This window comes from Microbacterium sp. BG28 (assembly GCF_034044005.1).
Classification (GTDB): Bacteria; Actinomycetota; Actinomycetes; order Actinomycetales; family Microbacteriaceae; genus Microbacterium.
The window spans coordinates 393,501-501,045 of record NZ_JAXCHA010000002.1 but is presented as its reverse complement, the minus strand read 5'-3'; the positions used below and the strand labels follow the sequence as shown (position 1 = coordinate 501,045).

The following is a 107,545-nucleotide window of genomic DNA, read 5'->3' as shown; positions in this document are numbered from 1 at the left end:
TGCGGCGCGACCGCCGACGATTCCGAGGACGAGCGCGACGGCACTGAGAGCGATCACGTAGGGGCCGAACTCGCGCTCGACAGTCACGGTTAGGAGCAGGGCCGCGATCGCGGCGACGAGTGAGCCCACCGCCATACCGCTGAGTCCTTGCTCCGCCTCGACGGTCTCGACGCGCCTGTCCTGCTCCCCCATGCTCATGTCTGCATCATCGCATGCGGCCCGCGCGAGCGGCTAGTTGACGCTGCGGTAGAGATTGCTCGCTGAGCGATCCTCTGCGTCGGCGCGGTCCTGGTCGGCGCATTGCTCGGCGCGGAGCGGGGAGGGCCACTGGGCGGCGCACTCCGGACAGGGATGCACGCTACCCGGTCGGCGCGGAGCCGGCTTGCGCCTCGACGACGCACTCGATGCTGCAGGGGCCGACGATACACGGTCGACCGGATGCGGGACAGTCCATGAGAACTCCTCAGAGCACGGTGAGCGACTGCAGGTCGAACCCGTTGTCGGTGATGTCGAACAGGAGCAAGCCGGGGTCAGAGTCGTCGCCGGCGATGTTGCGGTACCAGTCGGAGCCGTTGTCGAGCGTGGGGGCTTGTAGCCACCACTTCGACCGGCCGGTGCGCGGGTTGCGCCCCGTGGGCCACACCATGAGGTGGTGGTAGTGGCCGGTGATGAGGATGTCGGCCTCGCCAACCGGTTGCGCGCCGTGGGTCTGCTTCGCCCACCAGTCCGGCGCCCTCTTGGGGCGGAACTGGTTGCCGTGCGCGAGGCCGAGGATGGTGCCGCGGACGTCGACGGTGACCGTCTCGTCGTACATGGCGGGGAAGATCCACTCGGCGTCGAGCTTCGCGGCCTTCGCGGTTCGTTCCACCTGCTTGTGGACGAAGATGCCGAGGTCATCGCCCGGGCGTCCGAGGTTCTGCGATCCGCGACGCCAGGCCGTGTGGTTCGACGGCACGACGGGGATGCGCACGCGCCCGAAGCGGGATGCGAGCTTGACGAGCTCGTACACCTCGACGGCGGCAACGTCCATCTGCTGCGCGAGCGAGAGGTCGTTGGTGAACATCGGGTTGCCGCCGGACTCGAAGTTCTCGAAGAGGTCGTTGATGTCCGGCAGGACGATGTCTTCCGGCTTGCGCCGCTTCAACTCCGCGGCCAACTTCTCCCGCTTCTCGACCATGCGGTCGATCAACTCGGGAGTCCCGCCGCGGGAACCCACCTTCCCGATCTGCAAGTCAGCGAGGACCGGAACGGATGTCTTCCCACTGCGTGAGGGGACGAATCGCTTCGCGGGTTTCCGTCTTGCTGAGGCGTACAGGGCGGGGAGGTCGTGATGTGTCGTGCGTCGCCGGAACAGGGCACGGTACGAGTAGAGGTTGACGACGTCGCGTTCGCCGTTCTCGAGGCGCTTCGACTGCTGCCACGTGCTGCATCGCACGGTGTCGTCGACGACCTCGAAGACGTTCGGGTCGAGGTTGAAGCGGATGAAGACGTCGGTCCAATCGACGATGGGCGTCTCGGACGTGATGCCGGAGAACTCTCCACCGTCGGGGCCGTACTCGGCGCGTGCTTTCGGTCCGGACTCTGCCGGGTCGACGCGGTCGGCGAGGGTCACAGTGCCTGCCGCCACGCGGAGACGGTGTCCTTGTTGGCGCGGTAGCCGGCAAACCCGTCCTGTGGGTCGTCGACGGCGATCGCGGCGACGATCTTCGCCGTCGAGACGCGGGAGTCTCTTCCCCACGACTCGATCGTCTCGCGGTGCTCGGACGCGAGCTTCGTGAGCCACTGCTCAAACTTGCTGAGTCGCGGGGCACCTGCGTCGATGCGGTCCTTGAGGGCCATGTTGTCTCCCTAGAAGTCAGGGGCAGATATGCGTCTCTCTGCCGGGAGCACCTATGACGACGGAATGCTCGACGTCGTGTTTGAACGCCCGGCACAGTGCGGGCGGATGCGGCCGCTGTGATGGCGCGGCCTTCCTCGACCGGGCGGCGCGGAAAGGAGGACGCGCCGCCCGGGAGGACGAAACTGCCCTCGCGGATGGTGATGGCGGGGGCTGTCTGGGTCAGTGGGTCGGTGGCTGCAACAGAAAACCCTCCGGCGCCTTACGGCTCGGAGGGTGCAAGAAAACCAACACTAGGGACCTTACGGCATGGCTTTGTAACACGCAAGCCCTACGTCGAAGAAAACTTCCACCTCGTCTCTGATGCCGCAGCGAGGATGTCCGAAACTCGGACCGACACTCCCCCTGTACTGCCGAACCGCTCGATCCCGTCGGCATTCAGCCACCGGTTGATCGTCATGCGCGACACGCAGTACATGGACGGAAGCGCCGAGATGGCGATGAGGGGCGAGGCGTTCAGCGACGCTCCTCAACCGGCTTGGCGCCGCATCCCCAGCATCGACCCGCGCCCAGGCCGAAGTCCGCGACGTCCCGACGTGTGGGATAGACGCATCCTCGCTTGGTGTCGTCGCACGGCGCGTAGCGGATGCCGGATTCCATCGAGGTCCGGTACCGGTCGAACGCTTCGCGTTTCAGTCCCATCCGGTCGAGTTCGCTGTCTCGCCAGGGTGCCCAACGATGCCGGGGGGACAGCTCCTCGTAGTCGAACCCGTCCTCGGTGTTCGATTCGATGCCGCAGCCGAGCGTGTATCCCTCGCGGGATCGCGTCGCAGTCACTTCCGCCTCGGTAACGCCGCAGATCAAGCAGGACCGCCCGCTCACGGCTCCCCCGCGATCGGCTCGGCGGCGCGAGCCGCGTGGTACGTCTTGGCGCCCCAGAGGATCGCGTAGAGGGCGATGATGAAGTGGTGGCCGTAGTCCTGCCACTCTTCGATGTCCTCGTGGCCCCATTCGATCCCGGTGCCCTCGAGCATCTCAAGGGCCTCGAACTCGTGCTCGACTTCGCCGACGGCTTCGTCCGCCAGCTCCGGATAGTCCGCCGCCCATTCGACGAACCGGTCGGTGGAGAACTCCTTCACTGAGCGGCGCCCGAGGTCGAGCTTCTCGGCCCAGTAGTGGGCGTTGATGGCGTGGTCGGGTTGGCCGTGGTCGAAGAAGCGGAGCATGTCGTCGACGCGGGAGAAGATGTGCCCCTCGCCGATGTCCCCTCGAATCGCGAGCGACCCCGGCCACGTCACGATGTCGAAGTGCCAGATGCCGGTGCCGGGCCGCTGGAATCGGAGGTGTCGGTAGAGGCCGTCGTCGTGGAGCACCTTCATCTGATGCTCGCCGGTCTCGGCTACGAACTGGCGGCGTTGTGCCGCGTAGCGCTCACTCATTGGTCTGGTTCTCCTCGTCAACGGACAGTTGCGGAAAGGCTGCGATGAGCGCATTCGGCAGGAGGTACGCGAGTCGTTGAGCGATGTTGGTGGACAGCACGTAGGGACTGGAATCGCCGCAGTCCGCGTACACGTCCTCGATCGCCTCACGGATGGGAATATCGAGTGCGAGGTGGAGTGCACCTTCGCCCACAGCGAGCCCCAGATCGTCTCCATCGTTGCCGTCGAGGGCACGCGCGAGACGATCCGCGACCGCCTCTGTCTTCGGGTCTCGCCTCATCGTTTCTCTCCTTCGTCATGAACCGGGGACGCGGGGTCGATCTCCTCCGCCTTGTCCATGAGCCACTGCGGGACGCTCACGTAGTTGTTCCCCTGCGGAATCGTCTGCCGCATCGTCTCGTCCGCATTGTTCCAGTACCAGCGAGCCGCCTCCCGAAGCGTTTCCGCCCGCACCTGCGCGTCGTGCGCCGCCAGCCACCGCTTGAAGGCCCTGCGACGCGAGATCGCACGATGCCCCTCGAAGAAGTTCGCGTACGCGTCCCGCACCTCTTCGGTTGTCGGCGTGTAGGTGTCGCTCATCCCTGGGCCTCCTCGACATTTCGCCACTGGCTCACGACGGGTCCGGTGTACTCCTCGCCTGAGGCGTCTCGGACACCCTGCCGGTAGCCGATGTCGTGGGCTTCCGCCATCGCTTCACGCACCGAACCACGGAACGCAGCCGCCTGATCGGGAAAAAGTTCCACAGATCGGATGATGCCCGGCTTGCCATAGCGGACCAGGTTGTAGACCGACTCGCCGCTCATATGAACCGTGGACGTATCGGCCAGCGGAAAACGGTCCCGTAGGTAGTCACTCATACCCGCCCCACTTCGATTCGGACAATGCGCAAGTCCAGCCGCTGGGTGCCAACTTCCCCTCTAGCAGAAAGCACTTCGTATTCGCGCCCATGCTCGTCGCAGACTCTCGCTCCAACCGGGATGTTCAGGTGCGAAGGCACGTACGCGACTTGACGGCTGAATGAGAAGCGAGCCACGCTCCGTATGCCAGTCGAGAGCGTCACCGTTTCATTAGCCATGTGCGTGAAGCTCATTCCTGCTCACCCCCGGCCGGAGTCTTCAGGAACGTCACCCAGTGGGTCCGCGCGGTCTTGCCCGACTTGTGCCCGACGAGCGGGCGATGAGGGGTCAGTGCGAGGATCTGAGACACCGGGATCTGCGTCTCGTTCCATTTGAAGATCAGCACGCCGTCGTCGGCGAGCACGCGGAAGCACTCCGCGAACCCCGCGGACAGGTCGGTGCGCCAGTTCAACGGGTCGAGACGCCCGTACTTCTTCCCCATCCATGCCTCGTCGCCGACACGGACGAGGTGCGGCGGGTCGAATACGACCACTCGGAATGCTCCGTCGTCGAACGGGAGGGCTCGGAAGTCCATCTCCATGTCGGGCTGGATCTCGAGCGCGCGTCCGTCGCAGAGGATGTGGCTCTCCGTGCGGATGTCGCCGAACAGCACCCGGTCGTCCTGCTTGTCGAAGTACATCATCCGGCTACCGGATGCCGGGTCGAGAACGATCGGAACGCTCACCCCTCACCCCCAACCCGAGCAGCAGCCTCCAGAGCTTCGAGCGCGTCGATCATCTTGAGCGCGACAGCCGCGACCTGCACCAGCTCAGCGCGCAACTTCGCCGGGTCATCCTCGGCCGCGGCCTCGAAGACCTCTTCGCGGAGGATGTGCCACCACGTCACCGTCCCGTCGCCGCCTTCGTTGTGGCTGTGCGCCTTCGTGTCCAGCGTGGCGCGGACGGCGAGAGACTCAGCGGAGACGTGCGGGCGCATTGCCCCGATGTGAGGCATGACATCGAGGGGCAACGTCTCAGCACCAGTCCCCATCGGAAGGTGCGTCTGCTCGCCATGCTTGTCGATGGACCGGATCGCCTCTCCGAGCACCTCATGCGCAATGCCGCCGAATCGCTCGGTCTCGTAAATCGTCATCGTTCGCTCCTACCGTTCGTGTGGTTCGTGTGCTCGTCAGTGACCTCTTGCGGGCGTTCGTCGGTGGGCGGGGCGGGCTCGATGATCTCGACCTGGAGGCCGCGATTGTTCGCCAGAGCGATGATCATCTCGACCATCCGCTGCGTCTTCCCGGACGCGCGCCCTCCGCCAGCGATCTGGATGCGGGCCGGATCCTCGGTGGGCGGCGACGGGCGACGGGAATCGGCAGCGCGCTCGTAGAAGGCGCTGCGGAAGTCGATGCCATCTTCAGCCTGCTGGTAGGACTCCTTCACCTCTTCGTTGGTGGGGATGTACGTTCGCAGCGATCGATGTCCGCTCATCGCTCCTCCGATCCGTTCACGTGGTGCTTGTCAGTGACGTGCTGGGACATGCGCTTCACGGTCTTGCCTCGGCTGCCATAGTCGCTCTCGTGGTCGCATAGGTAGCAGTAGCCCTTGTACTCCCGGCCCCACTGCGAGTAGCGGATGCCGAAGTACCGGAACGACGGACGACGTGCGGGGCGACGCGGGAAGCGGGGCGCCTCATCCTCCATCTGCTCGCTCAGCGCAGCGCCCTCGGTGTCGCTCATCGCCGCACCTCCACGATTGGAGCCGGGAACTCGTGATCGGGACACCTGTCGAAGTCCCGCAGCGCCGTCCACCCGTATCGAGCGGCGTCCTCGCGAGCCTTCTCCTTCGTCGCATACGGCGAGACGCGTCGAATGGTGCAGGGGCCAGAGATGTCATGGTCGCAGGTGATGACGACGACCCGATAGGCGCTCATCCCTGCTCACCCCCGGCCTGATCCTCTGCCTCGTTCGCTTCCTCTACTGCCTCGATGCTTGCCAAGACGTGTTCGAGGGCGAGTTGAGATAGCCCAGAGTGAGCGCACGCCTCGGTGCAGAACTCGCGCGGCTTGCCTAACTCCGGGCCGGCACCGACCGAGATGGTGAACCAGTCACCCAACTCGTAGTCGTCTCGCTGGCGAGTGTCGCCGCAGCTGTCGCACATCTGAACAGTGCTCACGCTTCACCCCCAACCCGAGCAGCAGCCTCCAGGGCTCGCCGTGCGTCAGCGCGCCAGACCGCCGCGCGACGCGGATCATCGACCACCACTCGTTTCCAGGAGTAGCTCGAATGAGAGTCGGGGTCCTCGAACATTGCTCGCGCCGCAGCCTCTACCTGCTCCTCGGTGGGCGGCGACGGGCGGCGGAAGCCGGCAGCCTCGGCCTTCACCATCAGCGTCAGGGGCCACTCGGCCTCGCGAAGATTACGAAGCCACCCGCGACGCGGATCGACCTCCGTGCCCTCCTCGTTCAGCGCCTCCGGGACGCCCTGGTAGAAGCACTCACCGTCCTCGGACAACCCGACGATGAGATGCTCGTTGATCGCGTTCACGAACACCATCTCGTGATCGCTCGACTCCGCGAACAGCGCCTCGACCTGCCGCTCGTTCGCGAAGGTGACCGTCCGCTCGGGCTCTTCGGTGGGCGGGGACGGGCGGCGGAAACCCGCAGCGAGGATTGCATCACCGATACGCCTGGCGTCGATCCCAAGGAGTGCCTGATGTGAGCCGCCGTCGTACAGATGGACGTCTCGCGCGATCAAGGTGAGGAGGTCGCGGTCGTCGGTGGTGGGCGTCTCGGGGAGCGCGGCCACCCCGTTGGCGAGCGCTGCCGCTCGGGCCAATGCCTCGCGCGCCGTCCCCTCAGCCGTCACCGCGCGGTCGTGGTACGCCTGCACCTCCTCGCGCAGCGCCTCGTGGCTGCGGAGGATGCCCTGGAACGTCAGCAGATGCTCCCCGCGACCATCCTTCGCGATGAAGCCCTCCAGCGCCCGAACTGCTTCGATGTCCGGACGGTCTTCGGTGATACTCACGAACCACTCCCCTCGGTGTCGGGGTAGGAATCAACCCAACCCTCTTGGATCAGTTGCTCCGCCATATCGGCGAACACGAACCCCTCGTCCGGGACGATGATGTCGAAGCTGATGCGCGCATCCGCTCGAACGATCTGCTCGAGCACGTCCGCGAGGTCGTCTCGCAGTGCGAATGCTCGTCGGTGAAGGTCTGTCTGCTTGCTCACTTCGTGTCTCCCTGTGCACTGGACTCGGACGGGCGGCGGCCCACGGTGATGCGTGCACGCCGCTGGTGGAGGCGGGCGAACCAGCGCGCCCACGCCATCGCCCCCGCGGGGGTGCCGCGGTAGCGAAAGGTGGGCGCGCCGGCGCTGATGGTGTAGTCAGTCACGTGCCGCCGCGAGCACTGCGCGCACGTCGGCGAACGACTGGTAGCGGAGGAACGCGCCGTCCTCCCACACGGGCTGCAGCAACGATGTGGCCTCTTCGGCGGGAGTGGCCTGCTCAATGAGAGCGAGGTCGCCGAGGATGTCTCGCGCGATCGCGAGGCGGCCGGTGGCGGACTTCTTGAGGCCGGTATCAGTGACGGGATTCTTCTGGATCGCGCGGCCTTCACCGTCGATCTCGACCCACGTCGCCTTCATCGCGGACCCGAAGGTGTCGCGCGTGACGTACTGGTAGCTGTAGCTGCCGACACCGAACACGACGTTGCTGGACGCGAAGCCCTTGTCTGCGAGGCGGGCGGTGATCCGCGCCGCCCGGTCCGGGGTGATGCTGTCGCCGTAGATCGCGCCGATGTGGGGGTCGAGCACCTTGAACCCCTCGACGTTGATGGTGCCGCCGAACTCCTCCCAGAGCAGTTCGATGAGCCCCTTCTGTGCGGGCGTCCGCGGATCGTCGGGAAGCAGCCACTCGTCGTCGCCGGTGAGGATCTTGACGGGGTCGCCGGAGTCCGGACGGATGACGACCTTCCCGTCGCGCGCCATGATGCGATCGTGGAGCTGCGGCAGGATGCTCGTGACGACATGCCAGAGATCCCACGTGTCGGAGACGATGCTCACGATGCCCGACGGGTACAGGTCGAGCAGGCGCGAGTAGGTGCCGAGCTCGTCGTCCTGGCCGCCGGCGCACATGACCGAGTGCTCGGTGGCCGGCACGGATGCGAGCACGAGACCGTTGTCGCCGGCGTAGTAGCGGTTCACCCAGTCGAGAGCGGCGAGCGTGTCGCTGCCCTTGAAGCTGAGCAGATGTCCGGCGGCGGATGCCGCGGCCGCCTCGCTGCCCGCCATGCCGCGGTAGCTGAAGTCGTGGAGCTGGAAGTCGACCGTGGTCGGGTCGGCGCCCGTGACCTCAGCGGCGTTGTCGAGCATGCCGCGGTAGTAGTGCGCCGTCGTCGCTGTCGTCGACGGCTGCCACACGGACGCGCTCAGCACCGTCTCCACGAAGTTCGTCAGCCAGAAGAACTCCGGGTGCGTGTTCTCGACGGTGAACGACGGCACCCGCAGCGGGACCGGCGTGCCTTCGGGAACGGCGCTGAACCGCAGCGGCAGGTAGCCGAGCCGGTGGAGTGCTCGGATGTGGTCGCTGCCCACCTCGTTCGGGCCGAGGATCGAGGCGATGGCGGCTTCGTACTCGGCGACGACCGCATCCTCGTCCGCAGCGAAGAACGGCTCGAACGCTTCGATGCAGTAGCGCTGCAGGAACGCCTGCAGCCCGAAGTGCACGACGTGGTCGATGCCCGGGACGCGACTGCCTCGGTTCGTGAAGTTGGAGTAGACGCGCGTGGTGCCCGGCGGGTACTGGCGGCGGTGGTCGATCTTGTACGCGTCGGATTCAAGCAGCGGTGCGATCGGGCTGGGCTTGGTCACTGGATGGCTCCGTTCAGGGTGGAGGCGAGAGAGATGACGTGCGCGAGCACGTTCGGTGGCGGGGCCGGCGCGAACGAGTCAGTCGTCCACACCTCCCCGTAGTGCTGGCCGAGGTAGCCGGCGCGGCCGGAGAAGACGCCGTGGCTGACGTACAGGCCCAGGCGCTCTCGTGGGAGGCCCGTGGCCTCTGCGAGCCCGACGAAGGTGCCGCCGCCGTCGCAGATGTCGTCGACGACGAGGAAGTCGCCGTGCTCCGGCAAGGGCTCGCACGTGAAGCCGGACAGCTTGCCGGTGTCCGGATCGCGATGCTTCGACGCCGTGTAGAGCGGCAGATGCGTCGCCTCCGCGATGCTCGCCGCTCGACTGACCGCGCCTTTGTCGGGGGCGATGATGCCGTCATACCGCTGCGCGGCATCCCGGTCAGCACGCCCGACGATGTGGTGCCGCACGAGCCGCGCCGGCTCGATGACCGTCGCGTTCCGCAGCAGCCCCGGCATGATCGAGCTGTGCGGGTCGAACACGATGACCTGGTCGACGCGCAGCGAGTTGATGAAGTCCGCGTACACGCCGGCACCGAACGGCACGAAGTCGAGGTGGTCGGCGCGGGCGCCGGGCAGGTACGGCATCTGCAGCACCCTCCGGGCGCCGCGCCGGAACGCGGCATCCGCCCACATCGCGAGGGTGAACAGGTCGTCGCCGCCGGCACCGTAGAGGCGGGCGACCTCGGTGAGTTCACCCTTGCCCGCGTTGTCGTTCGCGACCTTTATGTGCGCCTCCCCCGCTGGGAAGCGCATCGACTCGAACGTCGGCGTCGTGTCGAAGCCGGGCCCGATCCGAGTCGAGAGGACTACCGTCACTGGACCCCCGTGGAGAGGTCGAAGTCGGGCAGGATGTTCTCCGGCTTGAGGATGATGCGCGTGTGGTAGACGCTCACGTCGATTCCCTCGAGCTGTGTCGATACGTAGGTCACGTTGTCGCTGAGCCCGAGGTAGTGCTTCCGGTAGTCGTTCTCGCCGTGCTTACAGGTGACGACGAGGTCGCCGTCTCGCGTGATCGAGCAGCGTCCCTCGACGGAGAACAGCACCTCGTCGGTGATGCCGTTGATGCCGACGATGAGTCGCTGCACCTCGAAGTTGTCGGCGGCGACGGAGATGTTGTCCGATGCCTTGCGGGCGTCCGACGTGCAGCCGGCGAGGCCGATCGCAGCGACGGCGACGAGCGCGGCGGCGGCGATCTTGGTGGTGAGCTTCATGGGTTCCTTTCGATGGGGTTGGGTGGCAGTCACAGGGCTGCCGTGAGGAGTTCTTGTTCGCGGTCGTTCATCCACGACCGCTCGAACTGGGCGAAGGTCACGCGGGGATGCGTGCGCCAGTGCTCGATGAGCTCGTCGGATGCGTACGCTCGCGCGCGGGTCTCGTTGCCCATGAACAGGGACAGGGAGTCGATGTCGCGTGCACGGCCGCGCGCGTTGAGCAGGGCTCCGTTGGTCGCGGCCTCGGCGCGCACGTAGTTGGCGTAGAGCGTGAGGTCGTAGTCAGCGCGGCACTCGCGCAGCAGCGCGAACGCCTCGGACACCAACGCGCTCAACTCGCCTCCTGCCGTTGACGGTCGACGCCTTCGACGTGACACGAGCATCCGCAGTCGGTGGGCTTGTCGTTCTCGTCATCCCACGCGTTGCCGAGGCATGCGCGGTGCTTGCCGTCGCGGCAGTCGGGGTCGATCATTCGACGGCCTCGACGATGAGCATGCTCGAGGCGCGGCGTGTGCCGCCCTTGTGGGACGAGAGGGAGCGAACGAACAGGTCGATGTCGCCGTTCCGCCCTGGGAGGCGCTTCGTTCGTTCGATGCGCCAGACGGCGGCCGAGGCGGGGCCGAACTTCGACTGGACGAGCTCGCCCACCTGCGGTTCGTCGGTCGCCGGGCGGACGGTGCGGTAGCGGGCGCCCTTCTTGGGGAGCGTCGCGGCCAGTGCGTTGGTGAGCCGGACGAGCAGAGAAATGCGGGGGTCCGAGGCTGTGCCGGTGCGGATCAGATTCGCGATCTCGTAGGGCACGGCATCAGCGAGGGAGTCGATGTGCGCTCGCGCTTCGGCGACGAGCGCTTCGTTGTCGTGCATGGTTCTCCTTTCATGCGAGAGCGGGCGGCCGCACGTCGTGTGCAGCCGCCCGCTCGAGGGGGTGTTGTCAGCCTTGCCAGACCGAGGGCATGGCCTGGGGGCGGATGTCGGTGACCCTCCGCTCCCCCTTGTCGATCTCGCGGAACAGGGCCGTGATGACGGGCCCGTACTTGTCCAGCCACTCGAACCAGTCCGCGGTGAACCGGCAGTTGTAGCCGAGTTCGGGCGGGTAGCCGTAGTCGGTGCCGCACATGACGATGAGCTCGTCGCCGACCTCTGCTGGGCCTTTTCGCCACAGGTGGGCGAGGTGGCAGATCGGGCACGCGAGGTACGGGATGCGGCGCATGCCCACCTCGGAGTCCGGCCACCGCTTGAGCGCCATGTTCATGCGCTTCACGAGCACGACGGCCCGCTTGGCGCCTTCGCGGGTCTGCACGATTGCTTCGGGGTTCGTCCACTCCGCGATGGCTTCGCGGGCCAGGACGAATGCCTCGTCGATGGACGCCGTCGACGGGATGGGTGGCTGCCCGAGGGCGTCCATGAGGGAGTCCGCCGCCATCCACGTCTCGGGAAGGATGAGACGCTTCTCCATCGTCGTGTCGACCCGTTCGCCGACCGCCTGCGCCATCTTCTCGATGCTGCGGAGGTGAACGATCAGGTTCTCGACGCGGGAGAGCGCATCCAGCGTCTTCGCCCAGCAGACTCGGCAGAGCAGGCCGTGTTCGGCGTCGCGGGGGACGCATCCGCGGCATCCGTCCTGCGGACAGGTCGCCCAGTGCTCTTTCCGGAAGCACGGGCGGGGTCGGTCCGCTCCCCCAAGGTGCTGCAGGTCGTGCGTCACGCACTCTGTGATGTCGGTCAGGCTGCGTCCTCCAACCAATCGAGGCCGAGCTGGTCGGCCGGGGTGTCGCCGAGCGCCACGCGCGCGAGGAGACCGAGGTAGTGCGCGACGTTCGACGCCACGGCATTGCCCGCCATGAGCGTGTTCTCCGAGCCGTTGCCGGTGAAGACGTAGTCACGCGGGAAGCGCTGCGCGGTGGCGTGCTCGCGCCAGCGCAGCATCCGGAACCGGTAGTCGGAGATGTCGATGGCGTCGACCTCCTCCGGCGTCGCGGTAATCCGTGCGCGGCGGGTCGGCGTCACGAGCGAGACGTTCGGCTTGCTCACCATCGTCGGAAGAGGCTCCGTGACTGGCTTGTTCATGTGTCCGATCGCCTTGTAGTCGAGGCCGCCGTGGTGCTTTGACAGGAACGGCGTCGCGATGCCGTGATGGTTGCCAGCCGCGGCGACCGTCGGCACCGCTTCGTCCGCGGTGGAGTACGGGTGGGCGTGGTTGCGGAGCGTGACGCCGATCGGCGTCACCAACGCGTGGTGCTCCCTCGTCGTCACCGTCCCGATTGGCTCGTCGGTCCCCTGCGCTCCACCGTTGCCGTAATACTCGGCGAGGTAGGGCTGGGTGACGAGGCCGTGGATGCCGCGATCGCTCGCAGTGCGCGTCCGCATCGGCTCCATCACGCTCGCAACGCGCGATTGGTCCGGGCCGTTGTAGTCGCGCCGCTGAACGGTGAATGGCTGGACGACTGCGTCACCCGGCGTGGATGTTCTCGCTGCGAGCGGTTCAGCCGCGGGCTGAACGCGGTAGTAGGCGTCCATGTCCCCGTGGCGGGGGTGGTAGCTCTTCGCCGCGTCGTAGGAGTGACCGGTGTGCTTGACGACCTCGGTCTCTCCCCCGAACATGAGCGCGCCGACGCGGATACGGCGCATCGTGGCGGCCGCGAGGGGTCGCTTCCGGTCCCCGATGCGCTCACCGAGGTCGCTCAGATCGAGAGCGTCGAGCGCCGGCATGACGTAGGGCTCCACGACCGGGTGGCCTGGCACGGGGCACGCGTAGACGTACTGCTGGCGGTACTTCCCGATCCTCCGCCCGGGCCGCTTCCACGACTGAACCGCGCGGACGTCGCGCCCGCAGTCTGCACACGCGGCCCAGGGCCTCGGCGACACATCAGGGAAGTCGATCCCGCGCTGGTAGAAGACGAAGTACACACGATCGCGCCACTGCGGCGCGGGAGGATTCCCGTCCGACCAGACATGGGCGGCGGACACCGAGAGGATCTGATGCTCGTACCCGAGCGCCGTCATCCCGGCGAGCCAGACCTCGAAGAGCTCCCAGTCAGCGACCTCGACGACGTTCTCGACGAAGACGATCGGGGGACGCTTCGCCTCGGCGACCGACACCACGGTCATCATCGTCATGCGCGACCGCTCGCCGACATCGTCGGGGACGTGCTCGTCGAACATGTCCAGCATCGCCCGCTTCCGCTTGCGCCCGCCGGCGGGCGAGTGCCACGTGCACGAAGGACTCATCCAGTGCACGTGAGCTCTCGGCCGCATCCGGGGGTTGTAGGTCAGCAGGTCGGTGAGGAGGTGGTCCGCGCCCGGGAAGTTCGCCGAGTGCGTCTCGATCGCTTTCTCGGAGTGATTTGCCGCTTGGAGCAGAGTGAGGCCGGCTTCCTTGAGCCCTTGCGAGCTCCCGCCGGCTCCGCAGAAGTCGTCGACGAAGGTGATCGTCACCCGCGGCGGCCCTCGTACTCGTACTCGGCGTCGAGGAACGCTCCGCCGCGACGGCCTCCGAGGACGATCTCCTCGTCCCGGATGTCGTACGCCGTCAGCGGTTCGACGCGCTCGTCGTCGATCGTGAGCGGCGCGACGCCGGCGCGCAGCGGCGCATCCAGGGGCCCGCGGTCGTTCGGGCACTTGATCGACGACTTCCCGTAGGGGGTTCGGCAGTTCCCGCACGTGTGCTCGACGCGCCTCGGCGCGGGCGCCTTCACGTTCTCGAGCCACGCCTCCTCGTCGTCGGTGATGTTGGTCTGCGGGATGGTGAGTCCGGTCATGTGGTCTCCTGACTTAGAACGGGGTGTCGTCGCCGTAGGCGCCGGGGGCTGCCCATGCGTCTGCGCCGTTGGGCTGCTGCGCCCACTGGTTGGACTGCTGCGGTTGGGTTCCGCCGTTCCACTGCTGCCCGTCGCCGCCTGCGTTGTTCGACGCGGCGCGCGTGACCTGGGCGGTGGCGTAGCGGAGGCTCGGGCCGATCTCGTCGACCTCGAGCTCGATGGAGGTGCGGTTGTTGCCCTCACGGTCCTGGTAGGAGCGCTGCTTGAGTCGGCCGGTCGCGATGACGCGGGAGCCTTTCTGCAGCGACCCGGCGACGTGCTCGGCGAACTCTCGCCACACGCTCGCGCGGAGGAACAGTGCTTCGCCGTCCTTCCACTCCCCCGACTGGCGGTCGAGGGTTCGGGGCGTACTCGCGATCGTGAAGTTCGCGACGGGGAGTCCGGTTTGCGTGTAACGCAGCTCCGGATCGGCGGTGAGGTTGCCGACGACAGTGATGACGGTCTCGCCTGCCATCAGGCCGCGTCCTCCCCGGTGAGGAAGGTCTCGAACTTCTTGGCGAACGCGACGGTCTGGTCGGCGGTCACCTGTGCTCCGCCGCCCTGCAGGGCGGCCTTCATGATCGCGGCCGCATGGTGCAGCGCCTCGCTCCGGATGTCCGGGGTGCTCTTGGTCATTTGGGTTCCTTTCTGCCGCCCAGGAGGACGACGAGGTCGCCGAGGGTGGTGATGACGTACTGGTCTGCGGGGTTCGTGGTGCCCCGCCGTTTCGCGACGACGACACCGACTGGCGCGTCGTCGTTTCCGGCTTCGACGTGGGCCTCCTTGACCCACTCCGCTGCCTTGATCTGGCCGCCGTAGTCCTTCGCTTCGATGACGACGCGTTCGCCGAGTGCGGTGCGGACGCCGGAGATGTCTCCTCGGTCCTTCGCGCCGTTCCGCGCGCGGCGTTCGATGCGGTCGTCACCGAGCGCGGACGCGAGGTAGCTGGCGATGTTCGTCTCGTGCGCGGTGCCCGCGGACTTCGCGGACTTCCTCGAGCGCGTCACGCCGCCGCTCGTACGTCGGCTACGTCGTAGATCGGCAGGTGAAGCTCCTCGCGGATGCGGTCGACGGTCTTCGCGCTGCAGTCGATCCACGAGCCGATGCGGCCTGCCGACCACCGGCGCTCATGGAGGACCGCGATCACACGACGACGTTCGGGAGGCGAGAGCTCCGGCTGCTGTCCGTCGATGGCGGCGAGGACGACGGACTCATCGAGCCTCGTAAGGAAGCCAGACTCGCGCTGTCCACGTTTCCAAGCCGCGGGCTTCGCGCTCGGGTCGTCGATCGTCTCCTCGTCCCACGCAAGCGGCGGGGCGTACCCGTGCTTCGCCGCGAAGCCGCGGATACGGCGCGTCTGCCAGGTGTCTTCCGGCGGTTTCATCGCGAGGCGTTCGTACAGCGCGACGACCGCGACGCGGGTCTCCTCCACGACGAGTTCCGCGCGCATGATCCGAGGTCCAGCGTTCTTCGGCATATCGAGCATCACCGCCAACTCGGTTGAGCCGTATCCGATCGCCATGAGCGCCTGCATACGCCGGCGCGCACCGGTCGCGTCCACGCGACGCCCCGCGCCCACGCTCCGAACAGGCTTGATCCCCAAGATGGCGCGCTCAGTCGACGCGTAGATCCACGGCACGTCACCCGACCGGAGTCGCTTCAACGTCACCTCCGAGAGTCCGGCGAGCCCCGAGAGGTGACGCTGCGTCATTCCGCTGTCGAGGAGCATCCGAACGTGCGCCGCCGCGCGACTCGGATCAACGTTCCTGCGCCGTACGCCAGCGACGTGGCCCGCGCGACGGGTTCGCTCCCGCTTCGCCACGCCCTCCCTGCAGGGCTGGCACCGGCACCGGTGCGTCTTGTAGCAGGAGCTGGTCCGCCCGTGCTGATGGTCTGGTGGACACAGAACAGGCGCCCCTTCGGGCGCCTGTCGTCGTGCTCGTTTCGTTCCGGTCACGCGTCAGCCTTCGGCCAGATGCGCTCCCCGGCGACGATCTCGTCAGCGAGGACGAAGCCCCCGTCGTCGAACATGAACGCGCCGGATTCGAGGCGCCACGCGTTCTCGTTGGATTGCTCGCTCTTCGTGGTGAGTCTCCACACCTCGCCGGGCTTGGCATCCATCCAGGGCGCCGGATCAGGGTTGGCGTCGAGCCAGGCGTGCCCTGCGATGATCCAACGCTCCCGAGAGTCGCGGTTCAAGTTCTCCCAGGCGGTAAAGAACTCCTTCTGTTCGAGGTCGATCACGCCGACCGCCCGCCCATCCCCGTCATCGCTGCGGTGCTGGCGGATGAAGATGTACTCGGGGAAGCGAGAGTCGCGGTGGAGGCCGTGTGCATTGGGGTGCTGCGCGGCGAAGAGCTCCCGGAACGCCTGCTCCGCGTCCTTCCCGAGGTACTGGCCGGAGCTCGCGGCGAGGTCTCCCTCCAAGTCGCGGTCGATGGTCACGCCGTTTGAGGCGGTGAAGGGCAAGGTTACGGTCATGGTTTCTCCTTCTCTGCCGCGTCTCGGCGGCATCGTTCACATGGCAGTGGGTAGCCGGCATGCTGGGCGCACTCGGGTTCTCGCTGCGGGATGGATGTTGGGCGCGCGGCGGTGATCGCGGCCCGGATGGCGTCGGGGTCGTTGGTGATCGAGCGGAGCACGTACGCCTGCGGCTTCATGACATCGCCGCCGCGGGCGAGGATGTCGGTGGCGACGCGCATGGCTTCGGCCGGAGATACGACGACGCCCGTGCGCTCCTGGATGTGATGCAGCAGTCGGTCAGTGTTGACGCCGAGCCCGAGCAACACGACCCGAGCAGCTTCATCCGGTCCGTCGTCGATCTCGCCGCTATCAACGTGAGATGACTGACGGACTGGATCTTCTATCTCTGTCTCTAGCTCTGACTCTGACTCTGCTTTGTGCTGGGTTCGGTTCGGTTGCGAGCCGGTTCCCGGTGGGTTCCCACCCGAAACCGGACCGGAACCCACTGGGTTTTTCCGGGGGCGGCCGCCCTTCTGACCGTTGGCGCGGTTCTTCGCTGCGCGGGCCTCTCGGGCCGCTTTCGTCTCCTGGTGCTCTCCGTAGTCCCGGATCACGTATTTGTCGCCCTGGCGCAGCACGAGAGGCCGCGTCGGGTGACTAGCGACGAGTTGGTCGAGGACATCGAGCGGCCACAGGAACTCGGCGTCGGCAGCGTCGAACACGCCGTCGTTGTCCGCCTCGCGGGCCTCCCCGTTCATCTCGACGAACGCCCAACGGACCTCCACCGGCAGCCGAGTGATCTTCGGGTGCCGGTGGAAGTCGTTGGGGAACGTCATGTAGAGACGCTGGTCACGTGGCATTCATCGCACGCTCCCTTCCGAACAGCAGGTCGATGACGGACGGCGCAATCGGCGCGCCGAGGGTGACTCCGAGGAACGGCGAGGGCTTCTTCGTTGGCGCCAGGTAACGCGCACGCGGCGTGCGCGGCCCGGGAACGTTCCGTCCGTAGCCGTCTTGCCACTGGACGAGCTCGACTTGGTGGGTGGCAGGATTCCTCGCTACGAAGACGACCTCTCCGGGCCGCGCTCCGTCGAATCCAGCCTGGATGGTGCCGTAGAGCACCTGCCGGACGTGAACCCGGGGAACGAGCTTCGCCCTGTTCCGTTTCCCCCGCACCTTCATGCGCGGGAAATGGACCGGCGTCTGGGGGAAAGTGCTCATGCTTGGATCGGCTCCTGAATCTCGACGAGGACGGTGTGGTAGTTCGCCCAGGTCGTGGGCCCGGCTTTGTCGCGCTCGACGACGATCTCGACATCCGGGCTCTCGTAGTCCCGCTCCCAGCTCGATCCCGAGTTCCGAAGGATCGCCACGACGTTCGCGGTGCCTCGGTCGGACGCCTCCGCGTACCTCTGCCCGATGTGACGAACGCGAGCCCCCGCGCGCATTCCCTTCCACTCGTCGAGCCGCGTGTACCCGTGCGACTCAAGGTCGGCGATCCACTCGTCAGCCGTCTCCGGCATCTCAGCAGCCACAGCGCCCCCTCATCTCCAAGATCTGTTCCTCGAGTTCAGCTACGCGAGCCTCGGCTGCCGCGGCCTTGTCGGCGGGGCTGAGCCCATCGACGCGCTGCATCGTGAAGATGAACTCGGGCTCTGCGCCCCCGTCGACCGAGAGCTTCGTCTCGACGTAGTTCACGCCTCCCACGAGTTCGAACCACTGGCGGGAGATCTCCGAGACGAGCAAGACGGTGTACTGGGTGTCCTCGACGGTCATGCTCGCCCGACCGTCGCGCAGCTCGATGTGCTTGAGCCGCATCTGGTCGTTCGCTGACGACGGCAGCGCGCCGCGTCCGCGCTTCCGCGGCCCCCAGCCTTCCGCGGGGGCGACGATGGTGATGCGGTCGCCTTCGGGGCGCATCATCGTTTCGCCCGTGCCGTACAGCCGCTCCACGGCCTCGCGAATCGTCGACAAGGCATCGAGCGGTAGCGGAAGTCTGAACGCGGCGACGCCGCCTCTCAGGGTCATGTCATGTCCTCCCGCGCCCGAAGCGCGTCGTAGATCGGGTTCGGCTCGTCGGGCAGTTGCTCGACAACCATGAGGTGTGGGCGGTCGTGGTCGTATCGGAATGTGATCGTGCTTCGCGCGGCGACGATCTCACGAAGCGACCACGACAGCATGGGCTCCTCGCGCTCATGGATGACCTCATCGGGTTCTGCGATCCACACCCGATGCAGCAGGCCAGCCTCATCGCGGAAGAACCCCGAGAGGCTGGCCGAGGGCATCATGTGCTTCAAGCAGGCACGCTCTCTGCGGATTCGAGGTCGACCTCGCCGGCGTCGAGCTGGGCGGTCTCGAACAGGAAGTGGCTCGGGTTCTTGTGCTTGAACAGCAGCGGCACTCGGCCGCCGCGGTCGACGCGGATCGCGATGCCCTCGTCGGCGCCCGTGCCGTCTTCGCTCAGCGAGACCGGGATGTCGCGGAAGGGGAAGAACCCGGAGCGCGCCGCCATATAGAAGTCCGCGGCGAAGTCGTTCTCGACGAAGTTCTCGAGCACGAAGTCTCGCTTGGCGCCGCGCCACAGCTCAGCCACGTGGTTGAAGCCGTGCTCGTTCGCGAAGGTGCGCACCTGGTCCCACGAGAGGTCGTACAGGTCACCTCCGTCGGTCACGATCGCGACGCGGTACAGGTAGAGCTCGGCGGCACCGTGCGGTACGCCGTACGTGTGACCCGACTGGATCGCTGCGCCGTCGCGCGTCCATCCAACGAGTTCGCCGTAGACGATCACGTTGGAAGGGATGCGGTCCTCGATCGTCTGCCCGAACGCCGACCACAGGTCGACGCCGTAGTAGTGCGCCTGGTGCGGGTTGTGGATGTCCTTGATGACCTGCCGACTGCCGAACACGACGTCGAGCTCGGCCTCGGCGACCTTCACGCCCAGACGCTTGGCGAGGCGCTCGAGCCACGTCAGCTTCCGACGCACCGGCACTCGGCCGGCACGGAACGACGTGCCGTGGAGCTTCTGCGTGACGATGAGGATGTCTTCGTCGGAGATCAGGTGCTCGTTCCGGAGGTACTGGTCCGTCTCGATGTGCACCGGGAACTGCTTGTCGGTGACGCGCTTGAACGCCTTCTTGACGTTCGCCGCTTCGCGGCTGACCTGCGCGGCGGGTTCCTTCACGCGGTACTTCCGCGAGACCTCGTCGCCGTTGATCGCGTCGAACGCGGTGCCTTCCACGAAGTCAGACTCGGGCACGCCGAATGCGTCCGCGACGACGGAAACCGGGAGGATGAGGCCGTTGCTGACGGTGCCACGCAGCTTGAGGGCACGCACGCGCCGGTTGTCCTCGAGGTAGCCGGTCTGCGACGGGTCGATGTTCCGCTCGGCGTGGCGGTAGAGGTTGGCCGCCCACGCGAGCGCGTCGCTGATCTGGCACTCGGCCGGGAAGAACACGGCGAGGTCGCCCTCGCGGAGCGTGCCGTCCTTCTGCGTGATGACGGTGTATCCGAAGATGCCGAGCCCGACGAGGCGGTCGGCGTTCGGGAGTGAGAACGGGGCGGGCACGCGCACGACCTGTGCGGCGTAGTTCGCGGAGTCCTCGATGGTGAAGCTGGTCATGGGTTCCTTTCGTTGGTTGTCAGAACTCGTTCGTCGGGTCGCCGACCTGCAGCGTCGTCAGCCCCATCGCGCGCCACATCCGGCACACCTGCGGGCGGTCGTCGATCACGCCGAGCACGTTGAACTTCGGTCGCACGTGGAGGTCGAAGAGGCTTGCCTTGACGACGTCGTCGCGGCGGTTGTCGCCGGCGGCGCGCATGAGGAGGCGGTCGTAGCGGATGCTGGCGTTCGCGAGCCATTCGACGGTGTCCGCCCGCGCGGTCTCGTCTCGACCCGACATGAGGATCACGCAGTGCGTCATCTCGATGGCGTTTACGATCGCGGCGATGTTCACGTCGACGGTGTCTTCGCCCACGCGCGTCATGTCGTACGGCGAGCGACCGCCCGTGTTGTGCGCGAGGGTGCCGTCGATGTCGACGATGACCGCCGGCGTGAGTCGCCAGTCCTGCACATAGGGGCGGATGGAGGCTCGGCGCGCGACGGGCGCCGGCGGGAGATCGCCGTCGATCGTGAACCGCTTGTGCATGGTGCGGATCGCCTGCTCGGGGATCGGGTTCTCTCGCGCCGCGTTCCGCGCGATCGCCTCGTCGAGCGCGACCGGGAAGTCGATGAACCGCACCTCGTAGCCCATGTTCAGCCAGGCGCCGATGAAGCGGACGTTGAGGTTCGTGGCGTCGATGATGACGTCGAGCCCGTCCTGCAGCGCGGCGCGCGCGATCGACTTCTCGACTGCGCTGACGTGGCTCTCCTGCTCGGGCGAGAGCTTCTTGTCGGTCGTGGCGTAGAGCATGCCGCGGATGTCGTCGCGGTTGACGCGGACGCGGTGCTCGGGGTCGTCCTTGACCCACTGCTTCGCGTAGGTCGACTTTCCGGAGCCGGGCAGGCCGCGGGTGAGGTGGATGATGGGCATGGCGAGTCCTTTCAGTGCGGGAGGCGGATGCCGTCGGCCCGCCCCGCGGCGCGGCAGTCGACGCAGTTCGTGCGCTGCCACGATTCGGTGTGGTTCTTGTTCTGTCGGCCGCAGTACGCGCGCCCTTTCAGCGACCGGCACACCCGGTCGGACTCCCTCACTCGTCCGCGCTGGCCTCGCGCGCCGCGACCCTGCCGCAGACGTTGCAGTGCAGCGGCTTGTCCTCGGGGGTCACCGTGTCGGGGAAGAAGAAGTAGTTGAGGAACCCGCTGCGAAGCTGGGCCTCGTTGAGCTGGTCTGCGCGGGCGGCGACCGTCGGCAGGTCGCCCTCGAGCGGCGTGAAGCCGTCCGGGACGATGGGCAAGCTGGCGCGACGTTCCGGGTCGTCGATGAACTCGTCGGGCGCGAACTTCGGTGCGTGGCGGTTGTACTGCTTGCCGATCTTCGTGAAGTTCAGCGCGAATTTGAGGGGCGTGACGGGTTCTGCAACGGGCATGAGGTCTCCTTGGTCAGTGCTCGCCGATGCGGCGTTCGATGTCTGCGAGGCGGCTCTCAGCGGCCGCGACGCGATGCTGGTGTCGGCGGATGAGTCGATCGCGGTCGGGGTCGTCCGCGGACCGGCTCTCGGCTGCGATGAGCGCGGCGAGGGCGGAGGCGTGACGCTGACGGGCGTCCTCCTGCTCGTCGCGCATCATGCGCCTACGGCAGCGAGTCGGATGCGGTAGGGGCTCGTGTTCAGGCGGCGCGCCCAGTGGCGCTCCCCACGTCCACGCCTGAACGACTCGCGCAGCAGCCGCCCGAGTTCGGCGCGCTGCGCCGCGCGTCGCGGGTGCTCAGCCTTACGTCGGCTGAGCACCCAGTAGCGCTCTATCGCGCCGTCGAGCTCGTGGTTGTTGAGGGATCGGGTGGGGTGAGTGTCCATGTGCCCTTGTTCGTGAGATAGATGGGGCCGTGCACGATGTGCTCAACCGGGACGTCGGCGGGGAGGCGGATACCTCGGCGGACGATGAAGCCCTGGATCTCCGCCTCGCGTCGGTTCCCCTCCACCCAGCCGTGGCATCCAGTGACGCCCGAGCCGCAGAGCAGGAGACCGTTGGCTGCTTGGTTGATCCACCACACCTTCGAGCCGCCCATCTGGCGGGGGCTGCGGTGGTGCGCGGACCAGTCGATGCCGCGGTACTCGAACACGAGACGGCGGCCGCACTTGAAGCAGCGGCCGCCGTCTCGGTCCCAAATCGCGAACAGTGTGTCGCGATCGAACCCTGTGGGCTTACCCACTCGAGTCCTTCGCGCGGGTGTCGACGTCGAGGAAGCGCAGCGCGCGCCCGAGCGCGACCGACTCAGCGGTCTCCATCGCGCGGGACGCGTAGGGTTCTTCGCCTTCCCCGTAGGTCCGTTCCGCGTGTCCGACGGCGTCGGGCCGTCCAGTGACGTCGGATCGGTCGAGCCAGATGGAGGCTCGGAAGGCGTAGCTGCGCACGCCGAGCGCGGTCTCCCACCAGGCGTAGGTGGTGTCGTACGCGGCGTTCGGGTAGGCGCGGTAGAGCGCTGCGACCTTCTCGTCGACGGTCCCGATGTCATCCGGGTCGTCTCCGGGAGCAGCGCCCCCGGAAGGCGCGGCGCGCCGGCGTCCGATTCGGCTCGGCTCGGCGTCGACAGCCGGGATCTCGATGTCCGCGGTCACTGCGCCGCCACCCATGCCTCGAAGGCGGGGTTGCAGAGGCAGGCCGGATCTCGTCTCGCGCGGATCAGGTCGATGGCCTCCTGCCCGGTGGACACGTCGCCAGCGAGCAGCAGCGCCTTCGCGACGACCAGGCTCGACCGGTTGAGGCCCGCCTGGCAGTGGACGAACACGGTGCCCTGCGCGCGGCGTTCGTTCACCCACTCTGCGAGCTCGGCGACCTGCTCGAATCCCTGGTCAAGAGAGTCGTACATCTCGACAGTGAGCGAGTCCTTGAGGTCGTGTCCGATCCAGTAGTCCTCCCACTGGTAGAGGGAGAGCTTGAAGTCGACGAACTCCGGCAGGACGAGGCCGTGCTCGACGCCCCCATGCCACAGGTTGTCGGTGACCTGCGTCATGAACGGCATCTCGATTCGATGCCGCCCGTGGTTCGCGACACCATTGAGGCGCCGCTCGCGCGGATCAGTGAGCGATGCGTCGCCGCCGAGGGCGTACGCAGTGGGATCGATTGCCAGCTTCACGCTGCCTCCCCGTCGAATTGGTCTTGGAAGTCGTAGATCGACCACATGGGCGGCTTGAGCACACCGATCGGGCCTCCCGAGGCGTTGGAGTACCCCGGCCAGCGGCCGGACTCCATGCACTCGGCGTAAAGCTCGCGCGCGCGCTGCGCCTTCTCCTTCCCCATCCGCTGAGCGTCGGCGTCGAGGACGAAGACGTTCGTCAGGTAGGGCGGGCTCGACTCCACGACGATGAACAGGAACGGCTTCCGGTCACCCGTGATGAGCTCGTAGATGTGGTCGTAGTGGCCCTGCTGCACGTCGTACCCGAAGCGGAACGCCTGCTGCGCGAACCCGCTCTCCGACGCCTCACCACTCGTGGTCTTGAGGTCGCCGATTCTCGGTCCCTCAGCGTCGAGCCGACCACGGAGCTTGACGCCCGTGTCCGGGTCCGTCGCGAACATCGACACCTCGGGAGTCGCCTTCTCGAGGATCGCTCGCGCGACGTCGTTGGCGAGAACGGACTCGGCGATGAGGTTGACGACGCGAGCGACGACACGCTTCACGGGGATGAGACCGTGGGCGCGTGCCTCGTCCGCGAATGCCTTGGCCGCCTTCGTGCTGACGGCACCGTTCGCGGCGAGCACGTTGTCGAGTTCCTTGCCCTCGAACTCGAAGGTCTCGCGTCCAGTGCCGTCAGGGTAGACGGTGATCTGGGCGCCGACGCCGAGCACCTTGGAGTGCACCGCGGAGCCGGTGTCGAACTCCGCTTTGGGCTCCTGGGGCTGCGCGATGTAGTGCTGGTAGTGCGCGGGCGACTTGAGCAGCTTCTTCGCGCCGGTGGACGACAGCCCGGGAGAGCGATGGTACTTCTCCTCGGGCATGCCATAGACGAGCTGGCCGGGGCCAGTGAAAGCGAGAGTCACAGACCGAAGACCGCGCGAACAGCCATCGTGGCGAGGAAGATCGACAGCGCGGCCGCCGAGAGGACGATCGAGCCGAGGAAGATGAGCGAGAGAGCTCCGGTGAACCGCGAGCCGCGTCGCGGCTTCCGGTCGATGAGTACGTTGGTCATGGGTCTCCTTTAAGGGGCGGGGTACCAGGTCAGGCGGGCGTCGCCGCGGGCGGTCACGCTCACTCCCCCGGCGTAGGTGATGGTCATGGTGTGGTCGTCGAACAGCTTCACGTCCTGGACGAATCCGGTACCGGGTGCCGTGAACGTGACGCCACCCGCGGGGCCTCGGTACTGCACGCTGAACACGAAGTCTCCGTGGCGCGGTGACCGCGCGGATTCGAGCACTCCGCTGACGGTCGCGCGTTCGAGGACCGGCGACTCGGGTTCGCGGGTCGGGAACTCAAGGACGTTGGACACGTAGGCCCCATTTCTGTGCAGGGTTTCCGAGGACGGATGAGCCTTCGCCGATCGCTTCGACGAGCCCGTCTTCGACGAGCTCTGAGCGGGCGGTGCGGAGGCGGGAGCCGGAGCACGGCTTCTGGTGCTTCTTCCGGCGGGAGCGGATGTGCTTGTCGGCGATCTCGTCGTCGGTCAGCCCCTCCGGGTTAAGCGAGAGCCAAGAGAGGACTTCGTGGTGCGCATCGCCGCGGCGAGTGGTCTGGTCGGCGGCCTGATGCGACGTGATGGGGTCCGAGCGACGTGCGCGTGGCCGATCGTCGGGGAACACCATCGGAAGTGTCGTCATCGTCCGCGGCGCCCACCGTGCTGTCGCTGAGCCTTGCGAGCAAGACGCAGTCGCGTCATGGAGCGGTGGTCGGTGTCGCCACGCGATCGCACCGTCTCGGCATCGTCACGCCACGCTGCGGCGGTCGACCACAAGATGGTGACGATCGTGGCCGGCACCTCCGTCGTCGCGACGACCGTGATCTTCCCCCGCTGGCGGTACTCCTTGCCTGCACCGCAGGGCTGCACCGAACGAGGGCGGAGCATGGCGTCGCGCACCTCGTCGCCATCGAGTCCCATCGCCACAGCGCGCTTCATCGCGTGGTGGCTGACGGAGAAGGGGATCTCGTACGTCGTCACCGGGCCACCGCCGCCCGATCGGCGCGCGTGGGAACGGTGAGCTTGACTCGCCGCCCTTCGCCCATGTGTCCACGCTCGGACGCCTCTGCCCAGTCCTCGCGGGTCCGCCAGAGGATCGTCGCGACTTCCGGGTAGCCGTATCTGTCCAGCATGACGCTGACAGCGATCCGCTCCCCTTGGATGGTCACGGCGTCGTACTTCGCCGAGTAGCCAACATGGAGCGGCTTCGCGAGGACGTTGAAGAGCTCGTCCTCGGTGATGCGCATTTCGGCGAAGCGCTGAGCAGCATGGCGCGAGAACGAGAGTCGAGGCCGCTCGCCGCGGATGTAGGCACTGCGAAACTGGCGAGTGTCGGGGTACGAACGGAACTGCTGGATCATGGGTTCCTCGGCTTGTTGGGGCCGCCGGCGATGCAGGCGGCGGCGAGAAGAAGTGCGCAGAGCAGCGCGACGGCGGGCAAGGCCGACCCGCCGTCAGCGCAGTGCATCACCGGACGCGTCCGAGCGACCGCGACTGCGAGGTGAACCGCTTCGTCAGACGATCGCCAGCGGATGTGGTGATGAGGCCGTCGTCCCACCGCACGCGGTACAGGTCGCCGTCGAGCTTGTGCTCGATGCGTCCGAGAGTGCCGGTCGCGCCGATGACGCCGTCTCCGGCGATGAGGCGAGGGCGCTTGCCCTTCTTCTGCTTCGGCTTCTTCGGGGCGGGGCTGGGCTTGGCGGTGAACGCGGACATGGGTACTCCTTTGGTTGGTGAGAGAGAGCGGCGCGGGAAGACGATGGGGTTTGCCCAGCCCACCGAGTTGCCCGCGCCGCGAGTGCGCGGGGTGGGAGTCGAACCCACCCCGCGCCGTGAACTACTTGTGCCGCGAAGCGGCTGCGACGGTTAGCCGCCCGAGGCGAGCTGCGCGACGGAGATGATCTGCAGCACGACCTGCACGAAGGCGGACGCGCCGCCGATCAGTCCGAGAACGAAGCCGGTCACGGCCCCGATCGCCGCCCACCGCATCTTGTTGGTGTGGTGCTCGATCAGCACGCCGATTCCGACGGAGATGAGGTAGAGCGCCCAGAACGAGACGGGAATGAGGATGATCCAGATGACCAGCCAGACGACGGCTGCGGTCACTCGACGCCCGCGCTCTCGAGGATGCTGCGCGCCTGGTCGATCGCGGCGGCGTGCCGGGCGGCCTCCTGGCTCTCGGCGGCCTTGTTGTGCGACAAGGCCGCGAACGACGCGGCCTCCGCAGCGGAGGTCACCTCCTTGGCCTTGAGAGTGTCGGCCTTCGCGCCGAGCGATGAGGTCAGCGACGGGGTGCGCCGACCGAACAACGTGGGTGCCATGTGGCTCCTTTCAGGGAGGCAGGGTGCCTCGTGGGCGCCGGGGTCTCGAACGCCCGGTGTATGCCGCTCGCCCGCTGCGCTCAGAGGTCGGTGCTGCTCATCGGCGTCACCCCCCGTACGAATCGGCTAGCTCATCCAGCGCGTCAGCCGCCGCCGCGTTGATCGCCTGCGTCTCTTTGTGCCACCACGGCTCAATCGAGCGCCGGCGCACGATAGCCGCCTCGCGCAGCACGTTGTGCAGGAGCACCGCCGTGCGCTGTTGAAGTTCCGTCTCGGTCATGCGCGGTTCCCTTCGTGTCGGTTTGAGTGCGCACCCGGGGGCTCGAACCCCGGCTGTGGCTCCCGCGAGCGTGCGCCGTACCTTCACCAGCCCGACCCGTGAGGGTTCGTGCCGCCGGTCCGTCGGTGCGTAAGTCTGGGAATCCCTTCGATTCCTGCCGGCCGTCCTCACGAGACGGCCCGCCACGGTGTTGTGGTCTTCACACCACGGGCTGCACGCTCCCCCGTTCGGGAGGGTGCGACTTGTCGTCGCTGCAGCGTCGTGACGCTTATCTCTATGGAGTTCGCCGGATCAGCCCTAAGCCGCTCGGTGGGCGGGATGGGTGCCGGATTCAGTTGTTCTCGGGCATGCCGAGTAGTGCCCCCGTCGCCGCTGAAAGCGACGAGGGCTGGGTGGGAGGGGGTTACTCCCGTTCGGGGACGGCGGAGACGAGGACCGGCTCGTCGTCGAAGAGGCCGTACGCCAGGCCGCTGCCGGGGTCGGAGATCCACGCGGCAGGGTCGTCCCAGCGGTAGGCGCGGACCGGGTGGAGAGGATCGTCGGTCTGGACGGTGAAGGAGCCGGCGAAGGTGCCGGTGTAGATCGCGGGGCGGGTCTTCGTCTTCGGGCCGACCGTGACGTTGAGCTCGACGGGGGTGCCGGGGTTGAGGGTGTTGGCGTTGAGCATGTCTGACCTTCCGGGAGCGAGGAAGACGATCCAGAGGATGAGGAGGATGAGGCAGGCGAACATGAGCAGCAGTGCTCCGTTGGCCTTGGCGGGCTCGTGGAAGAGGTAGCCGAGTGCGACGCCGGCCACAAGGAACGGGACGGGGACGTAGCGGATCATGCGACCCGCCGCCGGCCCTTGGAACGGTTGGACTGTGCCCACGCCGGCGCGGGCGTTTGGAGCTTCGCGAGCACTTGCGTCGGGAAGTAGCGGTACTCGCGGCCGACCTTGAACGAGGGGATCTCCTTCGCCCTGGTCATCCGGTAGACCTTCTCGAGCGAGGCGTTCAGCACCTCCGCGATCGTGCGGGCGCCGACGGCTTGCTCGAGCGTGGCGGCGGTCATGCCGCGGCCACCAGTTCGGGGAGGCTGATACCCAGGGCGTCCCCATAGCTCTCTGCCGTTTCGAGGGAGAGCTTCTTCTTCCCGTTCTTCACTTCGTCGAGTACGCGCTTGTACGGCACCTTCGCCGCGAGCGCAAGCCATCGGTAGTTCTCGCCGCGCTGTGCCAGTCTGAGGCGAAGCTGTGCGGCTGCTGCGTCGTTGATTCCCACATTTAGGAACCTAATGCACAGATTGGGGAATCAACAGCGGTGGCTGGATGTTTGAGGATTCCCACAAAGGGGAATGTGAGAGTCCTCTAAGAAATGACAGATCTGGGAATCGTTTCCCCATTTAGGGAATAGGGTGGGGGCATGGGAAACGAACGGTCCGACGCGGTGCGTGCGGAACTGAAGTCGCGGCTCGAAGATAAGTACGGGGACTTGAAAGCCGCAGCGGCCGCCTTGGGCGTGCCACACAAGACGCTGTACCGGAACCTCACCACGAAGGGCAAGGACCGGACCGCGACTGTCTCGCTCGAGTTCGTCATGGAAGCGGTCGAGCACCTTCACTCTCTAGGCGGCGACGACTTCGGCGCCTTCTACGCAGACGCTCTCCGTCGCGTACGTTGACGTGAACTCGTCAAGGGTCATGCACTGCTGTCCGGGACGGTAGATCGGGCAGACCCGAGCACAGGCTCGCTCTGGGCTGCAGGACGGTCGTGGCGTGCTGGACATGCTTGGTGGTACCCCCGGGATAGATGCTGGATCGCCAACGGGGTGTATTACACCCTCCGTTGGTGTTCCCCATCGTAAGCGGACGCGCCGACATTCAATGCGTGTTCATAGAGTAGAAGTCTGCTAGGGCCGTAACGATCGGGTAACTCTGTTCAGGGGGTTAACTACCCTCCGCGAGGTGTGGGCGAGGTGTGGGCATGCCCACACTTTGGGGTCTAGCTGGGGGTATTGTGGTCGTGTGGCGTCACCGTCCGGTTTCGCTTCCATCCGCGTGATTCTGCGGGAGAATGGGTAGTCGTGGGTTTGAGAGTCACTGGTTCAAGCCCCGTTAGCCACCCCACTTCTTCCCTCCGCTGCGAGGCTGGGTCGCCTGATGCTTGAGATGGATCACGAGAGCTTCGAACGCCTCGTCGTCGATGAACTCGACCGCCTCCCCGACGACATGGTCGACGGGCTGGACAACGTCGTGTTCGTGGTCGAAGACCGCTCGGACGACGAGCAGGGCGAACTGTTCGGCCTGTACGACGGATGGGCGCTCACCGAACGCGACCGCTATGGCGTCGGTGAGCTACCCGATCGGATCGTGGTGTACCGCGAGCCCCACCTGAACGCGTGTGCCGACGAGCAGGAGCTCCGCGACGAGGTGCATACGACACTCGTGCACGAGATCGCGCACTTCTACGGCATCGATGACGCCCGTCTGCACGAGTTGGGGTGGGCATGATGGCGGCGCCCGCGAGTCCCGATCTCGACGAACGGGTCGATCTCGGCACTGTCGGTACCCTCGACCCGCACTGGCAGACCGTCGTGTGGAACGACCCCGTCAACCTCATGAGCTACGTCGTCCACGTCTTCCGCGAGTACTTCGGGTTCTCCCGGGAGGAGGCCACCCGACGCATGATGGCGGTGCACAACGAGGGGCATGCCGTCGTGGCGGAGGGGATGCGGGAGCAGATGGAGCTGCACGCGCAGGCGATGCACGATTACGGTCTCTGGGCCACCGTCCGACGGGCGCCCGGCGCATGAGCGACGCGGTGACCCTCTCCTTCACGCGCGTCGAAGCCGTCCACCTGCGTGGTCTCGTCGGGCAGTTCGTCGATCTGCTGTCGGATGAGGATGCCGCATCCGACCCGGCCGTGGCACGGCTGACGCCCTCCGCCTATCCCGACGACGCGGCGTCGGCGGATCAGTTCCACGCCGCGACCCGCGGAGACCTCCTGCGTCGGCGAAGCGCGGAGGCGGGCACCGTTCTCGCGGATCTCGCCAGCGCGGGCGAGCTGGACCCGTCGGACGAGCACGCCTTCGACGAGGCTCTCGCAGAGATGGAGATCTCGCTCGAGCCACGCCAGGTGGCGGCATGGATGCGGACGCTCAATGCCGTACGACTGATTCTGGCCGCGCGGCTGGGCATCGACGACGATCACGATCACCCGGCGGACGATGCCCGCTTCGGCGTGTACGAGTGGCTCGGCTACCGGCTCGAGTTGCTGATCAGCGCGACCGACGGCCCCTGAATCAGACGCGGACGATGTGCGTCGCGAGGGAGCGCGGGTCGTTCGCACGCAGATGATCCCGCTCCTGAGCAGCCCACCGGTCCCAGTGCGGTTCGTACGTCGCACCGTCGCGCCGCAGTGCCCGCTCCCGTCGCAGGGTGTCCTCCGCCTCGACCCAGATGCGAACCGGCGCCAGAGCGGCCGCCGCGGGCGTCAGGAGGCCCGCGCCCTCGAGGATCAGGGGCGTTCCCGTCGCGATGTCATGCCAGTCGGCCGGCCCGTCCGACTCCCAGTCCCAGCCCTGCCACCGACCGGGGCGCCCCTGCGCCAGCGGCGCCAGCACGCCGCTGATCGCCGCATCCGCACCCCGGCGCAATCCATCCCATCCGGGATAGAGCTGGTCGAGCGACAGGACGGCGAACGTGGGCCGTGCTGCCGCGAGCTCGCGTGCCAGCGTCGTCTTGCCCGCACCGGACCGGCCGTCGATGACGACGAGACGCGTCGGCCCGCACGCGTCGACGGATGCGGCGATGCCGGCGAGCGAGGCGCCGACCCGCGGCACGTTACTTCTTGAGGGCGCGGATCACGCGGCTCAGGGCGCGACCGGCGACGAACACGAACGGAATCGCCACCGCGAGCAGCGACACCAGATTCGGCTCGAAGCGCAGGTCGTCGCCCTTGCGGATGTAGGCGCCCAAGGGAACCGTGTAGCCACCGCCGCCACCGCCCTCGTTGCCGCTGTCGTCGGAGCCGCCCCCGAAGCCGTGCCACGACAGTGCGACGGGAATGAAGCGCACGCCGTCGACGTCCTGCTGATCACCGTAGACGGAGGCGACGCCGAGGGATGCGGACTGCTTACCGAGGTCGAGAACGAAGTTGGCCATGTGTCCACGCTAACGGCAGAAATCCAGGACGACTACGCCTTGACTCAGTCGGACCGGGCTGGACGGGGATGGGAGGGCAAGGATCCGCCGGCGCGCGGCGCCCCGAGCAGCGCCGCGCGGGTGACCGCTCCGCGACCGAAGCGACTCGACGCGTCGTCGAGGGCCTCTTCGACGCGTCGCCATTCGGCGTCGTCGTCCCACAGGGTCGCCATCAGGCCGGAGGAGCGCAGGTTCTCACCCCGCACGCCGATGAGTCTCACGGGCAGCGACCGGTCGATCCCCGCGAGCAGACGCAGTGCGGCGTCGCCGATCCGCTGTCCCACGGCGGTGGGCTCGGGCAGGGTCACCGACCGCGACAGGGTGCGAAAGTCCGCGAAACGCACCTTGATGGCCACCGTCGCCGCCTCGACATCGTGCGCCCGAAGCCGCGCACCCACCCGGTCGGCGAGTCGGCGCACTTCCGCGCGGAGCACCGTGTCATCGTCCACGTCTTCGTGGAAGGTCTCCTCGTGACCGATGCTCTTGTCGATTCGCTCGACGGAGACCTCACGCGCGTCTTCTCCGCGCGCCAGATGCCAGACGCGCTCCCCCATGGCGGGACCGAGGGCCTTCTCGAGCACAGATCGGGGAGTCTGCAGGACGTCGCCGATCGTGCGGATGCCGCGGGCCTCGAGAACTTCTGCGGAGCGGGGGCCCACGCCCCACATCGCACGAACCGGTCGCGGCGCGAGGAAAGCCGCGGTGTCGGCCGACGCGATGATCAGCAGGCCGTCGGGCTTGCTGAGGGTCGACGCCATCTTCGCGACGTGCTTCGTCGCGGCCGCTCCCACGCTGCACACGAGGCCGGTGCGCTCGAGCACCCGGGCGCGCAGGAGTCGCGCGATCGTCCCGGGGCTCCCCCAGAGGCGGCGCGAACCGCGCACGTCGAGGAAGGCCTCGTCGATCGACAAGGGTTCGACCAGAGGGGTGAACTCACGGAAGATGTCCATGACCTGCGCCGAGAGCGCTGTGTACCGGTCGAAGCGCGGCGGCACGATCACCGCAGCCGGGCACAGACGCATGGCCTGCGACACCGGCATCGCGGACCGCACACCGTAACGACGCGCTTCGTACGACGCGCTGGAGACGACGCTACGTCCCTCGGGCGATCCGATGATGAGCGGCTTACCCGCCAACGACGGATCGTCGAGGACGGCGACGGCGGCGTAGAACGCGTCCATATCGACGTGCAGGATGCCCGCGCCCGTGTCGTCGGCATCGGCCGGCGACACGATGCGCCCGGATCCGTCGCCGCGTCCCATGCGTCCATTCTTCCGCGGACCGCCGACATCGCGGCCCGCGGAAGAGAGGGATCATTGTCCGGCGCGCTCCAGCACGAGCTCGCGGACGCGGGCGGCGTCGGCCTGACCCTTCATCGCCTTCATGACCGCGCCGATGACAGCGCCGGCCGCCTGGACCTTGCCGTCGCGGATCTTCGCCAGCACGTCGGGCTGGGCGGCCAGGGCGTCATCGATGGCCGCGATGAGCGCACCGTCGTCGGAGACGACCGCGAGCCCACGGGCATCGACGACCTCCTGCGGCGAGCCTTCGCCGGCGATCACGCCCTCGAGCACCTGACGTGCGAGCTTGTCGGTGAGCGTGCCGGCATCCACGAGCGCCTGCAGGGCGGCGACGTGGGCAGGGGTCACGAGGTCCGCCGCCTCCCGCTCCTGGGCGTTCGCGACGCGCGTGATCTCGCCGGTCCACCACTTGCGCGCCGCGGCCGGGCTCGCGCCCGCGGCGATCGTCGCCTCGACCTCGACGAGGAGTCCGCCGTTGGCGACGTCCTGGAACTCGAGGTCGGTGAAACCCCACTCGGCCTTCAACCGCCGGCGGCGAGCCGCCGGCGGCTCGGGAAGCGCGGCACGCAGCTCTTCGATCAGCTCCGTGGCAGGGACGACGGGCAACAGATCGGGCTCCGGGAAGTATCGGTAGTCGTCGGCATCCGATTTGGGACGGCCCGGCGACGTCGTCCCCGTGTCCTCGTGCCAGTGCCGCGTCTCCTGCGTGATCGTGCCGCCGGCGGCGAGGATCGCCGCCTGACGCTGGATCTCGTAGCGCACGGCCCGCTCGACGGAGCGCATCGAGTTGACGTTCTTCGTCTCGGTCCGCGTACCGAGCTTCTCCGCACCGCGCGGACGCAGTGAGACGTTCGCGTCGCAGCGCAGGTTGCCGCGCTCGAGGCGGGCTTCCGAGATCCCCAGGGAGAGGACGATGTCGCGGATGGCCGCGACGTACGCCTTGGCGATCTCCGGTGCGCGGTGCTCGGCGCCGAAGATGGGGCGCGTGACGATCTCCACGAGGGGGACGCCGGCGCGGTTGTAGTCGACGAGCGAGTACTCGGCGCCCTGAATTCGGCCGGTGGCGCCGCCGACGTGGGTGAGTTTGCCTGCGTCCTCCTCCATGTGGGCGCGCTCGATCGGAACCGTCACGATCGTCCCGTCGGCGAGCTCGATCTCGACCTGACCGTCGAAGGCGATCGGCTCGTCGTACTGCGAGATCTGGTAGTTCTTGCCGAGATCCGGGTAGAAGTAGTTCTTCCGCGCGAACCGGCTCGACGGCGCGATCGAGCAGCCGAGGGCGAGCCCCAGGCTGATCGAGGAGCGGATGGCCGTGGCGTTGACGACCGGCAGCGCGCCGGGCAGCCCCATGTCCACGGGCGCGACGAGCGTGTTCGGTGCGGCATCGTGGTTGTCGGGGTGCGCGGGGTTCGGCGCGGCCGAGAACATCTTCGTGCGCGTGTTGAGCTCCACGTGGACCTCGAAGCCGAGCACGGGCTCGAACAGCTCGAGAGCCTTGTCGAAGTCCATCAGCTTGTCCTTGGCCATCAGCGGGTCCCTCCCAGCACGGGGGCGCGATCGAGCAGCGGCCCGCCCCACGAATCGACGAGCAGGGCCTCGAGCGCGGCCCCCACGCGGTACAGGCGTGCATCCTCACGCGCGGGCGCGAGGAACTGGATGCCGACCGGCAGCCCGTCCTCGGCCGCGATTCCCGACGGTACGGAGATCCCTGGCACACCGGCCAGGTTCGCCGGGATCGTGGTCACGTCGTTGAGGTACATCTGCAACGGGTCGTCGATCTTCTCGCCCAGGCGGAACGCCGTCGTGGGTGCGGATGGCGTCGCGATGACGTCCACCTTCGCGAAGGCCTCATCGAAATCGCGCTGGATGAGGGTGCGCACCTTCTGCGCGCTGCCGTAGTACGCGTCGTAGTAGCCCGCGGAGAGCGCGTACGTGCCCAGGATGATGCGACGCTTCACCTCGTCGCCGAAGCCGGCCTCGCGGGTCGCTGCCATCACGTCCTCGACCGTGGCTGCGGCGTGCGGACTCACCCGCATCCCGAAGCGGACGGAGTCGAACTTGGCGAGGTTGCTCGACGCCTCGGCGGGCAGGATGAGGTAGTAGGCCGCGACGCCGTACTCGAAGTGAGGGGCACTGACCTCGACGATCTCCGCGCCCTGCGCCTGCATGGCCGCGAGCGCCGCCCGGAACGAGTCCGATACTCCCTGCTGGAAGCCGCGGTCGTCGAGTTCACGGATGACGCCGACCTTGAGGCCCTTGAGGCTCTCTCCCGTGGAACCTTCACGCGCCGCGGCCGCGAACGACGGCCAGGCGTCGGTGAGCGACGTGGAGTCATGGGGGTCGTGACCGGCGATCACATCGTGCAGCAGCGCCGAATCGAGCACCGTCCGCGTGACCGGCCCGACCTGGTCGAGGCTCGAGGCGAGCGCGATGGCGCCGTAGCGGCTGACACCGCCGTAGGTCGGCTTCACGCCGACCGTGCCCGTCACGTGCGCGGGCTGACGGATGGAACCACCGGTGTCCGAGCCCAGCGCGAGCGGCGCCTCGAGAGCAGCGACGGCGGCCGCCGACCCGCCCCCGGAGCCGCCGGGGATCCGATCGAGATCCCACGGGTTCCGGGTGGGGCCGTATGCGGAGTGCTCGGTGGAGGAGCCCATGGCGAACTCGTCCATGTTGGTCTTGCCCAGGGGCACGAGACCAGCGGCGCGAGCCCGCGCGACGACCGTCGCGTCGTAGGGCGACATGTAGCCCTCGAGGATCTTGGATCCACTCGTTGAGGGCATGTCGGTGGTGACGAGGACGTCCTTGATGGCCAGCGGCACACCCGCCAGCTCGCCCAGGGCCTCGCCGCTCGCACGACGTCGGTCGATCTCCGCGGCCGCTGCCAGCGCGCCCGTGTTGACGTGCAGGAACGCGTGGACATCGCCATCCACCGCGGCGATGCGGTCCAGGTGCGCCTGCGTCGCCTCGACGCTGGACACCTCGCCCGCGGCGAGCTTGGCGGCGAGATCCGCCGCGCTGAGACGGATGATGTCGCTCACTGCTCCTCCCCCAGGATCGCCGTCACACGGAAGCGGTCCTCCGCCGCATCCGGCGCGTTCTGCAGGACCTCGGCGAGAGACAACGCCTCGCTGTGCTCGTCGTCACGGAAGACGTTCTGCAGCGGGATCGGGTGGCTCGTCGCGACGACATCGGGGGTCGCAACCTCCGAAACCTTCGCGATGTTGTCGACGATCGCGTCGAGCTGACCTGTGAGGCGCCCGACCTCCTCGTCGCTCAATTGGATCCGGGCGAGGACGCCGAGATGGCGCACGAGATCTGGGGTGATTTCCGACACCCCGACAGTCTAGTTCGGCCCCGCCCGGGCGCCGGGCGCCCGTAGGCTGTGCCGGGTGACGACCTTCGATCCTCCCCGTCCCTGGGTCCGCAGCTACGCCGCCGGAGTACCCGATGACCTCGAACCGGTCTCGGGTTCTCTCCTGGACATCGTGCAGGCCTCGGCACGCGAGTATCCGGATGCGGTCGCACTGCAGTTCTTCGGGCGCGAGACGACGTACCGCGAGCTCGACCGTGCCATCTCGCGCGCGGCCGCCGGGCTCCACGCGCAGGGCGTGCGCCGAGGCGACCCCGTCGCCATCGTCCTGCCCAACTGCCCGCAGCACATCGTCGCCTTCTACGCCGTCCTGCGCCTCGGCGCGGTCGTCGTCGAGCACAATCCGCTCTACACGGCGCGTGAGCTGCGGAAGCAGTTCGAGGATCACGGGGCCAAGCACGCCATCGTCTGGAGCAAGGTGGCGGCCACGGTGCAGGCGTTCCCCAAGGATGTGCGCGTCTCGACACTCGTGACGGTGGATCTGACGCGCGCGATGCCCTTCACGACCCGCGCCGCGCTCCGCCTGCCCATCGCGAAGGCCCGTGAGTCCCGGGCCGCGCTGCACGCGAAGGTCCGCGGCGGTATCGACTGGGATCAGTTGCTGCGCAGCGAACCGCTTCCGGCCTCGCATCCCGCGCCGACGTCGGACGATCTCGCCATCATCCAGTACACGAGCGGCACCACCGGCACTCCGAAGGGCGCCAAACTCACGCACCGGAATCTGCTCGCCAACGCGGCGCAGTCGAGGGCATGGGTGCCCTCGATCCACCGCGGTGAGGGGTGTGTCGTCTACGCCGTGCTGCCGATGTTCCACGCCTACGGCCTCACTCTCTGTCTCACCTTCGCCATGTCGATGGGCGCGCGGCTGGTGCTGTTCCCGCGCTTCGACCCCGACATGGTCCTCGCCGTGACCAAGAAGCACCCCGCGACCTTCCTGCCGCTCGTGCCGCCCATCGCCGACCGGCTGCTGCAGACGGCGCAGGCGAAAGGGATCTCGCTCGCGGGAACGCGGATCGCGATCTCGGGCGCGATGGCGCTTCCGCACGAGCTCGTCGTCCCGTTCGAGAAGGCGACCGGAGGCTATCTGGTCGAGGGGTACGGGCTCAGCGAGTGCTCGCCGGTGCTCATGGCCAACCCCGTCGCCGAGAACCGGGTTCCCGGCACCGTGGGGCTACCGCTGCCCGGCACCGAATGCCGTGTCGTCGACCCGGAGAACCCGCGGGTCGACGTCGCCCCCGGCGCCGCGGGCGAGCTGCTCGTGCGCGGACCGCAGGTCTTCTCGGGCTACTACGGCAAGCCGGAGGCCACCCAGGAGGTCTTCGTCGACGGCTGGTTCCGCACGGGCGACATCGTCACGATCGACGACGCGGGGTTCGTGCGCATCGTGGACCGGATCAAGGAGCTCATCATCACGGGCGGCTTCAACGTCGCACCGACCGAGGTGGAGAACGTGCTGCGCCAGCACCCGCAGGTGGAGGATGTGGCCGTGGTCGGCCTCCCCGACGAGCACGCCGGTGAAGAGGTCGTCGCCGCCATCGTGGTCGCCCCCGGGGCGGAGGTCGACACCGAGGCCATCCGTGGCTACGCGCGCGGGATCCTGACTCCGTACAAGGTGCCGCGGCGCCTGTTCATCGTCGAGGAGCTGCCGAAGTCGCTCATCGGGAAAGTACTTCGCAAGCAGGTACGCGAGCACCTGCTTGCCGAGACGGGGCGCTGAGCAGGCTCAACCCGCATCGGGTGCCAGCGCATCGAGTGCCGCTGGGCCCTGCTCCACGAGGATGCGGAACTGCGCGGCATCGATGATGCGCACCCCGAGCTGTTCGGCCTTCGCCAGCTTGGATCCTGCGCCCGGCCCCGCCGCCACGAAGTCCGTCTTCTTCGAGACGCTGGAGCCTGCCTTCCCGCCGGCCGCGAGGATCGCCTCCTGCGCACCCTCTCGCGTGTAGCCCTCGAGGGTGCCGGTCGCCACGACCGTGAGTCCCTCGAGCACTCCACCCTCGACGACGGCGGCGCCGGGACCGGGGTGTCCGGGCGTGGACAGCTGTGCTCCCGCTGCTTCCCACTGCACGACGATCTCGCGGTGCCAGTCGACCTCGAACCAGGCGATGACCGCATCCGCGATGATGCCGCCCACCCCCTCGACGGCGGCCAGCTCTTCGCGGCTCGCCGAGCGGATCGCCGACACCGATCCGAACCACTGCGCCAGCGCCCGGGCTGCGACGGGTCCCACGTGACGGATGTTGAGGGCGACGAGGAAACGCCACAGCTCCTTCGTCTTCGCCTTTTCGAGTTCGTCGAGCAGCGTCAACGCCTGCGCAGACGGCTGCGGTGTCAGCAGACCGGACTTCCGCTCGGCGGGCGTGGGGTTGCGGCGGAACGGGGCACGACGCACCGGCTCGCCGGTGGCGTCGTCCAGCTTCGGTTCCCCCGTTTCCGCATCCCGGACGACGACCTCGATCGGAACGAGTTCCTCGAGCGTCAGATCGAACAGCCCCGCCTCCGTGTCCAGCGGCGCAGGTGCGTCGCCGTCCGCCTGTGTGAGCGCCGCCGCGGTCACCTCGCCGAGCGCCTCGATGTCGAGTGCGCCGCGTGAACCGATGTGCTCGACCCTGCCCCGCACCTGGGCAGGGCAGGAGCGGGCGTTCGGGCAGCGCAGATCGACGTCGCCCTCCTTCGCGGGTGCGAGCGGAGTGCCGCAGACGGGGCAGTCCTTCGGCATCACGAACGCGCGCTCGGAGCCGTCGCGCAACTCGACCACCGGGCCGAGCACCTCGGGAATCACGTCGCCGGCTTTGCGGAGCACGACCATGTCGCCGATCAACACGCCTTTGACCTTGACGACGTCCTGGTTGTGCAGCGTTGCCTGCCGTACGACCGAGCCCGCAACGCGCGCCGGTGCCATGACCGCGAACGGGGTTGCGCGGCCCGTACGCCCGACCGAGACGACGATGTCGAGAAGACGGGTGTTCACCTGCTCGGGCGGGTACTTGTAAGCGATCGCCCAGCGTGGCGCTCGACTCGTCGCGCCCAACTCGTCGTGGAGCGCGAGCTCGTCCACCTTGACGACGATGCCGTCGAGTTCGTGCTCCACATCGTGACGATGCTCGCCGTAGTGCGCCACGAACTCGAGGACGCCGTCGATGTCATCGAAGGTCTTGTAATAGGGACTCGTCGGCAGTCCCCACTCTGCGAGCAGGTCGTAGATCTCGCTCTGAGAGGCCACCGGGGGTGCGGTCCACGCGCCGATGCCGTGCACGAACAGCCGCAGCGACGCGAGACGAGCCCGCCCGGCCTCCAGCTCGAGGCCGTCCTTCTTTTCGAGTTGCTGGCGCAGTCCGCCACTGGCAGCGTTGCGCGGGTTCGCGAAAGCGGGGAATCGACGGTCAGCGCTGAGCCGGGCGCGCTCCTCGGTGAGGTTGCCCCGCTCACGAGCCTGCTCGATGATGCGTTCCCGCATCCGGGCTTGCAGGGCGTTGAGCTCCTCGAAGGCCGCGACCGGGATGAAGACCTCGCCGCGCACCTCGACGAGAGGGGGGTGTCCGGTGCCGTGCAGGCGTTCGGGGATGCCCTGGACGCGCACCGCGTTCACGGTGACGTCCTCGCCGATGCGCCCGTCGCCGCGCGTTGCGGCGGAGGTGAGCACCCCATTCTCGTAGCGGAGGCTGATCGCGAGCCCGTCGATCTTCAGCTCGGTCAGCCACCGCACCGGCCGGCCCGCCGACCCCTGGGCCTTGACGCACCAGTCCCGCAGCTCGTCCGGGCTGAAGACGTTGTCGAGGCTCAGCATCCGCTCGGCGTGCTCGACGGGTGCGAACATCGTGGTCGATGCCGCGCCGACGCTGAGCGTAGGTGAATCCTGCGTCTGCACTTGCGGATGCAGCCGCTCCAGCTCTTCGAGCCGGCGGATCCAGCCGTCGTAGGTGGCGTCGTCGACGAGCTCGGCGTCTTCGCCGTAGTACGCATCGCGCGCGCCGAGGATGCGCTCCGTCAGCTCCGCCACTTCCGCACGAACCTGGGCGAGAGTCGTGTCATCGTCGATCGAGTCACCGGCTTGCGTCACGGATCGAGTCTAGGTCCGCCCTCCGACACCGCCAGGTCGGTGCGCGGCGCCGGTCTCGCCCCTAGGATGCGGCGACGGCGTCGACAGGCACGGCCGAAACCGTGCGGTCCACCGTGAACTGGCCGAGCACGCGCGTGGCCAGATAGAGCACGGCCGTCTGACCGGGTGCCACGCCGTCGAACGGCTCCGCCGGACGCACGACGACGCCGTCGTCGGTCACGTGCGCCTGCGCCGCCACCGGATCGGCGTGGGCGCGGATCTGCACCTCGCAGCGAAATGCGGATTCGGTCGGAGCAGCGCCCGCCCAGCTGACCCGCGCGCCGGCGATCTCGGCCGTCGCCAGCGCCTCCTTCGGCCCCACCACGACGGTGTTGCTCACCGGACGTACTTCGAGCACGAAACGCGGCTTGCCATCGGATGCGGGGACGCCGAGCTGCAGCCCGCGACGTTGCCCGACGGTGAACGCATGGGCCCCGTCGTGGCGCCCGACGACGGCGCCCTCGCGGTCGAGGATGTCACCCTGCTCGGCGCCCACGCGCTCGGCGAGCCAGCCACGGGTGTCACCGTCGGGGATGAAGCAGATGTCGTGGCTGTCGGGTTTCTGGGCGACCGTGAGACCGCGCTCGGCGGCCTCCGCACGCACGAGCGCCTTCGACGGGGTGTCGCCCAACGGGAAGTAGGTGTGCGCGAGCTGCTCGGCCGTCAGGACGCCGAGCACATACGACTGATCCTTGGCCTGGTCGCTCGCCCGGTGCAGCTCCCGACCCTCGGGGCCGTCGACGAGCAGTGCGTAGTGCCCGGTGCAGACGGCGTCGAAGCCCAGCTCGAGCGCACGCTCGAGCAACGCCGCGAACTTGATCCGCTCGTTGCAGCGCATGCACGGGTTCGGTGTGCGCCCGGCCCGGTACTCCGACACGAAATCCTCGATCACGTCGTCGCGGAAGCGCTCCGAGAAGTCCCAGACGTAGAAAGGGATGCCGAGCTTGTCCGCCGCGCGACGGGCGTCCATCGCATCCTCGATCGTGCAGCAGCCGCGGCTGCCGGTACGCAGCGTTCCCCCGGCGCGCGAAAGCGCGAGGTGGACTCCGACGACGTCGTGTCCGGCGTCGACGGCCCGCGCCGCCGCCACGGCCGAATCGACACCACCGCTCATCGCCGCCAGAATCCGCATCATCCCAGTCTACGAGGGCGAGGCGGTACGGGCTCCGGCAGCGCGCGCCCGCTCCGCAGCCCACGGCAGGGCCTCGAGGAACGCATCGACGTCGTCCGGGGTCGTGGTGCGGCCGAGAGTAATCCGCAGCACCGAACGCGCCGCGTCCTCGTCACGCCCGAGCGCGCGCACGACGTGGGAGGGTTCGGGGATGCCTGCCTGACACGCGGAGCCCGTCGAGACCGCGATACCGCGGGTGTCGAGCAGGAACAACAGCGTCTCCCCCAGCGCACCGGGCACCAGCAGATGCGCGTTGCCGGGGATGCGGTGCTCGGGGTCGCCGAGCAGCTCGAGTCCCGGAACGCTCGCGCACGCCTGCCTCACCAACCGGTCACGTAGTGCGCCGAGGCGCACGGCCTCCGCATCCCTCTCGGTCGCCGCGAGTTCCGCCGCCACGGCGAAGGCCGCAGCGCCCGCGATGTCCTGCGTGCCGGCCCGCAGCCCCCGCTGCTGCGCGCCCCCGTGCATCTGCGCACCGATCCGCGCGGATCGAGCACTGATCAGAGCGCCCGTGCCCACCGGTCCGCCGACCTTGTGCGCCGACAGGCTCATCGCCACCAGCCCTACACCCGCCGGAGCATCGCCTCGCCACCGCCGGAAATCCACGGGCACCTGGCCGAACGCGGCCACGGCATCCAGATGCAGCGGCACGTCGGCGGATGCGGCGCTCGCGGCCATCCCCGCCGCATCGGAAACGGTGCCGACCTCGTTGTTGGCGACCAGCGCCGTTGCGAATGCTGCGCCGTCGAGCGCCGCGGCGAAGCCATCGAGGTCGATCGCGCCGAGCGAGCTCAGCCGCACGGATCGCACCTCCGCGTGCTCTGCGTCGACGACCGACGCGACCGAATCGATCGTCGCGTGGTGCTCCCCGTCAGGCAGCACGATCGCCTCCGCGCCGGCGGCGCGGGTCACCCACATGCCCTTGACCGCGAGGTTCACCGCCTCGGTTCCGCCGGAGGTGAACACGACTTCGATGGGATCCGCGCCGACGACCGCCGCGAGCCGTTCCCGGGCGTCCTCCAGCACACGCCGCGCCGCCTGTCCCCCGCCGTGCACAGAAGAGGCGTTTCCCGTCGTCGCCGCCGCCTCGACCCAGGCCTCGCGCGCCTCGGGACGCAGCGGACTCGATGCCGCATGGTCCAGATAGATGTGCACCCGTCCACTGTCGCACGCGCTGCCGCACCGGGCGTCATCAGTTCGTCATGCGCCGATGGCTAGGGTTATGGGCATGGTCAGCCCGACAACGACCTCCGTTCCCGCGCTCTCGCAGGTCCTCGATCCCGCGCTCGAGGACCTCGGTGTGCGCCTGCACGAGAACGGCGGCACTCTGCGCGTCTTCTCGCAGGCGGCCGACTCCCTCGACGTGGTGATCTTCGACGCCGATGATCTCGACTGGGCGACGGCGATCCTGCCGATGCAGCGTCGCGAGCGAGGGGTCTGGGAGATCACCTCCGAGCTCCTTGTCGCCGGCGCACGCTACGCACTGCGCGCCGCGGGCCCTTTCGGGGCCGGCAACATCTTCAATCCGCAGTCGCTGCTGCTCGATCCGTACGCCCGCGGCATCGTGAGCGGCGGCTTCGGCGACTGGCGTTCGGTCGTCGTCGACCGAGGCTTCGACTGGGGCGAGGTACGCAAGCCCGCCGTACCGCTGGATCGGACGGTCATCTACGAGGCGCACGTCAAGGGCATGACGAAGCGGCATCCCGGTGTCCCAACAGCTCTCCACGGCACGTACGCGGGTCTCGCGCATCCCGCCATGATCGAGTACTTCCTCGAGCTGGGCATCACGACGATCGAGCTGCTGCCCATCCATGCGTTCGCGTCCGAACCGCGCCTGCTGCAGTTGGGACTCGACAACTACTGGGGCTACAACACCCTGGGCTTCTTCGCACCGCACGCCGCCTACGCGACCGACCAGGCGCGCCGCGAGGGTCCGGATGCGGTTCTTCGCGAGGTCAAAGGGATGGTGAAGCTCCTCCACCAGGCCGGCCTCGAGGTCGTCCTGGACGTCGTCTACAACCACACCGCGGAAGAGGGCATCGGCGGGCCGCGATCGAGCCTGCGCGGACTCGACAACCGCGCCTACTACCGACAGCAGGACGACGGCACGTACATCGACGTCACCGGATGCGGAAACTCTGTCAACACGGCGACGGATGCGGGCGCGCGTCTCGTGCTGGATTCGCTGCGCTATTGGGCGCGCGACGTGCAGATCGACGGTTTCCGGTTCGATCTGGCCACCACCCTCGGGCGCGACGATCAGCATCGCTTCACGCCGGATCATCCCCTCCTGCGTGCCATCGCCGAGGACCCGGAACTCGCGGACACGAAGAAGATCGCCGAGCCGTGGGATGTCGGCATGGGCGGGTGGCAGACGGGGAACTTCGGCGACGGCTGGCACGAGTGGAACGACCGGTACCGCGACCGCGTGCGCAACTTCTGGCTCTCGGACGTCGACTACGCGCGCCGCGCCTCCACGGCGCCCGTGGGCATCGGCGGGTTCGCCACGCGCCTCGCGGGCTCCTCCAACACGTTCAGCGCCGAGCGGGGTCCGCTGGCGTCCATCAACTTCGTGACCGCCCACGACGGCTTCACACTCAACGACCTCGTCTCGTACGACGTCAAGCACAATCTCGGCAACGGCGAGCACAACCGCGACGGAGCCGACACGAACCGCTCTTTCAACCACGGCGCGGAGGGAGCGACCGACGACGAGCGGATCCTCGCTACCCGCCGAAAGGCGATGCGCAACCTCATGGGCACGCTCCTGCTGTCGGCGGGGATCCCGATGATCACCGCCGGCGACGAGTTCGGCCGGACTCAGCGCGGCAACAACAACGCGTACTGCCACGACTCGGCTCTCACCTGGCTGTCGTGGGAGCATCGCCCGTGGCAGCAGGAGCTCTTCGCGCACGTCCGGCGCCTGATCGAGCTGCGCGCCGAGAATCCCGCGCTGCGCCCGATCCGCTTCGCTCGCCTCGACGAGGAGACGCCGTCCGCGTCGGTCATGGAGTGGTACGACGAGCGCGGCGAGACCATGTCGGGCGAGCGATGGAACGATCCCGCGCACCGAACGCTCCAGTACGTCGCGGCGTCGACCCCGGAGTTCGAGGAGTTCAACCGCATCCTGCTCATCGTGCACGGCAACGAGACCCCGGTGGACGTGCGCCTTCCGGTCATCGACGGAGTCAGCCGCTACGTGTCGCTCTGGTCCAGTGCGGAGGAGTCGCCCTCGCTGGAGGCACCCGTCCTGGCACCGGGCGACGTCGTTCCCACTCCCCCGACCTCGATGCATCTGTTCCGCGCCGAATAGCACGTTCGCACCGCCCGCGTCACGCCTGTCGTGCCGCACCCGCCCGCGATAGGTTCGCTGTGTGGCCACTCCGACACGATCGCTCCCCGTCCGCACTCAACGAAGCGGTGCCGAGATCCCGCTGCGCGCGGTCGCAGCGCCCGCGCCCGCCGACACGCTGACCGGCCGCATCCCGCTCAGCGCCGAACGACCCTCGACGCCCGACCCCCGCTTCGACCCTTCCGCTTTCGCCGGCGAGGTCGTGCCGTTCCGCGTGCGTGCGTTCCGAGAGGGGCACGACCTGATCGGTGTGCAGCTGCGGCTGACCGCTCCCGACGGCAGCGAATCGCTGCATCGGCTCGACGCCCACGACGACGGGTTGGATACCTGGGGCGTCCTGGTGACGCTGCTCGCACAGGGGACGTGGCGCTTCCGCTTCGAGGCTTTCGCCGACCGGTACGCCACCTGGCGGCACGCGGCCGAGCTGAAGATTCCCGCCGGCGTCGATGTGGCGCTCATGCGCGAGATCGGAGCGCGCCTGTTCGGCGACGCCGCCGCGGAGAAGGACCGCCCCGCCGCGGAACGGCGTCTGCTGACCGAGCAGGCCGCCCTCCTGCGCGCGAGCGACCTCGACGACGAGGCCGCCCTCGCGGTCGTGCACGACGATCGCATCGCAGCCGCCTTCACGACCCGACCGCTCGGCGAGCTCTGGACCCTTGGCGCGACGCACCAGATCCTCGTCGAGCGCGAGCGAGCGGGCGTGGGCGCCTGGTACGAGTTCTTCCCTCGGTCCGAGGGAGCGAAGCGGCGCGCGGACGGGACGATCGAGCCGGGCACTTTCCGTACGGCCACCGACCGGCTCCCCGGTGTCGCGGCGATGGGGTTCGATGTGCTGTACCTGCCGCCGATCCATCCGATTGGCCGCACCCACCGGAAGGGGCCGAACAACACGCTGAACGCGGGCACCGCCGACCCCGGGTCGCCGTGGGCGATCGGTGCGCCGGAGGGCGGCCACGACGCCGTCCACCCGGAACTCGGCTCGCTGGCCGACTTCCGCGCCTTCGTGGCCGCCGCCGCCTCTGCCGGCATCGAGATCGCGCTGGATCTGGCGTTGCAGGCCTCTCCCGACCACCCCTGGGTGACGGAGCACCCGGAGTGGTTCACGACCCTTCCCGACGGAACGATCGCCTACGCGGAGAACCCGCCGAAGAAGTACCAGGACATCTATCCCGTCAACTTCGACAACGACCCCGAGGGCATCCGGGCCGAGGTGCTGCGGATCGTGCGCCACTGGATCGCCCAGGGGGTGAGGATCTTCCGTGTCGACAATCCCCACACCAAGCCCCTGCAGTTCTGGGAATGGCTCATCCGCACCGTCCGCGACGAGGCGCCCGACGTGGTCTTCCTCGCGGAGGCCTTCACCAGGCCCACGCCTCTGCGCGGGCTCGCGCAGGCGGGATTCCAGCAGAGCTACACGTACTTCACCTGGCGCAACTCGAAGGCCGAGCTCGAGGAGTTCCTCGACTCGCTCGCGCACGAGACCGACGACTACCTGCGCCCGAACCTCTTCGTCAACACCCCCGACATCCTGACCGAGTACCTCCAGTACGGAGGACGCGCGGCCTACCGCATCCGCGCGACGATCGCGGCGACGGCGGCCCCGACCTACGGCGTCTACGCCGGGTACGAGTTGTTCGAGAACGTCGCGCGACCGGGCAGCGAAGAGAACATCGACAACGAGAAGTACGAGTACAAGCTCCGCGACTGGAACCGGGCCGAAGCCGACGGCGACTCCCTCGCGCCGTACCTCACCCTCCTCAACCGCATCCGCCGCGAGCATCCCGCGCTGCGCCAGCTGCGCAATCTCCAGGTCCAGCACAGCGACGACGATGCGATCCTGGTGTATTCGAAGCACCTCGATGGCGCTCTCAGCGAGAGCGGCGAGAGCGACACGATCATCGTGGTCGTGAACGTCGATCCTCACTCGGCCCGCGAGACGACCGTGCATCTGGACACCGAGGCATGGGGCATCCCCGCGGGAGCGCCGTACATCGTCCAAGACCTGGTGACAGGTACCACCTGGACCTGGACCGACCACAACTATGTGCGGCTGGACGCGTTCCGCGAGCCCGCGCACATCCTGCACGTGAAGGGCCTCGCATGAGCGTCATCGAACCCCGGGTGCTCGACACCGTCGCCACCGGCTCCTACTACGCCCCGCACGATGTGCTGGGTCTGCACCCCGACGGTGCCGCCGGCGGGGTGATCCGCGCTCGGCGGCCGCTGGCCGCATCCGTCACGGCCGTCTTCGCCGATGGTCGTGAGGTCGAACTCGAACATGCCCGCGCGGGCATCTGGGAGGGGGCGTACCGGGGAGATGCGGGCGCGTATCGTCTGACGGCAACGTACGAGGGCTCCGCTGCGCACACCGCTGACGACCCGTACCGGTTCTCGCCCACGGTCGGGGAGCTCGACCTTCACCTCATCCGCGAGGGTCGCCACGAGCAGCTGTGGCAGGTGCTCGGCTCCCACGTGCGCGACCACGAGGGCGTCGCGGGGACATCCTTCGCCGTGTGGGCCCCGCACGCGCAGGCCGTCCGCGTCGCCGCCGACTTCAACGGCTGGGACGGTCAGTCGCACAGCATGAGGTCCATGGGCGCGAGCGGCGTGTGGGAGCTCTTCGTGCCGGGCGTCGGGGCGGACAGCACTTACAAGTACGAGCTCCTCACTCGGGACGGCCGCTGGATTCTCAAGGCGGATCCGATGGCGCGGAGGGCCGAGCTGCCCCCGGCGACGGCCTCGGTCGTGACCGCGTCGAGTCACGAGTGGCAGGACGACGCGTGGATCGCCGAGCGCGCCTCCAGCCAACCGCTCGAACGCCCGATGTCGGTGTACGAGCTGCACCTCGGCTCCTGGCGGCCGGGGCTGGGCTATCGCGACGCCGCCGACCCGCTCATCGAGTACGTGAGCGCGCAGGGGTTCACGCACGTCGAGTTCCTTCCGCTCGCGGAGCATCCCTTCGGCGGTTCGTGGGGATACCAGGTGAGCGGCTACTACGCGCCGACGAGCCGGTTCGGCTCACCCGACGACCTCCGCTACCTCATCGACCGACTGCACGGTGCCGGTATCGGCGTGATCATGGACTGGGTGCCGGGCCACTTCCCGCGTGACGAGTTCGCTCTCGCTCGCTTCGACGGCGAGGCCCTCTATGAGCACCCGGATCCCCGACGCGGCGAGCACAAGGACTGGGGAACGCTGATCTTCGACTACGGCCGGGCCGAGGTGCGCAATTTCCTCGTCGCCAACGCGCTGTACTGGTTCGACGAGTTCCACGTCGACGGTCTCCGCGTGGATGCGGTCGCCTCCATGCTGTACCTCGACTATTCCCGTGAGGCCGGCGAGTGGGAGCCGAACATCTACGGAGGCCGCGAGAACCTGGAGGCGATCCAGTTCCTCCAGGAGACCAACGCGACCGTCTACAAGAAGTTCCCCGGCATCGCCATGATCGCGGAGGAGTCGACGAGCTACCCGGGTGTCACCGCCCCGACCAGCGCCGGGGGCCTCGGGTTCGGGTTCAAGTGGAACATGGGATGGATGAACGACTCACTCGTCTACATCTCGCGCGATCCGCTCTACCGTGCGCACCACGAGGGCGAGCTGTCCTTCTCTTTCGTGTACGCGTTCAGCGAGAACTATGTGCTTCCCATCAGTCACGACGAAGTCGTGCACGGCAAGGGCTCCCTGTTCGCGCGGATGCCCGGGGACCATTGGCAGAAGCTCGCGGGAATGCGCCTCTTCCTCTCCTACATGTGGGCCCACCCCGGCAAACAGCTGCTGTTCATGGGCCAGGAGTTCGGACAGATCGCCGAGTGGTCCGAGTCGCGCTCGCTCGAGTGGTGGCTGCTCGACCAGCCCGCCCACCGGGAACTCGGCGACTTCGTCGCCGCCCTCAACGCCACGTACCGCGATACGCCGTCATTGTGGCAACGGGATGCGGACGGCTCTGCGTTCTCGCGCATCGGCGGACCCACGTGGAACCCGAACGTCTCGGCGTTCGTCCGATGGGATGGCGAAGGCCGGCCGCTCGTGGCGATCTTCAACTTCTCGGGCGCACCGCTGCACGACTACGAGCTCGATCTGCCGCTCGCGGGCGTCTGGCAGGAGCTGCTCAACTCCGACGCATCCGCGTTCGGAGGGTCCGGGGTCGGCAACCTCGGAGCGGTGACCGCCGACGCATCCGGGCGGGCACGCCTGACGCTGCCGCCGCTCGGAGCGCTCTGGCTCTCCCCCGCGGACTGACCCTGAGGACACCCTCGGTTTGGGGCGCGATTCGTGCGTCGGAGCGTGATTTACGCGCCCCAAGGCAAGGATCGCGCCCCGAACCCGGGCGCCTCGGCGTCAGAACAAGAGCGAGGCGAGGCGTCCGCGCGCGCGGATGACGCGGGGATCCGCGTCGCCGACCAGGCCGAACAGCTCGAGCAGACGTGCCCGGACCGGCGCACGGTCGTCTGCCGGCAGCGCGGCGAACAGATCGAGCAGACGTCCGAACGCATCGTCCACATGGCCGCCCGAGATGTCGAGGTCGGCCACGAGGAGCTGCGCGTCGACATCGGTGGGCGCGGCAGCGGCAGCGGCCCGCGCCTGCTGAAGATCTGCGCCCTGCACCCGCTGCAGCAGACGCACCTGTCCGAGTCCGGCGTGGGCATCGGCGTCGCGCGGATTCTCTGCGAGCGCACGCTCATAGGCGACCGCAGCCCGTTCGTAGTCGCCCTCCTCGATCGCAGCGAAGGCCTCCGCGTGCAGAGGTGGCAGCGGGGGCTCCTCGGGAGCGTCCTCGGCGCTCCCGAGGCCGGCGTCGACTGTCCCTGTGACACCGTTCTGCGCCGCGAGTTGAAGGAGCTGCGAGAAGACCTCTCGGACCTGCTCCTCGGGAACGGCACCGGTGAACAGCGGAACCGGCTGGCCGCCGACCAGCGCCACGACCAGCGGGATGGACTGCGCGCGGAAGCCCTGCGCGATCTGCGGGTTCGCGTCCACGTCCACTTTCGCCAGGACGAGACGACCAGCCAGCTCCTCGACGACTTTCTCGAGGATGGGGCTGAGCTGCTTGCAGGGGCCGCACCACTCGGCCCAGAGGTCCACGACGACCGGGACCGTGCGCGAAAGCTCGAGGATCTGCCCGAACGTCGCGTCGGTGACGTCGCGCACCAGAGAGCCGGACGCCGGCGCGGACGGCGCAGCACTCGAGCCCGGTGCGGGCCGGTTGCGCAGAGCGGAGAGATCGACGGCGCCGCGTAGGACGGCTCCGGGGGCCTGATCGGACATCACAGAACCTTCGCTTCCAGGATGTTGGAGGTGTAACCGAGGAGTCGGATCTTCTCTGAGGAGCCCTGCGCCGGCACGTAGAAGAACAACTGGTCGGCGAACGTCGAGCTCACCCCGGTGGCGGATTCCGACACACCGGTCAGCGCTTGAACGGTCGGATTGTCGGTCAACTTGATGACGACGTCACCGCTGTTCGGTGTGACCGTGTCGACCTCGTTGACGGAAACGGCGACGATCGCACCACTCTCGAGAGTCGCCAGGGCGAGCGGCGTCTGACTGCCCGCTTGGGCAGCGAATTGGATGGTGCCGGTCGAGGCGCCGGTCTCATTGAACTTGTCGCGGCGCTCCTGCCGGTTCGCGGCGACGTTCTGGCTGAACAGGTCGGTCTGCTCATCGAACAGTCCGATGGATGCGCTGTCCTTGCCGTTGTTCAGCACGTCGGCGTAGGCCTCCGCCAACTTGTCCGGCGCGACCGTCAGGAACGACGACTCCGGCGGCACCTGCGAGGCGCCGATGTAAGCGGGTGCGAGGTCGGGCATCTCGACCGATCCCAGCAGATCCCCGATGTAGGACAGCTTGTAGTCGGCCCACTGATCGGCCTGCGTCAGGAACATGATCGTGGATACGGGGCCCTGCGCGCCTTCCTTCTGCACGACGGCCATCACGGTCCGCGGCCACTCGTCGAACGCCTGCGGCAGGATGATCTGCGTCGGCTCGGCCGGAATGGGAGGCAGCGCCGCTTCGTCGGCGAGGGCGCCGCGCAGCACGTAGTTGGTGTTGCGCTCGGCCAGCGCGGCTCCTTCGAGCCGGGTGGCCGCGAGGTTCGCGTCGCGCGCCTCGTCGGCGGACGCCACCGTCGTCGAGATACGCTGCAGGATCGTCTGGGCCTGCGCCTCGGTCACTGCAGGAGCCTGCTGGTCGGCGGAATCGACGATCGCCGCGGTCCCTGAAGGCGTCGGCGTCGGGGCTAGATCCGGCCACGCGTCGGGAGAGCATCCGGTGAAGACGAGCGCACCGACCACCACCACCGGGATGGCGAGGAAGGGACGACGCGAGGAGCGTCGCGACGGGCTGGCGCTGATCACGCCCTTGGCCCCCGGCTCGACGGCGAGATCGATCGGCTGCGTCTCCGGCAGGGGCGGCGGCGCCTTGCGGCGCGGACCGCGCGAGCGCCGGTCGTGTCTGATGGCCAGGATGTACAGCACGATCCCTGCCACGAGCGCTACGCCTCCCAGAAGCATCAGGGGTCCCGCCCACGGCGTCGTCTGCGCGATGTTCCAGGTGATGCTGGCTTCGGTGGGAGCGGGCTTCGTCCCGTCTGAGGCGATCAGCACGCTCATCGAGTCGGGCAGCTGCAGGGGGACGCTGACCGCGCGGTCGTCGCTGTACTGAGCGAGCCAGAGGTCAGACCCCGAAGGATTGCGGTTCTCTGTCGTCGGCGCGGTCTCGGACTGATCACTCTCACCCGCCGCATCCGCTGTGGACACCTGAGGCTCGATCACCGCGGCGTTCAGAACGCCGTCCTGCCCCGCGGAGACTTCGTTGTAGGTCTGATCGGAGAGCCAGGCACGCATGTCAGCGGTGCGGCCGTAAGCGACGAAGACGCCGTCGGAGGAGGAGACGCGCAGCGTCTGCGTGCCGGGAAGCGAGGTCAGGACGCCGCCGTCGACCATGGTGTACGCCGCGCCTTCCGCAGCGGGGATGTCGGCGCTCTGAGTGGACGGACCGTAGAAGACGGTCCGTTGAGCGATGCCTGCCCCGATGAGCAGAGCGGCCAGCACGAAGGCCGCGACGGCCCAGACGAAACGCACGAAATCTTCCTCCCATGCCCGCGGAGCGGAACGATCCGACATTCGAGACTAGCCGAGACGCCTGTGTGTTGCGCGAGAGGGGGTCGCTCCCGCTTCGACGGGGACGTCACCCGTATCGTGTGTGCAGCACGTTCCGCTCGCCGAGGAGGCACTGTGAAGCTTCACAACCCGTTCCGCATCGCCTTCGTCGGCACGCTCGGTGTCGGCCTGGGGCTTCTGCTCATCGGCAGCGTGCAGACTCTGTCAACGATCCTTCTCTACATCGGTACGGCGCTCTTCCTCTCGCTCGGCCTCGAGCCCGTGGTGGCGTGGTTGACAAGACGACGGCTGCCCCGCTGGTCCGCCGTGCTGGTGACCGTCCTCGGCGTCCTAGCCATCTTCGCCGGGATCGTCTGGATGGTCGTGCCGATCATCGTGAGCCAGGTCAGCCAGCTGGTCGAGGAGGTCACGCGGTTCCTGCAGAGCACATCGTGGCAGGACGTCAAGAACTGGATCCACTCGGTGTTCCCGGGAATCCAGGACAGCACGATCGACGACACCGTGTCGAATGTCCAGAACTGGGCGATCTCGAACTGGGGGAACATCACCGGCGGCGTCATCAACGCGAGCCTCGCGTTCCTGGGCGGCCTGACGGGCGCCTTCATCGTCCTGATCCTCACGATCTACTTCACCGCGTCGACCCCGAACCTCAAGGCTGCCGTCTACAGCCTCGTCCCCGCTTCGCGCCGTCCGCGATTCATCGAGCTGTCCGAGCAGATCACCGACTCGGTCGGCTACTACGTCATGGGACAGGTCAGCCTCGGCGTGATCAACGGCGTATTGAGCGCCATCTTCCTGACGATCATCCAGGCGCCGTTCCCCGCTGTGCTGGCCGTGATCGCGTTCTTCTTCTCGCTCATCCCCCTGGTCGGAACGCTGACGGGCTCGGTCATCATCGTGCTGACCTGTCTCATCCCCGGCCTGGGCTCGCCGACGACCGCGCTCACCGCCGCCATCTGGTACGTGATCTACATGCAGCTCGAGGCCTACCTGGTTTCGCCGCGGATCATGAGTCGCGCCGTCGCCGTCCCCGGCGCCGTGGTCGTGATCGCGGCCCTCGCCGGCGGATCGCTGCTCGGACTCCTCGGCGCTCTCGTCGCGATCCCGGTCGCCGCGAGCATCCTGATCATCTATCGACAGGTGATCGTCCCACGCATGAACGAACGCTGATCAACCCTGCGGCCCCTCCCAGTGGGTCGGAAGGGGCGCGGCTGCAGGGTTGACGACCTCGACGATCTCGTCCAGCACGCGACGGGTCTGAGCCTCCCCCACCCACAAGTGCTTTCCGCCCTCCACAGGGATCAGGGTCATGTCGGGGACCGACGCGAACCGGCGACGCGCCTCGTCGGGGCGCAGATAGTCGTCGAACTCCGGAATGAGCGCGACCAGTCGTCGAGGATCTCCTCGCCAGGCGGCGATCTCCTTCTCACTGGCGCGGTGCAGCGGAGGCGAGAGCAGGATGGCCCCATCGACCGCGTGCTTCCTGCCGTACTTCAGCGCGAGCTCGGTGCCGAAAGACCAGCCGACGAGCCACGGATGCGGCAGCGCGCGCTCCGCGACGAAATCCATCGCCGCGGCGACATCGGCTTCTTCACCGATGCCCTCCTCGAACTGGCCGTCGCTCCGTCCGCGCGGTGACGACGTGCCCCGCGTGTTGAATCGGAGCACGGCGAGGTCCGCAAGAGCCGGCAGGCGGGCCGCCGCCTTGCGGAGGATGTGCGAGTCCATGAACCCGCCGTGGGTGGGCAGCGGATGAAGCGTCACGAGCGTGGCGACGGGCTCTCTCTCGAGCGGAAGCGCCAGCTCTCCCACCAGATCGAGCCCGTCCGCCGTACGCAGAACGATGTCCTCGCGCCGAGCCGGAAGCACACTCGCGCCACGGATCTCAGCCATCACGCCACCTTCCAACAGTGAGAATGCCAGTGCCGACGCGCCGCGAGGTCGGCGGCGTCACCCATGACGCCGTCGGCACGCCACACCACGAGGTGGGCGGCTCCCGTCGGGATGACGCGGTGACAGCCGGGGCAGGTGTACTCCTTCACGGCCTGCATGGCCGAAATCGGCTGTACGGTCCATTCGCGGCCGCCGCGCATCTCTGTGCGCTTGAAGCCAGACAGCAAGCGCTGGAACGACTCTTCGGAGCCGGAGTGCTCGGGGCGGCGTCGACGCGATCGCGCCACGGTCACCACCAGTTGTTGTTGATCCAGAAGTTGTACGCGCCCGCCCAGCTGCCGTAGCGACCCACGGCGTAGCCGTTCGCCCAACGCAGGTTGTCGACCGGGTCGTATCCGTTGCCGGGAACCTTACTGCACGGCAATGCCTGGACGAGACCGCACGCTCCCGAACTGCGGTTCGTGGCGTTGGGGTTCCAGCCGCTCTCCTTGGAGACGATGTAGTCGACGTAGCCCCAGTCGCTCTCGGCGAGACCTGCGGCCGCCATCCACTCGGAGGGGGCTCCGCCGCCGGAGTAGAACGGAGTCGCCGGCGACGCCGCTGCGACCTTCGGCTCCGGCGGAGGCGGCGGCTTGGGCTTCTCGAACGCGCTGTACGAGTCCCGGTCGAGCGAAACGACGGCTCCGGATGCAACGACGAGACTCTGCGCGTCCTCGAGCGTGCTCGAGTACACCGTTTCGGTCTCTGACTGCGCGGGCGCCGCATCAGTGAGTGCGAATGCGGCAGGTCCGACGGATGCGGCAGCGAATGCCAGTGCGGCGACACCGGCGAATACCCCGACGACCCCACGACGCCGCGACCAACGAGCGCTCGTCGCGACCTTCGAAGCGGGTGCCGAGGCCGGAGCCACCAGCGCTCGAGCAGACCGTCGGGTCAGCGGCGCCGGGTTTCGGGTGTCATCTCCGGAAGTCACGATCTCACGATTGTAACGATTCGGCCCTGAGAACGCCATGCGAGCCCGCACGGCGCCGATCAACCGACCGCCAGCATGATCTCGACGACGGCGTCGAGCACCGCGTCCACCTGCGTCTCGCGGTATCCCCCGCGTTGCATCCGGAACGCGACCGAACGCACCTGCTCGACGGTGAGACCCGTGCCGTCGGTGAGGTAGCCCGCGATCCGGTCGGCCACGAGGTCGACTTCCTCCACGCGATACCCGTAGTGGACGAACGAGACGCGGTCGAAGCGGTGTCTGCGGTCGCGCCCCAGTCGGTCGAGCACGATCTGCGCGTCTTCACGCTGCTGCTGCACCCACGCCCGTGCGCCCATGCGGGCGATGGTCTGCTGACGCTCCTGAGCGGCGAATGCGTCTTCCACGCGACCGAGTGCGGCGTCGACCGGCACGATCGCGTACCCGCCGCGCACGAGCGCGAACGATACATCCCGGACGTCGGAAGAACCGACCGCCGTCTCCCCGGGCGCATCGGACTCGAAGGCCTCCCGCGCACGCGCGAGGAAGGCATCGACAGCGGCAGGGTCGTAGCCCTTGGCCCGCCCCTGCACACGGGGAAACGCGTTGTGGTGCGACGGAACGGAGATCGCCGTATCGTCACCGCGCTGCTCGAGCGCGGACTCGTCGTGGACTGTCATGAAACCGCCAGAGGTGTCAGCAGGTAGAACAGAGCAAGAGCTGCGGGCGCGGACGGGAGGATGGAGTCGAGGCGATCGAGCACACCGCCGTGCCCCGGCAGCCACGAGCTCATGTCCTTGATGCCGAGATCGCGCTTGAGCATGGATTCACCGAGGTCACCGGCGGTCGCCGTGCCGAGGATGACCAGGCCGAAGATGATGCCGGTCCACCAGGGCAGCCCGAGCATCAGCCACGACAGCAGGATCCCCGCGACAACGGCTGCGAGGGCCGCCCCGGCGAAGCCTTCCCAGGTCTTCTTAGGGCTGATGCGCGGGGCCATCGGGTGGCGACCGAGCGTCAGACCCGTCACGTAGGCGCCCGTGTCCGACGCGATCGCCACGATGAGGAAGGCCATGACCCACCACTCGCCGTGTTCCTGGCGCAGCAGCACCAGCGCGAGGCTCGCGAGGAATGACACGTAGACAGGCAGAAGCGCCCCGGCCAGCACGTCATCCACGACGGCGGCGTAGCGCCGACCGTCCCTCGCTATCATCTGCCCGAGCAGACGCCACACCACGATAAGGACGACCGCGACGAACAGGGACACCCAGTGGAGCCAGAGATCGAGGAAGTAGGCCGACAGCAGGATCATCACCCCGCCCGCGAGCTGGGGAACGATGTCGATCTTGCGACCCGAGGCCTGCAGTGCGCGCGCGAACTCGAAAGTACCCAGCAGAGCGACGCCTACGCCGAAGATCAGGAACGGCCACTTCACGAAGACGAGCGCCACCAACACGACGGCTCCGATCGCGACACCGATCACGATGGCGAGGATCAGGTCTCGGCCGGTGCGCTGCTTGATGCGCTCGTTCGCCTCCTCGAACTCCGCTCGCGCGTGCGCGACCTGCAGTTCGAACTCATTCCGTCGCGCCCGGATCGGCGACGACTGGCGTTCCGCCCCGGCGCGGTCGCGCCCCGGCGGCACTCCTTGCCCCGGCGCCGCACCCTCTGGTGCGACCCCGGCGGCATCGGATGCGTCGGACATGCCTCGTCAGACCTCGAGGAGCTCGGCTTCTTTGCGCTTGAGCGCCTCGTCGATCGCGTCGACGTGCGAGCGCGTCAGAGCGTCGAGGTCCTTTTCCGCGCGCACGAGGTCGTCCTCGCCGACTTCGGACTTGAGCGCGTCGAGCTCGTCCTTGGCCTTGCGACGGATGCCGCGCACATGAACCTTCGCGTCCTCACCCTTGCTGCGCACGAGCTTGACGTACTCCTTGCGGCGATCCTGCGTGAGCTCGGGCATCGTGACGCGGATGATGTTGCCGTCGTTCGTGGGGTTGGCCCCGAGATTGGGCATGTCGCGGATCGCCTGCTCGATCGCCTTCAGCGCCGACTTGTCGTAGGGCGTCACGATGATCGTGCGCGCCTCCGGGTTGTTGAGCGACGCGAGCTGCGCGAGTGGAGTCGGGGTGCCGTAGTACTCCACGTTCAGCTTCTGGAAGAGCTGCGGGTTGGCGCGCCCGGTTCGGACGGTCGAGAAGTCTTCCTTGGCCGCTTCCACGGCCCGTTCCATACGTCCGGCGGTTTCGGTCAGCACATCGGCGATCACGGTAACTCCCTCATATCCAGCAGTTTTCGAGTCTAGTGGCGGGGTGGCCCCCGCACGCGGAGGTCACGCCGTGACGAGCGTGCCGATCTCGTCGCCGCGCAGGGCGCGCGTGACGTTGCCTGCGGGCTCCATTCCGAACACCCGCATGTCGATGCGGTTGTCCATGCAGAGGCTGAAGGCCGTGGAGTCGACCACCTTGAGTCCCTGCATGAGCGCATCGTTGTAAGTGATCCGGTCGAGCTTGACCGCCGAGGAGTCCTTGTTGGGGTCTGCCGTGTAGACCCCGTCCACACCGTTCTTCGCGACGAGGACCTCGTCGGCGCCGATCTCGAGCGCACGCTGCGCCGCGACGGTATCCGTGGAGAAGTACGGGAGGCCCGCTCCCGCACCGAAGATCACGACCCTCCCCTTGGCCATGTGTCGCTGCGCGCGACGCGGGATGTAAGGTTCGGCGACCTGCGTCATCTCGATCGCGGACTGAACGCGGGTCGCGGCACCGGCCTGCTCCAGGAAGTCCTGCAGAGCGAGCGCGTTCATGACCGTGCCGAGCATGCCCATGTAGTCCGCACGACCGCGGTCCATGCCGCGCTGGCTGAGCTCGGCGCCACGGAAGAAGTTGCCGCCACCGACGACGATCGCGATCTCGACCTCGTCGACCGCCGCGGCGATCTCACGAGCGATCTGGCTCACGATGTCGGGGTTGACCCCCAGCGAGCCGGCCCCGAAGGCCTCCCCGGAAAGCTTCAGAAGGACGCGACGGCGCCCGGTCGATTCGTCCATGTGTGCGTCCTCTTCTCGTCGGGTCAAAACTACGGCATGCGAAAGGCCCGCACCGACGACGATGCGGGCCTTTCGAGCGACTTACGCGCCGACCTTGAAGCGGGCGAAGTCGGTGAGGGTGAGCCCCGCGTCGGAGGCGACCTTCGCGACGGACAGCTTGTTGTCGCGCGCGTAGTCCTGATCGAGCAGGGCGACCTGCTTGAAGAACGCGTTCACGCGACCCTCGACGATCTTCGGCAGCGCGGCCTCGGGCTTGCCCTCGTTGCGGGAGATCTCGGTGACGATCTCGCGCTCCTTCTCGACGTCGGCCTCGGGCACGTCGTCGCGGGAAAGGTAGGAGGGGTTCGCGAACGAGATGTGCTGCGCGATGCTGCGCGCCGTCTCCGCGTCGTCACCCGAGTAGATCAGCACGACGCCGACCTGCGGCGGGAGGTCCTTGCTGGTCTTGTGGAGGTACACCTCGGCGTGGTCGCCCGAGAGAGTGCGCACACGACGCAGTTCGACCTTCTCGCCGATGATGGCGGCCTCGTCGGAGATGAGCTGCTCGACGGTCTTGCCGTCCACTGGCGCGGCCAGCGCGGCCTCGACGGAGTCGGCGGCGACGGCGGCAGCAGCCTCGACGACCTTGTCTGCCAGAGCGATGAAGCGCTCGTTCTTGGCGACGAAGTCGGTCTCGGTGTTCAGCTCGATGAGCGTGACCTTGCCGTCGACCTCGCGCGCGGCCACGAGGCCCTCGCTGGTCGAACGGTCCGCACGCTTCGCGTTGCCCTTCGCGCCCTTGAGGCGGAGGATCTCGACGGCCTTCTCGAGGTCGCCGTCGGCTTCCTCGAGCGCCTTCTTGGTGTCGACCATGCCCGTGCCGAGCTGCTCGCGCAGAGCCTTGATGTCGGCGATGGTGAAGTTTGCCATGAGTGGCGGCTCCTTCTGTTGGGAGAGTTCTCGCGGATGCCGATCGGCGCGGCCGGTTCGCGGCCGCGCCGATCGTAGCGGGTCCAGGGGACGCGCTGATTACTTGTCGGTGGCCTCGGCCTCGGCGACGGCCTCGACGCTCTCACCCGAAGCGGCAGCGACGGCCTCGACCTGCTCCTCGGCAGCCGCCTCGTCTGCGGCGGACTCGGTCGATGCGACGACCGCGTCAGCGCCTTCGGCGACGGGAGCACCCTGCTCGAGGAGCTCGCGCTCCCACTCGGCCAGGGGCTCTTCGGCACCCGACTCGGGGTTGTGCTTCTGCTGCAGGCCTTCGGCAGCGGCGTCCGCGATGATGCGCGTCAGCAGCGAGACGGAGCGGATCGCGTCGTCGTTGCCGGGGATCGGGAACTGGAACTCGTCCGGGTCGGCGTTCGTGTCGAGGATGCCGATGACCGGGATGCCCAGCTTGATGGCTTCATCGACGGCGAGGTGCTCGCGCTTGGCGTCGACGATCCAGATGGCCGACGGGGTCTTGGTGAGGTTACGGATACCGCCGAGCGACTTGTGAAGCTTGTCGAGCTCGCGCTTCTTGAGCAGCAGCTCCTTCTTCGTGAAGCCGCTGGCCGCCGGGTCCTCGAAGTCGAGCTCTTCGAGCTCCTTCATGCGGGCGAGACGCTTGCTGACGGTCGAGAAGTTGGTCAGCAGGCCACCGAGCCAGCGCTGGTTCACGTAGGGCTGGCCCACGCGCGTCGCCTGCTCGGCGATGACTTCCTGCGCCTGCTTCTTGGTGCCGACGAACAGAACCGTGCCACCGTGAGCGACGGTCTCCTTGACGAACTCGTACGCCTTGTCGATGTACGACAGCGACTGCTGGAGGTCGATGATGTGGATGCCGGAGCGCTCCGTGAGGATGAAGCGCTTGACCTTCGGGTTCCACCGGCGGGTCTGGTGTCCGAAGTGGACGCCGCTGTCGAGCAGCTGGCGAATGGTGACGACGGCCATGGCCGTTCTCCTTCTGTTGCGGTTGTTCGCGTCGAACCGATCGGTCGACGAGCCTGGTGCCCGGCACGCACCCGCCCGTCCGAAGACGGGACCGTAGGGTGGATATGCCGCGGGTTCTTCCCACTCGGGGCACGCGGAGTCACCTCGACATGCGAGGCGCGCCTCAAGTGTATCAGCCGCCAGCCCGCCCCACGGCGTCGGCGAGCGAGCTCTCCTCCCCCGCCGTCACACCCGGGCGAGCCGTCCCCGCCACCGCGTGCGCGGACCGCACGGGCCGCGATCCCGGGGCACGGTGAGGACATGCCCGCACTCACCCGCGTCCGCCGCGCCGCCGCACTCGCCGTCGGTCTGCTCGTTCTCGCGGCCCCCTCGGCCGCAGCCGCCGGGTCACCGGCGGCCCGCACCACCGCATCCGCTACGGACGAGGGGAACTCGTGGACGTGGCCCGTCCTGGGCCGCGTGCTCGAGCCCTACCGGCAGCCCGCCCACGACTACGCGGCCGGGCATCGCGGGATCGATATCGAGGCCGGCAGCGACACCGTCGTCGCCCCCGATGACGGGGTGGTCCTCTTCGCCGGAATCGTCGTCGATCGCCCCGTCATCACGATCGACCATGGGGATGGCCTGGTGAGCACGCTCGAGCCCGTCGCCACGACACTGTCGCCGGGAACCAGGCTGAGCGCCGGCGACGTCGTGGGAACGCTGGCCGACGGCGGGCACGCCACCGGTGGCACTGTCCATCTCGGCGCGCGACGCGACGGCGTCTACATCAACCCACTGCTCCTGCTGGGCGGCGTGCCCCGCGCCGTTCTGCTGCCGTGCTGCTGAGGTCAGCGACCGGTGACGGTGTTGCGTTGACCGTTGTCGGTCACCGCGCCCTGACTGTCCGCGCGCACCGTGTTGTCGTTTCCGGACACGGTCAGCGCCGTGAAGCCCGCCGCGCTCACGGAGTTGCGATCGCCGTTCAGCGCCACCGTCGAGAGCATCGCTACGTCGACGGTGTTGTCCTGTCCTCCCACTGAGAGCATCGAGATGTCCGCCGCGCGCAGGTCGTTCCGGTCCCCCGAGAGCTGAACGGAGCCCAGCGTCGCCTGTGTCGCGTCGACGCGCAGGCCCGTGCCGCCGATCATCACGCTCGAGCAATCCCCGGTGAGAACGAAGGCCTGATCCGCTCCTGAGACCTCCGTCGTCCCGCCGCTGCACACGAGCGTGCCCTCCGCAGCGGGCGGCGCCGAGGTCGCGGAGGGCACGGGAGTCGCCGGGCCGGTGGGGACGGGTGTGGCGGGCGATGTCTGCGGAGCCTTACTCGGCGGGTCCGGCAAGACGGTCTGACGCGGACCCGCGACGCCGCCGCATCCGGTCAGCACTGCCGCGGCCGCGACGAGGATCGCGATGTGGCCCAGTCGGCGCGTTGTCATGTCTTCACGGTACGCGGCGCGGCGGTCGACGTCATGCCCGTGGGTGGGCTTGTCGGTAGGTCGCCGCGAGCCGCTCGTGCGAGACGTGCGTGTAAATCTGCGTGGTGCCGAGGTTGGCGTGCCCGAGCATCTCCTGCACGGCGCGCAGGTCCGCGCCGCCGTCGAGCAGATGCGTCGCGGCAGAGTGACGCAGGGCATGGGGTCCGGCGGATCGACCGATGACGGGGCCCACCGTGCGGGCGACCAGGTCGTACACGCTCCGTGGCCCCAACGCGCCCCCTCGGACCCCGAGGAACAGAGCGTCCGACGGGCGCTCACCGGCGCGGGCTGCGAGGACGGGTCGCGCGCGGACCAGATACGCGCTGACAGCTTCGTCGGCGGGCGCACCGTACGGAACAACACGTTCCTTGCTGCCCTTTCCCGTGACCCGGACGGTGCGGCGCTCGCGGTCGAGGTCTCGGCTCCGCAGAGCGCACAGTTCCGACACCCGCAGAGCCGCGCCGTAGAGCAGCTCCAGCACGGCGCGGTCCCGAAGCACCACGGGGTCGCCGTCCGCGCTGTCGCGGGCCAGGTCGCCCAGCAGCTCGCGCAGAGCGGGGGCGCTCGCGACCGCGGGGAGCGTGCGACCGCGCTTGGGCGCGATGAGTCGAAGGCTCGGGTCGGTCGGGATGATCCCCTGCTCCCGCGCCCATCCGAAGAAACCGCGGGCGGATGCGGTGCGCCGCGCGATCGTCGCGCGGCTGTCGCCGCGGTTCGTCGCCTTCCAGAGCCACTCGCGCAGCTCCTCCAGGTCGGCGTCGGCCACCTGTTCGACACCGGAGAGCGCCACGAAGTCGCGCAGGTCGGACCCGTATGCGCGCACCGTGGCCGGCGAGAGGCGACGCACGTCGGCGAGGTGGTCGCACCACGCCTCGATCGCACTCGCCAGCATCATGCAGCCAGCATGCCAGTCACCGCCCTGCAGAGCGTCGCCACCCGCCGTCATCCCCCACGACGGAGCCCTCCATGAGCAGGATCCCCAGGATGGCCTCGACCTCTGCGACGGCCAGCCCCGACCGCGCCGCCAGCTCCGCCGCCTCCCGTCCGATCCGGGCGCTCAGCGCATCGCGCACCCTCGTGCGCTCGTCGGTCCACGCACCGGCGACGGCGAGAGGCTGGGCCGTGCCGAGTCCGGCGAGCTCCCGCGCCTCGGCGGCGTCGGTGATGCACACGGCGTCATACTCACGCAGAAGTCGGTGACATCCGAGCGACGCGGGACTCGTGACCGGTCCGGGCACGGCACCCAAGGGACGCCCGAGCGATGCCGCGTGTCCGGCGGTGTTGAGGGAGCCGCTGCGCGCACCCGCCTCGACGACGACCGTCGCGCGCGAGAGGGCGGCGATGACGCGATTGCGGGCGAGGAATCGCCACTTGGTCGGCGCACCGCCGCATGGGACTTCTGCGACCACCGCCCCGGCATCGGCGATGCGTCCGAGCATCTCTTCGTGCCCGGCCGGATAGGCCCGATCGCACCCGCCCGCGAGCACGGCGACGGTCGCGCCCTGGCGACTGGCGAGCGCGCCGCGGTGCGCTGCTCCGTCGATCCCGTAGGCGGCGCCCGACACGACCGAGATCCCCGCGCCGGCGAGGCCAGCCGCGAGCTCACCCGCCACGTGCTCGCCGTAGGGGGTTGCCGCCCGTGCGCCGACGAGCGCGACGGACGGTGCACCGAGCGCACGTGGGTCGCCCCGCACCCACAGCGCGAGCGGGGCGTGATCAGCCAGGTCGTCGACCGACTGGGGCCACTCCGGATCCGAGGGAACCAGGATCGCCACCCGCCCCCGCCGCGCACGTTTCAGGGCGTCGGTCACGAGGTCGTCGTGGAGGCGCGGGAGCCATCGTGCGGAGGCGTCCGCGGCGGCACGGGGCTCGGCACCCGTGACCCGTGCGATCTCCGCAGGGTACGCGGCGATGCGCAGCGCCGCCGGAGCGGGAACAGCCGCCAGCAGAGCCCCCGCGACCGCGTCGCCAGGCTCCGCGATGCCGCTCCAGAACACCCGGGCCGCCCGCTCCGGCGTCGCCCGCTCCCCCAGCAACGGCAGCATCCGCTCGATGACGGCGTCGACGTTCATGCGGCGATCCCCCGCTTCATGAAGAGCGCCCGGCCGATGTCCTCCTGGGTCGGAACGGAACGCTGCGCGAGATCGGCCAACGTCCATGCCAAGCGCAGGACCCGGTCGTACCCGCGTAGGGTCAGCTGGCCCCTCTCGAGTGCCGCGTCGAGCGGGGCCCGCACAGACGCGGGCGGCGCCGAGGGCCCTTCGCGCAACCAACGGCCCGGAACATCGACATTCCTTCGCCACGGCGTTGTCGCCAATCGTTCCGCAGTACGCGCACGCGCATCCGCCACCCGTCTCGCCGCGTCCGCTGTCGAGACGCGCCCGACCGCGGCATCCATGCCCACGGCGACGACACGACGCATCGGGAGATCGATGTCCACACGATCGAGGAGCGGACCGGACAGCCGACCCAGATAGCGGCGGATCGCGGAGGGCGGGCACTCGCACGTCGCTCCCCGCACCCCGTAGTTGCCGCACGGACAGGGATTGGTGGCGAGAACGAGCTGGAATCGCGCGGGATAACGCACGCTGACCCCGGAGCGGTGGATGTGGATGTCGCCCCGTTCGAGCGGCTGCCGCAGGGCATCGAGGACACTCGCGGGGAACTCCCCCGCCTCGTCGAGGAACAGCACGCCCTCGCTGGCGCGGGCGATCGCGCCGGGGCGGATGACACGGGATCCGCCTCCGACGAGCGCTGCGACGCTGGCCGTATGGTGCGGCGCCTCCAGCGGCGGGATGCGGGTGAGCGAGGTCACGGCCTCGCCCGACAGCGAGCGGATCGATGCCACGGCGAGAGCCGCCTCGCGATCGAGCGGGGGCAGGATGCCCGGCAGCCGCCGCGCGAGCATCGTCTTGCCCGCCCCGGGCGGCCCGCTCATCAGCAGGTGATGGCCGCCCGCCGCGGCGACAACGAGCGCCTCCACCGCCTCACGCTGACCGATGACGTCCGACAGATCCAGCCGTTCATGCTCCTCTTCCGCTGCCGCAGCGCGCATCGGTGCGGGAACGTCGGGAACGACGACATCCGCACCGTGCCGAGCGGCGACCTCCGCCAGCGTGGCGGCCGGCAGCACCTCGATGCCCGTCACGAGCTGGGCCTCCTCGCCGTTCGCTGCGGGCACGATGATCCGGCGGCGTCCGGCACGAGCCGCGGCCACCACGGCGGGCAGCACACCCGCCACGGGTCGCAACCGTCCGTCCAGCCCCAGCTCGCCGAGATGCACCGTGCCGGCGACCGAGGCCGCGTCCATCCCACCGTCCGCGGTGAGCGCGGCGATCGCGATCGCGACATCGAAGCCGGACCCGTGCTTGGGCAGGCTCGCCGGTGAGAGGTTGACCGTGAGACGGCGTCGGGGCAACGGGAGCCCGGAGTTCGCACACGCGTTGTGCACGCGCTGCACCGCCTCGCCGAGCGCCCGATCGCCGAGTCCGATGATGCGGAACTCGGGGGTCTGCTGACTGATATCGGCTTCGACCTCGACGAGCGCACCCTCGAGCCCGTTCAGCGCGATCGACCACGTGCGCGCGACGGTCATCGTACGTCTCGCAGATGCTCGACGTCCCCGGTACCGGCATCCATCCCCAGCACGGACACGGCGTCGATACGCACCGCACGGCCTCGAGCCTCGTCGGGATGCGCGATGCACCAGGCCACCGCGAGTCGCCACAGCCTGGCACGCTTGCGCGCGTCGATGGCCTCGAAAGGATGCCCGAAACGCTCGCTGGTGCGCGTCTTGACCTCGACGACGACGATCTCGCCGGCTTCCCGCGCGACGATGTCGATCTCGCCCAGAGGACACCGCCAGTTGCGGTCGAGAATCCGGTATCCGCGCTCGATCAGGAAGGATGCGGCACGGTTCTCACCGTCTCGACCCAGGTCGTCTTTCGCTGCCATCGACCCAGCGTGTCGACCCGGCGGAGCCGACGCTCAGGCCGGATCGCGCATCGGGGAGAACCCGCCGCTTCCCGCGGGGTGAGGAGAGATGCTCAGTTGTCGAGCGAGAGCTCCTCGGGAAGCTGGAAGTCGCGGCGCGAGAGCTCCTCGACGTTGACATCCTTGAACGTCAGCACGCGCACGGCCTTCACGAAGCGGTCGGCGCGGTAGATGTCCCACACCCACACGTCGGTCATCGAGATCTCGAAGTAGAAATCGTGCTCGGTGTCGCGGCGCACGACGTTGACGTCGTTGGCGAGGTAGAAGCGGCGTTCGGTCTCGATCACGTACTGGAACTGTGAGACGACGTCGCGGTACTCCCGGTAGAGAGCGAGCTCGAGTTCGCGGTCGTAGTCTTCGAAGACATCGTCATCCATGGTGCGTCCATTCTACGGCTGCGGTCCGGGTCGGCGCGGTCTCAGAAGAGTGTGGGCGCTGCGGCGATCTGCCACGAGGCGCGATGATGCGCGTGAAGCCCGTGCGCGGCGATGGCGGCACGGTGCTCAGGACTCGCATAGCCCTTGTTGCGCTCCCACAGGTACGCGGGCGCATCCGGATGCAGCGCGACCATGTGCGCGTCACGCGCGACCTTGGCGACGACGGATGCGGCCGCGGCGCTCGCACAGTCGCGGTCGCCCTTGATGACGGTGCGCACCTCGTACGGCGTCGCGCCGGCCGGCGAGATGTAGTCGTGATTCCCGTCGAGCAGCACGACCGCACCCGTCATCTCCACGCCCTGCGAGCGAAGGCCGTCGAGAGCGCGGTGTGCGGCGAGGCCGAGCGCCCGCGTGATGCCCACGGCGTCGATCTCTGCAGCTGTCGCCCACCCCAGGGAGCTCGCGTCGACCCACGCCTCGGCGGCGCGGGCCACATCCGCCCTGCGCGCCTCCGGAATGAGCTTGGAGTCGCGCAGCCCCTCGGGAATCCGGACGCGGCGGGTGCGCGGCGCCATGACGGTCGCACCGATCACCACGGGGCCGGCGAGAGCGCCGCGCCCCACCTCGTCGCACGCCACGACGACGCGCTGCTCTGCCCACAGGCGCCGTTCCAGGCGCAGCGTCGGTTGAACCGGGCTCACTGGCCCGCAGACTTCGGCACGTCGGCGAACACCTCGTGATGGAAGTCGATGCCGCCGAAGCGGTCGAACGGCCAGGTGATCAGGAAGGCGCGTCCGACGACGTTGTCGAGGGGCACGAAGCCGCGCCCGGGCTGATCCTGGTTGTACCGCGAGTCCTTGGACCGGTAGCGGTTGTCCCCCAGCACCCAGAGCGATCCCTCCGGCACCGTGATATCGAAGTCGAGCGACGATGCGGGGGCGCCGGGATCGGGCAGCAGGAGATACGAGGATTCGTCGATCGGCGCACCGTTGACCGTGATCTGGCCCAGGTCGTTGCAGCACACGACATGATCGCCGGGCAAGCCGATGATGCGCTTGATGAGATGGTCGTCGCTGTCGGGCGCCGCGAGCCCGACGAGCGAGAGCACCCATTCGATGCCGTCGACGATCGGCCCCTGGCTGGGCGCGGACACTGACGAGCCGAGCCAGCCGCCCGGGTCGCGGAAGACAACGACGTCACCGCGCTCGTACCCCCCGAAACGCGGCGTCAGCTCGTCGACGAGAATCCGATCCTGCTCGATCAGCGTGTTCTCCATCGACGCTGACGGGATGTAGAACGAGCGCACCAGGAACGTCTTGACGAGAAAGGACACGAGCAGCGCGATCAGGATGATGACCAGCACATCGCGGAGGAAGATCAGTGCGCCACGTCGCCGGCGGGGCCGGGATCGGCGCGGCAGCGATGCGTCGTCGACGGAGGGGTTGTCGGTGCTCATGCAGTTCCTCGAGATACAGGCGGCACGAGCCGCACTCTAGCGTCGCACATCGGGGCGCCGCCGCGGACACGACGAAGCCCCGACGCCGGAGCGGTCGGGGCTTCGTGAAAGAACGCGATCAGCGGTCGCGCTTCTCCTTGATCTTCGCCTTCTTGCCACGGAGGTTGCGGAGGTAGTACAGCTTGGCGCGGCGCACGTCGCCGCGCGTCACGACCTCGATCTTGTCGATGATCGGCGAGTGCACCGGGAAGATGCGCTCGACGCCGACCTGGAAGCTGATCTTGCGGACGTTGAAGGTCTCGCGCACCCCGTCACCCTGGCGGCCGATGACGACGCCCTGGAAGACCTGGATGCGGGAGCGGTTGCCCTCGGTGATGTTGACGTGCACCTTGACGGTGTCGCCGGGACCGAAGTCGGGGATGTCGGAGCGGAGCGAAGCCGCATCGACGGCGTCGAGGATCTGCATGAGGGATCTCTTCCTGCAACCGCCACAGGTCGGCTGCGAAACGTGTTCTTATGAAAGTTGAAGCGGTGCCCGCACCGCGCGGGATGCGCGGCTGTCTCCCCTGAGGCAGAGACCGGTCAGGGCACAAACAACCATTCTGCCATGCGCCGACCCTGGCGCCAACTTCAGGCGTCGCGGTGAAGCGTTTCCTCGACGACGATGACCTCGTGCGCCGGCGCGGGCGCAGCTCGGTTCGGCTTCGTCGGCGGGATGTAGGCGGTGCCGTCGCTCGCATGGAGCACGACCGCACGCGGGCGCGCCTCGCGCCAGAGCTGCCAGAGCTGCAGCCAGATGTTCGCCACCCCCACGAGGATCGTCAACACCATGACCGGTGCCCACCACTGCTGCACGAAGAGGCCGAGCGCGATCGTCAACGCATGCCAGAGGCCGTAACCGGCCACATCCCACCACGAGAGTGCGCGCTCAGCGCGGGCTGTGGGTCGCAGACGGGTCAACAACGTCAGCAGGAGCTGTCCGAAGAACACCGAGGGGATGGCGATGAACAACACCCACAGCAAGGCCCAACCGCCCGCGCCCGTGACCGTCCAGCCGACGAAGAGCCAGAGCGGCAGCAGAAAGGCGGACGGCAGAAGCCAGTGGAAGCCGGCACGACGAAGCCACATGTGTGCATCGTACGCGGCTACCCGGTGCGAGCGCCGCCCGCGATCGACACTCGGGGCGGACGCCCAGCGGGACCGGAAGGTCGCGTCCGCGACACGCGTGGCGGCCGGGAGAGAATGGAGGGGAACGAAGGAGCACCATGATCGAACTGCGCACGCCGGCTGAGATCGAGCAGATGAGACCGGCCGGACGTTTCGTCGCTGAAGTGCTGGCGACGCTGCGGGACGACACCAAGGTCGGCACGAACCTGCTGACGCTCGATCGCAAGGCGCACGAGATGATCCGCAAGGCGGGCGCCGAGTCCTGCTACATCGACTACCACCCGTCCTTCGGTGCCAGCCCGTTCGGCAAGGTGATCTGCACCTCCGTCAACGATGCCGTCCTGCACGGACTCCCCTTCGATTACACACTGCGCGACGGGGACCTCGTCTCGCTCGACTTCGCGGCCTCCGTCGACGGCTGGGTCGCGGACTCCGCCGTCTCCTTCGTGGTCGGAACGCCGCGCGACGAGGATCTCCGTCTGATCGAGACCACGCGCGTGGCCTTGGATGCGGCGATCCGGGTGGCGACGGTCGGCAACCGCGTCGGCGACGTCTCCGCCGCGATCGCAGCTGTCTCCCACAGCGCGGGATACTCCATCAACACGGATTTCGGCGGCCACGGCGTGGGCCGCGTGATGCACGGCGACCCGCACGTCCCGAATGACGGCAAGCCCGGCCGCGGCTATCCGCTGCGCGAAGGTCTCGTGGTCGCGCTCGAACCGTGGCTGCTGGAGACGACGGATCGCCTGGTGACCGACCCGGACGGCTGGACGTTGCGCAGTGCAGACGGCTCCCGCGGGGCGCACAGCGAGCACACCGTGGCAGTCACAGCCGACGGTCCTATCGTCTTGACCGACCGCGGCTTCCTCGGCGTCGACTGATCCAGACTCAGTCCGTGAGCAGGTCGGGGCGACGCTCACGCGTGCGTTCGACCTGCTGCTCGCGACGCCACTCGGCCACGCGGCCGTGATGTCCGCTCAGCAGTACGTCCGGGACGACGAGGCCGCGCCATTCGGAGGGCTTCGTGTACGAGGGGTACTCCAGCAGCCCGTCCTCGTGAGACTCTTCGACGAGGCTCTCGGGGTTTCCGACGACGCCGGGCACGAGACGTCCGACAGCCTCGACCATCGCCATCGCCGCAACCTCGCCGCCGTTGAGCACGTAGTCGCCGAGACTGGCGAGTCGCACATGGCCGAGGGTGGCCGCGTAAGTGAAGACACGTTCGTCGATGCCCTCGTACCGGCCGCAACCGAAGACGAGGTGGTCCAGGCCGCTCCATTCACGAGCCGTCGACTGCACGAACCGCTCGCCCGCCGGCGACGGGAAGATGAACGTCGGCGCGGACGTCGCCTCCTGCGCGATCGCATCGAGCGCGCGACCCCAGGGCTCAGGCTTCATGACCATGCCCGCTCCCCCGCCGTAGGGGGTGTCATCGACCGTCCGATGCCGGTCGGTCGTGAAATCGCGGAGGTTGTGGACGCGGACATCCAGGAGCCCGTTACCACGGGCTTTACCGAGCAGAGAGACCTCGAGAACGTCGAAGAACTCGGGGAAGATCGTGATGACGTCGATACGCACGTCAGTCCTCGCGGGTCTCGGCCGTTTCGTCGTCGCCGGTGGGGCCGTCGTCGGCGGGAAGCTCCTCGAAGAGCCCGGCGGGCGGCGTCACGACGACGCGCCCTGCGGCGGGGTCGACCTCGGGGACGATCGCCTTGACGAAGGGCACCAGCACTTCGCTGTCACCCACGGCGACCGCGAGCAGGTCCTGGGCGGGAAGGTGGTCGACTCGGACGACTCGCCCCACGACGACACCGTCGCGAACGACGTCCAGGCCGACGAGCTGATGATCGAACCAGGCATCCTCTTCGTCAGGAGTGCTCTGCTCGTCCTGGTCGATCCAGAGGATGGCGCGCACGAGGGATTCGGCCGCGTCGCGGTCGTCGACGCCTTCGAGGAACGCAACGGGGTGCGTGTTCATCCAGCGGAACTCGCGCACGGTCACGGTCTTGCCGAACCACGGCGACGAGTCGGGGACCTGGAGGGTGAACTCCGCGCCGGGGACGAACCGTCCGTCGGGGTCGTCCGTGTACAGCTCGAGCTTCAGAGCACCCTTCAGGCCATGGGCCTTGACGAGGCGGCCGACACGAAGCTGGGTCTTGCCGGGGCGCGGCGCGGACGCGCGTGCTCCATCGGCGGATGCGGAGGCCATCAGTCGTCGGCGACGTCGACGCGCACGCGGCTGCCGTCGGCGAGGGCGGTGACCACGGTCCGCAGAGATTTGGCGGTGCGACCGCCGCGCCCGATCACGCGACCCCGGTCATCGGGGTGGACGTGCACCTCGAGCACATCGCCTCGCGGCGACGTGGACGAGACGATGCGCACGGCGTCGGGGTTGTCGACGATCCCCTTGACGACGTGTTCGAGCGCGGCAGCCAGCACGATGATTACGCCTCGGTGCTCTCAGCAGCCTCGTCGGCGGCCTCGGCCTCGACGGGAGCGGGCTCCTCGGCCTTCTTCTCGGCCTTGGGCTTGATGACCGACTTCTTGGCCGCGTCGACCTCGAAGGGAGCCTTGCCCTCGGCGTACTTGACGGTGCTCACGGCGTCCTTGTCGCCCTTGAAGCGACCCCAGTCGCCCGTGAGCTTGAGGATGGCGAGCACCTGCTCGGTCGGCTGGGCGCCGACACCGAGCCAGTACTGGGCCCGCTCGGAGTCGACTTTGATGACCGAGGGCTCCTCGGTCGGGTGGTACTGACCGATCTCCTCGATCACGCGACCGTCGCGCTTGGTGCGCGAGTCGGCGACGACGATGCGGTAGTAGGGCGCACGGATCTTTCCGAGACGCTTGAGACGGATCTTGACAGCCACGATTCTCCTGAATGTGTGGAAGGTGGTCGAACTGGTCGCCTGGAGCGTGGGGTGCACACCCGGCGGAAGCTCTGTGGTTCGGACCCGGCCGGATAGAGGGTCGGGCGGGGTCCAGCTGTCTATTTTGCCAGATGATGACGCGGCTCGCGAACCAGCGCGTGCCGCGTGTCAGACTGAGCCGGTGACCGTCCCCTTCGCCCCGTCGCGCCGCTCGACCGTCGGCCTCGAGTGGGAGCTGATGCTCGCCGACGAGCGCACGGGTGATCTGGTCTCCCGCGGGCCCGAGATCATCGACGAGCTCGAGGAGTCGGTCGCCCCCGAACGGTTCCAGGTGACCGGCGAGCTCCTCACGAACACGATCGAGGTCACCAGCGGCGTCGGTGACACGGTGGAGGCTGCCGTCGACGACATCGCGGATGCCATCGCGGCCGTGCGGACCGCGACGGATCCGCGCGGCGTCGAGCTGCTCTGCGCAGGGAGCCACCCCTTCGCGCAGTGGTACGACCAGGAGGTCACCGACAAGACCCGCTACCACTCCCTCATCGAACGCACCCAATGGTGGGGGCGCAACATGATGATCTGGGGCATCCACGTGCACGTCGGCGTCGACGACGTCACGAAGGTCTTCCCCATCATCAACGCCCTGTCCACCTACCTCCCCCACCTGCAGGCACTCTCCGCATCCAGTCCGTTCTGGGCGGGCGAGCGCACCGGTTATGCCTCCAACCGCGCCCTCGTCTTCCAGCAGCTGCCGACGGCGGGGCTGCCGTGGGGGTTCAGCGACTGGGCGGAGTACGAGTCGTACCTCGACGACATGGTGCGCACCGAGGTGATGGCGGATGCCACCGAGGTGCGTTGGGACATCCGACCCGCCCCACGGTGGGGCACGATCGAGGTGCGCGCGTGTGACGGGATGTCGACCCTGCCCGAGCTCGCCGCGGTCGCCGCCCTCACCCAGACTCTCGTCGAAGACTTCTCCCGCCGGCTCGACGCCGGCGAGGAGCTGCCCACACTGCAGCCATGGTTCGTGCGCGAGAACAAGTGGCGCGCTGCGCGGTACGGAATGGACGCGCGGGTCATCGTCGATCGCGACGGACGCCAGGAACCCGTCGTCGAGCATCTCGAGGCCACACTCGAGCGCGTCGGCGACATCGCCGTCGAGCTCAAGTGCGCCCAGGAGTTGGAGGGCGTGCGCACCACGCTCGTGCAAGGAGCCAGCTACGCGCGTCAGCTCGCGGTCGCGGACGCGTCCGGCGGCGACCTGCGCCAGGTGGTGCAGCATCTCATCCGCGAGTTCCGCGCCGGCCCCGAGCGCCGCGCGCCGCTGGCCGCCCGTGGCTGAATCTGTACCGCACTCATAACATCGCTGCCTACCGTAGGCACGTGATCGCCCGCCGCCACCACCGGCTCCGCGCAACCGCCTTGGCCGTTGTCGGTGCGGCCGCGCTGACGATGGCCGGGTGCGCCGCCGCGCCCGGCCACCGGTCGAACAGCGCTGCGCATCCGGCATCGCCTGCTCCGTCGCCCGCACCGACGCGCACGCCGACCGTCGCGTCCGATGCCGTCATCGTGACAATCGGCGACTCGATCATGTCGGGATACGGGCTCGACCCCGACGAGGCGTGGCCCGTGCTGCTGGGCGAGCAGACGCACCTCGACATCGTGAACCTGTCGTGCGGGGGCGCGGGCTTCGTCGTCGACGGCGACTGCGGCACGAACTTCTCTGCGCTCGCACAGGAGGCCATCGACCTCAAACCCGCGATGGTCATCCTGCAGTCGTCGGACAACGACGCGGATGAGGACGTCGATGACATCGACTCTGCAACGCGCGCGACAGTCGAGCAGCTGCGCGAGGCACTCCCCTCGACGCAGATCATCGGCCTGAGCACGCTGTGGAACCAGCCGTGGGAGGCCCCGGAGTCGATCACGTGGAGCTCCGACGCCCTCCGCTCGGCCGTCGAGGCCGCCGACGGGACATTCGTCTGGCTGGGGCAGCCGCTGCAAGAGAACCCCGAACTGCTGCAGTGGGACAGCGAGCATCCGACCGCGGAAGGGCAGGAATACCTCGCTCGGCACGTGCGCGCCGTGCTCGCGCACGCGGGAATCGTGCTCTGAGACGGGCTCAGCCGCGGCCGAGGAGTTTCTGAAGCTCGGCGAGATCGGCCTCGCTCGGTGCCTTGCCGCCGCCGAGACCGAAGCCCGACCCGGTGGGCTCTGCAGCCGGCAGCCCCGCGTTCTCGGCGGCGCGCTTGGCGGGGTTGCCCGAGCGCGAGCCCTTCGCCTTCTGCTGCTTGCCGCGCTTCGCTGATGCACCCGGCCGGCCCATCGATCCGACACCGGGCATGCTGGGCACACCGCCACGCGCGACCGTCTTCATCATCTTCGCGGCCTGGTCGAAGCGCTGCACGAGCTGGTTCACGTCGGTGACCGTCATGCCCGATCCACGCGCGATGCGCAGGCGCCGCGAGCCGTTGAGAAGCTTGGGATTGCGACGCTCGCCCGGGGTCATCGAGCGGATGATGGCCTCGGTGCGATCGATCTCTCGCTCGTCGAAGTTGTCGAGCTGCTGCTTCATCTGGCCCATGCCCGGGAGCATCCCGAGCATCTTCTTCATCGAGCCCATCTTCTTCATCTGCTGCAGCTGTTCGAGGAAGTCCTCGAGGGTGAACTGCTCCTTCGCCAGCTTCTCGGCGACCTTCATCGCCTCGGCTTCATCGAAGGTCTGCTGCGCCTGCTCGATCAGGGTGAGGATGTCGCCGAGATCGAGGATGCGGCTCGCCATGCGGTCCGGATGGAAGGGCTCGAGATCCTCGAGGCCCTCGCCGGTGGAGGCGTAGATGATGGGGCGGCCCGTGACCGAGGCCACGGACAGAGCAGCACCGCCGCGGGCGTCGCCATCGAGCTTGGAGAGGACGACCCCGGTGAAGTCCACGCCCTCCTGGAAGGCGGTCGCCGTGTTGACCGCATCCTGGCCGATCATCGCGTCGATGACGAAGAGCACCTCGTCGGGCTCGGTCGCCGTCCGGATGTCGGCGGCCTGCTTCATGAGCTCCGCGTCGACGCCCAGGCGTCCGGCGGTGTCGATGATGACCGTGTCGTGCTGGTGCCGGCGCGCGTACTCGACGCCGTCACGTGCGACACGAACGGGGTCGCCGACGCCGTTGCCCGGCTCGGGGGCGTAGATCGCTGCTCCCGCGCGCTCGGCGACGACCTGCAGCTGGTTCACGGCGTTGGGGCGCTGGAGGTCGGCGGCGATGAGGAGCGGCGTGTGGCCGTCCTTCTCGAGCAGGCGCGCCAGCTTGCCCGCGAAGGTCGTCTTTCCGGAGCCCTGTAGACCCGCGAGCATGATGACGGTGGGCGGCGTCTTGGCGAACTGCAGACGACGCTGCTCGCCGCCCAGGATCGCGACGAGTTCCTCGTTGACGATCTGCACGACCTGCTGTGCGGGGTTCAGAGCGCGATTGACCTCGTCGCCGAGCGCCCGCTCACGCACCTTGCCGGTGAACTCCTTCACCACCACCAGCGCGACGTCGGCGTCGAGCAGGGCGCGACGGATCTCGCGCACCGTCCCGTCGACGTCGGCGGGGCTGAGCTTTCCCTTCGTACGCAGATTGCGGAAGGTCTCAGTGAGCCGGTCGGAGAGGGTGCCGAAAGTCGCCATGATGCGTCGATTTTACGCGAGCGCGGCGGCGGATGAGTCGCCGGACGCTCCGAAGCGCTCACAGAGCGACAACGCGTGCTGCAGAAGGCCCTCCAGCGACTCCGACGATGCGCCGCGCTCGGCCCACATCCAGACCGCACCCAGGACCCCCGCCCCGTAGGCCGCGGCGTGGATCTGCGCGAACAGGGCGTCGCCGGTAGCATCGGTCAGACGACGGGCGATCTCACGCTGGAGCAGCGCCAGCCGTTCAGCACGCTGCCTCTCGAGCTCGTCGCCGAGCCCCATGGCGTCCGCGTTCGTGATCGCGAGCGCGAGGGTGTCGGGCGTCAGGTCGCGTCCGATGCGAGCGAGAGCGTCGGCGACGGGTACGCCCGCAATCATGGCTGAGAACGCCGCCGCGAGTCGCGCATCGAAACCTGACCAGAGCACATCGCTCTTCGCGCGGAAGTAGTTGAAGAAACTGGCGCGCGCGACCCCGGCACGGCGGGTGATGTCGCCGATCGAGGTCCCGTCGTACCCCTGCTCGAAGAACAGCTCGCACGCCGCTTCGGCGATCGTCTCGGGCGAGCTCGCTCGAGGCCGTCCCAGGCGCGGCGCGTCAGTCACCCGTGCAGCTTAGCCAGCACCCGAACCCCGGATGCGGCGACGCGGTACCCGATAACCGCGGTAGGCTGCATTCTTGGACCGGATACAGCAAGTCCGTCCGCACGCATCCGTGCGTCCCACCTCGCCGAAGGCTTCCCGATGATCCCTGCACCTTTCAACTCTCGTCGCGCCGCCGTAGCTGCCGCGGGCCTCGCCGCCACCCTCGCCCTCACCGCGTGCTCGGCCGGGGGCACGGCTGACGCTCCGCGTGACGGCGGGACCCTCGTCTACGCCACCGGTGACGCCGAGCCGACCTGCCTCGACCCGCACGTCGGCGGCAACTACCCGCAGGCGCTCATCTCGACGCAGTACTTGGAGCCGCTCGTCGGCCGCGACGCGGAGGGCACCATCACGCCGTGGCTCGCCGAGTCGTGGCAGGTCAGCGACGACGGACTCACGTGGGATTTCACCCTCCGCGACGGGTTGACCTTCACCGACGGCACTCCCGTCGACGCGGCCGCGATCAAGACCAACATCGAGCACCTGAAGGACCCCGACACCGCATCCAGCACGGGCTATCTGGCCGTCGCGAAGGTGACCGACGTCGAGGTCGTGGACGCGACGCACGCGCGCTTCCACCTCGCAGCCCCCGACTCCGCACTCCTGGAGTCGCTCAGCCAGCAGTGGACCGCGATCGAGTCCCCCGCGGGAATCGCCCGCGGGCAGGAGGAGAACTGCAAGGCGCCAATCGGCACGGGCCCCTTCGCCGTCGACTCCTGGACGCCGCAGGAGTCGGTGCACCTCGTGCGCAATGAGAACTACGCCTCCCCCGGCCCCGAGGCCCAGCACGAGGGCCCCGCCTACCTCGACGCGATCGAGTGGCGTTTCATCCCGGATGCCGCGACGCGGCAGGCAGCCCTGCTCTCGGGCGAGGTGCAGGTCATCGACAACCCGCAGCCGGACGCGATCGTCGCGGCGGAGAACTCCACCGACACGACCCACATCGACGCGCCCCGACCCGGCTCCGTGAACCGCATCGAGCTCAACACCGGCCAGGCCCCCTTCGACGACATCCGCGTGCGCGAGGCGTTCATCCGGGCGGCGGATCCGGACCCGGGTATCACGGCGCTCTACCAGGGCACGGTCACGCGCTCCTTCTCGCCGCTCGCGAGCACGGAGCCGGCCGCCGTCAGCGACGCGTCGCTGTTCACGACCGACACCGCGCGCGCCGAACAGCTGCTCGACGACGCCGGCTGGACCACGCGGGATGCGGACGGCGTCCGCACGAAGAACGGGGCGCGCCTCAGCGTGCGCTTCCCCGTGAGCACCAACCAGTCGGTGGCGGCGGAGCAGTCGCTCTTCGAGCAGATCCAGGCGAACGCCGGCGCCGTGGGCTTCGACGTCCAGATCACCCCGTTGGACCTGTCGGGCTGGTACGCCGCACTCGGCGCGAAGGAGTACGAAGCGGTGAGCGCGCCGTACACGAAGGTGGGACCCGACGTCCTGCGCATCCTGTACGACTCCGACGGCATCGTTCCCGCGCCCAGCGGCTACTTCGCCAACCACGCGCAGCTGTCCGATCCGGAACTGGACGCGCTGCTCGATCAGGCATCAGCCGCATCGGATGAGCAGCAGCGCACCGATCTGTACGCCCAGGCGCAGCACATCATCCTCGACAGCTACGCCATCCTCCCCCTCTACGACCAGCAGAACCACTTCCTGGTGCGCGGGGCGAGCGGCGTCACGACGCTCGGCACGGTGGCGACGCCGACCTTCATCGACGCGCGCCTGAACGGCTGAGCGCTCGGTGCGAGTGCTTCGCTGGGTGGCGGCGCGCGTCGGATCGGCGCTGCTGGTGGTGTGGCTCGTCGCCACCGTGGTGTTCTTCGCGCTGCGCGCCTCCGGCGACCCTCTCGAGGCGATCCTCGGCGGCCCGGGCTCCCAGGCGGGGCCGGAGACGGTGGAGGCGGCGACCCGCACCTACGCGCTCGATCAGCCGCTGATCGTGCAGTACCTGCTGCAGCTGGGGCGTATCGCGACCATGCAGCTGGGCGACTCGTATGCGAGGAAGCAGCCGGTCGGCGAACTCATCGCCGCGCAACTACCCTCGACACTCCTGCTCGCCACCCTCGCCCTGGTCGTCGCGTGGCTACTGGCACTGCTCGGGGCCATCATCGTCACCGTCGTGCGCGGCCGCGCGGCGCGGGTCGTGTCCACGGTCCTGCGCTCCGTCGAGACGATCGCCACCGTGATGCCCCAGTTCTGGCTCGGCGCGGTGCTGATCCTGTTGTTCGCAGCGACGTGGCGCGTCCTGCCCGCGACGAGCGTCGGCGCCGACCCCGCCGGCCTCGTGCTCCCGGTCATCACGCTCGCCGTTCCGATCGCCGGCTTCCTCGCGCCGGTCATGCGCGATTCGCTCGCCGACGCCGACGCCGCACCCTTCGCGACGACGGCTCGCAGCCGAGGCGCCTCCGAGGTGCGGGTGCTGCTGCGGCACACGCTGCGACACGCTGCGCTTCCCGCGCTCGCACTCTCCGGCTGGGCGTACGGCAGCCTCCTCTCCGGGGCCGTCGTGGTCGAGGCTCTCTTCGCGCGCCCCGGTCTCGGGCGCCTGCTCATCGACGCGGCCACCGCCCGGGACGTCCCGCTCGTGATCGGCGCCGTCGTCGTGGTCGCGCTCATCTACGTCGTCGTGGTCACGCTGACCGATGCCGCGGAGCTTCTCATCGACCCCCGCCTGCGCGGCCGTCGCCCACGGTCGCTGCGTGCCCCGACCGTGGCGGTGGGCGCATGAGAACCGCGACCTCGACGCACACCCGGCCGGGAGCCATCAGAGCATTCGTCTCCACATGGGGTGTGGCAGGCATCGCGGCGCTGGTCGGCCTCGGCGTGCTGATCGTGGCGATCGTCTGGCCTGGCCTCCTGGCTCCGGGCGACCCGCTCGCCATCGCGCCGGCCGAGGCGTTTCGTCCGCCCGGTCTTTCGCACCTGTTCGGGACAGACGAGTCGGGACGCGATCTGTACACGCGCGTCGTCCACGGGGCCGCCGCATCCGCCGGTGTCGGCGCCGCCGCGACCGCGATCGGCGTGGGTGCCGGCCTCGTGCTGGGCTTCACCGCCGGCCTCGGACCGCGGTGGCTGGATGCGGCGCTGTCGCGGATCATCGAGGTGCTCTTCGCACTCCCGACGCTCGTCATGGCCCTCCTGCTCGTGGCTGTGGCGGGCCCGGGGACGACGGCGTCGGTGGTGGCGATCGGGCTCGCGACGACACCGGGTTACGCGCGGATGCTGCGCACGCAGGTACGACAGGTCGCGCGCAGCGGGTACGTCGAGTACGCCCGCCTCGAACAGGTCGGGTCGGTCCGCATCCTTCTTCGGCACGTCGCGCCCAATGCGCTCTGGCCGCTCGTCTCGGTCGCCACCCTCGGTGTCGGCCAGGCGATCGTGTGGGTCTCCGCACTCAGCTTCCTCGGGCTCGGTGCGCTTCCGCCCTCGCCGGAGTGGGGAGCGATGCTCAACGCCGGGCGCGTCTACATCGGCAGCGCCTGGTGGCTGACGGTCTTCCCCGGACTCGCGATCGTCGCCACGGCCGCCGTGTTGACCGCGGTCGGGCGGCGTCTGGCCGGCGGAGTGCGCGTATGAGCGGCCTCCGTGTGCGGGGGTTGCGGGTCACGCTCCCCGGAACCGGCGACGTCCTGCAGGGCGTCGACCTCGACGTCGTCCCGGGCCAGATCGTCGCGATCGTCGGCTCCTCCGGCGCCGGCAAGTCCGTGCTCGCACGCACGCTCCTGGGTTTCACGCAGGAGCAGAGCGGAGCCTCGGTCGCCGCGGCACACTTCGAGGTCGCGGGGCGCGATGCGAGGCGCGCGGGACGGCGCGATTGGCGACGGATGCGCGGGCGCGACGTCGCGCTCGTGCTGCAGGATGCGCTCCAATCCCTCGACCCGCTCCGCACGATCGAGGTCGAAGTCGGTGAGACGCTCACGCTGCACCGCGTTCCCCGGCCTCTCCGACGCGAGCGCGTCGTACAGGCCCTCGCGGACGCCGGACTCCCGGACCCGGAGACACTGCTGGCGCGTCGTCCCGGCGAGCTGTCCGGCGGGATGCGGCAGCGCGCCCTCATCGCGTCCGCACTGGTGGGCGGCGCGAACATCCTCATCGCCGACGAGCCGACCACCGCTCTGGACGCCACCGTGGCGGTGCACGTTCTCGGCCTGCTCGCCCGCATCCGCGACGAGGGCCGCGCCGTCCTTCTGATCAGCCACGATCTGGCAGCCGTCGCCCGCGTCGCCGACCGGGTGGCCGTTCTGGAGCGCGGCGTCATCGTGGAGACGGGCCCGACGGCGCAGGTGCTCTCCGCGCCCCGCCACGAGGCGACTCGCGCACTGCTCACCGCAACGCCACGCGGACCGAAATCGGTCGCCGCGCAGCCGCCGGGCCGGGTGCTTCTGAGCGCGGAAGGCCTCGGCCGCGCGTATCGCTCGGTCACGGCCCTCACGGATGTCGACCTCCGCATCCGCGCGGGCGAGGTCGTCGGCGTCGTCGGTGCGTCCGGATCGGGAAAGACGACGCTGGCTCGGCTGCTGGTGGGCGCCGAGCATCCGGACACCGGCACGATCACGCTCGGAACGCCCGCACCACGCATCCGCCTCGTTCCACAAGACCCTCTGGGCAGCTTCGATCCTCGCTGGAGCGTGGAACGCATCCTGAGGGCTTCGTCCGCCCCGTCGTCACCCGCTCCTCGAGCGCTCCTGGAGCTGGTCGAGCTGGACCCCGCGCTCCTGCGCCGACGTCCTGCGACGTTGTCCGGCGGACAACGTCAGCGGGTTGCCATCGCGCGCGCCCTCGCCGCGTCCCCCGACGTCCTCGTGTGCGATGAGCCCGTCTCAGCGCTGGATGTCGCAACGCAGGCCGGCATCCTCGAACTCATCCTGACGCTGCCGGCGACGACCGGGACCGCCGTCGTCTTCATCTCGCACGACCTCGCCGTCGTCCGGCGCGTCAGCGATCGTGTGCTCGTGATGAGCGGTGGTCGTGTCGTCGAGGAAGGCCCGACGGAGGAGGTCTTCACCGGCGCGCGGCACCCCTTCACGCGCGAGCTGATCGCTGCCGCGTCGACCGCGGCGCAGGAGTGAGCTCAGTCGGCGCTCGTGACCGAGATCACCGCGCCGTCCGAGTCGAGGTTCACCAGCAGCACGTCGTCGGTCGCGTCGGCGTCCAGTGCGTACTCCAGGACGGCGAACGGATCCGAACCGCCGTGCTCGTCGGCGAGGATCGTCATGCTGGTGAGCTGGAGCGACCGGATGACGTCGACGTGCACGTCGCCGGAGATGTCCACGAGAAGGTCGGTGATGTCCTCACCGAAGGTGTCCTGCTGCTGCAGGATGTACTCCGTCACCTCGCTGGTGCGGTCGTCGAGTTCACCGATCATGGCGTTGCGCGCCAGCAGGTCGAGCTGCTCGAGCGACGAGATCAGGGAGGCGGCGACGTCCAGGGCCGCGACGGAGACGTCCTCCTGGTCGGGAGCCGTCAGATCGACCGTCACACTCTGGTCGCCGAACTCGACGTTCTCGGACCAGAAGATGGACCCGTCCGGTCCGGATTCCAGAAGTCCGAAGAAGTCGTGCTCGATCGCCATGAGTCAATGAAACCAGCCCGACCCGCCAGGCGGTAGTCCGGCGCGCGGCTCAGGAGACGAGCTGCTCCACGAACACGTGGGGCGTGAATCCGGTGAGGTCGCCGATGCCCTCGCCCTGACCCAGCAGCTTGACGGGGATGCCGGTGCGCTCCTGCACGGCCAGCACGAATCCGCCCTTGGCCGAGCCGTCGAGCTTGGTGAGCACGAGTCCCGTGACACCTGCCTGCTCGAGGAACGCCTCGGCCTGCATGAGGCCGTTCTGACCGGTCGTCGCATCGAGCACGAGCAGTACCTCGCTGATCGGCGCCTGCTTCTCGATGACGCGCTTGATCTTGCCCAGTTCGTCCATGAGCCCGCCTTTGGTGTGCAGGCGTCCGGCGGTGTCGACGAGCACGATCTCGGTGCCCGTCTCGATCGCGTGGGCCACGGTCTGGAAGGCGACGGATGCGGGATCCTGCCCCTCCTGCTGGGGACGCACGATCGCAGCTCCCCCGCGCTCGGCCCACGTCGCCAGCTGGTCGACGGCGGCCGCGCGGAAGGTGTCGGCGGCGCCGACGACGACCGAACGGTCATAGCGGCGCAGGAAGTTCGCGAACTTGCCGATGGTGGTCGTCTTGCCGACACCGTTGACACCGACGACGAGCACGACGGCCGGACGCTCGGTGAGTCGGAGCGTGGAGTCGAACTTCGCGAAATGCTCCTCCAGGGTCTCGCGCAGCATCCGCTGGAGATCCTTCGGGTCGGTGGTGCGGTACCGATCGACCTTCTCGCGCAGCTCGTCGATGAGACGCTCGGTCACGTCGGGGCCGAAGTCGGCCGTGAGCAGAGCGGTCTCGAGGTCCTCCCACGTGCTCTCGTCGATGACGGGCTTGACGAACATCCCTCGCAGGGCACGCCCCAGCGACCACGATCTCTCGGCCATGTCTCCAGCCTACGCGGCCGGGCTCACGCGGATTCGCGCTCGCGCACCCGCTGGCCCACGACGGCCGAGACGCCGTCCTGGCGCATCGAGACGCCGTAGAGCGCGTCGGCGATCTCCATCGTGCGCTTCTGGTGCGTGATGACGATCAGCTGGCTCGAGGCCCGTAGCTGTTCGAACACCGTCAGGAGGCGACCGAGGTTGGCATCGTCGAGCGCCGCCTCGACCTCGTCGAGGATGTAGAAGGGGCTCGGGCGCGCCTTGAAGATCGCGACCAGCAGCGCGACCGCCGCGAGCGAGCGCTCACCACCCGAGAGCAAGGACAGCCGCTCCACCTTCTTGCCGACCGGGCGCACCGAGACGTCGATACCGGTCGTGAGCGGATTGTCGGGGTCCGTCAGCGCGATGCTGCCGGTGCCTCCGGGGAACAGCAGCGGGAACACCTCGGTGAATGCCACGCGCGTGTCCTCGAACGCCTCGAGGAAGATCGAGCGCATCCGATCGTCGAGCTCCTCGATGATCGTGAGGAGGTCCTTGCGCGTCTGCGTCAGGTCAGCGAGCTGCTCCGTGAGGAACGTGTGTCGCTGCTCGAGGGCTGCGAACTCCTCGAGCGCGAGCGGATTGACGCGTCCGAGCTGCGCGAGCTTGCGCTCCGCCTCCTGCAGGCGCTTGCGCTGCTGTCCGCGATCGAAGGCGATCGTGGGCTGCTCACCGTCCTCGCTCGGTTCGACAGATTCGTCTGGAATGGCCTGATCGGGCCCATATTCCGCAATGAGAATGTTCTCGTCCAGACCGAGCTCGCTCTGCACCCGTTCGCGCAGCGAGCCGACATGGAGCTTCTTCTCGTGGATGCGCAGCTCGAGTCCGTGCACACTCTCGGTGAGTCCGCTCAGGCGCTCGCGCAGTGCGGCCTCCTCCCGCCGCGCCTCGGAAAGTTCGGCCGTGACGGCCGTGCGCGCGGACTCCGCCGCGGCGAGTTCCACACGCGCCTGCGAGACCGAGCGGTCGACCGAATCCAGCAGCGCCGGCAACTGAGCTGCGACGGATGCGGCGATGTCGCGCTGGCGCCGACGGATCACCGCGCGGCGGGCAGCTTCCTCGGCGGCCGCCCGTTCGCGTTCACGTTGCCGTTCGAGCTGGGCGATGCGAGCCTCACCCGCGCGGATCCGCTCGCGAAGAGTCTCCACATCCAGGCGTGCGCGCATCTCGCCGTCGCGCGCCGCGTCGAGGGCGGCGAGCATGCCGTCACGCGCCGACGCATCGAGGATCGGGCGCGGGGCCTCCTGCGCCGATGCCAGGCGGTCCGCCGCGACGCGCGCGGAATCCTCGGCTTCGACCACCGCCGCCTGGGCCTGGCGCAGCGTCTGCGTGAGCCGCTCGCACTCCGCCACCGCGGCCTCGTGTCGGACCGTCGCCCGATTGACCTTCTCGGCGTGCGCCGCGAGTGCCGCATCGTGCGAGCGCAGCGCGTCAAGGGTGTGCTTGGTGCGGGCGCGCGCCTCCTGGAGCGCGCGGGTCTGATCGGAGAGGGCTTCCCGCAGGGAGTCGGCGACGACCTGCAGCTCGCCGAGTCGCTCCGCGGCGGCATCGCGCTCGGCCGCGAGCTCGAGCCGCGAGCGCCCCTGGCCGCTGCCCGCCCGCACCGAGAAGCGCGTGACGACCTCGCCCGTGCGTGTGACGACGGTCAGGTCGGGGGCCGAGCCGAGAACACGCTGCGCGGCGGGCAGATCCGCGGCGATCACGACGCGCGCAAGGAGTCCCGCGACGCCTGCCGGAGCGGTGACGACATCGGTCGCCCGCACCGCGCCCTCGATGTCGGGGATCTCGGCGGGAGCGGCCGACACCTCCGCGATCACGATGTCGACGACGCCGAAGTCGCCGCTGCGCGCGACCGCCGCTGCATCCACCGCATCCGCTTCGCTGTCCACGAGCACGCCCTCGGCGACGGCGCCCAAAGCGGCGGCGATCGCCGCTTCGTAGCCGGAGGTCACCTGAACCGCATCGCCCACGAGCCCGCGGACGCCGTTACCTCCGGCAGCGATGAGCTCGGATGCACCGGTGCGCACGTCCAGCGCGCGTCCCAGGGTCTTGACCTGCGCGGAGAGCGCGTCGACCTCGCGTTCGGCGGCGTGAAGACGCTCCCGGATGCCGGCGACCTCCGTCTCGGCGTCGGCAGCGTGCCGCTGCGCCTGTTCGTAAGCGGCGGCGTGCTCTGCCGACGAGGTCTCCGGAACCAGGTCCGGGTCGGCACCGGCGAGTTCCTCCTCCGCCTCGGCTCGGCGAGCGAGGGCTGCGTCGAACGCCTTCTGCTGCCGCTCCACGGCGGCACGAACCGCCGCCAGCGCCGATTCGGCGGCTTCCGCCGTACCGCGCAGCGCCGTGAGCCGCATGTCGTGCTCGGAGACGAGAGCGCTCTGGGCGGCGATATCGGCATCCAACGCGTCGAGTTCGGCACGCGCGCGGCTCACGTCGCGCGCGGCGGCCGCCGCCGCGTCCTCCGCCTCGCCGACGCCTGTCGTGATCGTGTCGAGCTCCTCCTGCGCTTCGTCGATCGCGGCCTGCGAGACGGTCGGCGCGGGCGCCAGCGACTCATCGTCCTCCGAGAGCAGGCTCAACCGTTGCCCCGCGAGCGTGTAGAGACCACGCAGGCGCTCCTGCACCTGTTCGAGTCCGAACGCGACGCGGCGCGCCGCATCCACCGCTTCAGAGCGCTCCTGCGTCTCGAGCGCTGTGACACGAGCCTTCACCTGATCGGCGCGGTCCTGCAGGAGGGTGCGCTCGGCTCGGCGGTCCTGTTCGTTTCGCGCGAAGTCGGCGAGCTCGGCCTGCAGGGCGACCAGCTCATCCGCGAGCAGTCGTGCCCGCGCATCGCGGACGACAGCGGCGATCGTCGCCGCCTCGCGTGCGATGTCGGCCTGGCGTCCGAGGGGCTTGAGCTGACGGCGCAGTTCGCCGGCGAGGTCGCTGAGGCGGGTGAGGTTCGCCTCCATGGCCTCGAGCTTGCGGAGGGTCTTCTCCTTGCGCCGGCGGTGCTTCAGGATGCCGGCCGCTTCCTCGATGAAGCCTCGGCGGTCTTCGGGGCTCGCCTGCAACACGGTGTCGAGGCGTCCCTGCCCGACGATGACGTGCATCTCCCGGCCGAGTCCCGAGTCGCTGAGCAGCTCTTGCACGTCGAGGAGCCGGCAGGACTGGCCGTTGATCGCGTACTCGCTGACGCCGTTGCGGAACAGCGTCCTGCTGATCGTCACCTCGGCGTACTCGATCGGCAGCGCCCCGTCGGCGTTGTCGATCGTGAGCTGCACCTCGGCACGGCCGAGCGGCCCCCGGGTGGACGTGCCGGCGAAGATGACGTCCTCCATCTTGCCGCCGCGGAGGGTCTTCGCGCCTTGCTCGCCCATCACCCAGGCGAGGGCATCGACGACGTTGGACTTGCCGGATCCGTTCGGTCCCACGATCGCGGTGACACCCGGCTCGAGGGCGAAGGTCGTGGGCTGCGCGAACGACTTGAACCCTTTGAGCGTCACGCTCTTCAGGTGCATGCGGGTCCTCCGGTCGTCGGGCTTCTCACGACGTTACCGGAGCGGCCCTCTCCCCCCTCGCAGCGACGCAGCCGGAGCGCGCGACACGCCCGGGATGTTGACAGCGCTCTCTCAGGCACGCTAGCGTCCTGATCTGCCAACCGACGTTGAGAGAGGAGATCGCAAGATGACTCGTCTGCTTGTCACCACCGCGCCGAACATGTGCGCCGTCGATGCGATCCGCTCCGTCGGTGTGTTCCAGAACGGTCGCACGCACACCGCTCGTTGACCCTCGCCGGGGATATGTCTGCCCGTCACCGGGCAGAGATCCGCGCGGAGTCGACCGCACGCTGAGCCGTTCGTTCCTCCGCCGCCCGTGCACTCGCACGTGGTCGGCCCTTCCCGACCGCACTGCGGCCCCCATCCGGCGGCCGCATCCTGCCACTCTCACTCGGAGAACCATCGTGAACATCACGCAGGACGCCCCCATCCGGGCGTCGCTTCCCACCCACCCGCCGTCGTCTTCCCCGCCACGGCCCACTCTCATCGATCGCATCGCGATGCACGTCGGACTCCGACTGCTGCTCTGGGGGCGTGACCGCTCTCGCCGGCGCGTCTCGCTCGAAGCCAACACTCGGGCGCTCCTCGCGCAGGACGTTCGCCGGGCGTACGACCTCGCCGTCGTCCGCACGGGCGCGCAGCCCACGATCCGATGATCGACCCGAACCACACACGGAGCACCATCATGAACACCCTCACCACGCTCGAGCTGCGGCCCGTCGAGGTCCCCACGGACCTCGACGGGCCCGCCGCCCGGGACTTCCATCGGCTCGCCGTGATCCGCAACAAGGTCTGCCGCGAGATCTCCGGCACGGACGACGACCGGATGACACCGGGAGAGCTCGCCCCGATCGCACGATCCGACCGGCATGAGAAGCGACTGCATTGGCTCGTGCTCGTCGAGGACGAGCCCGTCGGCCGCATGGGCATGGATCTGCCGCTGGAGAACGGGTCGCGCACGGCGTACGTCTTCATCGAGCTCCGGCGCGACGCGTGGGGTCAGGGAATAGGCGAGCGTGCGCATGCGCTCCTCGAAGAGACCGCCCGGGCGCACGGTCGCAGCGTCATGCAGAGCTGGGTCGAGCATCCCGCCGCCGACGGCGAGCAGCTGACACCCCCGACAGGCTTCGGCACGGTGCCGCTCGATCATCCGGCGCGTTTCCTGCTGCGGCACGGCTACACGCTGGAGCAGATCATGCGGAAGAGCGCCTTCACCCTCGCGAGGAGCCGAGCCGCACTCGAGCGCCATGCTGCCGACGCGCGCGCCGCATCCACCGACTACCGCGTCGTGCAGTGGGAGACACCCACGCCCGACGAGTACGTCGACGGCTACGCGTGGATGAAGTCGCGCATGTCGACGGACGCCCCTTCCGCCGACCTGGTGGTGGACGAGGAGACCTGGGATGCCGAGCGCGTCCGCGCGTGGGACGCCGAGATCCTCGACGGCGGGCGACGGATGCTGGTGACCGCTGCGCAGCACATCGCCACCGGTGAGCTGTGCGCGTTCAACGAGCTCGTGCTCGGGGTCGACCCGGACATCGCGTCGCACCAGTACGACACCCTCGTGCTCTCGACGCATCGCGGACACCGGCTCGGCATGCTCGTGAAGGCCGAGGGACTGCTCGCGTGGCCGCGGGTCGCCCCGGCCTCGACGCGCGTCGTGACGTACAACGCGGAGGAGAACCGGCCGATGCTCGACATCAACGAGGCCATCGGCTTCGAGCCGGTCAGCTACGAGGGCGTCTGGAAGCGCGTGCTCTCGTGAGCGCGCCGGGGCCCGCCACGTCGACGGATTTCCACACTCGACACGGGCACGGCCACGCGCTCGCCCTCTGACTGACTATTCTCGTCACGCAGGCCGCGGGGCATCCCAGCGGTGAGGGAGGGGCTTCACGTGCGTAACCGGCGAAGTGGACTGATGTCCGCTCTGACGCTCGTCCTGCTGCTGGCAGTCACGGGCTGCGCGATGAACGAGAATATCGCCACGAGGGACCTGAGCGCGGCCACGGAAACCACAACGTACGCGGCGACCGTCGAAGTGCAGCACCCCGGCGTGCCGTGGGCGAACAAGGTCGTGATCCGCCTCTATGTGCGCGATGCATCCATCACGGGGGTCGCAGCTGCTGTGCGTGAAGCTGCCCGAGCGGCCGCCGATAACCCGCAGCTCGACGACACGGATCTCACCTTCATCGCCTATGACGGGCCACCGGAGGACAACGAGTTCGCGGCGGGCCTCTTCGTCATGGGATCCGTCAGCGAGATCGTGGGCGGCAAAGGCGTGGAGGACATCCTCGATCTCCGCGCCAAAGACGTCCGTCTTCTCGCAGCCGAGTAGCGGCCCCTTCGAGACCACGACCTGTCAGCGCAATCGCTGGCAGTGCGGGCAGTAGTGGCTCGACCGGTTCGTGAAGGCGACGCGCACGATCGCATGGCCACAGCGCGCGCAGGGCTCCCCGGTGCGTCCGTAGGCGTTCAGCGAGTGCGCGAAGTACCCGGCCTGTCCGTTGACGTTGACGTACTGCGCGTCGAAGCTCGTGCCGCCCTCCGCGAGCGCCTTCTGCAGCACGGCGCGCACTTCGGCGAGGAGGCGGCTGACGGCGCGGGTGCTCAGCGTCGCCGCGGCGGTCTCCGGATGGATGCGCGCCGCCCACAGCGCCTCATCGGCATAGATGTTGCCGATGCCGCTCACGACGCCCTGATCGAGCAGGACACGTTTGATGCCCGACCGCTTCCGTGCGACGAGGCGGCGGAAGTCCGCGTCGTCGAACGCCGGATCGAGCGGGTCGCGCGCGATATGCGCCACCTGCGTCGGGACGCTCGCGCGATCGGTCCCGAGCCCTCCCGCTGCGCCGTCGCGCGTGGGAACGAGGCGGTCGACGGCGAGGGAGCCGAACGTGCGCTGATCGGCGAAAACGACCGCCAGCTCGCCGTGCTGCGGATGCCGGATGTCGAACCGCACGCGCTCGTGACGCTCGCGCGGCGCACCGGGCTCGCGCAGGAGCATCTGGCCGCTCATTCCGAGGTGCGCAACGACGGCCTGCTCACCCGCATCCGCCAACGGGATCCAGAGGAACTTGCCCCGGCGCGCAGGTGCGCCCAACGTGCGGCCCGCGAGCTGGGTCTCGAAGTGCGAGCCGTCGCCGGGATGGCGGGTCAGCGCGCGCTCGTCGAGCACCTCGACGCCGTTCACGAACGCGCCGTCGACGGCGGGCGCGAGCCCCGCGCGCACTACTTCGACCTCGGGGAGCTCGGGCACCTCAGTCGCGTCCGCTGAGAGTGCGCCACGCCGTCAGAGCAGCCGCCATCTCGGCCTGCTTCTTGCTCGTCCCCGAGCCTGCGGTGCTGAGGTCCCCTACCGTCACGGTGCCTTCGAAGACACGGGCGTGGTCGGGACCGGTCGAGTCCACCCGGTAGACGGGAGCGGATAGCCCCATGCGTGCCGCGAGCTCCTGCAGCGCGGTCTTCGGGTCGACGGCAGCGTCGTAGCGCTCCGGATCGGCGAGCAAGGGTTCGATGAGGCGCAGCACGAGGGCCGTCGCCGCATCCGATCCGGCCGAGAGGTACGTCGCGCCGATGATCGCCTCGGTCGTGTCGGCGAGGATCGAGTCCTTGTCGTCGCCTCGGGTCAGCTGCTCGCCCCGGCCGAGGCGGATGTACGCGCCCAGACCGATCGAGCGGGCGACCTCGGCGAGGGCGACCGTGGACACGACGCTCGCTCGCCGCTTGGCCAACGAACCCTCATCGAGTTCGGGGTGCGAGCGGTAGAGCTTCACCGTCACCGCCTGACCGAGCACCGAGTCGCCGAGGAACTCGAGGCGCTCGTTGTGCGGGATCTGGCCGTGCTCGTACGCGTACGAGCGATGTGTCAGCGCCAGCGCAAGAAGCTCGGGGTCGATATCGACCCCGAGCTTCTCGGAAAGTGCGGAGAGATCCGCAGCTGCGTCCGTCACGGAACGCGGCTCAGATGTCTGCGACCTTGCGGCCCTTGTACTCGAGGAACAGCTCGGTACCCTGCGAGTCGGTGACGACCTTCGCCTGGTGGGGGCGGCTGTAGACGACCTTGCCGTTCTCGATGGTCTTGACGAGGGCGGGAGCCTCGGCCTTCCACTGTGCGCGGCGCGAACGGGTGTTGGAGCGCGAAACCTTGCGCTTCGGGGGGTTACCTGCCATGGTCTTCTCTTTCTACGAGGTCTGTGTGCTTTGTCCTGCGTCGCCGGGCTCCGCGGCCGGTTCCGCTACCAGGTCCGCAAGCGCTGCCCAGCGAGGATCGAGGGCTTCGCGCGGTGCCTGCGCGGGGTGGTCTGCCAGACGCTCACCGGTCTCGGGGTCGAGACCTGGGCAATCCGGCCGGCACACCGGCTGGAACGGAAGCGACAGGACGACGCCATCCCTGACCAGATTTTCAAGATCCACGTGGTCGTCTTGAACTTCGAAGTCGGACGCTTCCGAACCAGGATACGCGAAAAGCTCCTGGAACTCGACTTCGACAGGCGCGGCGATGTCGATGAGGCATCGTCCGCACACGCCCGTGTACTCGGCCTCGACGTCCCCCGTGACGAGGATGCCCTCGTGCACGGACTCCAGGCGAGCCTCGATGTGCACCTCTTCGCCCTGTGCGACCCAGACGAGGCCTTCGCCCCACTTCTCGGGCGCGGGCACGTCGAAGGACGCCTCGCGCATCTCACCGGGGCGATTGACGATGTCACGCACACCGATGCTGAAGGGGCCGGGTCGACGATTTCTCACCCGGAGAGTCTAGCCCGCCGACACGAGCCGGGGCCGGTTCAGATGCCGCGCCCGCCCGTGTCGAGGAAGCGCGAGACGACCGGGGGCACGTACGGTGACACGTCGCCACCGAGGGAGGCGACCTGTCGCACGAGCGAGCTCGAGACGAGCGCGTGCGACGGATCGGGCAACAGGAAGACGGTCTCGACGCCGGCGAGATGCCGGTTCACGATCGCCATCGGCGTCTCGTAGGCGACGTCCACCTGCGAGCGGATGCCCTTCACGAGCACGCCGGCACCGACCTCGGTCGCGTAGTCCACCAGCAGGCCGACGCTCCAGGACGCCACCGTGACGTGCCCGGCGGGGAAGTCGTCCTCACGGATCGACTGCTCCAGCAGGGAGACGCGCTGTGCGATGGGGAGCATCGCCTCCTTGCCCGGATTGTGCACGACGAGCACGTGGACCTCGTCGTACAGGCCCGCGGCGCGACGGATGACGTCGAGATGACCGAGGGTGGGCGGGTCGAAGGAGCCGGGGACGACGGCGATCCGGTTGCTCACCCTCTCACCCTAGCGGGGCGTCTTCAGCAGGAGAGGAACGCGCCGGAGAGCCGTCAGTTCTTTCCCAGCGCGGCACGCTCGTCCGCATCCAGCCGACGCTCGATCGCTCCGGCGAGTCCGGGATGCCGCAGCAGCGCGGGGTCATCGGCCAGGATCACCTCGCCGTCGCTGCGCGCGCGCGCGATCAGATCGGCGTCGGTGACGACGCGCAGCATCCGCAGCGACGATCGTGCCCCTGACTGCGCTGCTCCGAGCACGTTGCCCTCGCCCCGCAGCTGGAGGTCGACCTCGGCGAGCTCGAATCCGTCGAGCGTGGCCGCCACCGCTTCGACGCGCGTTCGAGCGGACGTGCGCGGCGGCGCGTCCGTCACGAGCAGGCAGAGACCCGGCACGGAGCCGCGTCCGACACGTCCGCGCAACTGGTGCAGCTGAGACACTCCGAATCGGTCGGCGTCGAGGATGATCATCGTCGACGCATTGGGCACGTCGACACCGACCTCCACGACGGTGGTCGCCACCAAGACGTCGATGTCGCCCGCGGCGAAGGCGCGCATGACCGCATCCTTCTCGTCCGAGGGAAGCTTGCCGTGCAGCAAGGCGATGCGCTTGTCGGCGAACCGGGGATGCTCGGCGAGGAGCCCGACGACCTGCACGACACCCCACCGCGGTCGGGCGGCACCGGCGTCGTCGGGGAGGTCGTCGATCGTGGTCGAGGGCTCCTGCCCGGCCTCGGCGATCGCGGTCTCGGGTTCGACATCGATCGCCGGGCACACCACGAAGACCTGATAGCCCTTCTCGACTTCTTCCGCGGCCCGCATCCAGACGCGTTCGAACCATGCGGGCTTCTCCCCCACCGGCGCGACGAACGATTCGATCCCGGCGCGTCCGGCGGGCATCGTGCGGATCGTGGACACGTCGAGGTCGCCGAACACGGTCATCGCCACGGTGCGCGGGATCGGTGTCGCCGTCAGCACGAGCGCATGCGGGCTCGTGCCCTTGGCGCGCAGCGTCTCGCGCTGCTCGACACCGAAGCGGTGCTGCTCGTCGACCACGACCAGTGCGAGGTCGGCGAAGGTCGTCTTGTCGCTGAGCAGCGCGTGCGTGCCGACGACGATGAGCGCCTGCCCGGCGGCGACCCGCAGGGCTGCCTTGCGGCGTTCGGCCGCACCCATCTGACCGGTGAGCAGCGTCGGCATGAGTTCGGGGGCGAGGGCCGGACCGAGCATCTTGGTGAGCGAACGCAGATGCTGCGCGGCGAGCACCTCCGTCGGGGCGATCAGCGCCGACTGCCCGCCGCTCTGAGCGACCTGCAGCATGGCGCGCAGCGCCACGAGTGTCTTGCCCGAGCCCACCTCGCCCTGCACGAGTCGGTTCATGGGCCAGGGTCCGACGAGATCGGCGGCGATCGCATCGCCGACCGACACCTGGTCGGGCGTGCGTTCGAAGGGCAGCGCGGCGTCGAAGCGCTCCAGCAGCGACCCCGCCGGACGAGGTTCGGCCGACAGTGCACGGACGAGCTGGCGCTGCTGCAGCAGAGCGGTCTGCAGCACGAGCGCCTCCTGCCAGCGCAGGGTGTGAACCGCCTGGTCGATGACGTCGTCGAAGTCCGGCCGATGCACACGCTCCAGAGCCTCGCGGAAGCTCGACAGCCTCTCGCGGGTGCGGATGTCGTCGGGGATCGGATCGTCGAGAGGAGCAAGCAGGTCGAGCGTGTGGGCGATCAGCTCCCCGATCTTCCAGCTCGACAGGGACGCCGTCGCGGGATAGATCGGGATGGGCTGCGAGGCATACGCCTGCGCGTTCATCAGCGCCACGTTCTCGTCCTCGAAGAGCTGGTAGTCCGGATGCGCGAGCTGCATCTGACGGCGGTACTCGCCGACCTTGCCCGAGAACGTACCCCGCCGGCCGACCTTGAGCTGGTCCTGCCGCCACGACTGGTTGAAGAAGGTGAGCACGAGGTCGCCGCGCCCGTCGGTGATGACGACCTCGAGGATCGAGCCTCGTCGGTTCTTCATCCTCCGGTCGGTGACACTCTTGACCTGCGCGACGATCGTGACCTGCTCGTCGACCGTCAATGAGTCGATGGGCGTGAGCTCGCCGTGCTTCGCATACCGCCGCGGGTAGTGCGTGAGCAGATCGCCCACCGTCCGCATCCCGAACGCCCGCTGCAGGGTCGTCGCGGCCTTGCCCCCGATCACGCCGTCGAGACGGGAATCGAGGGTGACGGACATGAGCCGATTCTACGGCGGGCCTCCCCCACGCCCGTCGGTAGGGTGAAGAGGTGACGCGCATCATCGCCGGAGCCGCCGGCGGACTCCGACTCGACGTGCCGGCCAGCGGTACCCGGCCGACGAGCGATCGCGTCCGCGAGTCCCTCTTCGCCGCCCTCGAGTCCCAGGACCTGCTCGCGGGCGCCCGCGTGCTGGACCTGTACGCGGGCTCGGGTGCGCTCGGGCTCGAGGCGCTCAGTCGCGGGGCCGTGCACGTGGATCTCGTCGAGCACAATCCGAAGGCCGCCGCCGTGGTGCGGCGCAACGCCGAGGTCATCGCCCGCGCTGCCCGCGCGACGGCGAGAGCCCACCGCAGCACGGTGAACGCGTTCCTTCGTCAGGGCGGCGCCGAGTACGACCTCGTGTTCCTCGACCCTCCCTACGACATCGCCGACGACGATCTGGCCGAGGCGCTCGCGCTGCTGCGTCCGCTGCTCTCCGCCGATGCGCTCGTGGTCGTCGAACGCGCGAAGCGCTCCACCGAGCCCGACTGGGGTCTCGCAGACCTGGAACAGGTACGCGAGCGCCGTCACGGCGACACCGCGCTGTGGTGGGCTCAGCCGCGTCCGGCGTCCCAGTCCGCGTAAGGATCCCATCCGCCACGATCGGAGGGACTCGCGCCGTCGACCGTGACCGGATGCTGGCCGCGCGCGTGCACCGTGCCGATCCGGCGGAAACCGTCGGGCAGATCGAGGGTCGCGGGGAAGGCGGCCAGGAGCGCGTGATCCTCACCACCGCTGAGCGCGAGCTCCGCATCCGGGCCGAGAGAAGCCGCCTCGAGCGCGATCGTGACCTCCGAGGCCTCCGCCAGGCGCGTCGCATCCAGCACGAGGCCGTCGGACACGTCCATCATCGCGCGCGCGCCTGCTGCCGCCGCACGCGGGCCCAGGGCGATGGGTGGATGCGGGCGCAATTGCGCCGCGATGTCCTCGCGCTCCGCATCCGTCAGCACCTGCGGATCCACCGGTACCGGTGTGGCATCGGCGTCGCGGAACCGCGCGAACAGCAGTCGCAGCCCCCGCGCGGCAGCTCCCAGCTCCCCCGCGATCGCGACCGTGTCGCCCACCCGCGCGCCGGAGCGCAGCACCGCGGGACCATCGAGCTCCCCCAACGCGGTGACGGCGACGGTGAGGGTGTCGGAGACCGTCAGGTCACCGCCTTCCACGGCGCACCCCGGGGCGAGTTCCTCGCACGCCGCCCGCAAGCCGTCGGCCACGGCCTCGACGAAGCCGATCGTCGTGTCCTCCGGCATCGCCAGGGCGACGAGCAACGCCGTCGGACGAGCGCCCATGGCGGCCACGTCAGCGAGGTTCACGGCGGCAGCCTTCCACCCGAGATCGAAACCCCCGGTCCACGCGAGCCGGAAGTCCGGGCCGTGAACGAGGGTGTCCACGGTCGCGACGATCTGCCCGGCAGGCGCCAGCACAGCCGCGTCGTCACCGGGGCCGACCACGGCGGAGCCCGTCCCGACGCGCGCCAGGATGCGGCGCAGGATCTCCCGCTCGCTGAGCTCTGCCACGGTCGTCTCGGTGCGCTCGTCCACCCCGCCACGCTACCTTCCGCCGCGCCGGCCCGAGACGGATGCCGGCGCGGCGCGCGTTAGCCTGGAGGGGTGATCCGCCCCCGACTCGGCCGCCTGGCAGCCGTCGCCCTCGCGCTGCTCGCCCTCACCGGCTGCAGCAGCACGGTCGCGCTCGAACCCGCCCCGGCCGCGAACGATCCGCGCTGCGCGGATGTCACGGCTCACCTGCCCCAGAACGTGGCGGGCCAGGATCGTCGGTGGACGGATGCGCAGGCGACAGGGGCATGGGGCGACCCGGCTGCCGTGATCCTGACCTGCGGTGTGACCCCGCCGGGACCCTCGACGCTCGTCTGCCAGACGGTGTCGGGCGTGGACTGGCTCGTCGACGACAGCGACGCACCGCGGTACCGCCTCACGAGCTTCGGGCGCACGCCGGCCGTGGAGATCTACCTCGACAACGACGTGGTCTCGAGCGTCGACGTGCTCGACAGTCTCTCGTCGCTGGTCGCGAAGCTTCCCAAGGACGGGGAGTGCACAGCACGCCCCGGCACCTCGTAGGCGTCAGCGCCGCGTGAGCGCCGTCTCGATGAGCTCCGACAGCAGCTCCGAGTAGCTGAGGCCGGACGCGATCCAGCACTTCGGGAACATCGATATCGGTGTGAAGCCCGGCATCGTGTTCAGCTCGTTGACGACCGGGCCGTCGGCGGTCAGGAAGAAATCGACGCGTGCGAGACCGCGGCCGTCGACGGCGGCGAAAGCGCGCAGCGCCATGGCGCGAACCGCCTCGATCTCCGCATCGGTCATGTCCGCCGGGCACACCACGTCTACCCCGTCGCCGCCGAGGTACTTGCCCTCGAAGTCGTAGAACTCGCGCGAGCTCAATACGATCTCACCGGGAAGCGAGGCGCGCACGACGCCGTCGCGGCCCTCGAGCACGCCCACCTCGACCTCGCGCCCGACGATGCCCTGCTCGACGAGCACCTTGTCGTCTTCGTCGAACGCGATCCGCAGGGCCGCGTCGAGCTCATCGGCGGAGTGCACCTTCGACACCCCCACGCTGGAGCCCGCTCGAGCCGGCTTGACGAACCAGGGAAGCTCCAGGTGCGCGAGGCGCGGACGCACCGCATCCGTGTCCTCGTTCCAATCGGCACGGCGCACCGTCACCCCGGGCGAGACAGGTATGCCGTCCGCCTGCAGTGCGACCTTCATGAAGTGCTTGTCCATGCACAACGCGGAGTCGATGACGCCGCCGCCGGCGTAGGCGAGCTCGAGCGTGTCGAAGAAGCCCTGTATGGTGCCGTCCTCACCGTGCGAGCCGTGCAGGATAGGCAGCACCGCGTCCACCGCGCCCAGCTCGCGCACGGCGCCGACCGCGTCGCGGACACGCAGCTGCCTGTCGCCCGCAGCCTCGGGCCAGATGATGCGCGTGCCGTTGTCGACGACGGCAGGCAGGTGATCGGCGACGAGGGCGAACTTGTCCGGGTCGTCATCCTCGAGCACGAACGCGCCCTCGCGGGTGAGGCCGACCGGGATCACCCGATAGCGCTCGCGGTCAAGCGAGCCCAGAACCCCGCCCGCCGTGGCGGAACTGATCGAATGCTCGCTGGAGCGACCGCCAAAGAGCACCACCACTACCGGCTTGTCCATGCTGGGTCCTCTCCCCCTGCGGGGTGTCGTCGTCGGTGGTCAGGTGGGGGGCGATCTCGCGCGGGTTCATCGTGCCGTCCAGCACGCGCTTGACCTGCTCGACGATCGGCATCTGCACGCCGCTCGCCTTGGCCAGCTGCAGGATAGGAGCGACGGATGCCAGTCCTTCCGCCGTCTGCTGCATCTGCGCCACGACATCCTGGAACTTGTACCCCTGCCCCAGAAGCCTGCCGGCGGTGTTGTTCCGGCTGAGGGGCGATTGGCACGTGGCGATCAGATCACCCAGCCCGGCGAGTCCCTGCAGGGTCTCGGGCTGAGCGCCCTGGGCGACGGCGAAGTCGGTCATCTCGACGAGCCCGCGGGTGATGATCGACGCCTTCGTGTTCTCGCCGTAGCCGACCCCGTCGACGATGCCGATCGCGACCGCGATCAGGTTCTTCAGCACGCCGCCAAACTCGGTGCCGATCACATCCGTGTTGACGAAGGATCGGAAGTAGCGGTTGCGCGCCGCGCGGGCGACGACCTCCGCGGTATCCGGGCTGATCGAGGAGATCACCGCGGCGGTGGGCTGCTCCTGGGCGATCTCGAGCGCGAGGTTCGGCCCGGAGGCCACGGCGATGCGCGCCGGATCGCATCCGAGTGCCTGCTCGATGACCTGGCTCATCCGCAGCCCGGTGCGCTTCTCGACGCCCTTCATGAGCGAGACCACCGGCACCGAGCTGCTTTCGAGAAGCGGCCGGACCCCCGCGAGGTTCTCGCGCAGCGACTGGCTCGGGATCGACAGGTAGACCTGGTCGGCGCCCTCGAGCGCCTCCGCGAGGTGCGAGGTCGCGGTCATCGTGCGCGGCAGATTGATGCCGGGCAGGTACTTCGTGTTGCGCTTGCCGGTGTGGATCTCGTTCGCGAGCTCCGGGCGGCGCGCCCACATCACGACGTTCGCACCGCCGTCCGCGAGGATCTTGCCGAAGGTGGTGCCCCAGCTGCCGGCGCCGAGCACGGCGACGCGGGTCACGGGGGTCGCGGCACGCCTACTCAAGACGGCCCGTCTCGCTCTGGCCGTGGGCGCCGGGTTCCCAGCGCGCCGCGGGAGCGGGCTCGCCACGAAGATCCGACAACAGCTCTGCGATCTCGTCCATGACCCGCGCGGTGAGCTCCGCCTGAGCCGCCGGGTGGGCGGCGCGGTCGCGGTACTCCTCCAGCGCGATGGGTTGCCCCACTCGCACACGCACGCGCTTGCGCAGCGGCCAGAGCCGGAACTTGCCGTAGCGCGGCATGATCTGCTGCGCACCCCACTGGGCCATCGGGATGAGGGGGATGTCGCCCACCAGCGCCAGGCGCGCCGCGCCGGTCTTTCCGCGCATGGGCCACAGATCGGGATCGCGTGTGAGCGTGCCTTCGGGGTAGACGATGACGCCCGCGCGACGCTCCGCCAGGTGACGGGCCGTATCGAGCGCCTGCTTCGCAGCGGCGGCGCTCGAGGCGCGCGCAACGGGGATCATGCCGGTCGCGCGCAGTGCCCAGCCGAGCACGGGAACCCGGAACAGGCTCTCCTTGGCCATGAAACGCGGGGCGCGACCCATCCGCCAGACGGCCACGGCCACGAGAAGCGGGTCGATCTCGCTGTGGTGGTTGGGGGCCAGCACGAACGGACCTTCTTCGGGCAGGTTCTCCTCGCCCTCGATCTCGATCTTGGCGATCAGGCCGACGAACGGTACGACGATCCCGCCGAGCAGCCAGAACACGCTCGGCCGTGTCTTCTCCGTCGACGCGCGCCGCCGACGGTGCGTCTGGGGCGCCATCAGCCGATGACGTCGAAGTCGGCGCCGAGCGCGGTCAGCTTCGCGAGGAAGTCCGCGTATCCGCGGCGGATGATTCCGATGTTGCGCACCGTCGAGGTGCCTTCCGCGGCCAGCGCCGCGATGACGTGGCTGTACCCGCCGCGCAGGTCCGGCACCGTGATGTCGGCGCCGTGCAGCGGGGTGGGCCCGGTGATCACCGCAGCCTGCTCCAGCGAGCGGCGCGGTACGCGCCGCGGCCCCTCCTGCAGACCGTGCGGGTACACCGTGATGTCGGCACCCATCTTGACGAGGGCCTGGGTGAAGCCGAAGCGATTCTCGTACACCGTCTCGTGCACCACGGAGCGTCCGGTGGCCTGCGTCAGCGCGACGATGAGCGGCTGCTGCCAGTCCGTCATGAAGCCGGGGTGCACGTCGGTCTCGACCGTGACGGGCTGCAGCGCGTCGCCGCGCGCGAACAGGATGCCGTCCTCACGAACCTCGAAGTGCGCACCGATCTTGCGGAGCACGTTGAGGAAAGTCAGCATCTCCTGCTGGCGCGCGCCGGCGACGAAGATCTCGCCGTCCGTCGCGATGGCGGCGCTGGCCCAGCTGGCCGCTTCGTTGCGGTCGAAGATCGCGCGGTGGTCATAGCCGTTGAGCTTCGGCACGCCCTCGATGAGGATGACGCGATTGGGCTCGTAGGAGATGATCGCGCCCATCTTCTGCAGCAGCGCGATGAGATCCATGATCTCGGGCTCGATCGCGGCGTTGCGCAGCTCCGTGATGCCCTGTGCGCGCACGGCGGTCAGCAGCACCTGCTCCGTGGCCCCGACGCTCGGGTAGGGCAGGTGGATGCTGGCGCCGTGCAGGCCCCGCGGGGCGGACAGACGGATGCCGCTGGGAAGCTTCTCCACGATCGCGCCGAACTTGCGGAGCGCATCGAGGTGGAAGTCGATCGGACGGTCGCCGATGCGGCATCCGCCGAGGTCGGGGATGAACGCCTGTCCGAGCCGGTGCAGCAGCGGCCCGCAGAAGAGGATCGGGATGCGCGACGCACCGGCGTGCGCGTCGATCTCTTCCATGTGGGCGCTTTCGACGTCACGGGGATCGAGCACGAGCGAGCCGGGCTCGTCGCCCTCCGCCACGCGCACGCCGTGCACCTCGAGCAGCGACCGCACCACGGCGACGTCGCTGATCATCGGCACGTCGCGCAGCAGGCTCGGGCTCTCACCGAGGAGGGCCGCGACCATCGCTTTGGTGACGAGGTTCTTCGCGCCCTTGACCTCGACGGTGCCGCGAAGAGGCCGTCCGCCGCGGATCTCGAGGATCTCCGCCTCCTCCGCGAGCGGGCTCGAGGATTCGGTGGTCTGCCCGAGAAGTGTCATATGCGGTACCTCACTGTGCGGGAAGGGGCGGGAGTGTCCGCGGCTTCCAGGATTCGCGTCGCGCTTCGTAGGCGGCGATCTTGTCTTCGTTGCGGAGCGTGAGCCCGATGTCGTCGAGGCCCTCCAGCAACCGCCACCTAGTGTAATCGTCGATCTCGAACGGGACCCGGAGCTCGCCCGCAACGACCTCGCGCGCCGTCAGATCGACCGTCATCTCGATACCGGGCTGTGCGTCGATCGCGGCCCACAGCGCCTCGATGTCGGTCTCGGCGACGACGCCCGTCACAAGGCCCTGCTTGCCCGCGTTGCCGCGGAAGATGTCGGCGAACTTGGTGCTCAGCACCACCTTGAACCCGTAGTCGCGCAGGGCCCAGACGGCGTGCTCACGGCTCGAGCCGGTTCCGAAGTCGGGTCCGGCGACGAGGATCGAGCTCTGCGCGAAAGCGGGCTGGTTCAGCACGAAATCGGGATCCTGACGCCAGTTGGCGAACAGCGCGTCCTCGAAGCCCGTCTTGGTCACCCGCTTGAGGTAGACCGCGGGGATGATCTGGTCGGTGTCGACGGCGGATCGCTTGAGGGCGGCTGCGACACCGGTGTGAACGCTGAACTTCTCCATGTCAGACCCCCGCCCCGACGATCGCCGGCTCTTCGACGGGATCGAGATCCCCCGGACTCGACAGCGTTCCGCGCACGGCGGTCGCCGCGGCGACGAGCGGCGACACCAGGTGCGTGCGCCCTCCCTTGCCCTGCCGACCCTCGAAGTTGCGGTTCGACGTGGAGGCGCACCTCTCGCCCGGAGCGAGCTGATCGGGGTTCATGCCCAGGCACATCGAGCATCCCGCGAACCGCCACTCGGCACCGAACTCCTCGAAGATGCGGTGCAGTCCCTCGGCCTCCGCCTCCAGGCGGACCCGGGCGGAGCCGGGCACGACCATGACTCGAACGCCCTCGGCCTTCTTACGGCCCTTCACGATCGACGCGAAGGCGCGGAGGTCCTCGATGCGGCTGTTCGTGCACGAGCCCATGAAGACCGCATCCACGGGGACGTCCTTCAGCTTCGTGCCGGGGGCCAGATCCATGTACTGCAGCGCCCGCTCGGCGGCCACGCGCTCGTTCGGGTCAGCGATCTCGGACGGCGTCGGAACGACGTCGTTCAGCGACACGCCCTGGCCGGGGTTCGTGCCCCACGTCACGAAGGGCTCGAGCTCGTCGGCGTCGAGGAAGACCTCCGCGTCGTAGACGGCGCCCTCGTCGCTCGGCAGGGTGCGCCAGTATGCGACCGCATCCTCCCAATTCTGACCCTTCGGGGCGTGCGGACGCCCCTTCAGGTACGCGAACGTGGTCTCGTCGGGGGCGACCATGCCGGCGCGCGCGCCCGCCTCGATCGACATGTTGCACATCGTCATGCGCCCCTCCATCGAGAGGGCGCGGATGGCGCTGCCGCGGAACTCGAGCACGTACCCCTGCCCGCCGTTGGTACCGATCTTCGCGATGACGGCGAGGATGATGTCCTTCGCGGTGACGCCAGGACGCAGCGTCCCCTCGACGGTGATGGCCATGGTCTTGAACGGCTTCAACGGCAGGGTCTGCGTCGCCATGACGTGCTCGACCTCGCTCGTGCCGATACCGAACGCCATCGCTCCGAACGCGCCGTGGGTGGAGGTGTGCGAGTCGCCGCAGACGACCGTGATGCCCGGCATCGTGAGACCCAACTGCGGACCGACGACGTGCACGATTCCTTGCTCGGCGTCGCCCAGCGAGTGGATGCGCACCCCGAACTCGGCGGCGTTGCGGCGCAGCGTCTCGATCTGCAGGCGGCTGGTCGGATCGGCGATCGGCTTATCGATCGCCAGCGTCGGAGTGTTGTGGTCCTCGGTCGCGATCGTCAGGTCGAGGCGCCGCAGCCCGCGCCCTTCGGCGCGGAGACCGTCGAAGGCCTGCGGGCTCGTGACCTCGTGGACGAGGTGCAGGTCGATGTAGATGAGGTCGGGCTGGCCGTCCTCGCCCTTGACCACCAGGTGGTTGTCCCAGACCTTCTCGGCCAGGGTGCGCGGCGCGGACGCCGCGGAGTGATCGGGATTGCTCATGCTGTCGTTCTCCTGAGATGACGGTGGATCAAGCCCGCAACGAACTCCGCGACGAGGGAGGCCTGGGTCTAGGACTCGTCGCGGCTGCGAAGGAGAAGGCGAGCGATCCGCACCCGCACAGGCTACCACCGCGCTCCGGCGCCGCGGCCCACCGCCCGGGCGCGCAGGTGACGTTGTGTGTCGCCGCACTCGCCCGCGAGCAGGCGGCGCTTTTAGGCTGCTGCGACCCGAGACGGCAGGACCCTCATGACCGAACCCACCCACGGATTCGCCACGCGACAGGTGCACAGCGGCACCGACTGGACGGATGCGCCATCGCGCACCGTCCCGGTCTACATGACCGCCGGCTTCCGCTTCGACGACTTCGATCACGCTGCCGCGCACTTCGCGACGGGCGACGGCTACGGCTACACGCGCACCGGCAACCCGACCGTCGACGCGCTCGAGCGTCGCCTCGCCGAGCTCGAAGGCGGTGCCGGTGCGGTGTTCCTCGGCAGCGGGCAGGCCGCCGTCTCCGTCGCCCTGCTGGCATTGCTTTCGGCCGGCGACCATCTGGTCAGCTCCACCCATATCTACGAGGGAACGCGCGGGCTCGTGAACGACCTGCTCTCCCGGTTCGGGGTGACCGTCACCTACGTGGACGACATCGCCGACCCGCGGGCGTGGCAGGACGCGATCCGCCCCGAGACCCGCGCGCTGTTCGCAGAGTCCATCGGCAATGCGCGCAACGATCTGCTCGACGTGTCCGCCATCGCGGCCGTAGCGGACGGCCACGGCATCCCGCTCGTCGTCGACAACACCTTCGCTACTCCCTACCTGATGCGACCGATCGAGCTGGGCGCGGCGGTCGTCGTCCATTCGGCGAGCAAGTTCCTCGCCGGCCACGGGGCGGCACTGGGCGGCGTGATCGTGGACGACGGCCGCTTCGACGCCGCCCGCTCGGGCGCACTGTTCCCGCAGTTGGTCACCGCGCGCCACGACGGCGCGCCGAGCGTCTGGGAACGGCACGGTGCCCGCGCACGTCTGGCCTATGTGCGAGAGTCGGTCGCCCCGCGACTGGGTCCGACTCCGTCGCCGCTCAATGCCTTCCTCGTGTCGCAGGGCATCGAGACGCTGCATCTGCGCATGCGCGAGCAGTCGGCGAACGCGGCACGGATCGCCGCGTGGCTGGAAAGCCGAGACGAGGTGGCGTCGGTGGATTACGTAGGACTCGCGACCCATCCGCACCACGCGCTCGCGAAGCGCCTTCTGCCCCGCGGCACCGGCTCCGTCTTCACCTTCACTCTGCACGGCGCCGAGAAGGCGGCCCGCGCCTTCGTGGAGGCCGTGCAGGTCGTGACCCACATGACGCACCTCGGCGATGTCCGCTCGCTCGTGCTGCATCCGGCCACGACGAGTCACGCGCAGCACACAGACGCTGCGCGTGCCGCACTCGGCGTGCATCCGGGAACCCTGCGTCTTTCGGTCGGCATCGAGGATGCCGATGACCTGATCGCCGATCTCGAGCGGGCGCTCAAGGCGGCGGCCCTGGCGGCATCCGCACGCACGATCGAGGTCATCGGGTGAGCCGCCTCCAGCACTTCGGCTGGTTCCTGGCCCGCGGCTTCGGCCCGCACGGCTGGGGACTGCCCAGCCTGGACTGGGACTACGACTGGACGGCCCCGCAGCTCTACCAGGAGTCCGCCCGCACCCTGGAGCAGGCCGGGTTCGATCTGCTGATCGTCGAGGATGCGCCATCGCTCGGCTCCGCGGAGACGATCGATCTGCGGGTGCGGCCCGCCTTCGGCGGCCCCAAGCACGATCCGTTCGTGCTGGCTCCGTATCTGTTCGCGGCAACCCGGCACCTGGGGGTCGTCCCGACCGTCAACCCCGCGGCATACCTGCCCTACACGGCCGCCCGGCAGTTCGCGTCGCTGCAGCACCTGAGCGGCCACCGACTGGGGCTGAACGTGGTGACCGACACCGGCAGCGCCCGCCACTTCGGGACCGACGCCCCGCTCGGACACGATGCCGCCTACGACCGCGCCGAGGAATGGCTGGACGGCATCCGCTCACTGTGGCGCAGTTGGGACGAGGGTGCGCTGGTGCTCGACCGCGCCGATGATCGGTACGCGGACGGCAACCGGATGCGGGCGGTCCGCCATCGCGGCGAACACTTCGGCTTCGACGGACCGCTCAACGCACTTCCCTTCACCGACGGCGAACCCGCGATCGTGTCGCCGGGCGGGTCGGAGCGGGGCCTTGCTTTCGCCGGAGCGCACTCCGACGTGCAGCTCGCTCTCGCCCCCCTGGACGAGGCGAGCGTACGCACCTACCGGGAGCGCATCCACCGCGCCGCACGCGGACGCGGCCGCAACCCGTCGGACGTCAAGGTGTTGTTCGCGATCCAGCCCGTGCTGGTCTCCTCCGCCGAAGAGGCGGACCGGCTGGTGGCAGCGTCGCGCACGCCCGACGAGTCCGCGCTGCGCGCGATCGCCCGGCGCCAGTCCTCGGATCTGGAGACGGATCTCACCGCGCTCGATCTCGACCGGCCGCTGCCCGAGGGGCTGTTCGCCGCGCACGTGTCGCACGGCAGCATCCGCAGACTCGTCGGCGACCATGACGCGCGCGAGACGCCGCTGCGGCAGATCCTCGCCGCGCACGCCCGCCTCGGCCGCATCCCGGACGGCACCGGGTGGGTCGGAACGGCGGGCGAACTCGCGGACCGCATCGAGCAGCTGGGCGACTGGGGCAACGACGGCGTCCTGCTGTGGGGCGATGTGCATCCGGTCACCGTGCACCGCATGCTCGACGAGCTGGTGCCGATCCTCCGCCGTCGCGGCATCCTGCGCCGCGAGTACGACGGTGCCGGCCTCGGCGCGAACCTGCGCTCGTTCTGACCGAGCTGCTCAGCCCTCGTCGACGGATGCGGCCTCGCGCCGCGCCGCCACGACACTCGCGACGGTCGCCGTCGCCATGGCGACCACGATGACGACGAGCGAGACCCACGCCGAGATGTCGGGCGCCCACTCGACACCGTGACCGCCGTTGATGAACGGCAGCTCGTTCTCGTGCAGGGCGTGGAGGAACAGCTTCACGCCGATGAAGGCGAGGATGAACGCGATCCCGTAGTGCAGGTAGCGCAGGCGATCGAGCAGTCCGCCCAGCAGGAAGTAGAGCTGGCGCAGCCCCATGAGGGCGAAGATGTTGGCGGTGAAGACGATGAAGGCGCTCTGCGTGATGCCGAAGATCGCCGGGATCGAGTCGATCGCGAAGACGAGGTCGGTGAAGCCGATCGCCACGAAGACGAGCAGCATCGGCGTGAAGACCTTCTTGCCGTCGACGACCGTGCGCAGCTTCGATCCGTCGTACTCGTCGCGGATCTGGATGAAACGCCGCAGCATCCGCACCACGGCGTTCTCACGCTGCTCGCCGTGCTCGTCGTCGCCGGGGAAGGCCTGACGCCAGGCCGTCCAGACGAGGAAGAGCCCGAACACGTAGAAGATCCACGAGAGGTTGTCGATCAGCACGGCACCGAACGCGATGAAAATGCCTCGCAGCACGAGCGCGATGATGATCCCCACCATCAGCACCTCCTGCTGGTACTTGCGCGGGACGGCGAACTGGCCCATCAGCAGCACGAAGACGAACAGGTTGTCGACCGAGAGGCTGTACTCCGTCAGCCATCCGGCCACGAACTGGCCCGCCGCATCCGCGCTACCCGAAACCCACAGCAGGACGAGGGCGAACACGAGCGCCAACGACACGTAGAACACGACCCACAGCGTGGCCTCCCGTGCGGAGGGGATGTGGGGACGGCGGAGGATGAGGAGAAGGTCGGCGGCCAGGATCAGAACGAGCACGATCAGCGCGACGATCTGGAACCACACCGGGATCTCGAAGCCCATGAGAGCCTTTCGGAATCGGCGGACGCCACAGTTTATGCGGATCTGAGACGATCGGGCGGCCGAGGACACCTGAGGGTGAGAGAAGACGTCGGCGCGTCCGACGCCGAGGGATAGGGGCACGATGACCAGCGATGGGGAGCTGATCGCGCGCGCATCGCACGGGGACCAGGAGGCCTTCCGCGCGCTGTATCGCGGCAACATCGACGCGGTCTACCGCATCGCGGCGATCCTCTTGCCGACGACCGCGGACGCCGAGGATGCGGCGCAGGAGACGTTCGTCACGGCCTGGCAGAAGCTTCGCGGCTTCCGCCTGGAGGGAGCCTCGGCTCTCCCCTGGTTCGCGACGATCTGTCGCCTGGTGTGCGCGAACCGCCTGCGGGCGCTGCGCCGTGAGCGCGACAACGTCGGCGCAACGCTCGACGAGCGGATGCCGTCGCCGATCGACGTGGAGCAGGCGGTCATCGACTCCGAGCTGGCCGGACGCGTCGCCCGAGAGGTCGCGCGACTCGACGATCTCGATCGCGAGTTGTTCGTCCTGTGCGCCGCGCACGGCTACGCCTACGACGCCGCGGCCGCCGAGCTGGGCCTCACCCACGGCGCCGTCCGCAACCGTCTCTCCCGCATCCGCAGCCGCCTGCGCGGCACCGTCCAGGAGGGGAACGCATCATGACGATCGACGACCGGGGGCAGGGGCAGGATCTGCCCCTGCCGGAGGGCCCGACCGCAGAGCAGGTCGACCGGATCGAGCGAGGCATCGATCGCGACCTCGAGTTCGACCGACTGCGCCGACGGGCGCGACGCCGCGGCGGGTGGGCCGTAGCCGCCGCCGGTGTGGCGGTCGTCGCGCTGGCGGCGCTCGTCTCCCCCGTCGTCCTGGGCGGTCGCGGGGCGGAGATGACGGACCCCGTGTCCCTTTCCGGTTCGGCACCTGTCGGTATCCAGACCCAGGAGGGTGCCATCGCGGCGCAGGACATCGCGGGGGCCGACGGCGGTCGGTCCGCAGCGACGGATGCGGGGCGCGAGGTCTCCGCGTCGGGGTGGATCCAGATGAGCGTGGACGACCCCGAAGACGCCCAACAGCAGATCACCACGATCGTGACAGCCGTGCAGGGGTACGTCTCATCGGCGAGCATCGCCGGCGCTCCGACCACGACGGATCAGGTCTCCCCGGCGCCCGCACAGAGCTCGATCACGGTGCGGGTCCCCGCCGAGCGGCTGCAGGATGTGATCGACCAGGTCGGAACTCTCGGGACGGTGTCGGCTTCGTCGGTGGACCGTTTCGACGTGACGGATCAGGCTGTCGACCTGCGTGCGCGGATCGCGGCGCAGGAGACGTCGGTCGCGCGCCTGACCGAACTGCTCGCGCAGTCCGCATCAGTCGCCGACCTGATCGCCGCAGAGTCCGCACTCGCCGACCGGCAGGCGGCGCTGGATGCGGACCGACAGCAGCTCGAGATGCTCGAGGATCAGGTGGCGATGTCGACCTTGACGGTCAATCTCGCCCCGAGCGACGCAGCGCCGCACGCGGATCCCGCCGGCTTCGGCGACGGGATCGCCGCCGGGTGGGCGGGCCTCGTCGCGACCGTGAACGGCATCGTGATCGGGTTGGGCTTCCTTCTGCCGTGGCTCGCCGTCATCGCCGTCGCCATCGTGATCGTGTGGGCGGTGCGACGTCTGCGTCGCGCGCAGCGCCTCCGGCGATCACGGGGTGCCGCCGACGCTTCCGGAAGCCAGGCTGAGCCGCACCCGCCCCACTGAATCGCGCCCTACCATCGCGGTCCCGTCCGCCGCGCGTCCGCGGGGTTGCGTGCGCGATAAGGCATGCTGGTGGATGTGGTGATCGACGGCGTCGAGGTTCCCGAGGACGGCTCGGGCGGAATCGATCATGTGGCGACGCTGCTGGCCGCGATCGCCGGGGGCGATCAGAACGCGTTCGCGCAGTTGTACGACATGCTGTCGCCGCGCATGTTCGGCCTCATCCGTCGCGTCCTCGTCGACCCTTCGCAGAGCGAGGAGGTGCTGCAGGAGGTCTTTCTCGAGATCTGGCAATCCGCTTCACGCTTCGCTCCGAACAAGGGACAAGGAAGGTCGTGGGTTCTCACCATCGCGCACCGCCGAGCCGTCGACCGCGTGCGGGCGTCGCAGGCCAGCGCTGATCGTGATGCACGCGTCGGCCTTCGCGATCTCGACGTCGCATATGACGGCGTCGCCGAGACGGTGGAACTGAAGATCGAGGGCGGGCGCGTCTCCGAGGCGCTCGCCGGACTACCCGAAGCGCAGCGCGAGGCGATCGTCCTCGCCTACTACGGCGGTTACTCTCAGACCGAGATCGCCGCGCTCGTCGGGGCGCCGTTGGGAACCGTGAAGACGCGCATGCGTGATGGACTGAGCAGATTGCGAAACAGGATGGGGGTGCAGTGATGGAAGAAGAAGAGTTCCGCGACCTCGCGGCCGGCCATGCCCTGAACGCGCTCTCTACCGAAGACGAGACGCGCTTCCAGGAGCTCCTCGCCGCCCATCCTGACTGGAACACGATCGTAGCCACCGAGCTCGGCACCGCCGCCGCCCTTGCCGACGGTGCAGGCGACGTGGTACCCCGGCCGCAGGTACGCGACGCATTGCTGTCGCGGATCGCCACGCTGCCGCAGGAAGCTCCTCGATCTGTCGGTCACACTGAGCGGGTCGTCGATACGCCGCCTGCCCCCGCGCCACGCC

General features: G+C 68.7%; 136 protein-coding genes (2 of these 136 only partly in view). 28 read left to right on the top strand and 108 right to left on the bottom strand.

All coding sequences use genetic code 11. From position 1 onward, the window contains the following. From SK224_RS08215 to SK224_RS07945, 55 genes are all read right to left on the bottom strand, one after another. Nucleotides 1-198, bottom strand: partial view of a hypothetical protein gene (locus SK224_RS08215; protein WP_320434241.1) — the 5' portion only. The gene continues 96 nt to the left of window position 1, outside the view; the window shows 198 of its 294 coding nt (coding positions 1-198); its start codon is at nt 196-198; the stop codon falls past the left edge of the window. A gap of 265 nt (nt 199-463) precedes the next feature. Continuing rightward, complete coding sequence (locus SK224_RS08210) at nt 464-1,627, bottom strand: hypothetical protein (protein ID WP_320434240.1); 1,164 nt, start codon at nt 1,625-1,627, stop codon at nt 464-466. Continuing rightward, a complete protein-coding gene (locus tag SK224_RS08205) occupies nt 1,609-1,839 on the bottom strand; it encodes a hypothetical protein (protein ID WP_320434239.1) in 231 nt (76 codons plus the stop codon). The genes SK224_RS08210 and SK224_RS08205 overlap by 19 nt, the downstream gene beginning before the upstream one ends. A gap of 514 nt (nt 1,840-2,353) precedes the next feature. Further along, the gene (locus SK224_RS08200; protein WP_320434238.1) at nt 2,354-2,674 is read right to left on the bottom strand and encodes a hypothetical protein; all 321 of its coding nucleotides are present in this window, start codon (nt 2,672-2,674) and stop codon (nt 2,354-2,356) included. A 41-nt stretch (nt 2,675-2,715) separates the two neighbouring features. Then, the gene (locus tag SK224_RS08195; protein ID WP_320434237.1) at nt 2,716-3,276 is read right to left on the bottom strand and encodes a hypothetical protein; all 561 of its coding nucleotides are present in this window, start codon (nt 3,274-3,276) and stop codon (nt 2,716-2,718) included. Beyond that, nucleotides 3,269-3,556: a hypothetical protein gene (locus SK224_RS08190; protein WP_320434236.1), complete on the bottom strand. Its 288-nt coding sequence runs from the start codon at nt 3,554-3,556 to the stop codon at nt 3,269-3,271. Before SK224_RS08190 ends, SK224_RS08195 begins: the two co-directional genes overlap by 8 nt. Beyond that, nucleotides 3,553-3,855 carry a hypothetical protein gene (locus SK224_RS08185; protein ID WP_320434235.1) on the bottom strand — a complete coding sequence of 101 codons (303 nt, stop codon included), beginning with the start codon at nt 3,853-3,855 and terminating at the stop codon, nt 3,553-3,555. Before SK224_RS08185 ends, SK224_RS08190 begins: the two co-directional genes overlap by 4 nt. Beyond that, complete coding sequence (locus SK224_RS08180) at nt 3,852-4,133, bottom strand: hypothetical protein (protein WP_320434234.1); 282 nt, start codon at nt 4,131-4,133, stop codon at nt 3,852-3,854. The genes SK224_RS08185 and SK224_RS08180 overlap by 4 nt, the downstream gene beginning before the upstream one ends. A 229-nt stretch (nt 4,134-4,362) precedes the next feature. After that, nucleotides 4,363-4,857, bottom strand: a complete 495-nt coding sequence (locus SK224_RS08175) for a class I SAM-dependent methyltransferase (protein ID WP_320434233.1) — start codon at nt 4,855-4,857, stop codon at nt 4,363-4,365. Continuing rightward, a complete protein-coding gene (locus SK224_RS08170; RefSeq protein ID WP_320434232.1) occupies nt 4,854-5,264 on the bottom strand; it encodes a hypothetical protein in 411 nt (136 codons plus the stop codon). The genes SK224_RS08175 and SK224_RS08170 overlap by 4 nt, the downstream gene beginning before the upstream one ends. Next, nucleotides 5,261-5,605 carry a hypothetical protein gene (locus SK224_RS08165; RefSeq protein WP_320434231.1) on the bottom strand — a complete coding sequence of 115 codons (345 nt, stop codon included), beginning with the start codon at nt 5,603-5,605 and terminating at the stop codon, nt 5,261-5,263. The genes SK224_RS08170 and SK224_RS08165 overlap by 4 nt, the downstream gene beginning before the upstream one ends. Next, complete coding sequence (locus SK224_RS08160; RefSeq protein ID WP_320434230.1) at nt 5,602-5,853, bottom strand: hypothetical protein; 252 nt, start codon at nt 5,851-5,853, stop codon at nt 5,602-5,604. Before SK224_RS08160 ends, SK224_RS08165 begins: the two co-directional genes overlap by 4 nt. 190 nt (nt 5,854-6,043) lie before the next feature. Further along, nucleotides 6,044-6,289 (bottom strand): hypothetical protein, encoded by a 246-nt coding sequence (locus SK224_RS08155; RefSeq protein WP_320434229.1) that lies wholly within the window; start codon nt 6,287-6,289, stop codon nt 6,044-6,046. Then, a complete protein-coding gene (locus SK224_RS08150; protein ID WP_320434228.1) occupies nt 6,286-7,140 on the bottom strand; it encodes a hypothetical protein in 855 nt (284 codons plus the stop codon). The genes SK224_RS08155 and SK224_RS08150 overlap by 4 nt, the downstream gene beginning before the upstream one ends. Then, the gene (locus tag SK224_RS08145; RefSeq protein WP_320434227.1) at nt 7,137-7,346 is read right to left on the bottom strand and encodes a hypothetical protein; all 210 of its coding nucleotides are present in this window, start codon (nt 7,344-7,346) and stop codon (nt 7,137-7,139) included. The genes SK224_RS08150 and SK224_RS08145 overlap by 4 nt, the downstream gene beginning before the upstream one ends. Beyond that, on the bottom strand, nt 7,343-7,510 hold the full coding sequence (locus tag SK224_RS08140; RefSeq protein WP_320434226.1) for a hypothetical protein: 168 nt from the start codon (nt 7,508-7,510) through the stop codon (nt 7,343-7,345). The genes SK224_RS08145 and SK224_RS08140 overlap by 4 nt, the downstream gene beginning before the upstream one ends. After that, the gene (locus SK224_RS08135; protein ID WP_320434225.1) at nt 7,503-8,987 is read right to left on the bottom strand and encodes a nicotinate phosphoribosyltransferase; all 1,485 of its coding nucleotides are present in this window, start codon (nt 8,985-8,987) and stop codon (nt 7,503-7,505) included. Before SK224_RS08135 ends, SK224_RS08140 begins: the two co-directional genes overlap by 8 nt. Next, nucleotides 8,984-9,844, bottom strand: coding sequence for a phosphoribosyltransferase family protein (locus SK224_RS08130; RefSeq protein WP_320434224.1), 861 nt, complete (start codon nt 9,842-9,844; stop codon nt 8,984-8,986). Before SK224_RS08130 ends, SK224_RS08135 begins: the two co-directional genes overlap by 4 nt. Further along, nucleotides 9,841-10,239 carry a hypothetical protein gene (locus SK224_RS08125; RefSeq protein WP_320434223.1) on the bottom strand — a complete coding sequence of 133 codons (399 nt, stop codon included), beginning with the start codon at nt 10,237-10,239 and terminating at the stop codon, nt 9,841-9,843. Before SK224_RS08125 ends, SK224_RS08130 begins: the two co-directional genes overlap by 4 nt. Nucleotides 10,240-10,268: 29 nt before the next feature. Next, nucleotides 10,269-10,574, bottom strand: coding sequence for a hypothetical protein (locus SK224_RS08120; protein ID WP_320434222.1), 306 nt, complete (start codon nt 10,572-10,574; stop codon nt 10,269-10,271). A 133-nt stretch (nt 10,575-10,707) separates the two neighbouring features. Next, nucleotides 10,708-11,103 carry a hypothetical protein gene (locus SK224_RS08115; RefSeq protein ID WP_320434221.1) on the bottom strand — a complete coding sequence of 132 codons (396 nt, stop codon included), beginning with the start codon at nt 11,101-11,103 and terminating at the stop codon, nt 10,708-10,710. Nucleotides 11,104-11,170: 67 nt separating this feature from the next. Beyond that, complete coding sequence (locus tag SK224_RS08110; RefSeq protein WP_320434220.1) at nt 11,171-11,944, bottom strand: hypothetical protein; 774 nt, start codon at nt 11,942-11,944, stop codon at nt 11,171-11,173. A 17-nt stretch (nt 11,945-11,961) separates the two neighbouring features. Next, nucleotides 11,962-13,674, bottom strand: coding sequence for a DNA cytosine methyltransferase (locus SK224_RS08105; RefSeq protein WP_320434219.1), 1,713 nt, complete (start codon nt 13,672-13,674; stop codon nt 11,962-11,964). Continuing rightward, nucleotides 13,671-13,997 (bottom strand): hypothetical protein, encoded by a 327-nt coding sequence (locus tag SK224_RS08100; RefSeq protein ID WP_320434218.1) that lies wholly within the window; start codon nt 13,995-13,997, stop codon nt 13,671-13,673. The genes SK224_RS08105 and SK224_RS08100 overlap by 4 nt, the downstream gene beginning before the upstream one ends. Nucleotides 13,998-14,010: 13 nt before the next feature. After that, nucleotides 14,011-14,511: a single-stranded DNA-binding protein gene (locus SK224_RS08095; RefSeq protein ID WP_320434217.1), complete on the bottom strand. Its 501-nt coding sequence runs from the start codon at nt 14,509-14,511 to the stop codon at nt 14,011-14,013. Next, nucleotides 14,511-14,672 (bottom strand): hypothetical protein, encoded by a 162-nt coding sequence (locus SK224_RS08090; RefSeq protein WP_320434216.1) that lies wholly within the window; start codon nt 14,670-14,672, stop codon nt 14,511-14,513. The genes SK224_RS08095 and SK224_RS08090 overlap by 1 nt, the downstream gene beginning before the upstream one ends. Further along, nucleotides 14,669-15,043, bottom strand: a complete 375-nt coding sequence (locus SK224_RS08085; RefSeq protein WP_320434215.1) for a hypothetical protein — start codon at nt 15,041-15,043, stop codon at nt 14,669-14,671. Before SK224_RS08085 ends, SK224_RS08090 begins: the two co-directional genes overlap by 4 nt. After that, nucleotides 15,040-15,765, bottom strand: a complete 726-nt coding sequence (locus SK224_RS08080) for a hypothetical protein (protein WP_320434214.1) — start codon at nt 15,763-15,765, stop codon at nt 15,040-15,042. Before SK224_RS08080 ends, SK224_RS08085 begins: the two co-directional genes overlap by 4 nt. Nucleotides 15,766-15,989: 224 nt before the next feature. Then, complete coding sequence (locus SK224_RS08075) at nt 15,990-16,517, bottom strand: hypothetical protein (protein WP_320434213.1); 528 nt, start codon at nt 16,515-16,517, stop codon at nt 15,990-15,992. Continuing rightward, a complete protein-coding gene (locus SK224_RS08070) occupies nt 16,514-17,335 on the bottom strand; it encodes a hypothetical protein (protein WP_320434212.1) in 822 nt (273 codons plus the stop codon). The genes SK224_RS08075 and SK224_RS08070 overlap by 4 nt, the downstream gene beginning before the upstream one ends. Before the next feature lie 13 nt (nt 17,336-17,348). Continuing rightward, the gene (locus SK224_RS08065) at nt 17,349-17,720 is read right to left on the bottom strand and encodes a hypothetical protein (protein ID WP_320434211.1); all 372 of its coding nucleotides are present in this window, start codon (nt 17,718-17,720) and stop codon (nt 17,349-17,351) included. Beyond that, on the bottom strand, nt 17,717-18,019 hold the full coding sequence (locus SK224_RS08060) for a hypothetical protein (protein WP_320434210.1): 303 nt from the start codon (nt 18,017-18,019) through the stop codon (nt 17,717-17,719). The genes SK224_RS08065 and SK224_RS08060 overlap by 4 nt, the downstream gene beginning before the upstream one ends. Nucleotide 18,020: 1 nt before the next feature. Continuing rightward, the gene (locus SK224_RS08055) at nt 18,021-18,524 is read right to left on the bottom strand and encodes a hypothetical protein (protein ID WP_320434209.1); all 504 of its coding nucleotides are present in this window, start codon (nt 18,522-18,524) and stop codon (nt 18,021-18,023) included. Next, a complete protein-coding gene (locus SK224_RS08050) occupies nt 18,521-18,781 on the bottom strand; it encodes a hypothetical protein (protein WP_320434208.1) in 261 nt (86 codons plus the stop codon). Before SK224_RS08050 ends, SK224_RS08055 begins: the two co-directional genes overlap by 4 nt. An 8-nt stretch (nt 18,782-18,789) precedes the next feature. Next, on the bottom strand, nt 18,790-20,115 hold the full coding sequence (locus SK224_RS08045) for an RNA ligase family protein (RefSeq protein WP_320434207.1): 1,326 nt from the start codon (nt 20,113-20,115) through the stop codon (nt 18,790-18,792). 19 nt (nt 20,116-20,134) lie between these two features. Beyond that, the gene (locus SK224_RS08040) at nt 20,135-21,025 is read right to left on the bottom strand and encodes an AAA family ATPase (protein ID WP_320434206.1); all 891 of its coding nucleotides are present in this window, start codon (nt 21,023-21,025) and stop codon (nt 20,135-20,137) included. A gap of 157 nt (nt 21,026-21,182) precedes the next feature. After that, nucleotides 21,183-21,521, bottom strand: coding sequence for a hypothetical protein (locus SK224_RS08035; RefSeq protein ID WP_320434205.1), 339 nt, complete (start codon nt 21,519-21,521; stop codon nt 21,183-21,185). Nucleotides 21,522-21,534: 13 nt separating this feature from the next. After that, nucleotides 21,535-21,720: a hypothetical protein gene (locus SK224_RS08030; protein ID WP_320434204.1), complete on the bottom strand. Its 186-nt coding sequence runs from the start codon at nt 21,718-21,720 to the stop codon at nt 21,535-21,537. Beyond that, entirely contained in the window at nt 21,717-21,947 is a 231-nt protein-coding gene (locus SK224_RS08025) for a hypothetical protein (protein ID WP_320434203.1), read from the bottom strand. The genes SK224_RS08030 and SK224_RS08025 overlap by 4 nt, the downstream gene beginning before the upstream one ends. Continuing rightward, a complete protein-coding gene (locus SK224_RS08020; RefSeq protein WP_320434202.1) occupies nt 21,893-22,303 on the bottom strand; it encodes a hypothetical protein in 411 nt (136 codons plus the stop codon). The genes SK224_RS08025 and SK224_RS08020 overlap by 55 nt, the downstream gene beginning before the upstream one ends. Beyond that, nucleotides 22,296-22,709: a hypothetical protein gene (locus tag SK224_RS08015; RefSeq protein WP_320434201.1), complete on the bottom strand. Its 414-nt coding sequence runs from the start codon at nt 22,707-22,709 to the stop codon at nt 22,296-22,298. The genes SK224_RS08020 and SK224_RS08015 overlap by 8 nt, the downstream gene beginning before the upstream one ends. After that, a complete protein-coding gene (locus tag SK224_RS08010; protein WP_320434200.1) occupies nt 22,706-23,227 on the bottom strand; it encodes a dual specificity protein phosphatase family protein in 522 nt (173 codons plus the stop codon). The genes SK224_RS08015 and SK224_RS08010 overlap by 4 nt, the downstream gene beginning before the upstream one ends. Continuing rightward, a complete protein-coding gene (locus SK224_RS08005; RefSeq protein WP_320434199.1) occupies nt 23,224-24,129 on the bottom strand; it encodes a PD-(D/E)XK nuclease-like domain-containing protein in 906 nt (301 codons plus the stop codon). Before SK224_RS08005 ends, SK224_RS08010 begins: the two co-directional genes overlap by 4 nt. After that, nucleotides 24,126-24,278, bottom strand: a complete 153-nt coding sequence (locus SK224_RS08000) for a hypothetical protein (RefSeq protein WP_320434198.1) — start codon at nt 24,276-24,278, stop codon at nt 24,126-24,128. The genes SK224_RS08005 and SK224_RS08000 overlap by 4 nt, the downstream gene beginning before the upstream one ends. A 9-nt stretch (nt 24,279-24,287) precedes the next feature. Then, nucleotides 24,288-24,575: a hypothetical protein gene (locus SK224_RS07995; protein WP_320434197.1), complete on the bottom strand. Its 288-nt coding sequence runs from the start codon at nt 24,573-24,575 to the stop codon at nt 24,288-24,290. Continuing rightward, nucleotides 24,559-24,903: a hypothetical protein gene (locus SK224_RS07990; protein WP_320434196.1), complete on the bottom strand. Its 345-nt coding sequence runs from the start codon at nt 24,901-24,903 to the stop codon at nt 24,559-24,561. The genes SK224_RS07995 and SK224_RS07990 overlap by 17 nt, the downstream gene beginning before the upstream one ends. Then, nucleotides 24,900-25,241 carry a hypothetical protein gene (locus SK224_RS07985; protein ID WP_320434195.1) on the bottom strand — a complete coding sequence of 114 codons (342 nt, stop codon included), beginning with the start codon at nt 25,239-25,241 and terminating at the stop codon, nt 24,900-24,902. Before SK224_RS07985 ends, SK224_RS07990 begins: the two co-directional genes overlap by 4 nt. After that, nucleotides 25,238-25,621 carry a hypothetical protein gene (locus tag SK224_RS07980; protein WP_320434194.1) on the bottom strand — a complete coding sequence of 128 codons (384 nt, stop codon included), beginning with the start codon at nt 25,619-25,621 and terminating at the stop codon, nt 25,238-25,240. Before SK224_RS07980 ends, SK224_RS07985 begins: the two co-directional genes overlap by 4 nt. A 106-nt stretch (nt 25,622-25,727) precedes the next feature. Beyond that, nucleotides 25,728-25,976 (bottom strand): hypothetical protein, encoded by a 249-nt coding sequence (locus SK224_RS07975; protein WP_320434193.1) that lies wholly within the window; start codon nt 25,974-25,976, stop codon nt 25,728-25,730. A 150-nt stretch (nt 25,977-26,126) separates the two neighbouring features. Further along, nucleotides 26,127-26,366: a hypothetical protein gene (locus tag SK224_RS07970; RefSeq protein ID WP_320434192.1), complete on the bottom strand. Its 240-nt coding sequence runs from the start codon at nt 26,364-26,366 to the stop codon at nt 26,127-26,129. Beyond that, nucleotides 26,363-26,581 (bottom strand): hypothetical protein, encoded by a 219-nt coding sequence (locus SK224_RS07965; protein WP_320434191.1) that lies wholly within the window; start codon nt 26,579-26,581, stop codon nt 26,363-26,365. The genes SK224_RS07970 and SK224_RS07965 overlap by 4 nt, the downstream gene beginning before the upstream one ends. A 106-nt stretch (nt 26,582-26,687) precedes the next feature. After that, nucleotides 26,688-26,861 (bottom strand): hypothetical protein, encoded by a 174-nt coding sequence (locus tag SK224_RS07960; protein ID WP_320434190.1) that lies wholly within the window; start codon nt 26,859-26,861, stop codon nt 26,688-26,690. A 403-nt stretch (nt 26,862-27,264) separates the two neighbouring features. Then, complete coding sequence (locus tag SK224_RS07955) at nt 27,265-27,687, bottom strand: hypothetical protein (protein ID WP_320434189.1); 423 nt, start codon at nt 27,685-27,687, stop codon at nt 27,265-27,267. Then, nucleotides 27,684-27,911 (bottom strand): helix-turn-helix domain-containing protein, encoded by a 228-nt coding sequence (locus SK224_RS07950; protein WP_320434188.1) that lies wholly within the window; start codon nt 27,909-27,911, stop codon nt 27,684-27,686. The genes SK224_RS07955 and SK224_RS07950 overlap by 4 nt, the downstream gene beginning before the upstream one ends. Beyond that, nucleotides 27,908-28,120, bottom strand: coding sequence for a hypothetical protein (locus SK224_RS07945; RefSeq protein ID WP_320434187.1), 213 nt, complete (start codon nt 28,118-28,120; stop codon nt 27,908-27,910). Before SK224_RS07945 ends, SK224_RS07950 begins: the two co-directional genes overlap by 4 nt. Nucleotides 28,121-28,261: 141 nt before the next feature. On the opposite strand from SK224_RS07945, the gene SK224_RS07940 reads away from it, so the two are divergent. The 4 genes from SK224_RS07940 (at nt 28,262) to SK224_RS07925 (ending at nt 30,138) form a co-directional block, all read left to right on the top strand. Continuing rightward, nucleotides 28,262-28,519, top strand: coding sequence for a hypothetical protein (locus tag SK224_RS07940; protein ID WP_320434186.1), 258 nt, complete (start codon nt 28,262-28,264; stop codon nt 28,517-28,519). Between the two features lie 478 nt (nt 28,520-28,997). Further along, nucleotides 28,998-29,348, top strand: a complete 351-nt coding sequence (locus SK224_RS07935) for a metallopeptidase family protein (RefSeq protein ID WP_320434185.1) — start codon at nt 28,998-29,000, stop codon at nt 29,346-29,348. Then, nucleotides 29,348-29,650, top strand: a complete 303-nt coding sequence (gene clpS / locus SK224_RS07930) for an ATP-dependent Clp protease adapter ClpS (protein ID WP_413816768.1) — start codon at nt 29,348-29,350, stop codon at nt 29,648-29,650. The genes SK224_RS07935 and clpS overlap by 1 nt, the downstream gene beginning before the upstream one ends. Next, nucleotides 29,647-30,138: a DUF2017 family protein gene (locus SK224_RS07925; protein ID WP_320434183.1), complete on the top strand. Its 492-nt coding sequence runs from the start codon at nt 29,647-29,649 to the stop codon at nt 30,136-30,138. The genes clpS and SK224_RS07925 overlap by 4 nt, the downstream gene beginning before the upstream one ends. A gap of 1 nt (nt 30,139) precedes the next feature. Here the strand turns inward: SK224_RS07925 and SK224_RS07920 are convergent, their stop codons facing one another. The 6 genes from SK224_RS07920 to gatC are packed head-to-tail and all read right to left on the bottom strand — an operon-like array spanning nt 30,140 to nt 35,678. Next, nucleotides 30,140-30,679, bottom strand: a complete 540-nt coding sequence (locus SK224_RS07920; protein WP_320434182.1) for a hypothetical protein — start codon at nt 30,677-30,679, stop codon at nt 30,140-30,142. 1 nt (nt 30,680) lies between these two features. Further along, nucleotides 30,681-31,001 (bottom strand): hypothetical protein, encoded by a 321-nt coding sequence (locus SK224_RS07915; RefSeq protein ID WP_320434181.1) that lies wholly within the window; start codon nt 30,999-31,001, stop codon nt 30,681-30,683. Between the two features lie 44 nt (nt 31,002-31,045). Beyond that, nucleotides 31,046-32,302 carry a DNA polymerase IV gene (gene dinB / locus SK224_RS07910; protein WP_320434180.1) on the bottom strand — a complete coding sequence of 419 codons (1,257 nt, stop codon included), beginning with the start codon at nt 32,300-32,302 and terminating at the stop codon, nt 31,046-31,048. Nucleotides 32,303-32,353: 51 nt separating this feature from the next. Continuing rightward, nucleotides 32,354-33,868 carry an Asp-tRNA(Asn)/Glu-tRNA(Gln) amidotransferase subunit GatB gene (gene gatB / locus SK224_RS07905; RefSeq protein WP_320434179.1) on the bottom strand — a complete coding sequence of 505 codons (1,515 nt, stop codon included), beginning with the start codon at nt 33,866-33,868 and terminating at the stop codon, nt 32,354-32,356. Further along, a complete protein-coding gene (gene gatA / locus SK224_RS07900) occupies nt 33,868-35,382 on the bottom strand; it encodes an Asp-tRNA(Asn)/Glu-tRNA(Gln) amidotransferase subunit GatA (protein WP_320434178.1) in 1,515 nt (504 codons plus the stop codon). The genes gatB and gatA overlap by 1 nt, the downstream gene beginning before the upstream one ends. Next, nucleotides 35,379-35,678: an Asp-tRNA(Asn)/Glu-tRNA(Gln) amidotransferase subunit GatC gene (gatC, locus tag SK224_RS07895; RefSeq protein WP_137417120.1), complete on the bottom strand. Its 300-nt coding sequence runs from the start codon at nt 35,676-35,678 to the stop codon at nt 35,379-35,381. The genes gatA and gatC overlap by 4 nt, the downstream gene beginning before the upstream one ends. 55 nt (nt 35,679-35,733) lie before the next feature. On the opposite strand from gatC, the gene SK224_RS07890 reads away from it, so the two are divergent. Continuing rightward, a complete protein-coding gene (locus SK224_RS07890; RefSeq protein WP_320434177.1) occupies nt 35,734-37,431 on the top strand; it encodes a long-chain-fatty-acid--CoA ligase in 1,698 nt (565 codons plus the stop codon). A gap of 6 nt (nt 37,432-37,437) precedes the next feature. On the opposite strand, the gene ligA is transcribed toward SK224_RS07890, so the two are convergent. The 3 genes from ligA to SK224_RS07875 all read right to left on the bottom strand — a co-directional run bounded on the left by ligA (nt 37,438) and on the right by SK224_RS07875 (nt 42,139). Continuing rightward, nucleotides 37,438-39,774 carry an NAD-dependent DNA ligase LigA gene (gene ligA / locus SK224_RS07885; RefSeq protein WP_413816767.1) on the bottom strand — a complete coding sequence of 779 codons (2,337 nt, stop codon included), beginning with the start codon at nt 39,772-39,774 and terminating at the stop codon, nt 37,438-37,440. A gap of 61 nt (nt 39,775-39,835) precedes the next feature. After that, on the bottom strand, nt 39,836-40,945 hold the full coding sequence (gene mnmA, locus SK224_RS07880; RefSeq protein ID WP_320434176.1) for a tRNA 2-thiouridine(34) synthase MnmA: 1,110 nt from the start codon (nt 40,943-40,945) through the stop codon (nt 39,836-39,838). Between the two features lie 9 nt (nt 40,946-40,954). Continuing rightward, complete coding sequence (locus tag SK224_RS07875; RefSeq protein WP_320434175.1) at nt 40,955-42,139, bottom strand: cysteine desulfurase family protein; 1,185 nt, start codon at nt 42,137-42,139, stop codon at nt 40,955-40,957. 73 nt (nt 42,140-42,212) lie between these two features. Here SK224_RS07875 and glgX point away from each other — a divergent pair, with 73 nt between their 5' ends. The 3 genes from glgX (at nt 42,213) to glgB (ending at nt 48,575) form a co-directional block, all read left to right on the top strand. After that, complete coding sequence (gene glgX, locus SK224_RS07870; protein WP_320434174.1) at nt 42,213-44,297, top strand: glycogen debranching protein GlgX; 2,085 nt, start codon at nt 42,213-42,215, stop codon at nt 44,295-44,297. 61 nt (nt 44,298-44,358) lie between these two features. Continuing rightward, the gene (locus SK224_RS07865; RefSeq protein ID WP_320434173.1) at nt 44,359-46,440 is read left to right on the top strand and encodes a maltotransferase domain-containing protein; all 2,082 of its coding nucleotides are present in this window, start codon (nt 44,359-44,361) and stop codon (nt 46,438-46,440) included. Continuing rightward, nucleotides 46,437-48,575, top strand: coding sequence for a 1,4-alpha-glucan branching protein GlgB (gene glgB, locus SK224_RS07860; RefSeq protein ID WP_320434172.1), 2,139 nt, complete (start codon nt 46,437-46,439; stop codon nt 48,573-48,575). Before SK224_RS07865 ends, glgB begins: the two co-directional genes overlap by 4 nt. A gap of 99 nt (nt 48,576-48,674) precedes the next feature. On the opposite strand, the gene SK224_RS07855 is transcribed toward glgB, so the two are convergent. After that, entirely contained in the window at nt 48,675-49,601 is a 927-nt protein-coding gene (locus tag SK224_RS07855; protein ID WP_320434171.1) for a tetratricopeptide repeat protein, read from the bottom strand. Next, on the bottom strand, nt 49,601-51,412 hold the full coding sequence (locus tag SK224_RS07850) for a glycosyl transferase (protein WP_320434170.1): 1,812 nt from the start codon (nt 51,410-51,412) through the stop codon (nt 49,601-49,603). The genes SK224_RS07855 and SK224_RS07850 overlap by 1 nt, the downstream gene beginning before the upstream one ends. Nucleotides 51,413-51,565: 153 nt before the next feature. On the opposite strand from SK224_RS07850, the gene SK224_RS07845 reads away from it, so the two are divergent. After that, nucleotides 51,566-52,621, top strand: coding sequence for an AI-2E family transporter (locus SK224_RS07845; RefSeq protein WP_320434169.1), 1,056 nt, complete (start codon nt 51,566-51,568; stop codon nt 52,619-52,621). Here the strand turns inward: SK224_RS07845 and SK224_RS07840 are convergent, their stop codons facing one another. The 9 genes from SK224_RS07840 to rpsB all read right to left on the bottom strand — a co-directional run bounded on the left by SK224_RS07840 (nt 52,622) and on the right by rpsB (nt 59,271). Then, nucleotides 52,622-53,344, bottom strand: coding sequence for an alpha/beta hydrolase (locus tag SK224_RS07840; protein WP_320434168.1), 723 nt, complete (start codon nt 53,342-53,344; stop codon nt 52,622-52,624). It lies immediately after the preceding gene. Next, nucleotides 53,344-53,631: a hypothetical protein gene (locus tag SK224_RS07835; RefSeq protein WP_320434733.1), complete on the bottom strand. Its 288-nt coding sequence runs from the start codon at nt 53,629-53,631 to the stop codon at nt 53,344-53,346. The genes SK224_RS07840 and SK224_RS07835 overlap by 1 nt, the downstream gene beginning before the upstream one ends. A gap of 2 nt (nt 53,632-53,633) precedes the next feature. Further along, nucleotides 53,634-54,317, bottom strand: coding sequence for a transglycosylase SLT domain-containing protein (locus SK224_RS07830; RefSeq protein WP_320434167.1), 684 nt, complete (start codon nt 54,315-54,317; stop codon nt 53,634-53,636). Between the two features lie 59 nt (nt 54,318-54,376). Beyond that, nucleotides 54,377-54,994 (bottom strand): DivIVA domain-containing protein, encoded by a 618-nt coding sequence (locus tag SK224_RS07825; protein WP_320434166.1) that lies wholly within the window; start codon nt 54,992-54,994, stop codon nt 54,377-54,379. Further along, nucleotides 54,991-56,019, bottom strand: coding sequence for a phosphatidate cytidylyltransferase (locus tag SK224_RS07820; RefSeq protein WP_320434165.1), 1,029 nt, complete (start codon nt 56,017-56,019; stop codon nt 54,991-54,993). Before SK224_RS07820 ends, SK224_RS07825 begins: the two co-directional genes overlap by 4 nt. 6 nt (nt 56,020-56,025) lie before the next feature. Next, on the bottom strand, nt 56,026-56,580 hold the full coding sequence (gene frr, locus SK224_RS07815; protein WP_320434164.1) for a ribosome recycling factor: 555 nt from the start codon (nt 56,578-56,580) through the stop codon (nt 56,026-56,028). Between the two features lie 63 nt (nt 56,581-56,643). Continuing rightward, the gene (pyrH, locus tag SK224_RS07810) at nt 56,644-57,360 is read right to left on the bottom strand and encodes a UMP kinase (protein WP_320434163.1); all 717 of its coding nucleotides are present in this window, start codon (nt 57,358-57,360) and stop codon (nt 56,644-56,646) included. An 81-nt stretch (nt 57,361-57,441) separates the two neighbouring features. Next, the gene (gene tsf, locus SK224_RS07805; protein WP_243227705.1) at nt 57,442-58,269 is read right to left on the bottom strand and encodes a translation elongation factor Ts; all 828 of its coding nucleotides are present in this window, start codon (nt 58,267-58,269) and stop codon (nt 57,442-57,444) included. A gap of 99 nt (nt 58,270-58,368) precedes the next feature. Continuing rightward, entirely contained in the window at nt 58,369-59,271 is a 903-nt protein-coding gene (gene rpsB / locus SK224_RS07800; protein WP_320434162.1) for a 30S ribosomal protein S2, read from the bottom strand. Nucleotides 59,272-59,571: 300 nt separating this feature from the next. Here rpsB and SK224_RS07795 point away from each other — a divergent pair, with 300 nt between their 5' ends. Further along, nucleotides 59,572-60,099, top strand: a complete 528-nt coding sequence (locus tag SK224_RS07795) for a M23 family metallopeptidase (RefSeq protein ID WP_320434161.1) — start codon at nt 59,572-59,574, stop codon at nt 60,097-60,099. Between the two features lie 2 nt (nt 60,100-60,101). Here the strand turns inward: SK224_RS07795 and SK224_RS07790 are convergent, their stop codons facing one another. The 10 genes from SK224_RS07790 to SK224_RS07745 all read right to left on the bottom strand — a co-directional run bounded on the left by SK224_RS07790 (nt 60,102) and on the right by SK224_RS07745 (nt 67,682). Further along, on the bottom strand, nt 60,102-60,689 hold the full coding sequence (locus SK224_RS07790) for a DUF3060 domain-containing protein (protein ID WP_320434160.1): 588 nt from the start codon (nt 60,687-60,689) through the stop codon (nt 60,102-60,104). Between the two features lie 31 nt (nt 60,690-60,720). Beyond that, a complete protein-coding gene (locus tag SK224_RS07785) occupies nt 60,721-61,623 on the bottom strand; it encodes a tyrosine recombinase XerC (RefSeq protein ID WP_320434159.1) in 903 nt (300 codons plus the stop codon). A 16-nt stretch (nt 61,624-61,639) separates the two neighbouring features. Continuing rightward, entirely contained in the window at nt 61,640-62,800 is a 1,161-nt protein-coding gene (gene dprA / locus SK224_RS07780) for a DNA-processing protein DprA (protein ID WP_320434158.1), read from the bottom strand. After that, nucleotides 62,797-64,323: a YifB family Mg chelatase-like AAA ATPase gene (locus SK224_RS07775; protein WP_320434157.1), complete on the bottom strand. Its 1,527-nt coding sequence runs from the start codon at nt 64,321-64,323 to the stop codon at nt 62,797-62,799. The genes dprA and SK224_RS07775 overlap by 4 nt, the downstream gene beginning before the upstream one ends. After that, entirely contained in the window at nt 64,320-64,682 is a 363-nt protein-coding gene (locus tag SK224_RS07770; protein ID WP_320434156.1) for a YraN family protein, read from the bottom strand. The genes SK224_RS07775 and SK224_RS07770 overlap by 4 nt, the downstream gene beginning before the upstream one ends. Nucleotides 64,683-64,774: 92 nt before the next feature. Further along, the gene (locus SK224_RS07765; protein WP_137417143.1) at nt 64,775-65,098 is read right to left on the bottom strand and encodes a DUF2469 family protein; all 324 of its coding nucleotides are present in this window, start codon (nt 65,096-65,098) and stop codon (nt 64,775-64,777) included. A 41-nt stretch (nt 65,099-65,139) separates the two neighbouring features. Next, nucleotides 65,140-65,799, bottom strand: coding sequence for a ribonuclease HII (locus tag SK224_RS07760; protein WP_320434155.1), 660 nt, complete (start codon nt 65,797-65,799; stop codon nt 65,140-65,142). Then, entirely contained in the window at nt 65,796-66,554 is a 759-nt protein-coding gene (gene lepB, locus SK224_RS07755) for a signal peptidase I (protein WP_320434154.1), read from the bottom strand. Before lepB ends, SK224_RS07760 begins: the two co-directional genes overlap by 4 nt. Before the next feature lie 118 nt (nt 66,555-66,672). After that, entirely contained in the window at nt 66,673-67,020 is a 348-nt protein-coding gene (rplS, locus tag SK224_RS07750; RefSeq protein ID WP_137417146.1) for a 50S ribosomal protein L19, read from the bottom strand. Between the two features lie 164 nt (nt 67,021-67,184). Continuing rightward, nucleotides 67,185-67,682, bottom strand: a complete 498-nt coding sequence (locus SK224_RS07745; RefSeq protein WP_320434153.1) for an MFS transporter permease — start codon at nt 67,680-67,682, stop codon at nt 67,185-67,187. Nucleotides 67,683-67,819: 137 nt separating this feature from the next. Between SK224_RS07745 and map the strand changes: the two genes are divergently transcribed. Then, complete coding sequence (gene map, locus SK224_RS07740) at nt 67,820-68,602, top strand: type I methionyl aminopeptidase (RefSeq protein ID WP_320434152.1); 783 nt, start codon at nt 67,820-67,822, stop codon at nt 68,600-68,602. Nucleotides 68,603-68,609: 7 nt separating this feature from the next. Here map and trmD read toward each other — a convergent pair whose 3' ends face one another. Genes trmD through rpsP form a run of 4 tightly spaced genes read right to left on the bottom strand, consistent with a single transcriptional unit; the run spans nt 68,610 to nt 70,588 of the window. Continuing rightward, nucleotides 68,610-69,299, bottom strand: a complete 690-nt coding sequence (gene trmD / locus SK224_RS07735) for a tRNA (guanosine(37)-N1)-methyltransferase TrmD (RefSeq protein WP_320434151.1) — start codon at nt 69,297-69,299, stop codon at nt 68,610-68,612. A 1-nt stretch (nt 69,300) separates the two neighbouring features. Next, the gene (gene rimM, locus SK224_RS07730; protein WP_320434150.1) at nt 69,301-69,930 is read right to left on the bottom strand and encodes a ribosome maturation factor RimM; all 630 of its coding nucleotides are present in this window, start codon (nt 69,928-69,930) and stop codon (nt 69,301-69,303) included. Further along, nucleotides 69,930-70,160: an RNA-binding protein gene (locus tag SK224_RS07725; RefSeq protein ID WP_137417151.1), complete on the bottom strand. Its 231-nt coding sequence runs from the start codon at nt 70,158-70,160 to the stop codon at nt 69,930-69,932. Before SK224_RS07725 ends, rimM begins: the two co-directional genes overlap by 1 nt. 5 nt (nt 70,161-70,165) lie before the next feature. Continuing rightward, nucleotides 70,166-70,588 (bottom strand): 30S ribosomal protein S16, encoded by a 423-nt coding sequence (rpsP, locus tag SK224_RS07720; protein ID WP_234075304.1) that lies wholly within the window; start codon nt 70,586-70,588, stop codon nt 70,166-70,168. A 181-nt stretch (nt 70,589-70,769) separates the two neighbouring features. On the opposite strand from rpsP, the gene SK224_RS07715 reads away from it, so the two are divergent. After that, nucleotides 70,770-71,930, top strand: coding sequence for a glutamate--cysteine ligase (locus SK224_RS07715; protein WP_320434149.1), 1,161 nt, complete (start codon nt 70,770-70,772; stop codon nt 71,928-71,930). A gap of 41 nt (nt 71,931-71,971) precedes the next feature. After that, nucleotides 71,972-72,703, top strand: a complete 732-nt coding sequence (locus SK224_RS07710) for an SGNH/GDSL hydrolase family protein (RefSeq protein WP_320434148.1) — start codon at nt 71,972-71,974, stop codon at nt 72,701-72,703. Nucleotides 72,704-72,710: 7 nt separating this feature from the next. On the opposite strand, the gene ffh is transcribed toward SK224_RS07710, so the two are convergent. Continuing rightward, nucleotides 72,711-74,249 (bottom strand): signal recognition particle protein, encoded by a 1,539-nt coding sequence (ffh, locus tag SK224_RS07705; protein ID WP_320434147.1) that lies wholly within the window; start codon nt 74,247-74,249, stop codon nt 72,711-72,713. Nucleotides 74,250-74,261: 12 nt separating this feature from the next. After that, a complete protein-coding gene (locus tag SK224_RS07700; RefSeq protein WP_320434146.1) occupies nt 74,262-74,855 on the bottom strand; it encodes a helix-turn-helix domain-containing protein in 594 nt (197 codons plus the stop codon). Nucleotides 74,856-74,993: 138 nt separating this feature from the next. Between SK224_RS07700 and SK224_RS07695 the strand changes: the two genes are divergently transcribed. The 4 genes from SK224_RS07695 to SK224_RS07680 are packed head-to-tail and all read left to right on the top strand — an operon-like array spanning nt 74,994 to nt 79,969. Then, nucleotides 74,994-76,634, top strand: a complete 1,641-nt coding sequence (locus tag SK224_RS07695; RefSeq protein WP_320434145.1) for an ABC transporter substrate-binding protein — start codon at nt 74,994-74,996, stop codon at nt 76,632-76,634. A 7-nt stretch (nt 76,635-76,641) separates the two neighbouring features. Beyond that, the gene (locus SK224_RS07690) at nt 76,642-77,628 is read left to right on the top strand and encodes an ABC transporter permease (protein ID WP_320434144.1); all 987 of its coding nucleotides are present in this window, start codon (nt 76,642-76,644) and stop codon (nt 77,626-77,628) included. Then, complete coding sequence (locus tag SK224_RS07685) at nt 77,625-78,476, top strand: ABC transporter permease (protein ID WP_320434143.1); 852 nt, start codon at nt 77,625-77,627, stop codon at nt 78,474-78,476. Before SK224_RS07690 ends, SK224_RS07685 begins: the two co-directional genes overlap by 4 nt. Then, nucleotides 78,473-79,969, top strand: a complete 1,497-nt coding sequence (locus SK224_RS07680; RefSeq protein ID WP_320434142.1) for an ABC transporter ATP-binding protein — start codon at nt 78,473-78,475, stop codon at nt 79,967-79,969. The genes SK224_RS07685 and SK224_RS07680 overlap by 4 nt, the downstream gene beginning before the upstream one ends. A gap of 2 nt (nt 79,970-79,971) precedes the next feature. Here the strand turns inward: SK224_RS07680 and SK224_RS07675 are convergent, their stop codons facing one another. Genes SK224_RS07675 through smc form a run of 3 tightly spaced genes read right to left on the bottom strand, consistent with a single transcriptional unit; the run spans nt 79,972 to nt 84,930 of the window. Beyond that, nucleotides 79,972-80,472, bottom strand: coding sequence for a DUF2004 domain-containing protein (locus SK224_RS07675; RefSeq protein ID WP_234075295.1), 501 nt, complete (start codon nt 80,470-80,472; stop codon nt 79,972-79,974). 49 nt (nt 80,473-80,521) lie between these two features. Further along, the gene (gene ftsY, locus SK224_RS07670; RefSeq protein ID WP_320434141.1) at nt 80,522-81,394 is read right to left on the bottom strand and encodes a signal recognition particle-docking protein FtsY; all 873 of its coding nucleotides are present in this window, start codon (nt 81,392-81,394) and stop codon (nt 80,522-80,524) included. Between the two features lie 23 nt (nt 81,395-81,417). Further along, nucleotides 81,418-84,930, bottom strand: a complete 3,513-nt coding sequence (smc, locus tag SK224_RS07665; protein WP_320434140.1) for a chromosome segregation protein SMC — start codon at nt 84,928-84,930, stop codon at nt 81,418-81,420. Between the two features lie 443 nt (nt 84,931-85,373). Between smc and SK224_RS07660 the strand changes: the two genes are divergently transcribed. The 3 genes from SK224_RS07660 to SK224_RS07650 all read left to right on the top strand — a co-directional run bounded on the left by SK224_RS07660 (nt 85,374) and on the right by SK224_RS07650 (nt 87,304). Beyond that, nucleotides 85,374-85,625, top strand: a complete 252-nt coding sequence (locus SK224_RS07660) for a hypothetical protein (RefSeq protein WP_320434139.1) — start codon at nt 85,374-85,376, stop codon at nt 85,623-85,625. Between the two features lie 29 nt (nt 85,626-85,654). After that, on the top strand, nt 85,655-86,734 hold the full coding sequence (locus tag SK224_RS07655) for a GNAT family N-acetyltransferase (RefSeq protein ID WP_320434138.1): 1,080 nt from the start codon (nt 85,655-85,657) through the stop codon (nt 86,732-86,734). 153 nt (nt 86,735-86,887) lie between these two features. Beyond that, nucleotides 86,888-87,304, top strand: a complete 417-nt coding sequence (locus SK224_RS07650; RefSeq protein ID WP_320434137.1) for a hypothetical protein — start codon at nt 86,888-86,890, stop codon at nt 87,302-87,304. Between the two features lie 24 nt (nt 87,305-87,328). On the opposite strand, the gene mutM is transcribed toward SK224_RS07650, so the two are convergent. The 6 genes from mutM to SK224_RS07620 all read right to left on the bottom strand — a co-directional run bounded on the left by mutM (nt 87,329) and on the right by SK224_RS07620 (nt 92,485). Continuing rightward, entirely contained in the window at nt 87,329-88,225 is an 897-nt protein-coding gene (mutM, locus tag SK224_RS07645; RefSeq protein WP_320434136.1) for a bifunctional DNA-formamidopyrimidine glycosylase/DNA-(apurinic or apyrimidinic site) lyase, read from the bottom strand. Between the two features lies 1 nt (nt 88,226). Beyond that, nucleotides 88,227-88,919 (bottom strand): ribonuclease III, encoded by a 693-nt coding sequence (gene rnc / locus SK224_RS07640; RefSeq protein WP_320434135.1) that lies wholly within the window; start codon nt 88,917-88,919, stop codon nt 88,227-88,229. Nucleotides 88,920-88,929: 10 nt separating this feature from the next. Next, nucleotides 88,930-89,139 carry a 50S ribosomal protein L32 gene (rpmF, locus tag SK224_RS07635; RefSeq protein ID WP_045248451.1) on the bottom strand — a complete coding sequence of 70 codons (210 nt, stop codon included), beginning with the start codon at nt 89,137-89,139 and terminating at the stop codon, nt 88,930-88,932. A gap of 12 nt (nt 89,140-89,151) precedes the next feature. After that, nucleotides 89,152-89,649, bottom strand: coding sequence for a DUF177 domain-containing protein (locus SK224_RS07630; RefSeq protein WP_320434732.1), 498 nt, complete (start codon nt 89,647-89,649; stop codon nt 89,152-89,154). Between the two features lie 104 nt (nt 89,650-89,753). After that, complete coding sequence (gene coaD / locus SK224_RS07625) at nt 89,754-90,254, bottom strand: pantetheine-phosphate adenylyltransferase (RefSeq protein ID WP_320434134.1); 501 nt, start codon at nt 90,252-90,254, stop codon at nt 89,754-89,756. 53 nt (nt 90,255-90,307) lie between these two features. Further along, nucleotides 90,308-92,485 (bottom strand): ATP-dependent DNA helicase RecG, encoded by a 2,178-nt coding sequence (locus tag SK224_RS07620; RefSeq protein ID WP_320434133.1) that lies wholly within the window; start codon nt 92,483-92,485, stop codon nt 90,308-90,310. Nucleotides 92,486-92,535: 50 nt separating this feature from the next. On the opposite strand from SK224_RS07620, the gene rsmD reads away from it, so the two are divergent. Beyond that, on the top strand, nt 92,536-93,111 hold the full coding sequence (gene rsmD / locus SK224_RS07615) for a 16S rRNA (guanine(966)-N(2))-methyltransferase RsmD (RefSeq protein ID WP_320434132.1): 576 nt from the start codon (nt 92,536-92,538) through the stop codon (nt 93,109-93,111). On the opposite strand, the gene thiL is transcribed toward rsmD, so the two are convergent. Next, a complete protein-coding gene (gene thiL, locus SK224_RS07610) occupies nt 93,081-94,067 on the bottom strand; it encodes a thiamine-phosphate kinase (RefSeq protein ID WP_320434131.1) in 987 nt (328 codons plus the stop codon). The two genes, rsmD and thiL, sit on opposite strands and share 31 nt — an antisense overlap. A gap of 69 nt (nt 94,068-94,136) precedes the next feature. On the opposite strand from thiL, the gene SK224_RS07605 reads away from it, so the two are divergent. Continuing rightward, a complete protein-coding gene (locus SK224_RS07605) occupies nt 94,137-94,604 on the top strand; it encodes a DUF3515 family protein (protein ID WP_320434130.1) in 468 nt (155 codons plus the stop codon). 3 nt (nt 94,605-94,607) lie between these two features. Here SK224_RS07605 and SK224_RS07600 read toward each other — a convergent pair whose 3' ends face one another. The 6 genes from SK224_RS07600 to leuC are packed head-to-tail and all read right to left on the bottom strand — an operon-like array spanning nt 94,608 to nt 100,943. Then, nucleotides 94,608-95,693: a D-alanine--D-alanine ligase family protein gene (locus SK224_RS07600; protein ID WP_320434129.1), complete on the bottom strand. Its 1,086-nt coding sequence runs from the start codon at nt 95,691-95,693 to the stop codon at nt 94,608-94,610. Further along, nucleotides 95,599-96,705: an NAD(P)H-dependent glycerol-3-phosphate dehydrogenase gene (locus SK224_RS07595; protein ID WP_413816766.1), complete on the bottom strand. Its 1,107-nt coding sequence runs from the start codon at nt 96,703-96,705 to the stop codon at nt 95,599-95,601. Before SK224_RS07595 ends, SK224_RS07600 begins: the two co-directional genes overlap by 95 nt. 16 nt (nt 96,706-96,721) lie before the next feature. Continuing rightward, nucleotides 96,722-97,492 (bottom strand): lysophospholipid acyltransferase family protein, encoded by a 771-nt coding sequence (locus tag SK224_RS07590; protein ID WP_320434127.1) that lies wholly within the window; start codon nt 97,490-97,492, stop codon nt 96,722-96,724. Further along, entirely contained in the window at nt 97,492-98,856 is a 1,365-nt protein-coding gene (murA, locus tag SK224_RS07585) for a UDP-N-acetylglucosamine 1-carboxyvinyltransferase (protein ID WP_320434126.1), read from the bottom strand. The genes SK224_RS07590 and murA overlap by 1 nt, the downstream gene beginning before the upstream one ends. A 10-nt stretch (nt 98,857-98,866) precedes the next feature. Next, a complete protein-coding gene (gene leuD / locus SK224_RS07580) occupies nt 98,867-99,472 on the bottom strand; it encodes a 3-isopropylmalate dehydratase small subunit (protein ID WP_320434125.1) in 606 nt (201 codons plus the stop codon). A 1-nt stretch (nt 99,473) separates the two neighbouring features. After that, nucleotides 99,474-100,943 carry a 3-isopropylmalate dehydratase large subunit gene (gene leuC / locus SK224_RS07575; protein WP_320434124.1) on the bottom strand — a complete coding sequence of 490 codons (1,470 nt, stop codon included), beginning with the start codon at nt 100,941-100,943 and terminating at the stop codon, nt 99,474-99,476. Nucleotides 100,944-101,189: 246 nt separating this feature from the next. Here leuC and SK224_RS07570 point away from each other — a divergent pair, with 246 nt between their 5' ends. Together SK224_RS07570 and SK224_RS07565 are read left to right on the top strand one after the other, a co-directional pair. Continuing rightward, nucleotides 101,190-102,509 (top strand): O-acetylhomoserine aminocarboxypropyltransferase/cysteine synthase family protein, encoded by a 1,320-nt coding sequence (locus SK224_RS07570; RefSeq protein ID WP_320434123.1) that lies wholly within the window; start codon nt 101,190-101,192, stop codon nt 102,507-102,509. Beyond that, nucleotides 102,506-103,822: an LLM class flavin-dependent oxidoreductase gene (locus SK224_RS07565; RefSeq protein WP_320434122.1), complete on the top strand. Its 1,317-nt coding sequence runs from the start codon at nt 102,506-102,508 to the stop codon at nt 103,820-103,822. The genes SK224_RS07570 and SK224_RS07565 overlap by 4 nt, the downstream gene beginning before the upstream one ends. A 9-nt stretch (nt 103,823-103,831) precedes the next feature. Here SK224_RS07565 and SK224_RS07560 read toward each other — a convergent pair whose 3' ends face one another. Beyond that, a complete protein-coding gene (locus SK224_RS07560; RefSeq protein WP_320434121.1) occupies nt 103,832-104,830 on the bottom strand; it encodes a TerC/Alx family metal homeostasis membrane protein in 999 nt (332 codons plus the stop codon). Nucleotides 104,831-104,951: 121 nt separating this feature from the next. Here SK224_RS07560 and SK224_RS07555 point away from each other — a divergent pair, with 121 nt between their 5' ends. The 4 genes from SK224_RS07555 to SK224_RS07540 all read left to right on the top strand — a co-directional run. Continuing rightward, nucleotides 104,952-105,500 (top strand): RNA polymerase sigma factor, encoded by a 549-nt coding sequence (locus tag SK224_RS07555; protein ID WP_320434120.1) that lies wholly within the window; start codon nt 104,952-104,954, stop codon nt 105,498-105,500. Continuing rightward, nucleotides 105,497-106,588 (top strand): DUF4349 domain-containing protein, encoded by a 1,092-nt coding sequence (locus tag SK224_RS07550; RefSeq protein WP_320434119.1) that lies wholly within the window; start codon nt 105,497-105,499, stop codon nt 106,586-106,588. The genes SK224_RS07555 and SK224_RS07550 overlap by 4 nt, the downstream gene beginning before the upstream one ends. Before the next feature lie 63 nt (nt 106,589-106,651). Next, nucleotides 106,652-107,251: an ECF RNA polymerase sigma factor SigK gene (sigK, locus tag SK224_RS07545; protein WP_320434118.1), complete on the top strand. Its 600-nt coding sequence runs from the start codon at nt 106,652-106,654 to the stop codon at nt 107,249-107,251. Then, nucleotides 107,251-107,545 carry the 5' end (the start) of an anti-sigma factor gene (locus tag SK224_RS07540; protein ID WP_320434117.1) on the top strand. It continues 452 nt past the right edge of the window, so 295 of the gene's 747 nt are visible here — the first part of the coding sequence; the start codon lies at nt 107,251-107,253; its stop codon lies beyond the right edge, outside the window. The genes sigK and SK224_RS07540 overlap by 1 nt, the downstream gene beginning before the upstream one ends.

What these genes read in the sequence shown, in the direction of transcription:
- SK224_RS07590 (WP_320434127.1), bottom strand. Translation starts at nt 97,492, where the DNA reads ATGGCGCCCCAGACGCACCGTCGGCGGCGCGCGTCGACGGAGAAGACA.
- SK224_RS08040 (WP_320434206.1), bottom strand. Translation starts at nt 21,025, where the DNA reads ATGCCCATCATCCACCTCACCCGCGGCCTGCCCGGCTCCGGAAAGTCG.
- SK224_RS07940 (WP_320434186.1), top strand. Translation starts at nt 28,262, where the DNA reads ATGGGAAACGAACGGTCCGACGCGGTGCGTGCGGAACTGAAGTCGCGG.
- murA (WP_320434126.1), bottom strand. Translation starts at nt 98,856, where the DNA reads ATGACACTTCTCGGGCAGACCACCGAATCCTCGAGCCCGCTCGCGGAG.
- SK224_RS08185 (WP_320434235.1), bottom strand. Translation starts at nt 3,855, where the DNA reads ATGAGCGACACCTACACGCCGACAACCGAAGAGGTGCGGGACGCGTAC.
- SK224_RS07855 (WP_320434171.1), bottom strand. Translation starts at nt 49,601, where the DNA reads ATGTCCGATCAGGCCCCCGGAGCCGTCCTACGCGGCGCCGTCGATCTC.
- SK224_RS08030 (WP_320434204.1), bottom strand. Translation starts at nt 21,720, where the DNA reads ATGATGCGCGACGAGCAGGAGGACGCCCGTCAGCGTCACGCCTCCGCC.
- SK224_RS07825 (WP_320434166.1), bottom strand. Translation starts at nt 54,994, where the DNA reads ATGACAGTCCACGACGAGTCCGCGCTCGAGCAGCGCGGTGACGATACG.
- SK224_RS07795 (WP_320434161.1), top strand. Translation starts at nt 59,572, where the DNA reads ATGCCCGCACTCACCCGCGTCCGCCGCGCCGCCGCACTCGCCGTCGGT.
- leuD (WP_320434125.1), bottom strand. Translation starts at nt 99,472, where the DNA reads ATGGAGAAGTTCAGCGTTCACACCGGTGTCGCAGCCGCCCTCAAGCGA.
- SK224_RS07955 (WP_320434189.1), bottom strand. Translation starts at nt 27,687, where the DNA reads ATGATCCGCTACGTCCCCGTCCCGTTCCTTGTGGCCGGCGTCGCACTC.
- SK224_RS08055 (WP_320434209.1), bottom strand. Translation starts at nt 18,524, where the DNA reads ATGACCCTGAGAGGCGGCGTCGCCGCGTTCAGACTTCCGCTACCGCTC.
- SK224_RS07840 (WP_320434168.1), bottom strand. Translation starts at nt 53,344, where the DNA reads ATGGCTGAGATCCGTGGCGCGAGTGTGCTTCCGGCTCGGCGCGAGGAC.
- SK224_RS07680 (WP_320434142.1), top strand. Translation starts at nt 78,473, where the DNA reads ATGAGCGGCCTCCGTGTGCGGGGGTTGCGGGTCACGCTCCCCGGAACC.
- SK224_RS07685 (WP_320434143.1), top strand. Translation starts at nt 77,625, where the DNA reads ATGAGAACCGCGACCTCGACGCACACCCGGCCGGGAGCCATCAGAGCA.
- SK224_RS07770 (WP_320434156.1), bottom strand. Translation starts at nt 64,682, where the DNA reads ATGGCAGCGAAAGACGACCTGGGTCGAGACGGTGAGAACCGTGCCGCA.
- sigK (WP_320434118.1), top strand. Translation starts at nt 106,652, where the DNA reads ATGCTGGTGGATGTGGTGATCGACGGCGTCGAGGTTCCCGAGGACGGC.
- SK224_RS07570 (WP_320434123.1), top strand. Translation starts at nt 101,190, where the DNA reads ATGACCGAACCCACCCACGGATTCGCCACGCGACAGGTGCACAGCGGC.
- SK224_RS07785 (WP_320434159.1), bottom strand. Translation starts at nt 61,623, where the DNA reads ATGATGCTGGCGAGTGCGATCGAGGCGTGGTGCGACCACCTCGCCGAC.
- SK224_RS07960 (WP_320434190.1), bottom strand. Translation starts at nt 26,861, where the DNA reads ATGACCGAGACGGAACTTCAACAGCGCACGGCGGTGCTCCTGCACAAC.
- SK224_RS07650 (WP_320434137.1), top strand. Translation starts at nt 86,888, where the DNA reads ATGTCCGCTCTGACGCTCGTCCTGCTGCTGGCAGTCACGGGCTGCGCG.
- rplS (WP_137417146.1), bottom strand. Translation starts at nt 67,020, where the DNA reads ATGCAGATCCTCGACGCCGTCGATGCGGCTTCGCTCCGCTCCGACATC.
- SK224_RS08070 (WP_320434212.1), bottom strand. Translation starts at nt 17,335, where the DNA reads ATGACGTTCCCCAACGACTTCCACCGGCACCCGAAGATCACTCGGCTG.
- SK224_RS07555 (WP_320434120.1), top strand. Translation starts at nt 104,952, where the DNA reads ATGACCAGCGATGGGGAGCTGATCGCGCGCGCATCGCACGGGGACCAG.
- pyrH (WP_320434163.1), bottom strand. Translation starts at nt 57,360, where the DNA reads ATGGACGAATCGACCGGGCGCCGTCGCGTCCTTCTGAAGCTTTCCGGG.
- ftsY (WP_320434141.1), bottom strand. Translation starts at nt 81,394, where the DNA reads ATGGCCGAGAGATCGTGGTCGCTGGGGCGTGCCCTGCGAGGGATGTTC.
- rpsB (WP_320434162.1), bottom strand. Translation starts at nt 59,271, where the DNA reads ATGGCCGTCGTCACCATTCGCCAGCTGCTCGACAGCGGCGTCCACTTC.
- leuC (WP_320434124.1), bottom strand. Translation starts at nt 100,943, where the DNA reads ATGAGCAATCCCGATCACTCCGCGGCGTCCGCGCCGCGCACCCTGGCC.
- rimM (WP_320434150.1), bottom strand. Translation starts at nt 69,930, where the DNA reads ATGGCCTCCGCATCCGCCGATGGAGCACGCGCGTCCGCGCCGCGCCCC.
- SK224_RS07765 (WP_137417143.1), bottom strand. Translation starts at nt 65,098, where the DNA reads ATGGATGACGATGTCTTCGAAGACTACGACCGCGAACTCGAGCTCGCT.
- SK224_RS08165 (WP_320434231.1), bottom strand. Translation starts at nt 5,605, where the DNA reads ATGAGCGGACATCGATCGCTGCGAACGTACATCCCCACCAACGAAGAG.
- SK224_RS07745 (WP_320434153.1), bottom strand. Translation starts at nt 67,682, where the DNA reads ATGTGGCTTCGTCGTGCCGGCTTCCACTGGCTTCTGCCGTCCGCCTTT.
- SK224_RS08090 (WP_320434216.1), bottom strand. Translation starts at nt 14,672, where the DNA reads ATGACCAAGAGCACCCCGGACATCCGGAGCGAGGCGCTGCACCATGCG.
- SK224_RS07675 (WP_234075295.1), bottom strand. Translation starts at nt 80,472, where the DNA reads ATGGCGATCGAGCACGACTTCTTCGGACTTCTGGAATCCGGACCGGAC.
- SK224_RS08095 (WP_320434217.1), bottom strand. Translation starts at nt 14,511, where the DNA reads ATGGCAGGCGAGACCGTCATCACTGTCGTCGGCAACCTCACCGCCGAT.
- SK224_RS07975 (WP_320434193.1), bottom strand. Translation starts at nt 25,976, where the DNA reads ATGTCCGCGTTCACCGCCAAGCCCAGCCCCGCCCCGAAGAAGCCGAAG.
- SK224_RS08205 (WP_320434239.1), bottom strand. Translation starts at nt 1,839, where the DNA reads ATGGCCCTCAAGGACCGCATCGACGCAGGTGCCCCGCGACTCAGCAAG.
- dinB (WP_320434180.1), bottom strand. Translation starts at nt 32,302, where the DNA reads ATGGGACGCGGCGACGGATCCGGGCGCATCGTGTCGCCGGCCGATGCC.
- SK224_RS08190 (WP_320434236.1), bottom strand. Translation starts at nt 3,556, where the DNA reads ATGAGGCGAGACCCGAAGACAGAGGCGGTCGCGGATCGTCTCGCGCGT.
- SK224_RS07630 (WP_320434732.1), bottom strand. Translation starts at nt 89,649, where the DNA reads ATGCGCGAGGCGTCCTTCGACGTGCCCGCGCCCGAGAAGTGGGGCGAA.
- SK224_RS08160 (WP_320434230.1), bottom strand. Translation starts at nt 5,853, where the DNA reads ATGAGCGACACCGAGGGCGCTGCGCTGAGCGAGCAGATGGAGGATGAG.
- SK224_RS08080 (WP_320434214.1), bottom strand. Translation starts at nt 15,765, where the DNA reads ATGCTCCTCGACAGCGGAATGACGCAGCGTCACCTCTCGGGGCTCGCC.
- SK224_RS07790 (WP_320434160.1), bottom strand. Translation starts at nt 60,689, where the DNA reads ATGACAACGCGCCGACTGGGCCACATCGCGATCCTCGTCGCGGCCGCG.
- SK224_RS08050 (WP_320434208.1), bottom strand. Translation starts at nt 18,781, where the DNA reads ATGCCCTCGGCCAGCCTCTCGGGGTTCTTCCGCGATGAGGCTGGCCTG.
- SK224_RS07655 (WP_320434138.1), top strand. Translation starts at nt 85,655, where the DNA reads ATGAACACCCTCACCACGCTCGAGCTGCGGCCCGTCGAGGTCCCCACG.
- SK224_RS08060 (WP_320434210.1), bottom strand. Translation starts at nt 18,019, where the DNA reads ATGCCGGAGACGGCTGACGAGTGGATCGCCGACCTTGAGTCGCACGGG.
- SK224_RS07775 (WP_320434157.1), bottom strand. Translation starts at nt 64,323, where the DNA reads ATGACCGTCGCGCGCACGTGGTCGATCGCGCTGAACGGGCTCGAGGGT.
- SK224_RS07620 (WP_320434133.1), bottom strand. Translation starts at nt 92,485, where the DNA reads ATGTCCGTCACCCTCGATTCCCGTCTCGACGGCGTGATCGGGGGCAAG.
- SK224_RS08195 (WP_320434237.1), bottom strand. Translation starts at nt 3,276, where the DNA reads ATGAGTGAGCGCTACGCGGCACAACGCCGCCAGTTCGTAGCCGAGACC.
- SK224_RS08035 (WP_320434205.1), bottom strand. Translation starts at nt 21,521, where the DNA reads ATGCCCGTTGCAGAACCCGTCACGCCCCTCAAATTCGCGCTGAACTTC.
- glgB (WP_320434172.1), top strand. Translation starts at nt 46,437, where the DNA reads ATGAGCGTCATCGAACCCCGGGTGCTCGACACCGTCGCCACCGGCTCC.
- SK224_RS07915 (WP_320434181.1), bottom strand. Translation starts at nt 31,001, where the DNA reads ATGGCCAACTTCGTTCTCGACCTCGGTAAGCAGTCCGCATCCCTCGGC.
- SK224_RS08045 (WP_320434207.1), bottom strand. Translation starts at nt 20,115, where the DNA reads ATGACCAGCTTCACCATCGAGGACTCCGCGAACTACGCCGCACAGGTC.
- SK224_RS07950 (WP_320434188.1), bottom strand. Translation starts at nt 27,911, where the DNA reads ATGACCGCCGCCACGCTCGAGCAAGCCGTCGGCGCCCGCACGATCGCG.
- SK224_RS08100 (WP_320434218.1), bottom strand. Translation starts at nt 13,997, where the DNA reads ATGACCGGACTCACCATCCCGCAGACCAACATCACCGACGACGAGGAG.
- SK224_RS08170 (WP_320434232.1), bottom strand. Translation starts at nt 5,264, where the DNA reads ATGACGATTTACGAGACCGAGCGATTCGGCGGCATTGCGCATGAGGTG.
- SK224_RS08000 (WP_320434198.1), bottom strand. Translation starts at nt 24,278, where the DNA reads ATGACCAACGTACTCATCGACCGGAAGCCGCGACGCGGCTCGCGGTTC.
- mnmA (WP_320434176.1), bottom strand. Translation starts at nt 40,945, where the DNA reads ATGCGGATTCTGGCGGCGATGAGCGGTGGTGTCGATTCGGCCGTGGCG.
- smc (WP_320434140.1), bottom strand. Translation starts at nt 84,930, where the DNA reads ATGCACCTGAAGAGCGTGACGCTCAAAGGGTTCAAGTCGTTCGCGCAG.
- SK224_RS08125 (WP_320434223.1), bottom strand. Translation starts at nt 10,239, where the DNA reads ATGAAGCTCACCACCAAGATCGCCGCCGCCGCGCTCGTCGCCGTCGCT.
- SK224_RS07550 (WP_320434119.1), top strand. Translation starts at nt 105,497, where the DNA reads ATGACGATCGACGACCGGGGGCAGGGGCAGGATCTGCCCCTGCCGGAG.
- SK224_RS07695 (WP_320434145.1), top strand. Translation starts at nt 74,994, where the DNA reads ATGATCCCTGCACCTTTCAACTCTCGTCGCGCCGCCGTAGCTGCCGCG.
- SK224_RS08075 (WP_320434213.1), bottom strand. Translation starts at nt 16,517, where the DNA reads ATGACCGTAACCTTGCCCTTCACCGCCTCAAACGGCGTGACCATCGAC.
- rpmF (WP_045248451.1), bottom strand. Translation starts at nt 89,139, where the DNA reads ATGGCAGGTAACCCCCCGAAGCGCAAGGTTTCGCGCTCCAACACCCGT.
- dprA (WP_320434158.1), bottom strand. Translation starts at nt 62,800, where the DNA reads ATGAACGTCGACGCCGTCATCGAGCGGATGCTGCCGTTGCTGGGGGAG.
- lepB (WP_320434154.1), bottom strand. Translation starts at nt 66,554, where the DNA reads ATGAGCACCGACAACCCCTCCGTCGACGACGCATCGCTGCCGCGCCGA.
- map (WP_320434152.1), top strand. Translation starts at nt 67,820, where the DNA reads ATGATCGAACTGCGCACGCCGGCTGAGATCGAGCAGATGAGACCGGCC.
- SK224_RS07600 (WP_320434129.1), bottom strand. Translation starts at nt 95,693, where the DNA reads ATGGACAAGCCGGTAGTGGTGGTGCTCTTTGGCGGTCGCTCCAGCGAG.
- SK224_RS08180 (WP_320434234.1), bottom strand. Translation starts at nt 4,133, where the DNA reads ATGAGTGACTACCTACGGGACCGTTTTCCGCTGGCCGATACGTCCACG.
- SK224_RS08065 (WP_320434211.1), bottom strand. Translation starts at nt 17,720, where the DNA reads ATGAGCACTTTCCCCCAGACGCCGGTCCATTTCCCGCGCATGAAGGTG.
- SK224_RS07560 (WP_320434121.1), bottom strand. Translation starts at nt 104,830, where the DNA reads ATGGGCTTCGAGATCCCGGTGTGGTTCCAGATCGTCGCGCTGATCGTG.
- tsf (WP_243227705.1), bottom strand. Translation starts at nt 58,269, where the DNA reads ATGGCAAACTTCACCATCGCCGACATCAAGGCTCTGCGCGAGCAGCTC.
- SK224_RS07980 (WP_320434194.1), bottom strand. Translation starts at nt 25,621, where the DNA reads ATGATCCAGCAGTTCCGTTCGTACCCCGACACTCGCCAGTTTCGCAGT.
- clpS (WP_413816768.1), top strand. Translation starts at nt 29,348, where the DNA reads ATGGCGGCGCCCGCGAGTCCCGATCTCGACGAACGGGTCGATCTCGGC.
- SK224_RS07925 (WP_320434183.1), top strand. Translation starts at nt 29,647, where the DNA reads ATGAGCGACGCGGTGACCCTCTCCTTCACGCGCGTCGAAGCCGTCCAC.
- SK224_RS08115 (WP_320434221.1), bottom strand. Translation starts at nt 11,103, where the DNA reads ATGCACGACAACGAAGCGCTCGTCGCCGAAGCGCGAGCGCACATCGAC.
- glgX (WP_320434174.1), top strand. Translation starts at nt 42,213, where the DNA reads ATGGTCAGCCCGACAACGACCTCCGTTCCCGCGCTCTCGCAGGTCCTC.
- SK224_RS07990 (WP_320434196.1), bottom strand. Translation starts at nt 24,903, where the DNA reads ATGACGACACTTCCGATGGTGTTCCCCGACGATCGGCCACGCGCACGT.
- SK224_RS07965 (WP_320434191.1), bottom strand. Translation starts at nt 26,581, where the DNA reads ATGGCACCCACGTTGTTCGGTCGGCGCACCCCGTCGCTGACCTCATCG.
- SK224_RS07820 (WP_320434165.1), bottom strand. Translation starts at nt 56,019, where the DNA reads ATGTCCGACGCATCCGATGCCGCCGGGGTCGCACCAGAGGGTGCGGCG.
- SK224_RS08025 (WP_320434203.1), bottom strand. Translation starts at nt 21,947, where the DNA reads ATGGACACTCACCCCACCCGATCCCTCAACAACCACGAGCTCGACGGC.
- ffh (WP_320434147.1), bottom strand. Translation starts at nt 74,249, where the DNA reads ATGGCGACTTTCGGCACCCTCTCCGACCGGCTCACTGAGACCTTCCGC.
- gatB (WP_320434179.1), bottom strand. Translation starts at nt 33,868, where the DNA reads ATGGCCAAGGACAAGCTGATGGACTTCGACAAGGCTCTCGAGCTGTTC.
- SK224_RS07935 (WP_320434185.1), top strand. Translation starts at nt 28,998, where the DNA reads ATGCTTGAGATGGATCACGAGAGCTTCGAACGCCTCGTCGTCGATGAA.